Source organism: Candidatus Soleaferrea massiliensis AP7 (assembly GCF_000820765.1).
Lineage (GTDB): Bacteria > Bacillota > Clostridia > Oscillospirales > Ruminococcaceae > Soleaferrea > Soleaferrea massiliensis.
The window spans coordinates 1-115,343 of the sequence record NZ_CCYH01000021.1 but is presented as its reverse complement, the minus strand read 5'-3'; the positions used below and the strand labels follow the sequence as shown (position 1 = coordinate 115,343).

At 54.6% G+C, this 115,343-nt stretch carries 82 protein-coding genes and 1 pseudogene; 30 read left to right on the top strand and 53 right to left on the bottom strand.

Annotated elements, in window-relative coordinates:
• Positions 1–35: 35 nt before the first annotated feature.
• Together BN348_RS04790 and BN348_RS04785 are read right to left on the bottom strand one after the other, a co-directional pair.
• Positions 36–1,196 carry an isocitrate/isopropylmalate family dehydrogenase gene (locus BN348_RS04790; RefSeq protein WP_040196569.1) on the bottom strand — a complete coding sequence of 387 codons (1,161 nt, stop codon included), beginning with the start codon at positions 1,194–1,196 and terminating at the stop codon, positions 36–38.
• Positions 1,197–1,369: 173 nt separating this feature from the next.
• A complete protein-coding gene (locus BN348_RS04785; RefSeq protein ID WP_040196568.1) occupies positions 1,370–3,301 on the bottom strand; it encodes an aconitate hydratase in 1,932 nt (643 codons plus the stop codon).
• 384 nt (positions 3,302–3,685) lie between these two features.
• Here BN348_RS04785 and BN348_RS14215 point away from each other — a divergent pair.
• From BN348_RS14215 to BN348_RS04755, 6 genes and pseudogenes are all read left to right on the top strand, one after another.
• Positions 3,686–4,423, top strand: a pseudogene (locus BN348_RS14215) (ClpP family protease); the annotation flags it as partial.
• Between the two features lie 989 nt (positions 4,424–5,412).
• The gene (locus BN348_RS04775; protein WP_040196567.1) at positions 5,413–5,616 is read left to right on the top strand and encodes a YlzJ-like family protein; all 204 of its coding nucleotides are present in this window, start codon (positions 5,413–5,415) and stop codon (positions 5,614–5,616) included.
• Between the two features lie 97 nt (positions 5,617–5,713).
• On the top strand, positions 5,714–8,137 hold the full coding sequence (locus tag BN348_RS04770) for an FtsK/SpoIIIE family DNA translocase (RefSeq protein ID WP_478209978.1): 2,424 nt from the start codon (positions 5,714–5,716) through the stop codon (positions 8,135–8,137).
• A gap of 346 nt (positions 8,138–8,483) precedes the next feature.
• A complete protein-coding gene (locus BN348_RS04765; protein WP_052446717.1) occupies positions 8,484–10,565 on the top strand; it encodes a YgiQ family radical SAM protein in 2,082 nt (693 codons plus the stop codon).
• Entirely contained in the window at positions 10,540–11,508 is a 969-nt protein-coding gene (locus tag BN348_RS04760) for a ComEC/Rec2 family competence protein (RefSeq protein WP_197068280.1), read from the top strand. Before BN348_RS04765 ends, BN348_RS04760 begins: the two co-directional genes overlap by 26 nt.
• A gap of 5 nt (positions 11,509–11,513) precedes the next feature.
• Positions 11,514–11,735: a DUF3006 domain-containing protein gene (locus tag BN348_RS04755; protein ID WP_040196563.1), complete on the top strand. Its 222-nt coding sequence runs from the start codon at positions 11,514–11,516 to the stop codon at positions 11,733–11,735.
• A 118-nt stretch (positions 11,736–11,853) separates the two neighbouring features.
• Here BN348_RS04755 and BN348_RS04750 read toward each other — a convergent pair whose 3' ends face one another.
• The 15 genes from BN348_RS04750 to mnmL all read right to left on the bottom strand — a co-directional run bounded on the left by BN348_RS04750 (position 11,854) and on the right by mnmL (position 30,115).
• The gene (locus BN348_RS04750) at positions 11,854–12,822 is read right to left on the bottom strand and encodes a hypothetical protein (protein WP_040196562.1); all 969 of its coding nucleotides are present in this window, start codon (positions 12,820–12,822) and stop codon (positions 11,854–11,856) included.
• Positions 12,823–13,135: 313 nt separating this feature from the next.
• Entirely contained in the window at positions 13,136–14,242 is a 1,107-nt protein-coding gene (ftsZ, locus tag BN348_RS04745) for a cell division protein FtsZ (RefSeq protein ID WP_040196631.1), read from the bottom strand.
• Positions 14,243–14,482: 240 nt separating this feature from the next.
• Positions 14,483–15,340, bottom strand: coding sequence for a cell division protein FtsQ/DivIB (locus tag BN348_RS04740; RefSeq protein WP_040196561.1), 858 nt, complete (start codon positions 15,338–15,340; stop codon positions 14,483–14,485).
• 136 nt (positions 15,341–15,476) lie between these two features.
• On the bottom strand, positions 15,477–16,730 hold the full coding sequence (murA, locus tag BN348_RS04735) for a UDP-N-acetylglucosamine 1-carboxyvinyltransferase (protein ID WP_040196560.1): 1,254 nt from the start codon (positions 16,728–16,730) through the stop codon (positions 15,477–15,479).
• 120 nt (positions 16,731–16,850) lie between these two features.
• A complete protein-coding gene (gene murG, locus BN348_RS04730) occupies positions 16,851–17,972 on the bottom strand; it encodes an undecaprenyldiphospho-muramoylpentapeptide beta-N-acetylglucosaminyltransferase (protein WP_040196559.1) in 1,122 nt (373 codons plus the stop codon).
• A 123-nt stretch (positions 17,973–18,095) separates the two neighbouring features.
• Positions 18,096–19,187 carry a putative lipid II flippase FtsW gene (gene ftsW, locus BN348_RS04725; RefSeq protein ID WP_040196558.1) on the bottom strand — a complete coding sequence of 364 codons (1,092 nt, stop codon included), beginning with the start codon at positions 19,185–19,187 and terminating at the stop codon, positions 18,096–18,098.
• Positions 19,188–19,288: 101 nt separating this feature from the next.
• Positions 19,289–20,299 carry a phospho-N-acetylmuramoyl-pentapeptide-transferase gene (gene mraY / locus BN348_RS04720; protein ID WP_040196557.1) on the bottom strand — a complete coding sequence of 337 codons (1,011 nt, stop codon included), beginning with the start codon at positions 20,297–20,299 and terminating at the stop codon, positions 19,289–19,291.
• A gap of 7 nt (positions 20,300–20,306) precedes the next feature.
• The gene (locus BN348_RS04715; RefSeq protein ID WP_040196556.1) at positions 20,307–21,665 is read right to left on the bottom strand and encodes a UDP-N-acetylmuramoyl-tripeptide--D-alanyl-D-alanine ligase; all 1,359 of its coding nucleotides are present in this window, start codon (positions 21,663–21,665) and stop codon (positions 20,307–20,309) included.
• An 82-nt stretch (positions 21,666–21,747) separates the two neighbouring features.
• Positions 21,748–23,211, bottom strand: coding sequence for a UDP-N-acetylmuramoyl-L-alanyl-D-glutamate--2,6-diaminopimelate ligase (locus tag BN348_RS04710; protein ID WP_040196555.1), 1,464 nt, complete (start codon positions 23,209–23,211; stop codon positions 21,748–21,750).
• Positions 23,212–23,896: 685 nt separating this feature from the next.
• The gene (locus BN348_RS04705; protein WP_040196554.1) at positions 23,897–26,128 is read right to left on the bottom strand and encodes a penicillin-binding transpeptidase domain-containing protein; all 2,232 of its coding nucleotides are present in this window, start codon (positions 26,126–26,128) and stop codon (positions 23,897–23,899) included.
• Between the two features lie 220 nt (positions 26,129–26,348).
• Positions 26,349–26,849, bottom strand: coding sequence for a hypothetical protein (locus tag BN348_RS04700; protein ID WP_040196553.1), 501 nt, complete (start codon positions 26,847–26,849; stop codon positions 26,349–26,351).
• Between the two features lie 106 nt (positions 26,850–26,955).
• A complete protein-coding gene (gene rsmH, locus BN348_RS04695) occupies positions 26,956–27,882 on the bottom strand; it encodes a 16S rRNA (cytosine(1402)-N(4))-methyltransferase RsmH (RefSeq protein ID WP_040196552.1) in 927 nt (308 codons plus the stop codon).
• 14 nt (positions 27,883–27,896) lie between these two features.
• Entirely contained in the window at positions 27,897–28,313 is a 417-nt protein-coding gene (gene mraZ / locus BN348_RS04690; protein ID WP_040196551.1) for a division/cell wall cluster transcriptional repressor MraZ, read from the bottom strand.
• Between the two features lie 288 nt (positions 28,314–28,601).
• Positions 28,602–29,168, bottom strand: coding sequence for a tRNA 5-(aminomethyl)-2-thiouridylate-methyltransferase MnmM (gene mnmM / locus BN348_RS04685; protein WP_040196550.1), 567 nt, complete (start codon positions 29,166–29,168; stop codon positions 28,602–28,604).
• The gene (mnmL, locus tag BN348_RS04680; RefSeq protein ID WP_040196549.1) at positions 29,165–30,115 is read right to left on the bottom strand and encodes a tRNA modification radical SAM protein MnmL/YtqA; all 951 of its coding nucleotides are present in this window, start codon (positions 30,113–30,115) and stop codon (positions 29,165–29,167) included. Before mnmL ends, mnmM begins: the two co-directional genes overlap by 4 nt.
• Before the next feature lie 523 nt (positions 30,116–30,638).
• Here mnmL and BN348_RS04675 point away from each other — a divergent pair.
• Both BN348_RS04675 and BN348_RS04670 read left to right on the top strand, forming a co-directional pair.
• A complete protein-coding gene (locus BN348_RS04675) occupies positions 30,639–30,914 on the top strand; it encodes a hypothetical protein (protein ID WP_040196548.1) in 276 nt (91 codons plus the stop codon).
• 639 nt (positions 30,915–31,553) lie between these two features.
• Positions 31,554–31,829 carry a hypothetical protein gene (locus BN348_RS04670; RefSeq protein WP_040196547.1) on the top strand — a complete coding sequence of 92 codons (276 nt, stop codon included), beginning with the start codon at positions 31,554–31,556 and terminating at the stop codon, positions 31,827–31,829.
• Positions 31,830–32,051: 222 nt separating this feature from the next.
• On the opposite strand, the gene BN348_RS04665 is transcribed toward BN348_RS04670, so the two are convergent.
• Both BN348_RS04665 and BN348_RS04660 read right to left on the bottom strand, forming a co-directional pair.
• Positions 32,052–32,783: a YebC/PmpR family DNA-binding transcriptional regulator gene (locus BN348_RS04665; RefSeq protein WP_040196546.1), complete on the bottom strand. Its 732-nt coding sequence runs from the start codon at positions 32,781–32,783 to the stop codon at positions 32,052–32,054.
• A 242-nt stretch (positions 32,784–33,025) separates the two neighbouring features.
• Positions 33,026–34,798 (bottom strand): Na/Pi cotransporter family protein, encoded by a 1,773-nt coding sequence (locus tag BN348_RS04660; protein ID WP_040196545.1) that lies wholly within the window; start codon positions 34,796–34,798, stop codon positions 33,026–33,028.
• A gap of 455 nt (positions 34,799–35,253) precedes the next feature.
• On the opposite strand from BN348_RS04660, the gene BN348_RS04655 reads away from it, so the two are divergent.
• The 4 genes from BN348_RS04655 (at position 35,254) to BN348_RS04640 (ending at position 38,950) form a co-directional block, all read left to right on the top strand.
• Entirely contained in the window at positions 35,254–36,168 is a 915-nt protein-coding gene (locus BN348_RS04655) for a helix-turn-helix domain-containing protein (RefSeq protein WP_242844307.1), read from the top strand.
• Positions 36,169–36,171: 3 nt separating this feature from the next.
• Entirely contained in the window at positions 36,172–36,642 is a 471-nt protein-coding gene (locus BN348_RS04650) for a VOC family protein (RefSeq protein WP_040196543.1), read from the top strand.
• Positions 36,643–36,745: 103 nt separating this feature from the next.
• Positions 36,746–37,483, top strand: a complete 738-nt coding sequence (locus BN348_RS04645) for a DUF5131 family protein (protein ID WP_420885253.1) — start codon at positions 36,746–36,748, stop codon at positions 37,481–37,483.
• A 258-nt stretch (positions 37,484–37,741) separates the two neighbouring features.
• A complete protein-coding gene (locus tag BN348_RS04640) occupies positions 37,742–38,950 on the top strand; it encodes an NAD(P)/FAD-dependent oxidoreductase (protein ID WP_040196541.1) in 1,209 nt (402 codons plus the stop codon).
• A 199-nt stretch (positions 38,951–39,149) separates the two neighbouring features.
• On the opposite strand, the gene BN348_RS04635 is transcribed toward BN348_RS04640, so the two are convergent.
• The 3 genes from BN348_RS04635 to BN348_RS04625 form a co-directional block, all read right to left on the bottom strand.
• Positions 39,150–40,085, bottom strand: a complete 936-nt coding sequence (locus tag BN348_RS04635) for a hypothetical protein (RefSeq protein WP_040196540.1) — start codon at positions 40,083–40,085, stop codon at positions 39,150–39,152.
• Between the two features lie 353 nt (positions 40,086–40,438).
• On the bottom strand, positions 40,439–41,128 hold the full coding sequence (locus BN348_RS04630) for a hypothetical protein (RefSeq protein WP_040196539.1): 690 nt from the start codon (positions 41,126–41,128) through the stop codon (positions 40,439–40,441).
• Between the two features lie 279 nt (positions 41,129–41,407).
• Positions 41,408–42,607: a tRNA(Met) cytidine acetate ligase gene (locus tag BN348_RS04625; protein WP_040196538.1), complete on the bottom strand. Its 1,200-nt coding sequence runs from the start codon at positions 42,605–42,607 to the stop codon at positions 41,408–41,410.
• Positions 42,608–42,716: 109 nt separating this feature from the next.
• On the opposite strand from BN348_RS04625, the gene BN348_RS04620 reads away from it, so the two are divergent.
• A complete protein-coding gene (locus BN348_RS04620; protein WP_040196537.1) occupies positions 42,717–43,925 on the top strand; it encodes an acetate/propionate family kinase in 1,209 nt (402 codons plus the stop codon).
• 496 nt (positions 43,926–44,421) lie between these two features.
• Positions 44,422–45,000 (top strand): hypothetical protein, encoded by a 579-nt coding sequence (locus BN348_RS04615; RefSeq protein ID WP_040196536.1) that lies wholly within the window; start codon positions 44,422–44,424, stop codon positions 44,998–45,000.
• 352 nt (positions 45,001–45,352) lie between these two features.
• On the opposite strand, the gene BN348_RS04610 is transcribed toward BN348_RS04615, so the two are convergent.
• The 6 genes from BN348_RS04610 to BN348_RS04580 form a co-directional block, all read right to left on the bottom strand.
• On the bottom strand, positions 45,353–45,805 hold the full coding sequence (locus BN348_RS04610) for a hypothetical protein (RefSeq protein WP_040196535.1): 453 nt from the start codon (positions 45,803–45,805) through the stop codon (positions 45,353–45,355).
• A gap of 20 nt (positions 45,806–45,825) precedes the next feature.
• The gene (locus BN348_RS04605; RefSeq protein ID WP_040196629.1) at positions 45,826–46,263 is read right to left on the bottom strand and encodes a cell wall hydrolase; all 438 of its coding nucleotides are present in this window, start codon (positions 46,261–46,263) and stop codon (positions 45,826–45,828) included.
• 658 nt (positions 46,264–46,921) lie between these two features.
• Complete coding sequence (locus BN348_RS04595) at positions 46,922–47,266, bottom strand: TIGR04076 family protein (protein WP_040196532.1); 345 nt, start codon at positions 47,264–47,266, stop codon at positions 46,922–46,924.
• A gap of 50 nt (positions 47,267–47,316) precedes the next feature.
• The gene (locus BN348_RS04590; RefSeq protein ID WP_040196531.1) at positions 47,317–47,793 is read right to left on the bottom strand and encodes a YbhB/YbcL family Raf kinase inhibitor-like protein; all 477 of its coding nucleotides are present in this window, start codon (positions 47,791–47,793) and stop codon (positions 47,317–47,319) included.
• Between the two features lie 179 nt (positions 47,794–47,972).
• The gene (locus BN348_RS04585; RefSeq protein WP_040196529.1) at positions 47,973–49,061 is read right to left on the bottom strand and encodes a DUF4261 domain-containing protein; all 1,089 of its coding nucleotides are present in this window, start codon (positions 49,059–49,061) and stop codon (positions 47,973–47,975) included.
• Between the two features lie 481 nt (positions 49,062–49,542).
• Positions 49,543–50,550, bottom strand: a complete 1,008-nt coding sequence (locus BN348_RS04580) for an NAD-dependent epimerase/dehydratase family protein (RefSeq protein ID WP_040196528.1) — start codon at positions 50,548–50,550, stop codon at positions 49,543–49,545.
• A gap of 167 nt (positions 50,551–50,717) precedes the next feature.
• Between BN348_RS04580 and BN348_RS04575 the strand changes: the two genes are divergently transcribed.
• Positions 50,718–51,305: a TetR/AcrR family transcriptional regulator gene (locus tag BN348_RS04575; protein ID WP_040196526.1), complete on the top strand. Its 588-nt coding sequence runs from the start codon at positions 50,718–50,720 to the stop codon at positions 51,303–51,305.
• Positions 51,306–51,589: 284 nt separating this feature from the next.
• Here the strand turns inward: BN348_RS04575 and BN348_RS04570 are convergent, their stop codons facing one another.
• Both BN348_RS04570 and BN348_RS14295 read right to left on the bottom strand, forming a co-directional pair.
• The gene (locus BN348_RS04570; protein WP_040196525.1) at positions 51,590–53,473 is read right to left on the bottom strand and encodes a thioredoxin domain-containing protein; all 1,884 of its coding nucleotides are present in this window, start codon (positions 53,471–53,473) and stop codon (positions 51,590–51,592) included.
• A gap of 38 nt (positions 53,474–53,511) precedes the next feature.
• The gene (locus BN348_RS14295) at positions 53,512–53,676 is read right to left on the bottom strand and encodes a DUF255 domain-containing protein (protein ID WP_082020790.1); all 165 of its coding nucleotides are present in this window, start codon (positions 53,674–53,676) and stop codon (positions 53,512–53,514) included.
• A 386-nt stretch (positions 53,677–54,062) separates the two neighbouring features.
• Between BN348_RS14295 and BN348_RS04555 the strand changes: the two genes are divergently transcribed.
• The 4 genes from BN348_RS04555 to BN348_RS04540 all read left to right on the top strand — a co-directional run bounded on the left by BN348_RS04555 (position 54,063) and on the right by BN348_RS04540 (position 58,196).
• Positions 54,063–54,467, top strand: coding sequence for an RrF2 family transcriptional regulator (locus tag BN348_RS04555; protein WP_040196523.1), 405 nt, complete (start codon positions 54,063–54,065; stop codon positions 54,465–54,467).
• A 151-nt stretch (positions 54,468–54,618) separates the two neighbouring features.
• Positions 54,619–56,502 carry an anaerobic carbon-monoxide dehydrogenase catalytic subunit gene (gene cooS, locus BN348_RS04550; protein WP_040196522.1) on the top strand — a complete coding sequence of 628 codons (1,884 nt, stop codon included), beginning with the start codon at positions 54,619–54,621 and terminating at the stop codon, positions 56,500–56,502.
• A 15-nt stretch (positions 56,503–56,517) separates the two neighbouring features.
• Complete coding sequence (locus BN348_RS04545; RefSeq protein WP_040196521.1) at positions 56,518–56,970, top strand: 4Fe-4S dicluster domain-containing protein; 453 nt, start codon at positions 56,518–56,520, stop codon at positions 56,968–56,970.
• Positions 56,967–58,196 (top strand): NAD(P)/FAD-dependent oxidoreductase, encoded by a 1,230-nt coding sequence (locus BN348_RS04540; protein ID WP_040196519.1) that lies wholly within the window; start codon positions 56,967–56,969, stop codon positions 58,194–58,196. The genes BN348_RS04545 and BN348_RS04540 overlap by 4 nt, the downstream gene beginning before the upstream one ends.
• 851 nt (positions 58,197–59,047) lie before the next feature.
• Here the strand turns inward: BN348_RS04540 and BN348_RS04530 are convergent.
• The 3 genes from BN348_RS04530 to BN348_RS04520 all read right to left on the bottom strand — a co-directional run bounded on the left by BN348_RS04530 (position 59,048) and on the right by BN348_RS04520 (position 64,204).
• Entirely contained in the window at positions 59,048–62,257 is a 3,210-nt protein-coding gene (locus BN348_RS04530) for an EAL domain-containing protein (RefSeq protein ID WP_040196517.1), read from the bottom strand.
• Between the two features lie 386 nt (positions 62,258–62,643).
• Positions 62,644–63,867, bottom strand: coding sequence for a cation:proton antiporter (locus BN348_RS04525; protein WP_052446715.1), 1,224 nt, complete (start codon positions 63,865–63,867; stop codon positions 62,644–62,646).
• Positions 63,857–64,204, bottom strand: a complete 348-nt coding sequence (locus BN348_RS04520) for a hypothetical protein (protein WP_040196515.1) — start codon at positions 64,202–64,204, stop codon at positions 63,857–63,859. Before BN348_RS04520 ends, BN348_RS04525 begins: the two co-directional genes overlap by 11 nt.
• Before the next feature lie 579 nt (positions 64,205–64,783).
• Between BN348_RS04520 and BN348_RS04515 the strand changes: the two genes are divergently transcribed.
• From BN348_RS04515 to BN348_RS04495, 4 genes are all read left to right on the top strand, one after another.
• Positions 64,784–65,749: a D-Ala-D-Ala carboxypeptidase VanY gene (locus BN348_RS04515; RefSeq protein ID WP_040196513.1), complete on the top strand. Its 966-nt coding sequence runs from the start codon at positions 64,784–64,786 to the stop codon at positions 65,747–65,749.
• Positions 65,750–66,245: 496 nt separating this feature from the next.
• Positions 66,246–66,965 (top strand): ABC transporter ATP-binding protein, encoded by a 720-nt coding sequence (locus BN348_RS04505; RefSeq protein ID WP_040196511.1) that lies wholly within the window; start codon positions 66,246–66,248, stop codon positions 66,963–66,965.
• Entirely contained in the window at positions 66,952–68,514 is a 1,563-nt protein-coding gene (locus BN348_RS04500; protein ID WP_040196509.1) for a putative ABC exporter domain-containing protein, read from the top strand. The genes BN348_RS04505 and BN348_RS04500 overlap by 14 nt, the downstream gene beginning before the upstream one ends.
• A gap of 343 nt (positions 68,515–68,857) precedes the next feature.
• Positions 68,858–70,057 (top strand): FprA family A-type flavoprotein, encoded by a 1,200-nt coding sequence (locus BN348_RS04495; protein WP_040196508.1) that lies wholly within the window; start codon positions 68,858–68,860, stop codon positions 70,055–70,057.
• 663 nt (positions 70,058–70,720) lie between these two features.
• On the opposite strand, the gene BN348_RS13010 is transcribed toward BN348_RS04495, so the two are convergent.
• The 4 genes from BN348_RS13010 to BN348_RS04470 all read right to left on the bottom strand — a co-directional run bounded on the left by BN348_RS13010 (position 70,721) and on the right by BN348_RS04470 (position 81,261).
• Positions 70,721–73,279 (bottom strand): glycosyl hydrolase 53 family protein, encoded by a 2,559-nt coding sequence (locus tag BN348_RS13010; RefSeq protein WP_052446714.1) that lies wholly within the window; start codon positions 73,277–73,279, stop codon positions 70,721–70,723.
• An 828-nt stretch (positions 73,280–74,107) separates the two neighbouring features.
• Positions 74,108–77,542 (bottom strand): Ig-like domain-containing protein, encoded by a 3,435-nt coding sequence (locus BN348_RS13005; RefSeq protein WP_197068279.1) that lies wholly within the window; start codon positions 77,540–77,542, stop codon positions 74,108–74,110.
• A gap of 186 nt (positions 77,543–77,728) precedes the next feature.
• Positions 77,729–79,633 (bottom strand): family 10 glycosylhydrolase, encoded by a 1,905-nt coding sequence (locus BN348_RS13000; RefSeq protein ID WP_197068278.1) that lies wholly within the window; start codon positions 79,631–79,633, stop codon positions 77,729–77,731.
• A 320-nt stretch (positions 79,634–79,953) separates the two neighbouring features.
• Positions 79,954–81,261, bottom strand: coding sequence for a glycoside hydrolase family 10-like protein (locus BN348_RS04470; protein WP_052446711.1), 1,308 nt, complete (start codon positions 81,259–81,261; stop codon positions 79,954–79,956).
• Positions 81,262–82,019: 758 nt separating this feature from the next.
• Between BN348_RS04470 and BN348_RS04465 the strand changes: the two genes are divergently transcribed.
• Positions 82,020–83,711 (top strand): hypothetical protein, encoded by a 1,692-nt coding sequence (locus BN348_RS04465; RefSeq protein WP_040196506.1) that lies wholly within the window; start codon positions 82,020–82,022, stop codon positions 83,709–83,711.
• Positions 83,712–83,800: 89 nt separating this feature from the next.
• Here BN348_RS04465 and BN348_RS04460 read toward each other — a convergent pair whose 3' ends face one another.
• The 7 genes from BN348_RS04460 to BN348_RS04430 all read right to left on the bottom strand — a co-directional run bounded on the left by BN348_RS04460 (position 83,801) and on the right by BN348_RS04430 (position 90,769).
• Positions 83,801–84,358 (bottom strand): LptM family lipoprotein, encoded by a 558-nt coding sequence (locus BN348_RS04460; protein ID WP_040196505.1) that lies wholly within the window; start codon positions 84,356–84,358, stop codon positions 83,801–83,803.
• Positions 84,359–84,574: 216 nt separating this feature from the next.
• Positions 84,575–85,249, bottom strand: coding sequence for a DUF4352 domain-containing protein (locus BN348_RS04455; protein ID WP_156136409.1), 675 nt, complete (start codon positions 85,247–85,249; stop codon positions 84,575–84,577).
• Between the two features lie 304 nt (positions 85,250–85,553).
• A complete protein-coding gene (locus tag BN348_RS04450; RefSeq protein WP_040196503.1) occupies positions 85,554–86,306 on the bottom strand; it encodes an SDR family NAD(P)-dependent oxidoreductase in 753 nt (250 codons plus the stop codon).
• Positions 86,300–87,307 carry a hypothetical protein gene (locus BN348_RS04445; RefSeq protein WP_040196502.1) on the bottom strand — a complete coding sequence of 336 codons (1,008 nt, stop codon included), beginning with the start codon at positions 87,305–87,307 and terminating at the stop codon, positions 86,300–86,302. Before BN348_RS04445 ends, BN348_RS04450 begins: the two co-directional genes overlap by 7 nt.
• A gap of 298 nt (positions 87,308–87,605) precedes the next feature.
• Positions 87,606–88,841 (bottom strand): WYL domain-containing protein, encoded by a 1,236-nt coding sequence (locus BN348_RS04440; protein ID WP_040196500.1) that lies wholly within the window; start codon positions 88,839–88,841, stop codon positions 87,606–87,608.
• Between the two features lie 148 nt (positions 88,842–88,989).
• Entirely contained in the window at positions 88,990–90,333 is a 1,344-nt protein-coding gene (locus tag BN348_RS04435; RefSeq protein WP_052446709.1) for an MATE family efflux transporter, read from the bottom strand.
• On the bottom strand, positions 90,320–90,769 hold the full coding sequence (locus BN348_RS04430; protein ID WP_052446708.1) for a MarR family winged helix-turn-helix transcriptional regulator: 450 nt from the start codon (positions 90,767–90,769) through the stop codon (positions 90,320–90,322). The genes BN348_RS04435 and BN348_RS04430 overlap by 14 nt, the downstream gene beginning before the upstream one ends.
• 610 nt (positions 90,770–91,379) lie before the next feature.
• Here BN348_RS04430 and BN348_RS04425 point away from each other — a divergent pair.
• Positions 91,380–92,606: an RtcB family protein gene (locus BN348_RS04425; protein WP_040196614.1), complete on the top strand. Its 1,227-nt coding sequence runs from the start codon at positions 91,380–91,382 to the stop codon at positions 92,604–92,606.
• 553 nt (positions 92,607–93,159) lie between these two features.
• Here BN348_RS04425 and BN348_RS04420 read toward each other — a convergent pair.
• Positions 93,160–93,366, bottom strand: coding sequence for a hypothetical protein (locus BN348_RS04420; RefSeq protein WP_156136408.1), 207 nt, complete (start codon positions 93,364–93,366; stop codon positions 93,160–93,162).
• The gene (locus BN348_RS04415; RefSeq protein WP_040196494.1) at positions 93,363–93,842 is read right to left on the bottom strand and encodes a TspO/MBR family protein; all 480 of its coding nucleotides are present in this window, start codon (positions 93,840–93,842) and stop codon (positions 93,363–93,365) included. The genes BN348_RS04420 and BN348_RS04415 overlap by 4 nt, the downstream gene beginning before the upstream one ends.
• Before the next feature lie 146 nt (positions 93,843–93,988).
• On the opposite strand from BN348_RS04415, the gene BN348_RS04410 reads away from it, so the two are divergent.
• Positions 93,989–94,618 carry a superoxide dismutase gene (locus BN348_RS04410; protein WP_040196493.1) on the top strand — a complete coding sequence of 210 codons (630 nt, stop codon included), beginning with the start codon at positions 93,989–93,991 and terminating at the stop codon, positions 94,616–94,618.
• 373 nt (positions 94,619–94,991) lie between these two features.
• Here BN348_RS04410 and BN348_RS04400 read toward each other — a convergent pair whose 3' ends face one another.
• On the bottom strand, positions 94,992–95,768 hold the full coding sequence (locus tag BN348_RS04400) for a protein-ADP-ribose hydrolase (protein WP_040196490.1): 777 nt from the start codon (positions 95,766–95,768) through the stop codon (positions 94,992–94,994).
• Between the two features lie 577 nt (positions 95,769–96,345).
• On the opposite strand from BN348_RS04400, the gene BN348_RS12995 reads away from it, so the two are divergent.
• Positions 96,346–99,798: a S8 family serine peptidase gene (locus BN348_RS12995; RefSeq protein ID WP_052446707.1), complete on the top strand. Its 3,453-nt coding sequence runs from the start codon at positions 96,346–96,348 to the stop codon at positions 99,796–99,798.
• A gap of 396 nt (positions 99,799–100,194) precedes the next feature.
• On the opposite strand, the gene BN348_RS04390 is transcribed toward BN348_RS12995, so the two are convergent.
• The gene (locus BN348_RS04390) at positions 100,195–101,220 is read right to left on the bottom strand and encodes a D-alanyl-D-alanine carboxypeptidase family protein (protein ID WP_242844306.1); all 1,026 of its coding nucleotides are present in this window, start codon (positions 101,218–101,220) and stop codon (positions 100,195–100,197) included.
• 691 nt (positions 101,221–101,911) lie between these two features.
• On the opposite strand from BN348_RS04390, the gene BN348_RS04385 reads away from it, so the two are divergent.
• Positions 101,912–106,795 carry a SpaA isopeptide-forming pilin-related protein gene (locus BN348_RS04385; protein ID WP_040196489.1) on the top strand — a complete coding sequence of 1,628 codons (4,884 nt, stop codon included), beginning with the start codon at positions 101,912–101,914 and terminating at the stop codon, positions 106,793–106,795.
• 333 nt (positions 106,796–107,128) lie between these two features.
• Here the strand turns inward: BN348_RS04385 and BN348_RS04380 are convergent, their stop codons facing one another.
• The 3 genes from BN348_RS04380 to BN348_RS04370 all read right to left on the bottom strand — a co-directional run bounded on the left by BN348_RS04380 (position 107,129) and on the right by BN348_RS04370 (position 110,447).
• Complete coding sequence (locus tag BN348_RS04380) at positions 107,129–108,226, bottom strand: HD domain-containing phosphohydrolase (RefSeq protein ID WP_082020785.1); 1,098 nt, start codon at positions 108,224–108,226, stop codon at positions 107,129–107,131.
• Between the two features lie 754 nt (positions 108,227–108,980).
• Positions 108,981–109,988, bottom strand: a complete 1,008-nt coding sequence (locus BN348_RS14210; protein ID WP_052446704.1) for an N-acetylmuramoyl-L-alanine amidase — start codon at positions 109,986–109,988, stop codon at positions 108,981–108,983.
• An 18-nt stretch (positions 109,989–110,006) separates the two neighbouring features.
• A complete protein-coding gene (locus BN348_RS04370; RefSeq protein ID WP_242844305.1) occupies positions 110,007–110,447 on the bottom strand; it encodes a phage holin family protein in 441 nt (146 codons plus the stop codon).
• 944 nt (positions 110,448–111,391) lie between these two features.
• Between BN348_RS04370 and BN348_RS04365 the strand changes: the two genes are divergently transcribed.
• Positions 111,392–111,928, top strand: coding sequence for a GNAT family N-acetyltransferase (locus BN348_RS04365; RefSeq protein ID WP_040196488.1), 537 nt, complete (start codon positions 111,392–111,394; stop codon positions 111,926–111,928).
• A 196-nt stretch (positions 111,929–112,124) separates the two neighbouring features.
• Complete coding sequence (locus BN348_RS04360) at positions 112,125–112,646, top strand: hypothetical protein (RefSeq protein WP_040196486.1); 522 nt, start codon at positions 112,125–112,127, stop codon at positions 112,644–112,646.
• Positions 112,647–112,933: 287 nt separating this feature from the next.
• Here the strand turns inward: BN348_RS04360 and BN348_RS04355 are convergent, their stop codons facing one another.
• Together BN348_RS04355 and BN348_RS04350 are read right to left on the bottom strand one after the other, a co-directional pair.
• A complete protein-coding gene (locus BN348_RS04355; RefSeq protein ID WP_040196485.1) occupies positions 112,934–113,671 on the bottom strand; it encodes an N-acetylmuramoyl-L-alanine amidase in 738 nt (245 codons plus the stop codon).
• A gap of 274 nt (positions 113,672–113,945) precedes the next feature.
• Positions 113,946–115,343, bottom strand: a 1,398-nt coding sequence (locus tag BN348_RS04350) for a discoidin domain-containing protein (protein ID WP_040196484.1), incomplete at its 5' end; no start/stop codon positions are given.

Genomic DNA, 115,343 nt, shown 5'->3' with positions numbered 1-115,343 from the left:
CGGCCGTAAATGGGAGGTCTTTCATCATCAGTGGTTTATAACGTTTCGATGACCGACATGACATAGTCGCCGAAAGCTTCACAGGTGCAGCCCGTGTCGCGTCCGGTGATGGTCAGCTTCTTTTCCTCATACATGCACTTGTCCAGCGCGCGTTCGAGCTTATCCGCCTCGGCCTGATAGCCGATGTGGGACAGCAGCAGCACGGACGCTCTGAGCATCGAGCACGGATCGGCGTACTGGCCGCGGCCTTCGTTTACCATGCGCGGCGCGGAGCCGTGAATGGCCTCGAACATCGCATAGCGCTTGCCAAGGTTCGCGCTGCCGGCGGTTCCGACGCCGCCCTGCATCTCCGCGGCTTCGTCGGTGATGATGTCGCCGTAGAGGTTCGGCAGGATCATAACCTGGAAATCTCTTCTGCGCTTCTCGTCAATCAGCTTCGCGGTCATGATGTCGATGTACCAGTCATCGGTCTGGATGTCCGGGTATTCCTTACCGACATTCTGGCAGAGCTTTAAGAACTTGCCGTCGGTCGTCTTGACAACGTTCGCCTTGGTGACAATCGAAACGCGGTTCTTGCCGTTCTTCTTCGCATAGTCGTAGGCAAGCCGCGCGATGCGCTCGGTTCCCTCGGTCGTGGTCAGCGTGAAGTCGAACGCGACCTCGTCGTCCACCTCAATGCCAGAAGAACCCATCGTGTAGGCGCCCTCGGTGTTCTCACGGAAGAAGGTCCAGTCGATGCCCTGCTCCGGAATCTTGACCGGGCGCACATTGGCGAACAGGTCGAGTTCCTTTCTCATGGCGACGTTCGCGCTTTCGATGTTCGGCCACGGATCGCCGGCGCGCGGGGTCGTGGTCGGGCCTTTCAGGATGACATGGCAGCTCTTGAGTTCCTCAAGAACATCGTCCGGGATGGCCTTGTTCGCCTTGACGCGGTTCTCGATGGTCAGGCCGTCGATGACCTTGAAGACGATTCTGCCCTTCTCGACATCCCCTTTGAGCAGGTAGGAAAGCACCCGCTGCGCCTCATGGGTGATGATCGGGCCGATGCCGTCGCCGCCGCAGACGCCGATGATGATCTGGTCCAGTTCCTCGTAGTTGACAAAATCCTTCTGCGCCTTCATCTTCTCGACGCGGGCCAGCTGCGCTTCGATCAGCCTGGCAAATTTTTCAGCGGCAACGCTCACTTTATTTTCCATGGATTTTCCCTCCGTATCCTTTTTGTTGGGCGGCCGGGGAAGGCCTTTGCCCTTTCCGCCGACCGTGTTCGTGTGTTGGCGGGAGATGGCTTGAGCCTTCAGACCGGCCGCAATGATATCGTGACCGAAAAGGCGTTTCTCTATTCCCGTTTACATGGCTGGGAACAAAGCCTTTACGCTTTGTCCCTTGTATAGTTCAGCAGGCCGCCAGCCAGCAGAATATCCTTCTGACGGCCGGACAGCTCGCAGGTAACTTCAATGTCTTTGCCCCTGGTTTCATTGCGCAGGATGATCGGTTCGTCGTTCACAACGTGCCGGCGGATGTTATCCAGTGTCAGGCTGTCGCCCAGCTCGACTGCATCGTAGTCCGCTTCGTTTTTGAAGACCAGCGGCAGGATGCCGGCGTTGATCAGGTTTGCGCGGTGGATTCTCGCGAAGCTCTTGGCCACGACCGCCTTGATGCCGAGGTACAGCGGCACGAGCGCCGCGTGCTCGCGCGAGGAGCCCTGTCCATAGTTCGAGCCGCCGACGATGATGCCCTTGCCCGCTTTCTTTGCGCGTGCCGGGAATTCCTCGTCACAGGCGGTGAAGCAGTAGTTCGAGAGCTGCGGAATGTTCGAACGGTACGGCAGCAGCTTTGCGCCGGCCGGCATGATGTGGTCGGTCGTGATGTTGTCGCCGACCTTCAAAAGCACGTCCGCGCCGATGTTCTCGGCAAGCTCGTCGGATGCCGGGAATTCCTTGATGTTCGGTCCGCGCAGGACGACGACCGACTGCATATTCTCTTCGCTTTCCGGCTCGACGATCATGTTGTCGTTGATCAAAAACGCCTTCGGCATCTCGATCCTCGGCGCTTCGCCCATCGTGGTCGGGTCGGTCAGCACGCCTCTCAGGGCGGAAACGGCCGCGGTCTCCGGCGAGAGCAGGTAGACGCCCGCGTCCTTGGTGCCGGAACGGCCCTCAAAGTTGCGGTTGAAGGTCCGCAGCGAGATGCCGGCAGAGTTCGGGGACTGGCCCATGCCGATGCACGGTCCGCAGGCGCTTTCGAGAATCCTCGCGCCCGAGGCGATCAGGTCGGCCAGCGCGCCGTTCTGCGCGAGCATATTGAAGACCTGCTTGGAACCCGGCGCGATCGAGAGGGACACATCCGGATGTACGGTTTTGCCCTTTAAGATGCTCGCGACGGTCATCAGGTCGGTGTAGGAGGAGTTGGTGCAGGAGCCGATGCAGACCTGGTCGACCTTCATGCCCGCAATCTCCGAAACCGCCTTGACGTTGTCCGGCATGTGCGGACAGGCAACCAGCGGCTCAAGCTCAGAAAGATTGATCTCCAGAACCTCGTCGTATACGGCGTCCTCGTCGGCCGACAGCGCCTGCCAGTCACCGACGCGTCCCTGCGCCCGCAGGAACTCTTTGGTAATTTCATCGGACGGGAAGACCGAGGTCGTCGCGCCCAGCTCCGCGCCCATGTTCGTAATGGTCGCGCGCTGCGGCACGCTCAGGGTCTTCACGCCTTCGCCGGTGTATTCGATGATTTTGCCGACGCCGCCCTTGACGGTCAGCCGGCGCAGCACCTCGAGGATGATATCCTTCGCGGCAACCCAGTCGTTCAGTTTTCCGGTCAGGTTGACCTTGACCATCTTCGGCATCGCGATGTAATAAGCGCCGCCGCCCATCGCGACCGCGACATCCAGGCCGCCCGCGCCGAACGCCAGCATGCCGATGCCGCCGCCGGTCGGGGTGTGGCTGTCCGAGCCGATGAGCGTCTTGCCCGGCTTGCCGAAGCGTTCCAGATGAACCTGATGGCAGATGCCGTTGCCCGGACGGGAGAAGTAGATGCCGTGCTTCTTCGCGACCGAGCCGATGAAACGGTGGTCGTCCGCGTTTTCGAAGCCCGACTGCAGGGTGTTGTGGTCGATATATGCAACGGAGCGCTCGGTTTTGACCCGCGGCACGCCCATCGCTTCGAATTCGAGGTATGCCATGGTGCCGGTCGCGTCCTGTGTCAGCGTCTGGTCTATTTTCAGGCCGATCTCGCTGCCGACGGTCATTTCACCGTCGACCAGATGGTTTTTGATAATTTTCTGAGCCAAAGTATATCCCATTTTTTTGCCCCTTTCTGCTTTGCCGGGCCGCCGTGCGCTCAGCACTGGACAGCCCAATGACTTTCGGTACCATTGTACAACACGCACCTATTTATTGTCAACATTTTAACGGATTAAAGTAGATGAAATGCGAAGAAAAGTTAAAGAATGTATAAATTCAGGTTAAAAATAAACTTGTATTCGACTGCAAAGGTTGTTATAATAAATTGTTAGAGCAAATCGTTTTTATGCAGTCCGGCAATTGCTATTTTTGCATTTTTCCGCTCATCCGTCCGAGGCTTTTGGTATATCTGCGGCTCTTTTTGCAGATAGTATACTGTAGTGTTTTTCCCCGGAAAAAAAGAAACATACAGTGCCTGAAACCGGGCAGGAGGTATAAAAACGATGACAAATGAAAACAACCATCTTCACAACCCCAATGAGCAGCCGTCCCCCGATACAGAACAGGAAAATGATACGGAAAACACCGGCAGCAGCGAACAGACCGAACAGATTGTGCAGACCGGCTCGATCACGGCCGCCCGCGGCAGGCATGTCATCCATTGTCTGACGATCATCGGACAGGTGGAAGGGCATTACATCCTGCCCGCACAGAACAAGACCACCAAATATGAGCATGTGATCCCCGCGCTGGTCGCCATTGAAGAGGACCCGCGCATCGAAGGGCTGATCATCATCCTGAACACCGTCGGCGGGGATGTCGAGGCGGGACTTGCCATCGCCGAGCTGGTGGCCGGCATGAAGACGCCGACCGTATCGCTGGTGCTGGGCGGCGGCCATTCCATCGGCGTGCCGCTTGCGTGCAGCGCCCGCCGCTCCTACATCGCGCCGAGCGCGACGATGACAATCCATCCGGTCCGCATGAGCGGCCTGGTGCTCGGCGTGCCGCAGACCTTCTCGTATTTTGAAAAAATGCAGGACCGCATCATCAAATTTGTGTCGCAGAATTCCGGCATCACGGCCGACCGCTTCAAAGAACTGATGATGACCACCGGAGAACTGGCCATGGATGTCGGCACCGTGCTGGACGGCGAGAACGCGGTCCGGGAGGGGCTGATCGACGAGCTGGGTTCCTTACAGGACGTCATCCACTGCCTGTACGAGATGATCGACGAGCAGCAGGAACAGGAAAAAGGCCGGAACGCTGATGAGACGGCGCAGAACCCGCAAAATGAAGATCCGGCTGCCGCTTCCGACGATAAGCAGAATGGCGGCGAAACCGCCGGACAAACACAGGAACCTGCCGCCAAAGATGAAAAAGGCAGGAATGCCGGAAACGGCAAGGCTTCCTCTACACGAAGCGGCAAAAAATCCGGGAACAAAAAGAACTCCTCTGAGAAATCCGGCAACGCAAAGACGTCCGCCGAAAATCCAGCCGCCAATATGAAGACAGAAAAATACGGGCAGGAGCAAACGGGCAGGAGCCGCGGAAAAATGGGTCTTGCTGAACAGATAGAAAACAAGCGGAATTTTGATGCTGTGCAGGGCATCAGCCAGCAGCACCATATCAACACGCATGCGGACAGTCAACAGGAAAATCGTGCTGGAAAGGCCGCCGCAGAAGCATATCATACCGACATGCATACAGACAGTCAAAGCGGAGGTGTTTCTCATGACGCTGTGTCCTCATCGCCCGAGCCTGTCGCGGTGCTGAGACAGAATGTCAACGAGACACCGGATTCATACACCTCCTATTGGGTGGGCGCAAAGGCGCGGGCTTTGGACGACGCGGCGGAGCCGTTTATGCCGGCTGCCGTATCCGAATCCCTGAAAAGCGCTGACACGGCGCGGCATACCGCATCGAGTCATATAAAACCGGACAGATATGACGGCTCCTTATCCTCCCAACTCCCTGGTTCTTCTTCGGCGAGTTGGGGCATGGAGAACAAAGCCGACACGGTTTCCGAAATCCTTACGCCAAAAGCGGGTGCGCTGAAGCAGGAGCCTGCGGCGTCTTCCATTTCCCCGTATGCGGTGAAGCCGGCTGAGCAGGGCACCGAACAGACCCAGACCGACCCGCGCGCGCTGTCAGAGGAGATGCTGGAATATGCCGCCATCCATGAAATTGAACCGGAGATTATCTCCGACTTCGAAGACTGGGAGGGATAACCATGCTCTACACGGTGGTTCCCATCGAGCTGTTGAGCTATCCGGCCGAGGAAGCAAAAACCGAATTTAAAAACATCACCGGCGGCATGCTGGAGATGTGCAAACAGGACGATGGGTACAAGGTCGTCCGGCTGATCTCCACCGATCCCAAGATGTATCTGGACGACCAGTACAGCCCCGGCAGGACGTATCAAGACCGTCATTAAAACAGAAAGACCATCTCTGCGGCAGAAGGAAGCGCTTTTGCCGCAGTTCTCATACATAGGGATATCATCATCGTAAGTATATGGAGGTGTGGGCGCATTGGCATCCCGAAAAAAGCCGTCAACCCAAAAGGCCCGAAGCAAAGGCCCGGTTCTCAAAAAAAAAGAGCCGCAAAAACCCCAGCAGAACAAGATGCGGCGGCAGATCTCATCCATCGTGCTGTTCGCCGTGGGCATTCTGTTCTTCTTCCTGACCTTGATCGCCGGGCAGAGCGTCTGGAATTTCTTTCATCAGATGGTGCTGGGCACCTTTGGCATCTGTTCGTACATAATTGCGCCGATTCTGATCTATGTCGCGGTGCTGCTGGCGATGGAAAAGGAGGTCGGATCGGCCGGTCCCAGGCTCTGGCTGGCGTTTGCCACGCTGCTCGCACTGTGCGGGCTGATCCAGCTGTTCTTTAACGGGCAGCTGCAGGGCAACGGCTTTCTGGAACAGATCAGCAACCTTTACCGCGCGGGCGTATCGCTGCGCGGCGGCGGCGTCGCGTCGCTGATCACCGGCATCTCGTTCCACGCGCTGTTCGGCAAGGCCGGCGCGATCATCGTGAACATCCTGCTGCTGTTCGTGCTGATCATGGTGCTGACCGGCCGGACGCTGATTCAGTTCCTGCGCGCCGCGATGAAGCCGGTCAAAAAGGTCGAACAGAAGGTCGCGCCGCATTTCGTCAAGGAGAAAAAGAAGAAGTTCAACATCGACGTCGAAATCGATGAGAACGGCGACGCTTATCCGGTTCATCCGGTGCAGTCGGACAAGGGGTCGGTCGAGGATATCCTCGAAGCCGCGAAAAAAGAACACGAAGAACATATGGGCCGTTTCCGGCGCAAACAGAAAGGCGATGAGGACGCGGCATTCACCACCCCGACGCCTACGCCGCCGATCGACGAGCTGGTCAGCAAGGCGGTCAAGCAGAGCGAAGAGGTCAAACAGGAAACCGCCAGGGCGGTGCAGCGCGAGGAAACAAAGCCGCCTGAAAACGTCCAGAGCGTCTACAACAAGCCGCCGATCAGCATCCTGAAGGAGGCGAAGCCGGTCAATGAGCAGGGCACCAGCGAGGAACTGAAGGCCAGCGCGTCGCGGCTGGTCGACACGCTCAAGAGCTTCGGCGTGGAGACGCGGATTGTCAATATATCGAAGGGTCCGGCCGTCACGCGGTATGAACTGCAGCCGTCGGTCGGTGTGAAAATCAGCAAGATCACCAACCTTTCCGACGACATCGCGCTGAATCTCGCGGCGGCCGGCGTGCGCATCGAGGCGCCGATCCCCAACAAGTCGGCGGTCGGCATCGAGGTGCCGAACAAGCATGTCAGCATGGTCCGCATCAGCGAGGTCATCGGCTCGCGCGAATTCCTGCAGGCGAGAAGCAAGCTGAGCGTCGCGCTCGGCCGGGATATCGGCGGCAGCGTCTGCGTCGCGGACATCGCGAAGATGCCGCACGTGCTGATCGCCGGCGCGACCGGCTCCGGTAAATCGGTCTGCATCAACTCGATCATCCTGAGCCTGCTGTACAAATCCTCACCGGATGAGGTGCGGTTTCTGATGATCGACCCGAAGGTGGTCGAGCTCGGCGTCTACAACGGCATCCCGCATCTGCTGGTGCCGGTCGTGACCGATCCCAGAAAGGCGGCTGGATCGCTCAATTGGGCGGTCAACGAGATGCTCAACCGCTACAAGCTGTTTGCTGAAAACGGCGTGCGCGACCTGAACGGATACAACAAGCTGAGCCAGCGGGAGGATCTGCCGATCAACCCGCTGCCGCAGATCGTGATCATTATCGACGAGCTGTCCGACCTGATGATGGCGGCGCCGAACGAGGTCGAGGACGCCATCTGCCGCCTGGCGCAGATGGCGCGCGCCGCGGGCATGCATCTGGTCATTGCGACCCAGCGCCCGTCGGTCGACGTCATCACCGGCGTCATTAAGGCGAACATTCCGTCGCGCATCGCGTTCGCCGTCTCCTCGCAGGTCGACTCCAGAACCATCCTGGATTCCTCCGGCGCGGAAAAGCTGCTCGGACGCGGCGACATGCTGTTCTTCCCGGTCGGCTACTCCAAGCCGGTGCGCATCCAGGGCTGCTTCGTCACCGACGGGGAGGTCGAGAAGGTCGTCGACTACATCAAGAACGGCGAGCAGGCGCTGTATGACGAACAGATCATGGAAGAGATTGAGAAGCGCGCCGTACAGCCCAAGGAGAAGCGCGGCTCCGCAAATTCCGCGCCTGCCAGCAGCGAAAGCGACGATCTGCTCCCCAAGGCCATCGAGTGCGCCGTCGAGCTGGGACAGATTTCCACGTCGATGCTGCAGCGCAAGATGCGCGTGGGATATGCCCGGGCGGCCAGCCTGGTCGACGAAATGGAATCCCGCGGCATCATCGGCCCGCTGGACGGCAACCGGCCGCGTGAGGTGCTGATCAACCGCCAGCAGTTCCTGGAGATGGGCTTTACCTCCGGCGATTCACTTTCGTAATGGAAATGATACTGTCCTAATCACTGTGGTTTTGATATACTATGGAAATAAATCCTATCACCGTGGTTTCGATACATCATGAAATGACGTTATTTTATCACTGTGGTTTCGATACATGCGACGGACCAGATGATACTCGATCTCCTGCATCAAGCATGGAGATAATCTACAGGATGTGCGGTCCGTCTGTACAAGGATAAAACATTCATCCATGACATTTGTTCCGGACAGCCCTGCGCCGTACGGACGAAGACTGAACCAAACCGGCAGATAACAAAGAAACAACAGGCCGGCGCATAAGAATACTGATATGCGCCGGCCGCATTGATCAATAGAGGATGTATCTGTGAAACAGTTTTTACCACTCAGAAAAGCTGACATGCAGCGGCGCGGATGGGATGCCGCCGACTTCATCTGTGTGACCGGAGACGCCTACGTCGACCATCCGAGCTTCGGCATCGCCATCACCGCGCGGGTTCTGGAAGCGGAGGGCTTTCGGGTCGGCATGATTGCGCAGCCGCTCAGCGACGCCGATTTCATGATCTATGGAAGACCGAAGCACGCCTTCTTTGTCACAAGCGGCAACATCGATTCGATGGTCGCCCACTATACCGTAGCCAAACGCAAGCGCAGCGACGACTTCTACAGTCCGGGCGGCAAGGCCGGACGCCGTCCGGACCGCGCTGTGATCACATACTGTAAAACCATCCGGCGGCTTTACCCGGATGTGCCCATCATCATCGGCGGGCTGGAGGCGTCGCTCCGCCGGTTCGCGCACTACGACTACTGGGATGACGCGGTGCGCCCGTCCATCCTGGCCGATTCCGGCGCGGACCTTCTGATCTTCGGTATGGGAGAAAACCAGACCCGGCAGATCGCAAACCGGCTTGCCGCCGGTGAACGGGTGGAAGACCTGCACGACATCCGCGGCATCTGCTATTTAACGCAGCTGTCCAGCCCGCCCGAAGAGGAGCATGTTTCCTGTGCCTCCTATGAGAAGGTGCGGGAAAACAAGCTGTCCTACGCCAAAGCCTGCAAGCTGCAGATCGACGAGCAGGACGCGGTCATCGGCCGCGCGGTCGTACAGAAGCATGGAGACAGGCTGCTGGTGCAGAACCGCCCGATGCCGCCGCTGTCCACCGAGGAACTCGACGCGGTGGCCGCGCTGCCGTATATGCGGTACTACCATCCGTCCTACGAACAGTACGGCGGCGTACCGGCCATCGAGGAGGTGGAATTCTCGGTCATCCACAACCGCGGATGCTTCGGCAACTGCAACTTCTGTTCGATCGCGTTCCATCAGGGACGGCAGATCACCTCGCGCAGCAAGGAGTCCATCCTCGCGGAGGCTTCGGAGATGGTCCAAAATCCGCGGTTCAAGGGCTACATCCACGATGTCGGCGGCCCGACGGCCAACTTCCGGAACCCATCCTGCAAAAAGCAGCTGACCAAGGGCTTCTGCAAGGACCGGCGGTGCCTTGCGCCGAGCATCTGCCCGGCTGTCAAGGTCGACCACAGCGAATACCTGGACATCCTGCGGGCGCTGCGGGAGATGAAGGGCGTCAAAAAGGTGTTCATCCGGTCCGGCATCCGTTACGACTACCTGATCCACGACAAGGACGACCGGTTCATGCGCGAGCTGGTCGAGCATCATGTCAGCGGACAGCTCAAGGTTGCGCCGGAGCACTGCAGCGCGGCGGTGCTCGACAGGATGGGCAAGCCCCATATCGAAGCCTACAACCAGTTCATGAACCGCTTCTACAGCACCACCAAAAAGATCGGCAAGGAGCAGTATCTGGTGCCGTACCTGATGTCCTCCCATCCGGGCAGTACATTGAGAGACGCGGTGCAGCTGGCACAATTTCTGAAGAAGCATAAAATCCGTCCCGAGCAGGTGCAGGACTTCTACCCGACGCCCGGCACCGTCTCGACCTGTATGTTCTATACCGGCCTTGACCCGCACACCTTGCAGCCGGTCTTTGTGCCGAAATCTCAGCATGAGAAGGCCATGCAGCGCGCGCTGCTGCAGTATTTCAAGCCGCAGAACCGCGCGCTTGTCGCCGAAGCGCTGTATAAAGCCGGCCGAAGCGATCTGATCGGCACCGGCCCTGACTGCCTGATTGGGCCCGACCGCTCCCGGCCGCAGGAAAAAACGCCGGAACGGAACCATCAAAACGGCGGCAGAGGCTCCTGGAGAGACTCGGGCGGCGGCAGATACGCTAATGGAAACGCAGACAGCGCCAAAGGTGCCAAGCGAAACGCAAGCATCGGCGGCAGTTACAAAAGGGGGACGAACAGCGGCAAAGGTTCCAAAGACGAATGGAATTCCCGCGGCGGTTCCGGAACCCGCGCGGATTACAAAGGCGGGCCGATGCATGCAGGGAAAGGAAGGGGGAAACCATATGGCTCGAAGAAAAGGAAGCCTTAGCGGCAAGCTGATGACCCTGATTGCGGCGGCGGTGGTGCTGCTGTCGCTCGGCGCGGCGCTGGCCATCCAATACGATATCACATCCTTCGACGGGCTGCTGCATGCGGTCGGCATGAAGGAATACACGCCCAGCACGGCGGACGCGTCGGTACATATCATCGATGTGGGACAGGGCGACAGCATTCTGATCAAGACGAAGACCAAAGCCGTGCTGATCGACGCCGGGGAGAATGACTGCGGCCAGACCGTGATCAACTATCTGAAGGGGCAGAATATCGGGAAGCTCGACATCGTGGTCGGCACCCATCCGCACTCCGACCACATCGGCGGCATGGATGACGTCATCGATCACATGGATGTGGACAAGGTCATCCTGCCGAAGGTCAAGGACTCGATTGTCCCGACCACCAAGTCCTATCTGGGACTTCTGACATCCATTGAAAACAAGGGGCTTACCGTGACGCCGGCCGCGGTCGGCAGCACCTACCAGCTCGACGACGGACTGCTGGAAATCCTGTCGCCGGACAAGCTCTACGATGAACTGAACGACACCTCGGTGGTCCTGCGCTTCACCTACGGCGACGAGGTGTTCCTGTTCATGGGCGACGCGACCGAGACGGTGGAGGACGACCTTCTCGCAAGCGGAACCGATCTGAAAGCAGACGTCATCAAGGTAGGACATCACGGAAGCTCCACCTCCTCATCCAAGAAGTTTCTGAAGGCCGTAGCCCCCGCCTATGCGGCGATTCCGGTCGGCAATGACAATTCCTACAACCATCCGAACAAGAAGGTGGTGCAGCGCTATGAAGATCTGGGCGTCCAGATATACCGTTCTGACCGGGACGGCAGCATTGTGTTTGAAACCGATGGAAAGGGCATCGCTGTAAAGACCGAAAAAGGGTCTAAAACGGCGGATAACAGCCCTGAACGAGATAAGGAGTGATCTTCATGCAGACCGTATCCATCGACCGTTTTGAGGGCGGTAAGGCCGTCTGCGAAACCGATGCGCGCAAACATATCCTGATCCCGCTCGACCAGCTTCCGGCTGGCGCAAAGGAAGGCGACTGCCTTGACATCGACGGCGGCGTCATTGTGATAAATCATGAGGAAACCGATCGCCGGCGGCAGAAAGCCCTGGAGCTGCAGCGCAGATTGTTCGGCGGCGGGTAGCATATCGCATGCTGTCACCGCATCCGGACTGTTGAACCGCATTGCTGCACATAAAAAAAGAAGCCATATCCATTATGGCTTCTTTTTTTGTTTCTCTGTATAATGTGATGAAGCAGAATTACCTCGACACCGTTTCGGAATACACGGCATCCTGACGGCTATATGGAATCTTGGTGCTGATGCGCTCCTCTATCGAACGGACCGTGGACTGGCTGGTGCGGGAAATGTATCCCCACGAGATCCAGACGCCCAGACCCGCAAAGATCAGCGGCATAATAGAATCCGCCGCGATCGCGCTCCACATGTCCGGCATCGCAAGCGACGCAAACATCAGGCTGACCGATTCTGTAATGCCGGTCCCAAACTCGGTGGATATGTAAATGGAGGTCAGCATCAGCTCCATGATCATCACGCCGACGATGGACAGCACGATGGAGGTGACCAGCGCCACCTTGTTGAGCTTGCCGCCGAACAGCTTGTAGCCGAAATAGATACACATCGGGATCAGTGCGAACAGGATGGCATAGATCCTGTCGGCCAGAAGGATGGTCAGGACGGACGGAATTACGCCGACCACAGCGCCCAGGAGTCCGCCGATGAAGCCGAGGACATAGTTTCCGTTCAGCTCGTTCTGCTCGGCTTCCTGCTTGGTCTGATGCAGGATCTGATCACAGCAGCCGTCATGAACCGGATGATAGAGGTCCCCATGCAGAATCAGGCTGTCGCAGCCTCCCCGCTTGCAGATCGCGCATTCCTCGATCGGCAGAACGCCAAACTGACGCAGGATTCCTATCGTCTGCTGAACAGCCGCACCGTAATTCTGCTGATAAGAAGCATCATATACCTTGAGACTGATGTAAAGCTTTCCATACAGCAGCCGCGGGCTGCCCAGCCCCTTCAACGCTGTTTTCAGCGGTTTCTGAAACATCTTCCACTGATCCGTTTTCACGGTAAAGGCGATATCCCACAGATTCTGCTGCCGTCTGGTGACCACCACCGGATATTCCTCCTCGACGCCGCAGGCCGCATTGCGGACAACCTTAAACCCTTTGCCGGACATGTACTGCTGGAACGTTTCCAGTTTCATCAATACTTCCCCCTCATTCTTCGTTTTTATGCATATTTCTGACATGATTATACCATATTGTTGGTTCGTTGGGAAGCAATCTTGAAAAATTCAGTCGTTTTAATCGATCTTGATAGAATTGTTATGCAAATTTTAGAGATTTTATACCTCATCAGGGATGCTTTACCGTCCCTGATCTCACGCTTTGATGCGGGGGACAGTTTCTCGCCATCATATACAGATCTTATATTTTCCTGTATGTTCACGCAACCAGCATAAAAATACCCGGTGGAATGGCATTTCCCATTCCACCGGGTACTGAATATACAGAATATTACTTTTTGGAATTGAAGATCTTCATGATGTCGAAGTAATCGTCATCCGAAGAACTGACCACCGGCGGCTGTTCCGTCTCGCTTGGACGTGCCTGCGACTGCTGGCTTTTCTTGGCCGGAATCTTGAACTCATCGTCCAGCGGATTTTTTTCGGTGTCAAAGCCGGTCGCAATGACCGTAATCTGCATTTCATCCTGGAAGGTCTCGTCAAACGCTGCGCCCCAGATGATGTTTGCGTCGGGATGCGCGGCCTTGGTGATCATGCTGGATGCAAGGTCGACCTCGTCCAGACCGATATCGGAGGAGGAGGTGATGTTGATGATGACGCCCTTCGCGCCGTTGATCGAGGTTTCCAGCAGCGGGCTGGAAATCGCCATCGCCGCGGCCTGTTCGGCCTTGTCCTTGCCGGAGGCGCGTCCAACGCCCATATGCGCGTAGCCGGCGTCCTTCATGATCGCCGTGACATCCGCAAAGTCGAGGTTGACAAGTCCCGGGATGTTGATCAGGTCGGAGATACTCTGCACGCCCTGACGCAGCACGTCGTCGGCCGATTCAAAGGCGTTGGCCAAGGTGATCTTCTGTTCGGAAATTAGCTTCAGCCGCTCATTGGGAATGACGACCAGCGAATCGACCTGCTTGCGCAGTTCGACAATGCCCTGCTCGGCCTGCTCCATACGCCTTCTGCCCTCAAAGGCAAACGGCTTGGTGACAATGCCGACGGTCAGGATACCCATCTCGCGGGCAACCTCCGCCACGACCGGCGCGCCGCCGGTACCGGTGCCGCCGCCCATGCCGGCGGTGATAAAGATCATCTGCGTGCCCTTCAGCGCATTGGCAATCTCGTCGCGGCTCTCCTCCGCCGCGCGCTGTCCCTTTTCAGGGGAACCGCCCGCGCCGCGGCCGCGGGTCAGCTTGTCGCCGACCTGGATTTTTTCGCTGGCTTCGCTGTTGGCCAGCGCCTGGCGGTCGGTGTTGATCGACAGAAACTCCACCGATTTGATGCCGGACTTGATCATGCGGTTGATCGCGTTTCCGCCGCCGCCGCCAATGCCGGCAACCTTTATCATAACTACCTTGTCGAGCTCGTCATCTATTTCAAAATTCATCAGCATTTGATATCCCCCTACTTTTATGAATCGACCGCCGGCAGCAAACCGGTTTCATTCATTTCATCGGATTTTTTTCGTCCTGGTTTAAATCTATGGTTACACGATTGTTAAAGTCGATATAATGTCATCATGAAATGCCTTTACCCTATAACTATACTAGATTTTAAGGGAAATTTCAAGATTCGGTTATCGATATTATGAAAAAGTTTATGAAATTTTATTCTTTCACCGACATCCCTACTCTTTTTCGGAATTTGCTGTCGCATTCTGGGAGCCGGTGTCGATCAATCCGTCGATTTCCCGGTCCCGGATGCTCACCCGGCCGGATACCGAGGCATCCATGACGCCGACCTCCTTCTCGGCCACCTTTTCATCGAGCATCTTCTTGACGAACCGGCATTTGTAATCCAGCTCGCTGTCAGTGCCGAGGCAGATGACAATCCTGTCCTGGTACAACATCTTCAGATTGAAGTCGTCGTTCAGGTCGATGACGCCGATATCCTGGATGTTGTGGCTCTCAACCGCCCCGATCAGCGCTTTATAGATCGGGAAATTGGTCGCGTTTTTATCGTTCAGATAGTCGCCGACCACCACCTGCCCCACATTCAGCCCGGTCACCAGCGGAAGGCCCTCCTTCGGTTTTTGCTGGCCGGTCATGAGCACCTTGCCCTTTGCATCGATCAGGATGTAATCGCCGCCGGTTTTGACGTTTGCCGCCGGGACGGTATCCTTGATGCGGATGACCACCTTATTCGGCAGGCGGCGTTCAATCTCCACCTCGTCGAGATACGGCAGCGCGCTTCCCACCTTCTGCTCGGCGCCCTCCAGATCAAAGTCAAAGATGTTGATGCCGGTCACAAGCCCGCTCTTCTCTAGCACCTGCTCGCTGGTGTACTGCTCGGAGCTGCCCTCCACCACTAGGTCGCTGATTTTGAAGAACATCGTCATGATCAGCACCACCGCGCCGACCAATACAAACAGGATCAGCAAGGTGTTGACCAGAATGATCCGCCGCTTTCTGCGCCGCGCGTGCCTGCGTGAATTCTGCGTGCGGGCCTTCGCGCGGCTGGTTTGCTGTACCGCCTTCTTTTTCATATCCGTTTTGCCATTCCAATCTATCGGAACAGGGTTTCCCCCGTTTGCTTTCCGTTTATTTTCACAAGGCTACAACGCCCTGTATTTCCTTTTCCCGGATTTTCATCCGCTGCTCCCCTGCGCATCCGGACCGCTATTATGCCCGGATGACCTTTGCGCCGATTGCGTTCAGGCTGTCTTCCAGCCGCTCATAGCCGCGGTCGACATGATGCAGGCCGTCGATTTCGGTCGTGCCCTTCGCGCCGAGTGCCGCTACAACCAGCGCCGCGCCGCCGCGCAGGTCGGTTGCCTGAACCGATGCGCTGTGCAGCTGCCGGACGCCCTCCACGACCGCCACGCGGCCTTCCACCTTGATGCTTGCGCCCAGCCGCACCAGCTCGTCGACATGCTTGAACCGGTTTTCGAAGATGTTCTCCACAAATACGCTGGTGCCGTCGGCAAACGCGCACATCGACATGATCGGCGCCTGCGCATCGGTCGGGAAACCGGGATACGGCATTGTGCGCACCATCTTGATGGGCTTCGGCCGGCCTGTGCTTTCGATATCCAGCGTGCTGCCGTGCAGGGACACCCTGCACCCGGCCTCTTCGAATACCGGGATCAGCGCGCCTAGATGCACGGGATCGATCTGTTTCAGGCTGATCGAGCCGCCGGTAACCGCCACCGCCGACATAAAGGTCGCCGCGACGATGCGGTCCGGGATGACCCGGTGCTCGCAGCCGTGCAGGGACCCGACGCCCTCAATCTGGATGGTGCTTTCGCCGGCTCCGGTGATCTTTGCGCCGCAGCCGTTCAGATAGTTTGCCAGATCCACGATTTCAGGCTCTCTGGCGGCATTTGTGATCACCGTCGTGCCCTCGGCCGTGGACGCGGCCAGCATGATGTTTTCGGTTGCGCCGACGCTTGGGAAGGACAGCGCAATCGTTTCGCCGTGCAGCCGTCCATCTACATGGCAGTCGAGGTACCCGTGGTCCTCTTCGATGACAAGCCCCATCTTTTTCAGTGCCGACAGATGCAGGTCGATCGGCCTGGGGCCAAGCTCGCATCCGCCCGGGAACGAGATCCGCGTCTTGCGGCAGCGCGCGATGACCGCGCCCAGAAAGACGATCGAGGACCGCATCTCCCGCATCAGATGGTCCGGAACGTTGTAGTTGCTGATGCAGTCCGATTCCACCGTGATGGTGCTGCCCTCCCGCTCGACCGAGCATCCCAGATATTCGAGAATCTTAATCGCCGCATCTATATCTGTAAGGTCGGGGCAATTATGTATCACGCTCTTGCCTGTACCGATCAGCGTTGCGGTCAAAATCGGCAGAGCGCTGTTCTTGGCTCCGTGGATCTCAACATCACCGTACAACGGATTGCCGCCTTCAATAAAATATACTGACATCTTTCACGCATCCTTTCACCAAACGAAAAGGAATTAACTGTACAGACTTCTGCACAATCAGTATCATCTTATGCTTTTCTGTGAAATTTGGTGAAAGCCATTCATTTTATCCGGAAAGAATTATTTTCCCAGCAGTTTCATGAGAATCTGATAGATTCTGTCGTTTGCGTCGATGATCGCAAGCTTCTGCGCGTTCTCCCCGAACTCCTTGAGTTTCTGCGGATGGTTCAGGAAATCCTCCACGATATCGCAGAGTTTCCGCTGCGTCAGTTCCTTTTCCTCGATGACAACCGCCGCGCCGTGCTGCGAGAGCACGCAGGCGTTGTGGTACTGGTGGTTTTCCGCAACGTTCGGGGAGGGGATCAGGATCGACGCCTTGCCCGCGGCCTGCAGCTCGCTCAGCGTGATTGCGCCGGAACGCGAGATGATCAGATCCGCCGCCGCCAGCAGGCGCGGCATGTCGTCGATGTATTCGCGGATGTCGACATGCTTGTTGCCGGTCAGATCGACGCCCTTCTCCTTTAAAAGCCGCGGCACCAGCTCGGTTCCATACCGGCCGGTCGCGTGGATGTGGTGGATTCTATCGGTCTTGTAATGCCAGGCGATCAGCCCCGCGACCGCCTCGTTGATGGTCCTTGCGCCCAGGCTGCCGCCGAACGACAGGATGCACATCCTGTCTCCGATGCCAAGCTCCCTGCGGGCCTTTTCGCGGTCCTCAAACAGGATTTCCTCGCGGATCGGGTTGCCGACCACCTCGTATTCGCAGCCCTTCTCGAGGTATTTCTTCGCCTCCTCGACGGCAAGCAGCACGCGGTCGACATATTTGGAGAGCAGCTTGGTCGTGACGCCGGGGAACGCGTTCTGCTCGTGGGTCACGGTTTTAAAGCCAAGCTGTGAAGCCTTGCGCAGGACCGGGCCGCTGACATAGCCGCCGGTTCCGACGACGATATCCGGCTGGAAGCTCTTCAGGATTTTCTTCGCCTGCGCGCTGGATTTGAAGACGCATCCGATGGCAAGGATGTTGTTGCCGATGTTCTCGAGCGTCAGCTGACGCTTGATGCCGCGCACATTGACCGGCACAAAATCATATCCGGCCTGCGGCACGAGCTTTGCCTCCATGCCGCGCGGGTTGCCCGCGAACAGGATCTGCGCATCCGGCTGCTTCTTTTTTATGTAGTTGGCGACCGACAGCGCCGGGTTGATGTGTCCCGCCGTGCCGCCTGCCGCAAACAGATATTTCATGGTGTCGCGCCCCTTTCTTCATCCGTCTCATTTGTCCTGGTGTTCCCTGTCATATGTGACTGTCCGCATACAGGCCCATCCATCGATTCCGCCCTTCGCCCGGCGTTCCCGCCGGAAAAAGCGCTAGGTCTTTTCGATGTTGGAATAACGGGAGATGGACAGGACAACTCCCATCTGGGCCAGCAGCATGATCAGCGACGTACCGCCCGAACTGAAGAACGGCAGGCTGATGCCGGTGTTCGGAATCGAATTGGTGACAACCGCGATGTTGAGCATCGCCTGGATCGCAACCTGCGCGGTCAGGCCGGCCGCCACCAGCGAAGCGAATTTGTCCTTCGCCTTCATCGCGATGGTGAAGCCGCGCCAGAGCAGCAGCGCGAACAGGATGATGATCAGCGCCGCGCCAATGAAGCCGAGCTCCTCGCAGACGATCGCGAAGATGAAGTCGTTCTGCGGCTCCGGGATGTACAGGAACTTCTGCCGCGAATTGCCGAGTCCCACGCCCATCAGGCCGCCCGAACCGATTGCGTACAGCGACTGCACGGTCTGGAAACCGTCGCCGAGCGCGTCCGAGAACGGGTCCAGCCAGACATCCACGCGCGACCCGGCGTACTGGACCGTGCCGGTCACAATGATCAGGAATACCCCGATCACCCCGGCGATGCCGGCTATCGTGAACCACTTGAGGTTCGCCCCTCCCACAATCATCATGATACAGCCGAGCATCAGGATGATGATCGTGCCGGACAGATGCGGTTCGAGTATCATCAGCGCCGAGATCAGCACCAGGATGATGCCGAACGGCAGGATGCCGTGCTTGAACTCCTTCATGTGCTTGTCTTTGAGTACAATGATCTTGGCAAACAGGAGTATGACCGCAAACTTTACGATCTCGGACGGCTGTACGGAAAAGATGCCCAGCGGTATCCAGCGGCGAATGCCGTTTTCATCCGGGGGACAGAACAGCACCACAATGAGCAGGACCACCGCAAGCGCCATGATCGGCACCGCAAGCTTTTCCAGCACCCGGTAGTTGACAAAGGAAATCACGATCATCGCCGCGACTCCGATAAATGCAAAGACCAGCTGCCTTTTGATGTAATAAAAGCTGTCTCCGTCCTGACGGTAGTAGCCCTGCGCGTAGCTTGCCGAAAACAGCATAATCAAACCGAAGGTGAGCAGCGCCAGCACAAGCAACAGGAAGATCAGATCCATGGAAGGTTTCGCGCTATTTTTTTTCGTCCCCTGTTTTTTCGTCCCGATTGATTTCGATGACCCTTTTGCAGCCAATAAAACTCACCTCCAATTTGGAAATTTTACATAAAGTATACGCACGCAATGGCAATGCCGCAGCCGATAAGCTGCACCAGGGAAAATACGCCCACAATTTTGACCTCGCTCCACCCCCCCATCTCAAAGTGGTGGTGGATCGGGCTCATCTTGAAGATGCGCTTGCCGGTCGTCTTGAAGCTGATGACCTGCAGCACCACCGACAGCGCCTCGACAATATAGATGATGCCAACCGGGAGAAGCAGGACCGGAAGTCCAAGCGCAAACGCGACGGCGACCAGCATGCCGCCTAAAAACAGGGAACCGGTATCCCCCATAAACACCTTGGCCGGGTGGAAGTTCCAGACCAGGAACCCGACACATCCGGCCGCCAGCGCCGTGGACATGATGCTTGCGTTCACGAAGCCGAGCAGCGTCGCGATGATCATAAAACCGATCGCACTGACAAAGGTTACGGAGGTCGCGAGGCCGTCCACGCCGTCGGTCAGGTTGACCGCGTTGACGATGAACACGATCAGTAGCAGCATCAGCGGATAGTAGAAGAAGCCGAAGTCGAGCTGGCCGATCAGCGGAAAGACGACCACGGTGCTTTTATCGCCGGCTAAGTAGATGCTCAGCAGGTATGCGCCCGCGGTCAGGAACTGGAAGATCAGCTTCTGCGTCGCCGTAAGCCCGAGGTTGCGCTTCTTGACCACCTTGATGTAGTCGTCGATGAAGCCGATCAGCCCGTAGGCCAGCGCCATCAGAAGGCCCGCAACCAGCTTGACGTTGGTCAGGTTGTGCGCGGGGTCTGAGAGCATGCCGGCCTGCGACGCGAGCAGGAGATATGATATTAGGATGGCCAAAACCATGCCGATTATAAACATGATTCCGCCCATGGTAGGCGTTCCCTGCTTATCCTTGTGCCAGACGGGACCGATGTCGAGAATTGTCTGTCCGTATTTGAGCTTCTTTAAAAACGGGATCAGCCAGAACCCTAAAACTGCCGTGACGGCAAACGCGATGACCGCCGCCATGATGACTGGTAAACTGTTCATAACCTCGTTAACACTCCTCGTACAATTTGTTGATGATCTCCTCCAGTTTCATGCCCCGGCTGGCCTTGAACCAGACGATGTCGCCCTCCCGGACGCTTCGTTTCAGGCATTCATAGAGCTTTTGTTTGTCTTCAAAATGGTACGCCTGAGACATTCCCGCTTCCCTTGCCGCATCCACGCAGTGCGCCGACTCGTCGCCGTATGTAAGCAGCAGGCCGATGTCTAGCTTCGCCGCGAGCGCGCCGGTCTCCCGGTGGCTCTGTTCGGCATATTCGCCCAGCTCAAGCATATCGCTGAGCACGGCGATCTTCCTGCCTTCACAGCGCATGCCCGAAAGCGTCGTGAGCGCGGCGGTCATCGAGTCGGGGCTTGCGTTGTAGCAGTCCTCGACGACGGTATAGCCGTTATGCCGCACGGTGCGCTGCCGCATGCCTGAGGGCACGTAATCGAGCAGCGCCTGGATGCAGGTTTCCGGTGCAATCTCCAGCAGCACGCCGGTCAGGAAGGCCGCCAGCGCGTTCAGGACATTGTGCCGGCCGATGCATGGAATCCTGGCTTCATATCTGTTTTGATTCCATAATATCGCAAAGGAGGTGCTGTCCGCCTGTTCGCAGAGGTCCACGGCGCGGATGTCGCAGTCCGGGTTGTCGATGCCGTACAGATAGATGTGGAAATTTTCGTCTTTGACCCGGCAAAGCAGGTCGTCGTCCCCGTTCAGGATCAGCGGGGAGCCTTTCTCAAGCCCGTCGGTGATCTCGAGCTTCGCCTTCAGGATGTTCTCCCGGCTGCCGAGATGCTCGATGTGCGACACGCCGATGACCGTCACAACCGCCATCTGCGGCCGGGTGGCCACGGTGAGTTCATGGATTTCGCCGAACGCCGACATGCCCATCTCGATGACGCCGGCCTGGAAGCTGTCATCCAGACGCAGCAGCGTCTTGGGAAGCCCGACCTCGTTGTTGTAGTTGCCCTGCGTCTTGAGCGTCTTGTATCGGCTTTCGAGCACCGCCGCGATCATCTCCTTGGTGGTCGTCTTGCCGACCGAGCCGGTCACCGCGACCAGCAGGAGACTGAACTGCGAGCGGTAATACTGCGCCATATCCAGAAACGCCTGCCGCGTGCTTTTCACATAGATGACCCTGTCATCCGGGATATCGACCTTCCGGTCGGCCACAACGCAGGCTGCGCCCTCTTCCAGCGCGCGGCCGGCGAACAGGTGCCCGTCGAACCGTTCCCCGCGCAGGGCAAAAAACAGGCTTCCCGGCTCGATGCTCCTGGTATCGGTGCTGACCGAAGAGATCCTGCCCGAAACCCGGCTGTCACTGCCGAGTGCCTGGGCTACCTCGTGTAAATCCAATTCCTTCATACTGTCCCGTAAACCCTTTCCATGATGGTTTGCCCGAAGGCTGAGGACGCTCACTGTGTCCATATCGCGGCGGCCCTTGCCGCTAACCGGACGGTTTCTCCTTTTGCCGCATACGGTTCAGAAGATCCAGCACAATCCGGTGCTCGTCAAAATAGATGGTTCCATAGTTCAGAACCTGATAGTCCTCATGCCCTTTTCCGGCTAGAATAAGTATATCATCTTTCCGGGAATTTTCAAGTGCCCATTCTATCGCTTCAAACCGGTCCGGAAGGATTTTACAGGGCGTTTTGTGTTTCTCCAGGCCCGGCATCGCGTCGCCGATGATCTGCATCGGATCTTCGTCGCGCGGGTTGTCGGAGGTGAGGATCACAAAATCGGAGTTTTCCGCGACGATGTCGGCCATCTTGGCGCGTTTTGTCCGGTCACGGTTGCCCGCGCAGCCGAACAGCGTCACCACCCGCCCCTTCGCAAACTGCCGGAAGGTCGTGATGACCTTGAGCAGGCCGTCCGGCGAGTGCGCATAGTCGCAGATGACCGTATAATCGGTGTTTGTCGGCAGCACCTCGGTGCGTCCGCGCACACCCTCGCAGCTGCAGAGCCCCGCCGCGACCTTCTCCATTGGGATGCCGAGCGCCGCGCCGCAGCCCGCCGCAGCCGTCGCATTCGAGACGGAGAAATCTCCCGGCATGCAGAAACGGATGCGTTCAAGCCCTCCGGCGTGCAGCAGGGAAAACCGGCTTCCGCCGGCATGGCTTCTAATATCCTTTGCCGTGAAATCGGCTTGGTCGTCGGTGATGGAAAAGGTGTATACCCGGCAGCGGCCCCTGTATTCATCGGCAATCCTGCGACCATAGGGGTCGTCGAGGTTCACAACCGCGATGCGGCTCATGTCGAACAGCTTTTTCTTGGCCGCAAAGTAGTTCTCCATCGTGCCGTGGTAGTCGAGATGGTCCTGCGTGAGGTTTGTAAAGATGCCGGCCTCAAACCGGCAGCCGGTCAGGCGTTCCTGATCCAGCGCATGGGAGGAGGCCTCCATGACGACATACTGGCAGCCGGCCTTCAGCATGCGGGAAAACAGCACATGCAGCTGCGCCGGGTCGGGCGTCGTGTGTTTTGCCGGCAACACGATGTCTCCAATCTCGTTGTGAATCGTGCCGATGACGCCGACCCTGTAGCCGGCTTCCTGTAAGATATGTTTTAACAGATAGGTGATCGTCGTCTTGCCGTTTGTGCCGGTCACACCGATCAGCTTGAGCTTCCGTGCGGGATTGCCGTTCAGGTTCGCGCACATCACCGCATAGGCTTCGCGGGTATCCTTTACAACAACCTGATTTTCGACGCCGGTATCCCGCGCGCAGACGACAACCGACGCGCCGCGTTCCAGCGCGTCCCGGACATGCATATGCCCGTCGTCCTTTGTTCCCTGGATGCAGACAAAGGCGCTTCCTTCCTGCGCAATTTGAGAATTGCAGGTAACCTCCGTGATATCAGCATCCGGCGTGTTTCCGGTGTATTCGATTCCTTCCAGCAGTTTTGAAAGTTTCATAACAGCCTCCTGACAGCATAAGCGGTAAAAATCGATATCCAACCATATCGTTGACATAAACGGCACTCATTATCCGGCTCTTTGTTGAAATCCTCAGAACACGGCATCCCGCTGCTTCTCCATCGTTCGGCTGCCAGTCTCTTTCGCGATCCTGCTGCACCGCATCTGTCAAAAAGCGGTGATTTATAAGAATAAGCGTCTGCAACGCTGAATCTTCTGACTGAGATAAAATGATGTGCTGATTCTTCATCCCTGTGGCCTTCCGAGCGCCTATGATGCAAAAACCTGTAAACCCAGGCTGCAAAAAGACAGGGTTAAAAATCAGTATGCTAAAACTTCAAAAACCTTTCCTGCTAATTTATAAGTTCAAGCTGCAAAAACCTTGCCCTGAAAAATGCAAATTCAAGCGGCAAAAATTTCGCCTTGAAAAACTGCAAGCCCAAGCGGCAAAAACCTTATAAGCTTATCTTTGCGCACCCTTCCCCAGAATGCGGAAGGGTGCGCTTGTTGCGTCATATTCTGTTATGAAGGTTGAAATCACCGGAAATTGGGCGGTTTCATCTTCCATAAACTTTACGTTTGCATTTGGATGAATCTCATAGCATCCAGCCATTGCTCTCTGTCAAAAAACAAGCTGTCTTCTGTTTAAACCCGGCTTCTTCTGTTCCCGACGCACGCTGCCGGTTTACTGCGTGACCGGGAGCTGGTCGACCGGTTCTTCGGTCACAAAGGTGACCGTGACAACCGTGCCCTCATCCACCTCTTCGCCGGCGGCAGGCTCCTGTTTGGCCGCAGTGGACGGCCCGCTGTCTATGCCGGATCCGGCGATACGGATGTTAAGGCCCGCGTTGATGATCTCCTGATTGGCCTCCTGCCCGCTCTTGCCGACTACATCCGGCACCGTGACCTTGCTTGAGGAGGATTCCTCCGTGTAGATGATGACCGTTCCGCCGCGCGGAATTGAGTCCCCGCCGGACGGGATCTGCTCGAGAATCGTCTCGCCGTTTCCGACGATGCGGCACTGCAGGCCCAGCAGGTTCAGGTCGTTCTGGCCTTCCAGACGCTTTCTGCCGACGACGTTCGGGACGCTGATGTCCATCTTCTCAAGCTCCTCGGCCGTATACTGCGGTTCGATGCCCATATAGGACAGTGTCTCGGAAAGGACCGAACCGACAACCGGCGCCGCGATGACCGAACCGAAGGTGGATGCCTTGGTCGGCTCATCCAGAAGAACCAGCACGGCGATCTGCGGATCGTCGGCCGGGGCGAATCCCATGAAGGACGAGATGAAGTCGACGACCTGGCCGTTGACCTGCTGGTCGATCTTCTCGGAGGTACCGGTCTTTCCGCCGATGCGGTAGCCCGCGATGTAGGCGTTGCGTCCGCTTCCCTCGGTGACGACCTTCTCAAGCATCAGCGCGATCTCGTTGGAAACCTCCTCGGAGATGACCTCGCGCTTGACGGTTGTGCTGTAATCCTTGACGACGTTGCCGTCCGCATCCACCACCTGCTTGACGATGTGCGGCTGAACCAGCTTGCCGCCGTTGATCGCGGCCGAAACCGCCGTGATGAGCTGGATCGGCGTGACCTTGAAGGTCTGGCCGAACGAGGAAACCGCCAGCTCCACCGGTCCCTGCAGGTCGGACAGCGGATGGTAGATGCTCTCCGCCTCGCCGGGCAGGTCGATGCCGGTCAATTCGGTCAGCCCGTATGCTTTGAAGTATTTAAAGTAGTTTTCCGGACCCAGCTTGGCGCCGATCGCCATGAAGGCCGGGTTGCAGGAATTCATCAGCGCGTGGGTGAAATCCTCGGCGCCGTGTCCCGCGTGCTTCCAGCAGGAGATGTTGCGGCCCGCAACGGTCAGCGAACCGTTGCAGAAGAACTGACTGTCCTTGGTATCGGTGCCCTCCTCGAGCGCGCTCGACGCCGTGATGATCTTGAAAACCGATCCCGGCTCATACGGGTCGGAGATGCACTTGTTGCGCCACTGCGCTTCCTGCTGCTTCCGAAGCTCCTTGCTGTACGCTTCGCCTGTCAGCTTTTCCAGCTCCTCTTTGATGGCCGGGTCGCTGATCTCGAACGGCTCGTTCAGGTTGAAGTCGGGCTTAGTCGCCATGCCCAAAATCTCGCCGGTGTTGACGTCGATGGCGATGGCGGCGGCGCGGTTCTCGACGCCGTACTCCTCGACCGCCATCTCGAGGTTATTCTCCAGGAAATACTGGATCACGTTGTCGATGGTCAGCACCAGGCTGTTGCCGTCCTTGGCGTCGTACATTTGTTCGTATTTGAACGGCATGTCGGTGCCCCAGGCATTCTTCGCCGATACAATTTTACCCGCTGTACCGGTCAATATTTTGTCGTAATACGCCTCGATGCCCGCAAGTCCCTGATTGTCGGTTCCAGTGAAGCCGATCACAGTGGACGCGAGGTTGTTGTTCGGATAGTAGCGCTTGTTGTCCTCCACCAGATGCACCGCCGTAATGTTCTTTTCGGTGACGAATTCGACCACCTTGTCGGCGACATCCTTTTCTATCTTCTTCTTGACAATCTCATAGTAGGTGTTGTTCTTCATCTTGTCGAGCAGGTCCTGTTTGTCGACCTCCAGAATTTCGGACAGGCCGCTTGCAATCAGTTCCTTCTCCTTGTCGTCCTCTATGTCGGCGGGAGAGACAAACACGGTCCAGACCGTGGCGCTCTTCGCCAGGATATTCATGTTGCGGTCGTAGATCGTACCGCGCTTCGGGCTGATTTCCGTCGTCCTGAGCTGCTGGTTGGTCGCCTTCTTCTGCAGATCGTCGTTCGCCACCACCTGCAGGTAAAAAAGCCTGCCGATCAGGCCGATAAAGCCGAGCAGCACCAGGCCGGCCATCATGACAAACATGCGCTTTCTCATGGTATTGGATGGTCCTGTAAGCATCTTGTGTTGTTCACTCCTCTTTGCTATTTTTATGTACCCTGTGCCGTAATAGAACCCTTTGTTCACCGGACGGCAGATTTCCGCCCCGAAGCACAGGATTCGTCCCGCAAAACTGCCCATATTGAAAGAATACTAAGCTGTTTGCGAATCATGTCTCAAACAACTTAGTATTGATGTCTTTTTATTTAACAGTCTTTTTGGTTACTACCATTTTATTGCGTCAAACCTTCAGGTATTCCTTCAGCATGTCAACAAATTGTGCAAACCGGTCTGTTTTTGGCTGTGTCTCCCCTTTTTGGGTCAGTTCGACCTGATCTCCCTGCGAAAGGTTGACGTATTCCACCTGGTACTTCTGCATCTTGCTGAGTCCAAGCTGCGTGGTCGCGTAGTTTTCGATGCTGTTCAGCGACATCTTGCGGTCCAGTTCGACGCTCAGCCGCTCGGTTTCGGACTGCAGCTCGTTCAGGACGCCGTTCTGCGTGGCGATCTGTCCGCCGATCTCGGTGAGGACCGCGCGGTTATATAGCATGAAAGCGGTCATGACCACCAGAATCAGCGCAAGCGCGACGTTCTGGACGGTGATGAGCTTTTGTTTCGGTTTTCTTTTGGAAACAACCTTGATTTCGGGCACCTCTTCGGGGCCCTGGGGTTTTGGCGCATAGATGGACAGGTCATAAGCTCGATTGTCATCTTCGTAAAGGATATTCTTTTTCTCTTGCATTCGTTTCCATTCCCTTCGTCGGAAAACCCGCTCATCTGTGCACAAAAATTCTTTGTTTTTCATCCTGACTCAGATACGCGCGTCATCAGCTTTCCTTATTACTTGATTACAACTTCTCTATAACCCTTAATTTTGCACTTCTGCTTCGATTGTTCTGTTCGATTTCCAGAGCCGTCGGCTCGATGGGCTTCCTCGTGATGAGCTTTCCCTTCGGTTCATTCCCGCAGACACAGATCGGGAAGTCCGGCGGACAGGTGCAGCCCTTTGCAAGCGCTGCGAATTTCTGTTTGACCATGCGGTCCTCCAGCGAATGGAAGGTGATCACGGCGATCCTTCCGCTCGGGTTCAGCCGGTCGAACACGCTGTCCAGGCATCTGGACAGGCTGTCGAGCTCGCTGTTCACCGCGATGCGGATCGCCTGAAAGGTCCGTTTCGCCGGGTTTCCGCCGTCCCGGCGGAACTTCGCCGGAATCGATGCTTTGACGATATCCATCAGCTGATGGGTGGTTTCCAGCGGCTGTTCGCTTCGGTATTTCACGATGTTCGCCGCGATATTGGAACTGAAGCGTTCTTCACCGAATTCCCGCAGGATGCGGGCCAGGTCCCTCGCCTCATAGGTATTGACAATGTCATATGCCGAAAGCCCCGTCTGGGACATCCGCATGTCCAGCTTTGCGTCATGCTGGTAGGAGAAGCCGCGCCCCGGCGTGTCCATCTGGTAGGAGGAAACGCCCAGATCCAGCAGTATGCCGTCGATCCCGGCGATCCCGAGGCTGTCCAGCACACCGCAGACGTCGGCGAAATCCGACCGGACGACCTGCGCGCAGGTAAATTCCCGCAGCCGTTCGGACGCCGCATTGATGGCATCCGGGTCCTTGTCCAGCGCAATGAGCCTTCCGCCCTGCAGCTTTTCTGCGATATGGAAGGAGTGTCCGCCGCCGCCGGCCGTGCCGTCCACATAGACGCCTTCGGGCCGGATGTGTAGCGCGTCGATGCACTCCTGTAAAAGAACCGAGATATGTTTAAATTCCAAGCCGCGTTCCCCTTTTAAAAATCAATTTCATCCATCTGCTGCGCGATCATGTCGGAATCCAGCTCAGACTGCAGGCTCTCCCACTTCTCTTTGTCCCAGATTTCCGCCCGGACCGACGCGCCGGCCACCACGATGTCCTTGCCGAGGTCCGCATAGGTTCTCAGGTTGGCCGGGATCAGCACCCTGCCCTGCTTGTCCGGCGTCACATCCACGGCGCCCGCAAAGAAGAAGCGCTGCAGGTTGCGGCTCTTGGACATCGGCAGGTTTTTGATCTTGTCCTCTAAAACCGACCACTCATCCATCGGGTAGACGAACAGGCAGCCGTCCAGGCCCTTGGTGACCATGAAGGTTTCCCCGAGCGACTCGCGCAGCTTGGCGGGAAAGGTTATTCTGCCTTTAACATCCAATACACATCCGTATTCGCCGGTCATAACCCTTCACATCCTTCCCCGCTTCGAGGTTCGGTTCACCACTTTTCACCACTTGCAACCACTTTTCTATTATTATACCGTGTGCCCATACAAATTGCAAGCCTTTCGACAAAAAAACATCCTTTCTTTTTTTGGATTTTCAGAAATTTTCTTGTTGCTTTATTCCAAAATTTTCTGAGATTTTTAGATAAAACGTTGCAATTTGAGAATTCAAAAACCTATAAAAAGGAAATTCACCCATTTGCAGGATACATTTCCCTATCCGATCCTTCCTGAACCGGATGGCAGTTACAAAGCTGTATGCGTCACCCTTTTCTGGATGGCCAGAAGATAGGGCGGATCTTTTTTATTTAAGAAGGAATACCGCAGCACATCGTACCGCTTCGCGTCCAGCTCTGAGACGAACTCCAGCAGCGCGTCCGATTCCCGTTTCCCATTTGGGTGCCCGGGATAGACGACCAGCACGATGACGCCGCCCTCCCGGAGCAGGACGAGAGCCTTTTGAAGTGCGCACAGCGTGCTCTGCGGCAGGGAGGTGACCGTCTTGTCCGCACCGGGCAGGTAGCCGAGGTTGAAGATGCCCGCGTCAAGCTCTTCCTTTATATAGCGGTCCAAATTGCTGTGGCTGTCCCAGATGAGCACCGTCCGCCTCCTCGCGTCATGCTCCTGCAGCAGCTTCACGGTAGCGCGCAGCGCTTTTTCCTGGATATCGAACGCGTATACCCTGCCTTTGGGAAGCAGCTGGGCCAAAAACAGCGTGTCATGGCCGTTTCCCATCGTAAAATCCGCCGCGGCGCTGTCCTCATGCAGCACATCCCGCAGCAGCTCCTTTGCAAAATCCAGCACATATTTCACCCTGCATCCCCCTTTGCCAGCCGCCCCTGGTAACTGTTCCGGCGCAGCAGCTCCTTATCGATTTCATTCATCACCACAAACTTTTTCAGGCTCCACATCGGGCCGACGAGCTGTTCCTTCGCGCCGTCCCCGGTCACCCGGCCGATGACGGCCGCAGCCGGCAGCAGCTCGAGCTGCGAGCAGACGATGTCCACATATTCCTCAAGCTCCAGCAGCCTGAACGCACCGTCCTCATACAGCTTCTCAAGCTGGGTCCCTCTCAGCACATGCAGCAGATGCAGCTTGACGCTGTGCGGCCCGAGCGCGGCCACACGGCGCACCGTCTCGAGCATCATCTCCCGGTCCTCCCCCGGAAGGCCGTTGATCAGGTGCACGCAGACCCGGACGCCGAGCTCCTTCAGCTTTCGGAACGTCCGCTCAAATTCCGCATAGTCAAAACAGCGGTTGATCAGCCTGCCGGTTTGGTCATGAGCCGTCTGCAGGCCAAGCTCCACCACCAAATAGGTTCTTTGATGCAGGTCCGCGAGATAATCCAGCGTCTCATCACTGATCGCGTCCGGCCTTGTCGCGATGCTCAACCCCACCACGCCGTCAAATCGCAGCGCAGCCTCATATTTTTCCCGCAGCACATCGATCGGCGCATAGGTGTTTGTATAGGCCTGAAAATAAGCGACATACTTCGCCCGCGGCCATTTGTGATGGAGCTGTTCCTTCACCTTGCAGAACTGGCTGTAAAGGTCCTCGGCGGGATTTCCGGCAAAATCCCCGCTGCCCGCTTCGGAGCAGAAGATGCAGCCGCCAATGCCCCTGGTCCCGTCCCGGTTCGGACAGGTAAAACCGGCGTTCAGCGACACCTTGAACACCTTGCATCCGAAGGTCTGCCGCAGATGATAGTTCAGTGTATGGTAACGTTTGTTGCTGTCGGTGTACGGAAACGGATTGTCCATGCTCTTCCTCCTCATCTTTGATGGATACAGTATACCACAGATTGATGAAAAATGCTTAAAAAACGCCAATTTTGCCGGAATCGGACTTTCCCGCCGCAGGACGTCCGGCTTGCTCCTGTTCCCTCATCTTTGCGCGGCTTTACGCACGCTTTACCGTTATTTTGCATAAATTTCAGTATCCAATTTTGTGCAACAATCCATGTCGATTGGTTATTATGCACTATTATCAGCCTATATATTAGTGCATAATGACCAGTAATCCATTTAACCTTGCCGCGAAGTTCGTATGTTCTACATCTGGATTTTCCCTGCGCGGCGTGCTATAATAGAGTCACAGTCAAGGAGGGATATCCCATAAAGGATTTTCACCTGAAACTGAAAAACACGGCGGATGATCGGGATACCTCTTCCATCAACCTGTCAGGAGCATGTCTCCTCCCCTTTCAGAACGCCGTAGCAAAACTGCCATCCAATAAATCTTCATATATACGAAAACAGTACTAGTGTTTAGGAGGAATGTGTTATGTTGTATAGCATTCAAGTGAAATTCAGAAAGATTAAATTCGAAAACGGCAAAGAGATCGTAAACGATTACAAGGACTTTTCCGACAGCCTGATCGGTTTGGATGGAACCGTCATCGTGAAACAGGGCACCGGCGAAACCAACGGCAGAACCTCTCTGGCTCTGATGACCGTTGTGGAGCCTGAGGTTGCCGCAACCGTAGAAACTGATAACATCGAGATCATCAATATGATCAAAGAAAAGGAATACGCAGCCGCGTCTGTACACGCTGCGTAATAGAATGAAACCCATCACCCACTAAAACCCCATTTCCTTAAAAAATCATGATACGCTTTTTGCCGCCGGCTTTCCTTACAGAGCCGGCGGCCTTTTTTTGTTTTGATATGCCGCCGCACCCATGCAGGGGGCTGTATCATATATTCAGCCGGCAGACCCCGCATGCATCGCTTCTCCGCGAAGCCATCACCACAGTTTGTTTGGTAATTGTTTTGCTTCAGCCCGGTTTGTTTGGTTCTCGCTCTGTTTCAGCGGAATTTTGTATAGACACAATGCATAAATTCAAGTTTTTCAATTTGTGCACTCGTACCCGTCATTTGTTTATTATGCACTATTTCAACACATTCAATTAGTGCATAATGACTATTAATTTTGATTTTCTCTTCCACAAGTTCGTGCGTTCTACATCTAGACTTTTCCTGCACATCGTGTTATAATAGAGTCACAGTCAAGGAAGGGAACACCGCAAGATACACCTTCATATGACTGGGATGTAGGCTTTAGATCAAAGGGATGATTCTCCCAACACCCGTCAAAGAGCTCCGCTCTTCCCCTTTCAAATGAGCTTACTCCTTAAAACGCCATCCAATAAATCTTCATATATACGAAAACAGTACTAGTGTTTAGGAGGAATGTGTTATGTTGTATAACATTCAGGTGAAATTCAGAAGCATTAAATTCGAAAATGGTAAGGAAGTCGTAAACGACTACAAAGATTTTTCCAACAGCTTGATCGGTTTGGATGGAACCGTCATCGTCAAACAGGGTACCGGTGAAACAAACGGCAGAACCTCTCTGGCATTGATGACCGTTGTAAAACCGGATGTAGTCGCAACCGTTGAAACCAACAACATTGAGATCATCAATATGATCAAAGAAAAAGAATACGCAGTCGCGTCTGTACACGCTGCGTAAACCCATCGCCACTGATTACCCCTATCTTTAACAATAGAGATACGCTTCACGCTTCCCGGCCTTCCTTACAGGGCCGGGAGTTTTTTATTCATATCCCTGTGAAAAAACGCATCGAATCCCGTTCTGCGCATCGCAAGCAGATGAAACAAGCGCACAGAAATGAGGCCCCCTTTGTCCCATCGCACGGATGGTTCAAAGGGGGCCTCTTCCTGTATTTCGGTTTTATTCGTCTTCGTTGTCCCAGTTGTGCCAGACATTCTGCACGTCGTCGTTGTCGTCGAGCATCTCGAGCAGGCGGTTCATTTTGATGCGCAGCTCCTCGTCGTCGATCCTGGTGTAGGTGGACGGGATGTACTCAATTTCCGCCGACTCCAGTTCATAGCCCTTGTCGGTCAGGAAATCGCGCACCTTCGAAACCTCGGCTGTATCGGTGAAGACCTCGACGATCTCATCCTCAAAGTTGAAGTCGACGGCGCCCGCCTCAAAGCAATCCTCCATGACCTTCTCTTCGTCCAGGCCCTCATTTTTTATGATGACGACGCCCTTCTGCGCGAACATGAACGAGACGCAGCCGGTCTGTCCCAGATTGCCGCCGTACTTGTCAAAGTAGTGGCGCACATCGCCGGCAGTGCGGTTGCGGTTGTCGGTCAGCGCCTCCACGATGACCGCGACGCCGCAGGGGCCGTAGCCTTCGTAGGTGATCTCTTCAAAGTTGTTCTTCTCGCTGTCGCCGGCCGCCTTCTTGATGATGCGGTCGATATTGTCGTTCGGCACGTTGTTGGCCTTCGCCTTTATGATCAAATCCTTCAATTTGGAGTTCGAGCTGGGGTCCGCTCCGCCTTCCTTGACGGCTACGGTGATTTCACGGCCGATCTTGGTAAAGATCTTGCCCTTCTGCGCGTCTGTCTTCTCTTTTTTCCTCTTGATATTGCTCCATTTGGAATGTCCGGACATTCATATCTTCCTTTCCGATCCGTTTCACACGGCCTTTGCCGGGGTATCTTTCCGCTCTTTGCCGTGTCTTCTTTGATAAATCCGTTATTTGTTTATTGTATCACATCCGTTTTGCGGATACAAGACGCTCTGCAAATTTGATGGAATCAGCCCAAAGAATGCGGCGCATCCCGGCGCGCAAATTGTGAACGATTCACAATTTACGGCTGCCTTCGATGCACCGCGTGAGATCTGCCTGACGTTTATCCGGCAATCCGCGACAGGTATTTGTCACGGTACTGCTCAAATTTGGCGACATATTCGCCGGTCTTGCCCTGATGGACGTTTTCAATGTATTCATGCCGGTTAATCTGGCCCGCCTTGCTGACATAGCCGATCAGATAGATGGCGATATTCGAACAGTGGTCCGCAATCCTTTCAAGATTGGCCAGCGTTTCGAGGAAGTGCACGCCGGCTTCCACCTGGCAGGTGCCATCCTTCAGACGGATGATATGCCGGGTCTTCAGCATATCCACCATGTCGTCGATGGTCTCCTCCAGCGGTTCGACATCCAACGCGAGTTTGGCGTCGTTCTCCACAAAGGCGCGCTGTGAAAGCTCGATGATCTCCGATACCGCATCCGCAATGGCGTTTAACTCCAGCTTCGCCTGATCGGACAGCGAGACGTCGTCCTCATATAGGATACCGGCCGATTCGGTGATGTTGATGGAGTAGTCGCCGATTCGCTCGACCTCGCTGATCATATGCAGATATTCGGTCACCGAACGGCTCTCCTCGTCGCTGAGCTCCTTGTCGCCCAGCTTTAAGAGGTAGTTGCCGGTCCGGTCCTCCATGATATCGATGGTGTTCTCATGCTCCTCAATGCGTGCGACCAGCTTGCGGTCATACTTCGAGAACAGCGTCACAGACTTGGCGAAATTGTCCTTTGCGTGATCCATCATAACCGCCAGCGTGTTGCGCGCCTGGACCAGCGCAAGGCCCGGGGATACGAGGAAACGTTCGTCCAGATTGCTGGTCTGGCTGACAGGTCCGTCACCATCCTTGTCGCGGATGGTGAGCTTCGCAAGCTTCTCCAGCAGCGAAGCGAACGGCAGCAGCAGGAAGGTCGTCGCAATGTTGAAGACCAGATGGAAGTTTGCGATGCCGCCGCGGTCAATCGGCTGATCCCAGAAGCTGAAGCCGATAAAATGCTGGAAGGTATAGGTAAACACAAAGAACACAATGGTGCCGATGACGTTGAAGTACAGATGCACCATCGCGGCGCGGCGCGCGTTTTTGTTCGCGCCGATACTGGAAAGCAGGGAGGTCACGCAGGTGCCGATATTCTGGCCCATGATGATCGGAAACGCCGCGGAGTAGGTGATGCCGCCGGTAGAGCTGAGCGCCTGCAAAATACCGACCGAGGCCGACGAGCTCTGGATGATCGCCGTGACCAGTGCGCCGACCACAACGCCCAGAATCGGATTCGAAAGGGTCGCAAAGATCTGCGTAAACTCCGGCACATCCTTGAGCACGCTGACAGCGCCCTCCATGGCGAACATACCGGTGAACAGGACTGAAAATCCCAAAAAGATCTGGCCGACGTTCTTGTGCTTGTTCTTTTTCGAGGTCATGAACAGCAGGATGCCGACCACGGCCACCATCGGCGCCAGCGTGGTGGGCTTTACCAGGGACAGCAAAAAGTTGTCGCCGCTGATGTCGCTCAGACGAAGAATCTGCGCCGTCACCGTCGTACCGATGTTCGCACCCATGATGACGTAGATGGCCTGCTTCAGTTTTAAAATACCGGCGTTGACCAATCCCACGACGATAACGGTGGTCGCGGATGAGCTTTGAATCACGCCGGTGACAAGTGCGCCAAGTAAAATTCCCTTATAGAATTTGTCAGTAAATTTCTCCAGAGTTTTCTCCAGGCGGCCGCCGGAAAGCTTTTCAAGGCCGCTGCTAAGGATATTCATACCAAACAGGAACGTTGCCAGACCGCCCAACAGCGACACAATGTTAAAAAAACTCATTGAACTCCCCCTATTGTCCTTTAAACAATCGTTTCCCCAAATTTTGACGCTTTGTATACATACACGATTATTATAACATCTTTCGACAGGATTGTATATTATGAAATTTACAAAAAACCATTTTTCATCTGTTGAATATATTTTTTTAAACATCAAAAAGAAATCTGTCTATTTTTTTATTCAGGGGCAGTTTTTCAAAAAAACATCTCTTTTTATCAGTATATGCGCATGTTTTAAAAAGGTTTTTCGGATATGCCGAACGATTCTTGCTATTACCCGGACTTGTGTATATAATAAAGATGTAAAGGGACAGCCAGTGAAGTCCTCGCACAGGAATCCAGCTTCGCTTTGAAAACCGTGAAAACAGGACGTTTCAAAATTGTGGGTACAGAAACTCTGGAGAACCCTCACACCGGGGGCGAAACGCGGCGGTACCAAAGACTACAAAAAGCCTGATGAAAAAGCATTTCGCAAACATAAGTCGGCCAAACATGAAAACACTGCATGAATATCGTAAAACTGTATCCGGAAAGGCAGGGAGAAACCGTTTGATGATCCAACAGGACAGCCAATTCAATCTGTTCCCCTCTCATGCGGGGCTGAGGAAATATGTTTTATATTACAACATCGCATTTCCAGCAAACGATACGTTTGCGGCCCAATATACGCTTATGCCCAACGCCTGCGGAACATTGTCGCTGGCTTTTGACGGAACTGCAGTTATGGCCGAACTCTGGGGAGCATCCCTGACGCCTGTTCCGTTGGGAACGGAGCCAAACAGCTACCGTATCCTGCTGCTCATCCAGCTTTCACCCTACGGTCTGTACCAGATCACGCGTCAGAGCCAGACGGAGTTCGCCGGAAAACGCCTTTCGCTTGCAGACATTGACAGCGAGCTTTTCAAGTCGCTGCATCAGGCCTTTGTCAAATCAAAAACCGTGACGGAATTGGCGAATACCTGCGACCAGATTTTGTACAGGCGGATGGAAAAGCTCGTTGTTTCGGACGCCTTGGTATCGGCGGCCGCCCTGATTTCCGGCAGTCATGGACAAGTGCAGGTGAAGGAAGCCGCCCGGCAATCCGGTTACAGTGAACGGCAGCTGAACCGCCTGTTCCTCACCCAAATCGGAATGAACATCAAACACTTCGCACGCTTAACCCGCTTCAACTATGTGTTAACGCAGATACAAAAATCGCCCTGCTTCTTTGCGGCATTGTCGCAGCAGGCCGGATATTTTGATCAGGCCCATTTTGATAAGGATTTTAAGGATATCAGCGGCGTTTCCCCTCAAACATATTTGAAAACCATGTCGGATTTTTACTATGACGGAATGGAGATCTATCATACAATTTCCTCAAAGGAGGAATGAAATATGAAATACCAGGGTTGTCTTTTAGCAGTCAGGGATATCTCCGTCTCAAAGCGCTTTTATGAAGAGGTGCTTCATCAAGCCGCCGTGATGGATATGGGCGTGCATGTGACCTATGAGGGCTTTTCTCTGCAGCAGGGATATGCCGAGCTCATTGGCGCAGCCGCTGACTATGTAAAAGAACCGTCGCACAGCTTTCAGGTTTATTTTGAGGTGGAGGATTTGGACAAAGTGTATGCCGAAATGAAAAATATACCGGACCTGCAATGGGTGCACGAAATGAAGGAATACCCATGGGGGCAGCGTGACATCCGCGTATATGACCCGGACAAGCATATTGTGGAGATCGCAGAGGATATGCACACGGTCATCAAACGCTTTTTCAGGCAGGGCATGACGGATAAAGAAGTAGCTGAGCGCACGATGCTTCCTCTCGAAGTCGTCAAGCAGTATGCGTCGTGCTGTGACATATGACAGATGGCGGCTTTGAACAGTCAAAGCCGCCATCTTACTCTGGATACACACTAAATAACGGAAACTATGGATCTATATCTGCTTATATCAATCATATTCGAAGATAAGGAGAGTGCCTATGAACTGGGAACCGTGGACAGGCTGTTACAACATAAGTGACGGGTGCGCCAACTGCTATTTTTACGGGCCGCATGCAAAACGCTACGGTCAAAACACCATACAAAAAACAGATAAATTCGACTGGCCGATCCGAAAAAATGCAAAAGGCGCATACAACATAAAAGGAAATAAAATCCTCGCGACCTGTTTTGCGACGGACTTTTTTCTTCCTGAAGCGGATGAGTGGCGTAAGGAGGTCTGGTCCATGATCCGGGAAAGAACAGACATCGAGTTCTTGATCCTGACAAAGCGGATTGACCGTTTCCCCGTATCACTTCCATCCGATTGGGGAGCGGGATATGACAACGTGAATATCGGATGTACCGTCGAAAATCAAAAGCTGGCGGACGAGAGACTCCCATTGTTTTTGTCCTATCCGATCAAGCGGCGTTTTATCGCCTGCGCGCCGCTTTTAGAAGCGATCGATTTAACACCGTATCTGCATGGCGTAGAGCATGTCACAGTGGGCGGTGAAACAGGCCGGGATGCCCGTGAATGCGATTATGACTGGGTGCTGGGTATCCGCCGGCAATGCGTTCATGCAAACGTCACGTTCTGGTTCAAAAATACAGGCTCTTTTTTTAAACGCAATGGCATCGTGGAAAAAATAAACCCGTTCAAGCAAACCGGTAGGGCGAAAGAACTCGGCATCGATATCTCAGATGGAAAGAGGTTGTTTTGATCGAACACTGCGTTTCTCATAGAAATCATCATTTTGCGGAATGTACCGGCGGGTAAATATATGAAAAATATGTGAACATACGCGTGTCCACTTGATTTTTCCAAAAGACTCATTTATAATGAATTTGATAAACGATCTACACTTAATTCGTATACATCCTCCTGTGATTCGGATGCATGAAATCCTTCGGATGCGCCAAACTACTATGGAGGAAGTATCATCGGCCGATACGGCCGCTGGGATAAAGGGGACTGCATAATGAACACACCATTCGATTATTTAATCATCGGCGCCGGCGCTGCCGGCATGGGCGCCGCCAAAGCGCTGCGTTCGCTCGATCAGGACAGCTCCGTTGCGGTCCTGTCCGCCGACACCTACATGATTTCCCGCCCCATGCTGCATCTTTACCTGTCCCATGAACGGGATGAACATACGCTGAATTTTATGCCGAAAGGCTTTTTGGAAAACAACAACGTCACCTGGTTCCACGACTGTACCATTTCTTCGGTTGATCCGAAGAAAAAAACCGTTGCCGCTTCTGACGGCAGATGTTTTGGCTATAAGAAGCTGCTGATTGCCAGCGGCGCTTCTTACTGCATCCCTCCGATTCCCGGGCTGCGCGAAGCGGAGAATGTCTACGGATTCCGCGACCTCATCGATGCTGTCAAGATTGACAAGGCCGCCGAAGGGGCTAAAAAGGCCGTGATCATTGGGGCCGGGCTGGTCGGGCTGGATGTCGCATACGCGCTGGCGCCGCGCGGCATTTCGGTTACGGTGGTTGAGATGGCGGACCGGCCGCTGGCTCTGCAGTTTCCAAAGGAAGCGGCCGGCTGGTATCAGCGGCTTTTTGAGAAGGCCGGTGTCCGTTTCGCTTTGAACGCCAAGGTGAGCGGCGCTGTTCTGGATGGCAAAACGGTGACCTCCATTGAGACTGAAGACGGCACGCGGTATGACTGTGATTTTGTCGTGGTCGCCGCCGGCGTCCGTCCAAACTGCGGATTTCTGCAGGGCAGCGGCATCGCCGTGGAGCGGGGCATCGTCGTGGACGACTACTTAGGCACCAGCGATGAAAACATCTTTGCCGCCGGGGATGCGGCGGGACTCAGCGGCACCTGGGAAGCCGCAACCAAGCAGGGCGTCTGCGCTGCGCACAACATGGTAAATGGAAAGAAAACGATATACGCCGAAAAGGAGACGGTCAAAAACGCCATGAATTATTATGGCTTGACCGGTATTTCGCTGGGTATGGTGGAAGCGCCAAACAACACCTATCGCGAAATTGTAAAGCAGGATGAGAAGGACTATAAACGCCTGCTGATCAGGGACAACATCGTTTACGGCGCCATCCTTCTTGGAAACATCACGGGTATGCCGGTTTGGCAGTATGCCATTCAAAACGGCATCGATCTCTCCCGAACCGGGAAAGAGATCTGGGACATCACACTGCAGGACCTGAAGGGTCTGTAAATTCCACCCATTCTTATTTTTATATATCCCATGAGGGAAACAAAGAAGCCCATGCTGCAAATCAGCATGGGCTTCTTTGGATAAAATATATGAACCAAATAGAACGCATACCAAAAGCCCGCACCTTTCAGTGATGCGGGCCTTCTCTGTTTCTATTGACGGGTCTCTTGCTTTTATTGACAAATTGATGGTTGAATGTCTATGCGAGATAGGTCTCCACAAACCTTTTGACCGAGCTTTCGTCGCCGTGTACCGGCATAAATTCGACCGGCTTGAGATCCCAGTGCTCGATGTGGCAGGCCGTGCCGTCCGGCTCGATGTCATGCAGCTCGCCGAGCGTTTCCACTTCCAGAATCAGGTTGCTGGTATAGGTCTCCAGCGATACGCCGTAGTCCGGATAATCGCCCTGCTCGTTGACATCGTACTGCACCTTGAACACACAGCCCTTGTTTGCATACGCAACCCAGCCCTTTTCATTGTTGATGCCGATCTTGAAGTTGCTTGCCGCCTGCGGGTCCTGCTTCAGCGTGATGTACTCCTTGCCGAATTTGATGCGTTCATCCGACAGGTCGCTGTACGCCCAGACCGCGAGGACACGGTTTGCAAGCAGCCCGGTGTCCTTGGTCGGCTGCGGGATGATCTCCACGCCCTCCTTATCCATGACCGTGATGCCCCAGAGCGCGCGCCGGATGGTCTCCCTGCTGAGGTTGCGGACCTCCTGCTTGAGCGTGACCCTTGCGGACGCCGCATCCAACGTATAGGTCAGCTTGTACTGGATGTTGTTGTGAATCTGCGGCTTCGGTATAAAGACCGCGCCGTTCTCCAAAATCTCATATTCCACCGGGTCGTTGTCCGGATAATAGGTGTCCGGATTCTTTTCCGGGCTGAGCCACAGCCGGTGGCCGCCGTAGATGTGCCATCTTGCGCCCTCAAAGAAGGTTTCATCGTATTCCGGCCCAAAGTTGTTGACCGCCTCGTTGTCGTCGTTAAAGAGCATATTTTCTTTGCCCTTGAGCGCATAATGAACCGCGCGCGGTCCCACATCCACCGTCACATAGAGCTCCGCAAATTCATTTTCCATCTTCACACATTTTCCATAATGCCTGTAGTTTTCTACGCTTACCGTTACAGCCATACTGCCAGTCCTCCTCATCATTTCAGGTACTACTGATTCAATCCGGTGTGCGGATTCGCGCGGCAGATTTCAGGCGGATGCGAGGAAAAAACCGGAGAAATACTTGTGTATTTCGAAGGTTTTTGACGCGGAAGCCCTCAAAATGTCCCATGAACCGCCGTCGAGCCGCCAGGCGTGATTGATTCAGTGGTTGCTTCGATATTGATCCGGCGAAAACGCCTCATTTTTCCTCTTAACATTATAGCACAGTTGCAGGGCGGCGTAAATAGGCAGTCTGTCAAAGTGTATCATGGTTTTCCCGCCATGAAGCCACCAAACAAACCGTATGCGTCCTGCGTTTCTTTCCATTCAAGCTAATCCATGACCTTGCTGGTGAACGCGCGGCGTCCCTCCTGGATTTTCCCCTGGCATCTTGTCCTTACGAATGCGTCCCGCTGTGCTTTGTCCCTGAACAGCTCTATAACGCCGATCCGGTTATAGGGAGAGGTGTCGAAAAAGCTCCCGCTGATCCTCTGCGGGTAATCGTTGGACAGGCCCAATTCAAAGATATGGATGCCGTGCCTTTTTGAAAAATTGCCGAAGGTCCTGTCAGCCGTATAGATTCCCACCACCCTTCCGCTGTCGTCGAGCGTGGAATCTTCCATCCAGTTCGTACACTGTTCCTCAATCACCGTGATGGAATCCTCCTCGCAGTCGTATCGGATATTGTAATTTCTGCCCTTCATCTTTACCTCGTAAAGCTGCTGCCTGATATGCACGGTGCCGATCCGGATATAGTCGTAAGCGCCGTCGATGATGTGGACATGATACCATTCGCCGTCGATATACAGGGATTTGTTCAGGCGTTTCCAGACGACCTCCCGGTACAGCCGGGAAATGCATGTATAAACCGCGGCAAATGTCAGCAGGTCCATGATGATCACAGCGATTATTTTCCCCAGAATATGATCAATCCGGATGTTGTAGTACAGCACATTCAGACTGATGGTGATACCTGCGGCTATCGATGTCAATGTGTTCAGCAGCTGTTTGTATTTTTTCATGATGTCAAGACCTCCCCATCTTCCCATGTCTGCGTGTATGAATCAGGAAACGGTGATTCTGTGTTCTTTGCGATTACCATCCCATCTTCTCATGTCCGCGTGCATAAATCGTGCTGAAAGCGCGCGGAAACAGTCCGCGCATCAATCCCCGCTTTTTGTGTTTTTGTATATGGATTTGCGCTTCAAATCATGCTTCAGCCGTTTAATATTGGCTCGTTCAAAACCAATGCGTTATCCTTCGCCCAATCAAACACCGCAGCGAACGGCAGCCGCCGATGCCTACCGAATCACAACGCTTTTGCAGCGGTAATCGAATCCGCACGGCAGCACCTTCCCAGTAAAGAGCGCGTAAAGATCGGTGCTGCGGCTTTCGAGCCGGGCAAACCGGCGGCAGGCTTCGTTCTGGCGTTCCAGCACAGCCAGGCTCGTCCCCATCGGGAGGACAGCGGTCTGTTTTGCGCATTTCAAAATCTCCATGCCGCGCGCATTGAATCCCAGCAGATGCAGATACGGCGGCTCCATGCCGCCGATCTCGGCGTCGATTCCCAGGCATGCGCTCAATACGATGCGGCGGATGCGCGCCATCGGGTACCGCTTGGTCTTCACCATTCCCAGAAGCTCCTGATAGGTTTCCGATCTGCGGATCGCGTCATAAACGCGGTTTTCCAGGCCCTCCGACAAATCCGGCAGCGCCGCGATCTGTTCAGGAGAAAGGCTGCGAAGCAGCGGGAGCATGCCGCGTTCAAAGCTGTCCTGATCGCGCAGGCACATCCCCTCCTTCCATGACTGCTTCAGAATCCTGTACGCCTTTTTCGGCATCCAGTGCCTGACCTCCCTGGGATCCTGCTTCATCAGCCGCCTGCGGATGTGCGACGCGGACGCGAACTGCGCCGCGGGCCTGTCACTGTCGTGGCCGGTTCCTGTACGCGCGACGGTTACGGGCCGGATATGGGAATCTGTGTCCGCAATCGCTTTCAGATATTCCATGCCCAGGATGTTGTTCGGCTCACGCAGGATGCGGGCCGTCTCGCCGGAAATATGCAGCTCCACCGCCTGCTCCCTTGCCTTCGCATAGGTCATCCCCTCGGAGAGCAGCCGCCTGATATCTCCCTGTACGCGGATATCTTCCAGCGCCATCGCCGCCTGTATGAGCGGCTCAATCTCCCCGCATTCGCTGCCGAAGCTCAAAACATCTACACAGCCAAGCGCATCCAGCAGCTTCACGCCGCCATACGCAAAGTGCTCGGCTGTAGAGAGCGCGAATGGCAGAGGCAGCTCGACGACCAGGTCGGCGCCGTTTTCGAGGGCCGCGACCGTCCGTACCTGCTTGTACAGCAGCGCCGGCACGCCGCGCTGCACAAAGTTGCCGGACATCACCGCCACGATATGGGTCGCCCCCATCGCCCTGGTCCGTTCGATGTGGTGGGCATGTCCGTTGTGAAACGGATTGTATTCCGCGATAATTCCGGCAATTTGCATCGTATTTTACCCCTTTTTGTGTTTTGGCACTTGAAATTTCTTCGATATTGTAATAATATAGTAGAGTAATGTCACTTGTCAAGTAAAACGATTTCGGAGGAATGAAAATATGAAAATATTGGTTATCAATGCGGGCAGTTCATCTCTCAAATATCAGCTGATTGATATGGAAAATGAGTTTGTTCTTGCCAAGGGTGTATGCGAACGAATCGGCGACGGCGGTTCGATGACGCATAAGACCCATGATGGGAAGAAGATGGAGGCTGAAAAGGATTTCCCAACCCATAAGGAGGCCTTCGTTGAACTGATCGACGTTCTGACCAAGGGAGAATACGCCGTTATTGACGACGTCAATGAGATTTCCGCGGTCGGCCACCGCATCGTCCAGGGAGCGGAGAAGTTTTCGAAATCCGTGCTGGTCACCGAAGAGGTGGTCAACACGATCGAATCGATCGCCGATCTGGCCCCACTGCACAATCCGGCCCATGTCCTGGCCATCCGCGCCTGCATGAACGTGTTTGACAAGCATGTCCCGCAGGTCGTCGTGTTTGACACCGCATTCCACCAGACCATGCCGAAAACCGCCTACATGTTTGGCGTTCCATATGAATATTATGAAAAATACCATGTCCGCAGATACGGCTTTCACGGCACATCCCACCGGTATGTCAGCCGCCGCTTTGCCAAGCTGATCGGCAAAAAGGTCGAAGACCTCAAGATGATCACCTGCCATCTGGGCAACGGCTCCTCCATCACCGCCATCGACGGCGGAAAATCGGTCGATACCAGCATGGGCTTTACCCCGCTGGACGGCATCCTGATGGGCACCCGTTCGGGCAACGTCGATCCGTCGGTCATCACCTATATCGCGGAGAAAGAAAACATGAGCGGCAACGAGCTCAGCCTGCTTCTGAATAAGAAATCCGGCTTCCTGGGCATCAGCGGACGATCCAGCGACCACCGCGACATGATCCAGTTCTCCAACGAGGGCGACGAGCGCTCCAAGCTGGTGCTGGATATGCTCTACTATCAGATCCGCAAATACATCGGCGCTTATACGGCCGTCATGGGCGGACTCGACGCGCTGGTCTTCACCGGCGGCATCGGTGAAAACTCCTATACCGCCAGGGAATCGGTCTGCAGAAACATGGACTACTTCGGCATCAAGCTGGATAAAGAGATCAACCAGAAGTTCAACCGCACCGAGCATGAAATTTCCTCTGCGCAGTCCAGAGTCAAGATCTGGATCGTTCCGACCAACGAAGAGCTGATGATCGCGCGCGATACCAAGGCGATTGTAGACAGCCTCAACCAGTAGTATTTCGAAGATAACCGCCGGTTCGACGAAACCGGCGGTTTTTTTGTTTGCAGCTTTATCTTGATAAAATCTCCTGTTCTTCTGATAGCAGGAAAAATCTTTAGAAAATAAAAACCTGCTGACGTAAAATAGCAAATGGTTTGGCGACCGCATTGCTAAAGACGACAGGAAGTTTTTGACACGGGAGAAATCATCGGCTGTCCCGCTGGAGATTGCCCATCTGCCTTCGTTTCAGACATTGGCGGTACCGCATATTATTTTGCGCTTTCTTTGGATGTTTTTTCTCAATTTTAACGCTGATAACCATTCTCCGTGTAAATACCAACTGCTCTTCATGCTGTATATCCGCCGCTGTATCTTCCTTATCGGTACATGCACATTCCTTCGTTTACATCATATCATGTTTGGTTGTTCCCTCAACCGGCTTTTCTGCATAGGATGATAGGGAACCGTTTTTCGGCCTATTCATTTTCAATACGAACAGGCGGTGATACCCATGAACAAATCAAACGGGTCAGACGGGTTTGATCTCTGCGATCTTCCCGACGAGGTGCTCTCACAACTGAGCCTGCTCGACAATTCCCAGTATTACATTCGGATGATTATGGGCGCGCTTGCAATCCAGTATCAATTTCTGGATGTTCAACGCGACAAGCTTCTATGCAGTACGCTCCATCCGGAATGCTTCGATGAAGCCTGCTATCCGGACACCTTCAAGCTTCAGCTTTTGGCATCGCTGATTACGATCTATGCGCTGTTCGGTTTTTACAACCAGTCAGAGCAGATTGCTTGCGAGGCTGCACAGGCCGGCAACTGTGACACAAAGCTCACACGGGATGTCAGGCTCAGCGCTACCATCCTGTTGGTCGCACTGATTCGGCTTTTTCAGCTTGTTCAAACCGAATCGGAACAGAATGCCCAGCTGTCTCCGCAGGCGTCTCAGGCCCAGCTGCAGTCATCCGACGAAGACCTTTCGGAATCCGAATCTGAAGAAGCGGAAGGTCTCCCGCTCTCCGAGCAGGAGGAAGACCTGCAGACTCCCGAGGAAGAGGAGCTGGATATCCCAACAACCTGAGCATTTTCGGTATTTGGAGTTCTTTGCGGATTGCATCGGCAAAAGCATGATTACACCTGCTTTCTGTTTGATCAAACATGGTCAGCGGTATGGGGCGAAGGCTTCCATACCGTATACATAATCAGCTTACAGTCTCCAGTCTTCCCTGCCATTGGGTGAAATGTGGTTTGCGCATACAGCCCCGCGTGCCGCGCGGCTGTTCAGCTCCATTTTCCCGAAAAAAAGCCCGCGTAACGTTTTACTGCTACGCGGGCTTTTTGAAAGATTGGACAAAACACACGGGAAACGGTTCTGCTGTTTTCTGTACGGCGGGGTGCTGTCCGTTTCGAAGATGGCTGAACCCGCTGCGATTTTATCGGTCGTTCCGATAATTCCGATTGGCCGTACCAATGCTGTTCTGCGGCAGATTGTTGAAGTTTCTGCGTGGACGGTCTCCCGGCAGGTAGAAATACACGAATTTAACCGAGAAGATGTCGCAGACGATGAAGTTCTTGAGCACATCATCATAGAGCGTCACATAGCTTCTGCCGACAAAGTAAAGAATTCCCTGCTTGCGCACAATCAGCTCTGTGCCGATCAGAAATTCCACCACCACATATTCCCCGATGTTCTCTGACAGGATATGCTGCATGGAGCCGCGCATCTCCTCATTGTCAAAGTTTGGCTGGGGCGGTGTGGTAAAATTCAGCATCTTGCTGTTTCCATTTGGCAGCTCCCGGTAATAAGGGCTGGTGCGTTTGGGTTCCGACATATCCTCTCTCATTCTTTCATATTCGCATTCCTGGTTGTCTCTATTGTTATCCATAACCTACCTCCAACTGTGATCTAAGTTTCCGCGTAAGCCGCGGTGGGATTATAAAAGCAGTGATCGCCGATTCGAATGACGAACTGTCCGACATTCGAGGGGAAATACTGCTGACATTGAGGACGAAACGGATTGAAGTACCACAGCGCAAAACCAAGGTTTGTCAGCCGGTTTCCGGCTATCGCCCAGTTGGCAATGTCGTAATGTACCTGTTCCGGGCGCATGTTATAGATATTCTGCATATTGTACCGGCCCCGAATCTCCTCCCGGACACAGTCAAACTGTCCCGGCTGGTAGATGACCGCCCGGATTGTCGGCTGCAGTCTTCCATATTCCCCATAATCGACCTGTACCCGGTTCATCACGACGCAGGCAACTGCTTTCATGCCGTTCTCACCTTCGCCGCCCGCTTCGCATTTCAGAATCCGTGCAAGGATTTCCAAATCAGAAAACGCCACTGCAAACGCTCCTTTCGTTCCGGATTTTGGCGTGCAATCGCTTGTTTCCATCATATGCGCTAAAAATGTTTCATATGCCGGCAGGCAGGACTTTTTCACCTAAACAGAAAAAAAGGGCATCCCGCTTGTATGTTATAACAATGGACACTACCCTCTTTGCTTATCCGTATCATTCGGAAAGCAATAAAGTACAACGAACAGCGATTTGGAATGTTCCCTGATCTTTGCGTGGGTGGATTGTCAATAGAAGTGCAGAAGCGTTATAAAAAACCTCATAAGGAGCTTTCCAGCCTAAACACTTCCTGGGCAGAAGATTGATCAGCGCTGCGATCTGCTGAATGTCTTCTTCTGTATACTCTGCCAGTGACCTTCTCTTCGGGATGTACTGCCTGATCAACCCATTTATATTCTCGTTGCTCCCACCCTTTCCATGGACTATGCGTATACGCATAGTATACCCGCACCCTCAATTTCTCTTCCATAGCCACTTGGTAAATGATTTCCTGACCATAGCGCTGCAGGCGATTGCTCCACCGCAAAGGCCCCATTTCATTCAAGTATCAAAGAGCCGCATCCCAAAAAAGGATGCGGCTCTTTGATATTGTCATCATAAATATATAAACTCCACTGTAAACCTTGACAGATACGTTGTCTGCTTTCAGCGTACCGGTGTATCATCTTTTTCTGACACTTCATCGGTCGCTTCGAGCTTGAAGATGACCGGCCGCAGTCCGTCATTGCAGCTGCAGATCGCGACGCCCGGTTTTCTGATCCAGTCCCCATAGTAAAAGAGTTCCTTCGGCGCTCCGTGCGACAACGCAAACACATACTGATACATGGCCTTCCAGGCTTCGTCACACATACCCTCTGGTTTGGCATAGTCCGCATACAAAACCTGGCCTTCCATCATCATGGGACAGGCTGTCAGCCCTTCGGCTCCATATTCCCTCGCCAGCTCTTTATCCAGTGTTGTCTTGAGCACAGTAATCTTCACTTTGTTCATATCTCACACTCCTTTGACTGTTTCCAGATACCGCTTTACCGATGTTTCTTTCATGAATGTCCATTCTGATATTTTCCGGACAGGGCAGCCTGCTGCAGGATATGCCCCTGCATATGCGCAAGCAGCTGGGCCTTTTTGCTGTCCGGCGGCAGCTGCAGCAAACAATCCAGCACATAGACCGTAAACACATAGGTGTGCAGGGCTTTCAGCGGCGGCTTCGGGCCTTTATAACGGTGCCTTCCATAGGCCATCCCCTGAACCGCATTGCCGAGGTCCTCCACAATCTTTTCATGCGCAACCGCAGGCGGTATCTCCGGCTGCACCGGGATATTCCATATAACCCAATGGTTGTAGTTCGGAAAGATCGGATGCGAAGCGTCGTCCATAGTTACTGCAATGGATGACGCTTTCCCGGAAATTCCTTCGAGCCGCAGGCATGGCGAAAGGTCTTCGCCGCGCGCCGTATTCCTTTTAGGCATCCATCCGCCTTCACAAAAGTCCGGGCTGCTCACTTTAAAATCGCTCATGTGTGTTCTCCTATTCGTATTCGTTATAACCGGACAGACAGAACCCCTGCAGAACAGGCGGTCCCTGTTTCCCGCCTGAAGCTGTTCACCCAGGCGCCGCATATGATTATGCCGCAGTAACGTATACCAGCTCGATCAGGATGATCAGACCATCCAGTCATCCATACCATGCAATCTGCTCAGAACTGAATCTTGAGCGTTTCCCCATCCAGAGAAACACCCTCGGAGCGGGTGATGCTGAACTTCTGTTCTTTGGTAAAGCCGATGGTTTCCCCATCACGCAGCACTGCGTTCTGCGCAAGGATAAAGTAAGAGACGTCGAACAGGAAATTCCGCACCTCTTCCGGCGTATGTGTGCTGTCGAGCACCTCGATTTCATCCTTGCCGTATGCCGTCATGCCGTATGTGTAGCCGCTGATGCCTTTTTCCGACCGGTACAGCCCGAAATTCACCATATTGAACAGCGGCAGGTTGCCTTCCTTCATCATCGCGGCCGATTCCAAATAGAAGCCGGGCTGGTATACGGTGCCGTTGACATACAGGCCGCGCGCATTTTTAAGCTTCAGGCAGGCGCAGCAGAGCATGACAAACAGCTGTCCGACCAGCAGCGCCGGCTGATCCTTTCCGAGCACCGCCAGCACCAGATGCGCTTTATGGGACGCCGCCGTCTCCTCGGCCTGCGGCCAGAGATAGTTTCCCTGCGCGGCCTCTTCAGCTTCACGGTTCGGCACCGGAGAAGGCATCAGGCTTGCCGCCATCATGCAGCCGTCCACCTCCCAGACAAGCGAATCGCCGCCCGACTTTCCGCGCTCCTGTGACGCTACCTGAACGCCCCAGTCCTCCCGCAGATCCGCCAGTATCTGATGCGGGTCCCATTCAGCGGAATCCAGCAGCACAAAACCGGCAAACGGTCCGGCGCTTTGGGGTTCGTCAGTTCCCCTGCCGTCGGCCTGCCCAGCCTGCTGCATCCAGTATTCCCGGATCATATCGACCATCTCGGCCGCCTTCTCTTCGGCTGTCTTGGGATCATATGGCTCCATTCTGCTGAACACATGTCCGCAGTTTTCCAACGAATCCCCCTCATAGCCGCCGCAGACGCCGAGCATCCAGCTGTCAGGCAGAAACTTCTTGTATTGAAAGATATAGTAATGCAGACCATGCCGGTCAAATTCTCCTGCGCATGCAATCTGTGCAGGCTTCCGGCCCAGCTCGCGCTCATCGGCCAGCCATTCGCTCATGGCTTTCAGCGCAGCTTGTTTCTGATTCATCGCGTTTACCCCCTGTTTACAGACCAGAAAAACTGATCCTTCTGCCCCATCCTTTCAAGCTGAAACCAGTCAGATCAAAAGCCGTTTGGCAGAGCTGTCTGCAAAACGAGGCGGGGCTGTTCCTGTCCATCGTACCATCTTGAACGCGGGGTGTCAAGTCCCGAGAGCCAGATTCATACGTGTCATCCGAGGGTGTCACGTTCTGAAACTCAGACTCACACGCATCTTCGTTTGTACATAAGTATCACCGTCCGTATGTTCTCGTCGACGGCAGTTCAGACACGCTCCCGCTTCAAAGACAGCTTCCTGGTTTCATCAAGCGCCCACATAGAATATGTCTCGGAAATACCGGACCTGTACACGGAAATATGCGAAAAACAGCAAAACGGACGGCATCCAAAAAGCATGGATGCCGTCCATTCAAGCGGGACGGATACGTCAAAGGGGGAAATTTTTTGCGCCGTCCCAGCGGGGCTATCCGCTATGCGGACGGTGCGGCGGAAGGATTGTGGGATTGCATCCAGCGCACTGTGTCGCGGATGGTTTCATACAGATCGCGCGGCCGGTACCCGAGTTCACGGGTGGCCTTGTCGTGCGAGAACCGGTCGTTGCTGGTCAGGGTATAGAGGGAATAACGGGTAAACAGCGGTTTACTGCGCTGATTCCTCGCCCGCCACTCAATGATCGGCGCGGCTGCCTTCGCCATCCAAACCGGCAGTGTCGGGATTTTTCTTCCGCCCTGCACCGTCCGAACCATCCGCAGCAGGTCTTTGATCTCATAGTGGCGGTTGGACAGAATGTAGCATTCGCCCGTTTTTCCCTTCTCCGCCGCTGTCAGGCAGCCCGCCGCGACATCCCGCACATCCACAAAATCGTAGCCGCCGCGCACACAGGCAGGCAGTCTGCCCTGCACATAGCTTTTGACGAGCTGGACCAGATGGTTTCCCGATTCATCATACGGCCCCAGAATGCCGGATGGATGCACCACAACGGCATCCAAGCCTTCCTTCACAGCATCCAGCACAATCTGGGTAGCGGCCGCCTTGGTCTTGGCATACCCGCCGACCACCGCGCTGGAGGAAAAGCGGCCAACCTCTTCGAGCACCTGCATATCGTCCTTCTCCGGGATGGCGTGAACCGAGCTGACGTATACAAGCCGCGCAACCCGATGCTTCAAACAAAGCTCAACCATATTCTGCGTGCCGCGGACATTGACCTCAACCATCTGTTCGGACGCCTTGTCTGCGATGTCAACGATCCCCGCTGTGTGGATGACGGTCACACGGGCGGCCTGTATATCCGCAAACAGCGGTTCCAGCGACGCTTTGCTGCGCACATCCCCATGCAGATACCGCACATATTGGCCGTCCCGGCAGTCCTCGCCATCAAGAATCAAGCCGCGGACCTGTTTGTGCTGACGGCGCAGGATCCGGATGATGGTGCTTCCCAGATGCCCGTTCGCACCTGTGACAATATAAAGAGTCTTCATGGCGTCACACTCCTTTAACAGTTTTGAAACTTATCATACATGGTGTTGATTATCCTCTCTAACTGTATTATAATAAAGGGAAAGCGGAAACGCAATCGTCAATTTTGTTCGATCTGCAAGCATACCGGACAGATCGAACAGATTTTGTTCAATAAGGAGGAATCCCCATGCAAAAAAGCGGCAACGACCACCGCATCCGCGTGACCAAGCTGATGATACGCAAGGCGTTTACCAGCCTGCTGAGCAAAAAACCGATACAGAGCATCTCGATCAAGGAGCTGTGCGAGCTGGCAGGCATCAACCGCGGCACCTTCTATGCCCATTACCAGGACATCTATGCGCTGCTCGAGGAGATCGAGGAGGAGATGTATCTCGATTTCAAGAAGGCGCTTGAGCCGCTGCTGACCGGTTCGACGATGGAGGGGAATCCGGTCGAAATCTGCATGGAGATCTTTGCCTTTCTAAAGGACAACTCCGACATGTGCATCATCATGCTCGGCGATTACAGCGACAAGCAGTTTGTCTCCAAGCTGCTGGGGCTTGGCAAGGAAAAATGCATCGCCATTTACACCAAGCGATTTCCGCGCGCCAGCCTCAAGCAGATCGAATACTTTTATGCGTTCGCCAGCTCCGGCAGCATCGGGCTGCTGCGGCAGTGGCTGGACGAGGGCATGGTCAGTTCGGCGGAGGAACTGGGACGGACCGCAAAACAGATCATGCTGCAGGGCATCGGGTTCCTTGAGCAACCTTTATAAACGGATATCGGCATCCCAATTTTCTGATTTCTTTTTCAGAGTGTTTAATCCCTGATATCCTTTGCATAGCGCGCGTCGCGTTTTTATAACCCATGTCGTCATCAAAATACAAAAAACCGGCGGGAAGCTGCTCAAAAGACTTCCTGCCGTTTTTTTGTATGGCTGCCATTTACCCATACAGAAACGAATAGCCCTGTATCATAAACGGCTCATAAGGTCCTCCGGCGATACCGTCGTTTCCGTACTGAATCCTCAGAGAACTCACACGAAGTCCCGTGTCGTTCTCAAAGATTCTCCGCCCGCTTTGTTGATTCGGACAACAGCCTCTCAATCTCCGTCAGGCTCTGCGTCGGTGATGAGCAAGAACCATTCCTGCAGAGGTAATAGCGTGCCCCATGCTCCGGGATCGGATAGTCCGCAGTGTACGGCGCCGCTTCCTCAAGGATTGACGCATTTTCAGATGATTTAAACACCACCGCCAGATTGGGGACTGTTATCCTTTCCAGCAGCTTGAGCAGTTCTTTGGGCACATCCCGTCCAGCGGAAACGCAGACCAGCTCGGCCGAATCGTAAACATCCGCCGTTATGGCCAGTACGCCGAAGCTGTGCTGGATCGGGTAGGATCTCGCGGCGCCGGCCAGAAACTGCAGCTGCCGGTCGCTCTGCTCGATCCAATGCGTCTTTCCGGTCAGCTGCGCGAGCCGAGCCAGCACCATGCCGGCTGCGGCGTTTCCGGATGGGAGCGCACCGTCATAGGACTCTTTCGGACGGCTGATGAGCTGCTCCGCATTCGAAGCATAGAGATAATATCCGCCGTGCTCCTCGTCCAGAAAATACGCAATCATCTGCTGGGATAAACGCTCGGCACGCAGAAGATAATGGGCATCCAGCGTCGCTCCGTAGAGCTCCAGCAGCGCGAGCGCATAGAACGCGTAGTCCTCAAGCTGGCCTGGATGCGCAGCTTCGCCGTCCCGCCACCGAATATACAGCCTGCCGGATGTATCGGTCAAATTCTTTTGTAAAAACTTGTCCGCCCGCTCCGCAGCCTGCAGATACGGCGCATCCCCCAGGACCTGTGCGGCCTTGGCAAGCGCAAGGATCATCAGGGCGTTCCACGAGGTCAGCACCTTGTCGTCCAGATGAAGCTTCGTGCGCGTGACGCGGTATTCCCGCATCCGTCCGCACATCCTGACGATTTCTTCGGGTTCTTCTTCAAATCTGGGATTATCAAGCAGATTCGGGATGCTCTTCCCTTCGAAGTTCCCCTGCTTCGTGATGCCGAACCAATCGCAGAACCGCTGTCCGTCGTCCTTTCCCAATACGGAAACCACCTCTTCGGGTGTGAAGACATAGTATTTCCCCTCGACGCCTTCGCTGTCGGCATCCTGACCACAGAAGAAGCCGCCGTCCTCATGAGTCAGCTCCCGCAGTACATAGCCGATGGTGCGTTCCGCAATCCTTTGATAGTACCGGTTTCCAGTCAGGCGGTACGCTTCCAGATAGGCTGTACTCAATAGCGCGTTGTCGTACAGCATCTTTTCAAAATGCGGCGCGAGCCATATCCGGTCGGTCGAATAGCGGGAAAATCCGCCGCCGATCTGGTCAAAGATGCCGCCGCGCGCCATCTGCGTCAGGGTGTGCTCCGCCATATGGCGCGCGGACTCGTCCTGTTCCAGCTGCGCATACCGCATCAGGAACAGCAGGTTGTGCGGCGTCGGGAACTTCGGCGCGCCGCCGAAGCCGCCGTGCTGTCCGTCATAGCTGCGCGCAAACATCCCGGCCGCGCGGCGCACAAGCGACCGGTCCGGCCGCACGGCATCGGACTGCTGCTGCATCTCCCTTTGAAGATAATCCACCGCCTGTTCGGATGCGTCCAGCAGCGCGTCCCGTTCTGTGCGCCACATCTGCGCGACCCGCTCGAGCAGCTCAGTCAGCCCCGCCATGCCGCGGCGGCTGGTCTTCGGCAGGTAGGTTCCGGCGAAGAACGGCTTCTGCTGCGGAGTCATCAGGATGGTCAGCGGCCATCCGCCCGAACCGGTCATGGCCTGGCAAACCGCCATATACACCGCATCGACATCCGGGCGCTCCTCCCGGTCGACCTTGATGCTGATGTAGTCCCGGTTTAAAATCTCTGCAATTTCACTGTCCTCAAATGATTCGTGTGCCATGACATGGCACCAGTGACAGGTACATCATTGCGGACAGGTCAGCTATACCCAATAGATAGGAAGACCGGCTTGTCTTCAAGCCTTGCCTTCTCGAACGCTTCCTCTCCCCACGCATACCACTGCACCGGGTTATACGCATGCTGTAGCAGGTACGGAGATTTTTCATCGATCAACCTATTGGGTACGTTTGTTTGATTGTCCACAGGACCACCTCCTTTCATTCTGCGCAACGAATCCTGAAACAGGACTTCGTCAGATAAGATGATGGGCTTACTCTCATATTCTGCCACCTCGGCATCAAACTATACTTTTTGGCGGTATATGGGGATGTGCTTTTCGTTCAGGGCTGTTCAACCATATGGAAACCCGCCGCAGACCGGATGTCCTTTTCCAGAATATCATTATGGAGCACGACGCCGCCTTCTCTGACAAGAAAACATCGATAAAAGAACGCCGCTCTGTTTTCTGTATGATAACGCCGCTGAATCCCAAAATCAATCCTTTGATAAATTTCTTTGGAGAAATTGCTCGAATATACTTGATTATTATTATCCACTTTGTTATAATGGTCCCATAGGGAGGGAATAACATGCTGATCACCAGGGAATCGGACTATGCAGTCCGCATTGTGCGCGCGCTGTCGGGCGGCGAGCTTCGCACCATTCAGGAAATCTGCGATGAAGAAAAGCTGCCGAAGCAGTTCGCGTATAAGATCCTCAAAAAGCTGTCGGATGCGGATTTGGTCGAGATCAAACGCGGAACCTCGGGCGGATGCCGTCTCAAAAAGCCGCTGGAGCAGATCAACCTGCTGATGATTATGCAGGCGACCGACGAGAACTTCCTGCTGGGTCCCTGCCTGCAGCACGCATATGGATGCGCTTACCGCGAATCCTGCGGACACTGCAGCGTACATCAGGAGCTGCACCGGGTTCAGGAAGTGCTGGAGCAGGAGCTTTCCCGCTATACGATGCAGGAACTGCTGAACCGGTCATGAACATGCGCGGGTTCGCCGTGCGTATTCCCATTTCAGCGGCTGCTGTTTTTTATGATTCAAAAGTGGATAAATTTCATCAACAATCGCTGCCGGTCTTTTCAGCCATTGGGCGGCATAGAAAATATGGAGATGTTAATTGGGAGGTACTGATATGAACAACTGTTTTAGCTGCACAACCTGCAAAAGCGCGGACAAACCGCTGGAAGGGTATATTGCGGGTCTTTCGATGGAGACATCCCACCACCGGGTGGAAGGCCAGTCGGTCAAATGCGGGTTCGGCCTGCAGGGCGTCTGCTGCCGGCTGTGCTCCAACGGGCCCTGCCGCATCACGCCCAAAGCGCCGAAGGGAATCTGCGGCGCGACGGCCGATGTCATTGTGACCCGCAATTTCCTGCGCGCGGTCGCGGCCGGATCCGGCTGTTACATCCACGTTGTGGAGAACACCGCAAAAAATTTGAAAAACACCGCGCGTGCAAAAGGCGAGATCAAGGGTGTAAACGCGCTTGACCATCTCTGCGAGCTGTTCGGCATTATCGGCGGGGATGTTCACGAACGGGCCGAAGCCGTCGCGCAGGCCGTGCTGGACGATCTGTACCGCCCGGACGATGAAAAGATGCGGCTGCTCGAAAAGCTTTCGTACGCGCCGCGCTTCCAGAAATGGAAGACGCTCGGCATCCTGCCGGGCGGCGCAAAATCCGAGGTGTTCGCGGGCGTTGTGAAGTGCTCCACCAATCTGAATTCCGATCCGGTCGATATGCTGATGCACTGCCTGAAGCTCGGCATCTCCACCGGCGTTTACGGGCTGATGCTGACCAACCTGCTCAACGACGTGATGCTCGGCGAACCCGAGATCATGGAAGCGCCGGTCGGTCTCGGCGTCATCGATCCCGACTATATCAACATCATGATCACCGGACATCAGCATTCGATGTTTGTCTCGCTGCAGGAACGCCTGCGGGATGAGGACGTCCAGGCGCTGGCGAAGAAGGCCGGGGCCAAGGGTTTCAAGCTGGTTGGATGTACCTGTGTCGGCCAGGACCTGCAGCTGCGCGGCGTGCATTACGCCGACATCTTCAGCGGGCACGCCGGCAACAACTACACGAGTGAAGCGGTGCTCGCCACCGGCGCGATCGACGCGGTGCTCTCGGAGTTCAACTGTACGCTCCCGGGCATTGAGCCGATCTGCGACGAGCTGCAGATCAAGCAGATCTGTCTGGACGACGTCGCCAAAAAAGCCAATGCCGAGCTTAAGCCGTTTGTCTATGAGGACCGCGAAAACATCTGCAACGAAATCATCGAAGAAATTGTCAAATCTTACACAGCCCGCCGCGGCAAGGTGGAACTGAACCTGATGGAGGAGCACGGCAACCGCCATACCGTGACCGGCGTCAGCGAAGGCTCCCTGAAAAAGTTCCTGGGCGGCAGCTGGAAGCCGCTGATCGACCTGATCGTGTCCGGCGACATCAAGGGTATCGCGGGTGTGGTCGGCTGCTCGAACCTGACCGCGGGCGGCCACGATGTGCTGACCGTTGAGCTTACGAAGGAGCTGATCGCGAAAGACATTCTGGTCCTATCGGCCGGATGCTCGTCCGGCGGCCTTGAAAACTGCGGGCTGATGACGCCGGGGGCCGCGAAGCTGGCCGGACCAAAGCTTCGGGCGGTCTGCGAAAAGCTCGGCATCCCGCCGGTGCTCAACTTCGGCCCCTGCCTTGCGATCGGACGGCTGGAGATGGTTGCGACCGAGCTTGCCGAAGCCATCGGCGTGGACATTCCACAGCTTCCGCTGGTGCTGTCGGCAGCACAGTGGCTGGAAGAACAGGCGCTGGCGGACGGCGCGTTCGGCCTTGCGCTCGGGCTGCCGCTGCATCTGGGACTGCCGCCGTTTATCACCGGCAGCGAGCTTGTCACAAAGGTGCTGACCGAGGACATGAAGGAACTGACCGGCGGACAGGTGATCATCAATTCGGATGCGAAGGCTTCCGCCGGCATTCTGGACGGCATCATCGAACAGAAGAGAGCCGAACTGAAGATATAAAGGGGTGGGAACGCTGTGAAAAAGATCATGATCGACGCTGACAAATGCGACGGCTGCCTGAACTGCACGCTGGCCTGCATGAACGCCCACCGTGCCGACGGCGGGGACATCTGCAGCCTCAGGCTGACCGATCTTCAAAATGAGAGCCGCAATGTTATCCATATACTTCCCGACGGCAGCTACCGCCCGGTGTTCTGCCGCCACTGCGCAGAACCTGAATGCGTCAACTCCTGTATGAGCGGCGCGCTGCACAAAAATCCCGAGACCGGGATTGTCGAATACGACGAAAAAAAGTGCGCGGCCTGCTATATGTGCGTGATGAACTGCCCGTTCGGCGTGCTAAAGCCGGACGATCAAAGCCGCACGAAAGTCATCAAATGTGATTTCTGCAAGGAGCTGGGCGGCGAACCCAGCTGTGTCAAAGCCTGTCCCAAGCAGGCCATCTGGGTAGAGGAGGTGCAGGCATGAGACATCTGATCATCGGCGCGTCGGCCGCGGGCCTGACTGCCGCCAAGACCATCCGCTCCATCGACCGCGACTGCGAAATCACCGTGGTTTCAAAGGATGACAAGGTCCATTCCCGCTGTATGCTGCACAAATATTTAAGCGGCGAACGCACCGCCGAAGGCATCAGCTTCGTGCCGGAGGATTTCTTTCAGGAAAACCGCATAGAATGGATATCCGGCGCCGAGGTGCAAACGGTCAACGCCGTCGGTAAAACCGCCGCGCTCGCCGACGGGCGTACGCTCTCCTTTGACCGGCTGCTGATCGCCACCGGCGCGCAGTACGTCGTGCCGCCGGTGCCGGGGCTCAGGGGCGCCGCCAATCTCTACGGCTTCCGCGATCTGTCGGATGCCGAGGCGATCGACCGCGCTTCACAGCCCGGCAGCCGGGTGGTGATCATCGGGTCGGGGCTTGTCGGTATGGACGCCGCGTATGCGCTGCTTGACCGCGGCATCCTGCCGGTCGTCGTCGAGATGGCCGAGCGCATTTTGCCGCTGCAGCTCGACGACAACGCCGCATCCGCCTATCAGGAGAGATTCGAACGGGCCGGATGCTCGTTCCGCCTGAACGCGAAAGCGGCATCCGCCGAGGTTGACGAAAACGCGAACATCACCGCCATTGTGCTGGACGACGGAGAAAGGCTTCCCTGCGACTATGTGATTATCGCGGCGGGCGTCAAACCGGCGGTCGGCTTCCTGGACGGGACGCCGGTCAAGCCGGACCTGCTCATCCGGGTTGACGACCATCTGCGCACGCCTGTCGAGGATATCTATGCCGCCGGGGACGCGGCCGGGCTGTCCGGTATCTGGCCAAACGCGATGAAACAGGGCATCACCGCCGCAAGGAATATGTGCGGCGAAGATGAATGCTACACCGATCTCTATGCCATGAAGAACACCATCAATTTCTTCGGGCTGACCGCGCTGTGCATCGGCAACATCAATGTTCCGGGACCGAACGCAGATGTCTATATCGAGGAAGACCATCTCAACTACCGCAAGGCGGTCGTCGAAGACGGCGTCCTCAAAAGCATTCTGCTGCAGGGAGATATTTCGGGCGGCGGCATCTACCAGTATCTGATTAAAAACAGGATTCGGCTGCCCTATACCGGTTCGGAGCTGTTCCGGCTCTCATTTGCTGAGTTTTATGGATTCGATGAGACAAGCGGCAAATATGTCTGGCAGGTCTAGTTTATAGAAGCTTAAGGCCCTCCCATGATGGGAGGGCCTTAAGCTTCAAACAAGTAAAAAGCGCTATTTTTGTCCATTTGGGTATATGTGTTTTTCGGCACGGCGGTTTTTACACTTATTGAGATACATCAGCATGGTGCTTGTTGTATCGACGTGATTCAGTACACTCACAATGTTTTCCAATCGATACTTAGCTATGTGACTATTGAGGCGCTGAAGCGCAGCGGCTTTACTATGTTTGCCAAGGGACCTTAGCAAGGTGGTTGTTACTTCTTTGCCGGCCAAAGAAGTAACCAAGAAAGGCCGTTCAAGGGGGCCATGCACTGTACCGCCCCAAGCCAGATGGCCCCCTTGAAAATCCCCTCTGATATCCCGCTTTCTTCTTTGGCCGCCTGCGGGCGGCGTTTGGCTTTTGGCAGGGTGGTTGGGCATAGCTAGCAGCGGACGCTAACGTTCCCTACGACAGTCTTCACAGGTACCCCGATTCCCGTAGCCGCTGCGTGGAACATTCCTCAGACGAAGAACACCGTAAACAATTGCCTCATTATATGTGGCTCGCAGCTACTGTGTAAATCATTCCTCATCCATAGAAAGCCGCAGACGATTGCTTCACCGCTACACAGGGTTCCATCACGGGTTATCTCCGATTCAAAACGGTGTGAAAATCGTTATCTATCGTTCTTTGATACGCCAACATCTAATTATCTTCATATATTGCCAACAGATGCAGGCCGTTCTTTTATGAAACTTTCTACCCTATGCATTTTTATTCCAATCAGATATTCTGCGGCTGAAACGCACGAAAAGGTTCATCCGGCAATCAACTGCCGGATGGCCACCAATTTCATCTATCAGAGCTTATAAGGCCGTTTGTGGCGGTACTGCACCGCAATCCGTTTCAGAAACTCCTCAGCGGGCTGAGGCTTCGCATAGTAGTACCCTTGGATGTATTCGCATTCCAGTTCCTTCAGGCAGTCCACCTGGTACCCATGCTCGACGCCTTCGGCGACCACCTCCATATCCAGCGCATGTGCCATGGAAACCACGCTCCGGATGATCTCGACGGCACGGCTGTCCTGCTGTTCAAAATGCAGCAGCTCCCGGTCCAGTTTCAGCACGTCGATCTGCACATTTTTGAGGATATTCAGCGAGGAATATCCGCTTCCAAAATCATCCATAGAGGTTTTAAAGCCATGGCTGTGAATCTGGTCGTTGACCTGGTTGAGCAGCTCCAGATTGTCGAAGAACAGCGATTCGGTCAGTTCAAATTCCAGCTGCCACGGCGACAGGTCGTATTTCTCCCAGATGGTCAGGTATTCCGTAAAGAAACCGGGCTTCTTCAAATGCGCGCGGGACAGATTCACGGAGATGCGCTGCGGCGGGCAGGAAAAACCACGCAGCAGGCAGAGGAATCTGCACGCCTGATCGAAGATAAACAGGTCGATCTGCGTGATGAAGCCGTTCAGCTCAAACAGCGGGATGAACTGGTCCGGATAGATGATACCCTGCTCCTTTGTCTCCCACCGCACCAGCGCTTCCGCGCCGACAATCAGGCCGTCAGAAGCACGGTATTTGGGCTGCAGATACATCTTAAATTCGCCGTCCTGCAGCGCCTTCTCCTGCCGTTTTTCAAAATCCCGATCCTGCTGCATCCTCTGCTTGATGGTCTGGTCGTACACCGCAAAGCATCCGCCGTCATAGCTGCAGGCATCCAGCGTCCGCCTTGCCAGATTGGCCCTGTCCAGCATCAGCGGAACGGAAAGCCCGGGCTCATCGATCGGATAAAGCCCATAGGTCACACTGAGCCCTTCCATCTCCGCATGCTGTGACGACAGCCGCTCGATCTCCCGGTTCCAGAAATCGATTCTGCGGCCGATCAGCGGGATGTTCTGCGTGGCAAGCAGGATGCCGAACTGATCCGCCATCAGGCGCGCGGCGCATTCTCCCGCGCCCATATCCGCTTGAAACACGTCGTAGATCTGTTTGAGAATCTCATCCGCAGACTGCCAGCCGAGCCGGTCGTTCAGCAGCTTGAAATGCTCGATATTCGCATAGATCATCGTATATTTTCCCGGCTTTTGCAAAAGCGTCCGGGCCGCATCGCTTTCAAATCCCCGTTTGGAGCGTCCGCCGGTCACCCGGTCCACATAGGCCTCTTTGACAGCCCTGCGGCGGTTGATCTGCACCGAAACCGTCATGACAACCATGGCAAACAGCAACAGCGACATGACACAGAAGGCAACAATGGTCAGCTGATAGAAATCCGCCGTCTTATCCGCGAGGATATCCTGCGGGACGACTGAGAAGAGATACCAGTCCTCCATGTCCAGCGGCATATAGATGCTCAGATAGTTCTTCTCCTGATACTGATAAAGGATTCTGCGGCTGCGGCCTGCATCCAGGTCCTTTCGGATATCCTGCACCGCAACGCCGTCGTTAAGCTCGCTGCAGCGCAGCATCGACAGCAGATTGTACCCACTGTAACAGGAATCCGGATGGGTGGAGCGCACCACAATATCCCCATTTGAAGTGATGATGTGTGCGAAGCCCTTGTTGTCAAAGGTTGTGAGCGGCAGCAGCTGATTCATCCTGTCAATGGGAATCACCGCCGCCAGCCCTGTGGCCGATACCGATCCAACCTGTATCCGGTCTGCCGGAAGCGGCGCGAAGAAGATCACGCAGTCGGTGTCATCCACCCGCACCGTTTGGGACATAAACGCCTTTCCCTGTTTACGCAGCCGGTCATAATAAGAACGGATATCCTGGCTGCGAATCTGGCCGTTGGCGCTGTGCCAGCCGCCGTCCTCATCCAGCAGCGCAATGTCGGAAAAGCCGTAGGACGAGCATTCCCGTTCAAGCAGCGCTTCGACATGCTCAAACCCAAGCGGCGCATTGCGTTCCACCACCCTTCCGAGTGTGTCCAGCGTGGCAAAATTGCGGTCCAGCAGCTTGGTGATGTTCAGGTTGATCTGGCTGGAAATTTCATGCAGGTATTCATAGCTTTCATTGTCTATCACCCTCTGCAGACCGCTGATGTAGGAGCTTGCAAAGTAAGCGAGTATCACAACGGAAAGCAGGATGGATACAAAGATCGGGAAAGCAAACGAGATATTTTCTTTTAAGAACGCTTTGAGCCTTGGCAGCGGTCGATTCCGTCGCTCCTGCCTGGTACGGCGGCGGTTATACCGGGTTTTCCGGCTCAGCTGAGGGTCATAGATCATGAAACCATTCCTGCCGGTTTCTTTTACGCGGCAGAGCGCCGCATCCGCGCATTCATAGAATCCGCGTTTGAACCGTTCCCCATGCTTGGGATAAAACGCCGCGCCCATGCTGACCGACACGCCGAGCCTGCCGCATTCCAGCCGGCGAACCTGCTGCAGAATGCGCTCGTAGAAGGAGGACAGCGTCGCTTCATCCGATACGCCCGGAAGAAACAGGGCAAACTCATCCCCGCCCAGATGACCGATCAGCGCATTTTGGGGCGCGTTTTCCCGCAGCAGGCCCGCAACCTGGGCAAGCACCTGATCGCCGTAATCATGACCTTCCGCTTCATTGGCCTTTTTAAAGTTGTCAAGATTCACGATACAGAACGCGGCGCATCCGCCCGGTTTCTCGATGGACGCATATACGGCCTTTTCAAACGCCGCTCTGCTGTAAAGGCCGGTGAGAGGATCGTGCGACGCCTGATATTGCATCTCCAGCTCCCGCAGCTTCTGTTCATGGATATCCTGAATGGAACCCACGGCTTTGTGCGGCCCATGCGGCAGCATCACGCCGAACGAAACCCACCGATATCCCGCATAATCTTCACAGGTAAAGCGGACATCGCATTTCAGGCTTATCCGCTGGTCGCGAATCGCCGTATGGAGGGCATGCATATTCAGCGCGCGCCACAGCCGTTCGCGGTCTTCCTCCCATACGTGCTCCTCCAGCAGCTTTCTCAGACAGCCTTCATATGGGTAGATTCTGCCGGTCTCAAGTTCTCTCTCCAGCATACCGGCATTGCATACCAGCAGCCTGCCGTTCTCCGTATCGATCTCAAACACTGCACTGCCCAGCACCCCATCATCTCCCCGCAGTGATCTCTTTGTGTTCATTATACCACATGCGCGCTGTTTATTTCCATGCATCCGCAAATATTTTCCTGAGATTCCGCGTTTTATGACATGGTTATCCCATTTTCACTCATAAATTCGCCGATACGACATATCATGCGCAGGGATCATTGATTTTATATCGATGATGCGCCGGTTCTGCCATGCCAATTTCCTCAGCGTCTGCCTTCCCATAAAACAGCTTCCTGGAAACCGGTGCTTCTCCACTTCATAACGCCGCATCTGCTTCAGGATATCCGCATCAAAAAGCCGCCGGCTGCAGTTTTAATGCTGCGGCCGGCGGCTTGTCCCATTTCATGGGATACTGTCTGATACCTGGACGATAAAACGGGTTATTTCTGCACCGGCAGCTCCGCCGGCGGGGATTTGTGCTTGTGTTTGGACGGCTGGGCCTTGATCTCCCCTGCCGCCTTCAGCGACAGCTTGGTGATGGCCGGGCCAATCAGCTCATAGATAAACGTTCCGCACAATATGACCGCGCGGATCTGGCCGCCGTAATCCGGGAACATCTGCGTCGCGAGCAGCGACAGGCCGATTGCGACGCCGGCCTGCGGCAGAAGTGTCGGGCCGAGATATTTCTTAACTGCGGGCGGGGATTTTGCAATCACCGAACCGAGCGCCGCGCCGCCGCATTTTCCAGCGACGCGCAGCACGACATAGATGACGCCGACAAGCCCGATGGTCGGCAGCACAGAGATGTCCAGCTCCGCGCCGGAGATCACAAAGAACATCAAAAAAATCGGCGGCGTCACAAAGTCCGCGACTTTCGGTATCGTGTTGTTGCCCTTGGCGACGTTGATCAGCGTCGCACCCATCGCCATGATCAGAAGCAGGGAGGAAAGTCCCAGCCAGTCGGCGATCGCCACACCCAGGAAGATGAAACCGCAGACGATGATCAGGCGGTTGCCGTCCTTTTTAAAGAAGCGCATCGGCAGCAGGAACAGGAAGCCGAGTACGACGCCGATGCCGAGCGCGCCCACAATCTCGATCAGCGGGTCAAGGATGGTCATCATGATCGATGTGGAAGCGCCGTTCATGGCCTGTGCGATGGCCACCGCGATGCCGAAGCCCATCAGGGCCACCGCGTCGTCCAACGCGACTACGGTTAAGAGGGTGTCGGTGACCGGTCCCTTTGCCTTATACTGCCGTACAACCATGATGGTTGCCGCCGGCGCGGTCGCCGCGGCGATGGACGCCAGCACGATTGAGAAATCCATCGGGAATCCTGCAAGCAGCAGGCCGCCGAAGACCAGCAGAATCGCGCCGAACGCCTCGCAGACCGCGATGATCAGCGGGCCGACGCCCACCTTCTTCAAATAGGAAAACTTGAACTCACTGCCGACCGCGAACGCGATGAAGCCAAGCGCCACATCACTGATGATGTCAAAATTCTGCAATGTGCCGCTTGGGATGAGATTTAAGAAGCTGGGGCCAATGAGCAGTCCTCCAACCAGATATCCCGTCACATTCGGCAGCTTGCACAATTTTGCTAAGCGGCCAAACAGCAGTCCGCAGAACAGAATGATGCCAAGGTAAAGGAGGACATTATTTTCCACTCTGCATGCCTCCAATTCCCTCTACAAAACTGACCGGAACGCCAAACAGGATGCCGGTATCCGGTTTTGACAGGTCGATGACGCTGCCAACCGCTTTTTTAAGCTGCGGCACCTTTGCTTCATCCAGAACTGTGAAGATGGTCTTGCTTTCTTCCCGTTCCGGGTTGAACATCATGCGCAGCGCGCCGAACATGCGCAGGTCCTCATTGTTGCCGATGACGCGTGCCATGCCGGTGCTGTCCAGGATGGTCGCGCCGCTGATTCCATTCTCAGCAAGGCTCATGAGCAGGTCTTCGAGATACTCCGTCTTGTTGAGCACGATGAATACTAGCTGCATAGATACACTCTCCCTCATACTTTTTTTCATCTATCATTATACCACTCTGGATTTTCAATGTCCAGTGTACCAGACGGTGATCCGTCGGCATAAGGGTTTGAAACCCGCATGCTTATATTTCTGTCTATCCCAGTTTTATTCGGCTGCGCTGGCTGTTATCACCTCTCGAAACAATTTTTTCAGCCCGCAGGATGCCTGCACAATAAATTCATACACTCCAGGTATTGAAACATCTGATAGGATGCCCGCAGAACAAATTCATACATTCCTGGTATTGAAAGTTCCGCACCCCAGGAAAAACCGCAGGATTCTGCACAGCGTTCCTTGATAAAGTGTATAATCGGCGCGCCGCAATCGTTCTGAGAAAAACTTGCCGAATCTCCGCACTTTTTGGGACAACGCCGCCTGTTGTAAAAATATTTTCCGAAATGTTGAAAAAAGACTTGACAAACTCTTCAAAAGGTTGTATATTACAAGTGTACTAGGAACCATAGTACACAGTACACAAAGTTCGATTCACAACACCATGCCCGATGTCCCCTCTCCCCAGACAACTGAACCTCAGAAAGGGTGGTCTATATGAACAACCAGAAAGACGTGAAACTGAAATCCGGTAACCGGGCTTTGATGCTGCTGTGCCTTGTGCTGGTCATCTTTTTAATTGCCGGCGCGCTGTACGGCATCCGCGGAAGCCTGTTCCCGGCTTTCGGTATGCGTCCGCCTGAAATCGATGTCGCCGCCTTTTCTCACCGGGAAGCATCACAGTACACCACGGTTGTCAAAGGAGAGGACGGCATCCATCAGGGAGACCTGGTCCTTGTCAACAAGACATATCCCTATCGCGGACAGGACAGCACCCCGCTTACCTACGTCTACGATTATAAGAACAACATGTACAAGGTCAAGGACATGGAGGTCTCCTTGAACCGGCGTGTGGTCCAGGCGTTCAACGGCATGCTGGCCGGTTTTTACGACGCGACCGGCATCCACGACGTCAACGTGGTCAGCGGATACCGCTCCTCGGAGGATCAGTACCGGATCGTGCAGGAAAAGCAATCCGAAACCCTTCTTCAGAATGTATCCAGCCTTGCCGCCGCGCCGGGCTACAGCGAGCATGAAACCGGCATGGCGCTGGACCTTTCGATTTACACCGACATGGGCATCACCCATGATTTTCTTGGACAGGGCAAATACCACTGGATCCGTGAAAACGCGTATCGGTACGGCTTTGTGCTGCGGTACCCGCAGGAAAAAACACAGACCACCGGCTACGACTACGAGCCCTGGCATTACCGTTTTGTCGGCGTGCCGCATGCCGGCATCATGCAGAAGGAAAATATCTGCCTGGAAGAGTACATCGACTTTCTCAAGCAGTACCCGTATGAAAAACAGCATCTCAAGGTCCGGACACAGTCCGGGCAGCGGTATGAAATCTACTATGTGGCGGCAGAACCCGGGGAAACCGCCGTACCTGTGCCGTCCAACCGGGAATACACCCTTAGCGGCAACAACGCAGACGGCTTCATCGTAACCGTCACGCTTTAACTTACCAACATCTTACTTTGTATAAAATCCCTTTATACCCTTACCCTACCCCTGAAAACAGCCCGTCTTCACCCGACGGGCTGTTTTCTTCTGCGTATCGTCGGCGTTCTGCAAACGCCGTATGCCAGAACTGCATCCTCGATACGGTCCGTATGCGGCTGAGGTTGTCCGGGCATTTTAACGTCCCAGATGTTTTTCAAACCTTCGTGTTCTTGATACAGTCCCGCCTCACGTTTCTCAAAGCGCACAAAAGTCTGAGATATGATGATCGGTGCGTCCAACAGGTTCGCTGGGAAGGACATCCGAAGCGTTTTGTTAAAATATGCCCTGTTTTCATCTCAGAGCCCCTTTTGAGACTATTTTCTCAATATTTCGACCGGCGACACAATGCTTTCATAAATTTGCTTGACTTTAACATGACAGTACCCTAAAATGAAACATGTCAATCAGCATCACCCTTGTTACCATACATCTTACATATCAGGAGGAACTTTGAATGTTCAGTGTACAAAACGTCACCAAACGCTACGGCAAGGTTGTGGCCAATCGGGATATCAATTTCACGGTGCGGGACGGTGAAATCGCCGTGCTGCTCGGGCCGAACGGCGCCGGAAAATCCACCATCATCAAATGCATCTGCGGGCTGCTGCGGTTTGAGGGCGCTATTGAAATCGGCGGGCATCCGAACAAATCGCTGGAAGCGAAAAAGCTGCTGGGATATATTCCCGAAATGCCCGCGGTCTATGACCTGCTGACGGTCGGAGAGCATCTGGAATTTATCGGCCGCGCATATGAGCTTGAGGGCTGGGAGCCGGACGCACAGCGGCTGATGGAACGCTTCGAGCTGCTGGACAAGAAGGACAAGCTCGGCAAAGAGCTTTCCAAGGGCATGCAGCAGAAGCTGAGCATCTGCTGCGCGCTGCTGCACAAACCGAAGGTTGTGGTATTCGACGAACCGCTCGTTGGCCTCGACCCGCACGCTATCAAGGAGCTCAAGCTGATGTTCCGGGAGCTCAAGGAGGAAGGGGCGTCGATTCTGATCAGCACCCATATGCTGGACAGCGTTGAGGACTACTGGGATGTGGCTCACATCATGATGCACGGCTCCTTCGCGGCGACCAAATACAACCGCAGTGACGACGGGGATGAAAAGGATCTGGAGGAGCTGTTCTTTGAGATCACAGAGGGGAAGGTCGGTACCGATGAAATCGCTTAGCTATCTGTTTCTGACCAATCTTAAAAACTCCATCAAGCAGCTTGTCAAGCATCCGGCCAAGCTCATCGCCGTGCTGTTCTTTGTTGCGATCATGGTGATGGTGGTCATCACCTCCGGCTTTAACACCGAGACCGAATTCCGGGATATCCGCGAGCTGTACGCAATGATCCTCGCGCTCTACGGCACCATGTACATCATGGGCTGCATGAACGGCCTGCACTCCGGCGCCAGCTTCTATTCGATGGCCGACGTCAACCTGCTGTTCGCCTCCCCCATCTCTTCGAAGAAGATCCTGATCTATGGGCTGCTGCGGCAGCTGCAGGTCTCCTGTCTGGTCGGTCTGTTCCTGATTTTCCAGTACGGATGGCTGAACAACACCTATAATCTGTCCTTCGGCGGGATGGCGGCCATCTTCCTCGGGTACTGCCTGACGGTCTTCTGTTCCTCGCTGACCGCCATGTTCATCTACTCGATGACCAGCAGCAGCGAAAACAAAAAGCGCGCCGTGCGGTACGGCATCTACCTGATTGTCCTTCTGCTGGCGGTCTATCTGCTGACGGCGGCCTTCTCGGATCGGCAGAACATTCTGGGCGGACTGGTTACCGCCGTGAACGCGCCCTGGACCAGCTATCTGCCGGTATTCGGCTGGCTGCAGATGGGCGTGGTCGGCATCATATCATCGAACTTTATCGGTATCGCCGCCGGGTTTGGGCTTGTCATCCTGTTTGTGGCGGCCGTCCTGCTTTTGATCACCGGCACGCACGCGGACTTCTACGAGGATGTCCTGAAGGCGACCGAGGTTTCCTACAGCGCCATCACGGCCAGGAAGGAAGGCAAGGTGCAGGATACGCCGATGAACGTCAAGGTCGGCAAAACCGGTATTGGAAAAGGCTGGGGGCCGTCGGTGTTCTTCCACAAGCATATGCTGGAGAACCGCCGGAACCGGCTGTTCATCCTGGACCGCACCAGCCTGATCTTTGCGGTCACCTGCATCGGCTTCGCCTTCTTCATGCGGGAAAGCGGCATCCTCCCGATCTTTATCTTTTCGGTCTATATGCAGGTGTTTTCCACCGCCATGGGACGCTGGACCCGGGAGCTGCTCTTGCCCTATGTCTACCTGCTACCGCAGAGCCCGTTTAAAAAGCTGGTCAATATCTGCAAAGAGGTTCTCTATAAGGCCTGCGTGGAAGCCGTCGTCATCTTCATTCCGGTCGGCATCATCCTGCAGTCCTCGATTCCCGAGATTCTCTCCTGCATTGTTGCCCGCATCGGATTCGGCATCCTGTTCGTCGCCGGCAACATCCTGATCGAACGTGTGCTGGGCTCGCTCACCAACAAGGTGTTCATCATGTTCTTCTATTTCATCATGATTATCCTGATTGCGGTGCCGGGCGTGGTGCTCGGTGTGATGGTGTCCATCCTGATTCCCGGCGCTTTGGGCGTTTCGGTCGGGCTGCTCTGTACCTTTGGCTGGAACCTGCTGCTGTCCGGCCTCATCGCCTTCCTGTGCAGGGATATCCTCAATTACGCGGAGCTCAACAACCTCTGATAACCGCTCAAAACGGCATGGGACATCATCATATGAAAGGTTTCATGCCGTTGTTTTTCTCTTTGTCCTCACCCTCTGCATTTGTTTTGGCCCCAAAAAAATAATGCGATGTATCTCTCCATCTCCTCTTGTTTAAGAATCTTTCCGTTTTGACCGCTCGGCGAAGCATATCATCTCAGAAAAATTCCCATACTAAGGAGCGTATAGAATTTCTGCCGAATCAACATCACATCTGCTGGAACGGTACCTGGTATCGCATCCAACGGAACGGTGCTAGAAGGCAGAAAAGAAATCATGGAAAAGCGACCTGCATTTCACAGAACCCGAAAGGTGGTATACATTTATGTACTGCACAAGACCCGTTACAAAGGATATCGTATGGATTGGCGGCAATGACCGCCGTTTGGCGCTGTTTGAAAACCTCTTCCCCATTCCGCGCGGGGTTTCCTACAACAGCTATCTGATTCTGGATGAGAAGACCGCCCTGATGGATACGGTGGACGCCTCCATCGGCCGGCAGTTTTTCGAGAATATTGAACAGACCCTGCAGGGACGTCCGCTCGATTACCTGATTGTCAACCATATGGAACCGGACCACTGTGCCAACATCGAAGAGCTTACCAGGCGGTACCCGGACATGAAGATCGTCGGCAACCGCCGCACCATCGAGCTTATCAAGCAGTTCTACGATTTTGAGGTACAGCCGCATGTGCACTGCGTTGAGGAAGGCGATACGCTGTGCCTTGGAACGCATACGCTGCAGTTCATCTTTGCGCCGATGGTGCACTGGCCGGAGGTCATGATGGCGTATGAGACCTCGGAGCACATCCTGTTCTCCGCCGATGCGTTCGGCTCGTTCGGCGCTGTAGGCGGCACCATCTTCCAGGATGAGCTGCACTTTGACCGGGACTGGCTGGACGACGCGCGCAGGTACTACTCCAACATCGTCGGAAAGTATGGGCCGCAGGTGCAGGCGGTGTTAAAGAAGGCCTCAGCGCTCGACATCAAGGCCATCTGTCCGCTGCACGGACCGGTCTGGCGCGGCGATCTTGGCTACTTCCTGAACAAATACGACCTTTGGAGCCGCTATGAGCCGGAGGACCGGGGTGTGGCGATCTTCTACGGTTCGATGTACGGAGACACGGCAAACGCGGCCGACCTGCTCGCGGCGCAGCTCGCCGAAGCCGGTGTGAAGGATGTGCGGGTCTACGACGTCTCCTGCACGCATGTGTCCTACCTGATCGCCGAAGCGTTCCGCTGCAGCCATCTGGTCTTTGCCGCGCCCACCTATAACAATGGGCTTTACCCGGCAATGGAGACGCTGCTTCTGGATATGAAGGCGCTGAACCTGCAGAACCGCACGGTCGGCCTGATCGAGAACGGCTCGTGGGCGCCGCAGTCCGGCAGGCTGATGCGCGAGATGCTTGGACAGATGAAGGACATGCATATTCTGGAAACGAGCGTTACCATCAAGTCCTCGCTGAAAAAAGATCAGTTCTCCGACATGCAGGGACTTTGCAGACAGATTGTGGACACCCTTTAACCGATGCATACCGTTCTCCCCCGCCATCATATTGGGGCGGGGGATTTTTGCTGCACGCTTTCTCATGGTCGCCAGTGCGGACCGCTTTGCATATCATGTAACAGGTACATGATTATACATACTGCAAGAAAGGATGATACCGTATGGATATTGCCGTCATCATTGCAGTTCTGTTGATTCTCTGCCTGCTCATCGTCCGGAACCATCTTCTGAAGCTGTGCCGGCGCCAGCCGGGAAAAAAGAATGTTTTCCCAAACAGAACCTGCTGTCCCGGGCATCCGCACACATGGTATTTACAGATCGACGACATGGGATTTCCGAAATGCACGAAAGACAAAGAGCGTTCGTGGAGCACGCTGCACAGCGCTGAACCGGCTGTACAGCAGAAAAACTGTATGCCGGTGCAAGGCGCATCGATTCCCGATGTCACGCAGCCGCAAAAAAACAGGCCGTCATACCGAAAATAACGCGTTCAGCCGGCAGGCCTTCCTTCCGCTGCGTTTTCTTACCGTTTTCCTGCCAGGAGGGTTTTATCTTATTGGATATGGATAGGAACTTGGCTGGTGCTCTTCCCAAAGGAGATGGCACTGTATACAAAGAACACCCCTTCGAAATTTTCGAAGGGGTGTTCTAAAAATGTTACGAAATTTTACAGGACAAGCTTTATCTGCGTTTTCTGGCCAGAACGACGCCAGCGCCGCAGAGGACAGCCAGTGCTGCAAGCGGAATCATCGGAAGCATACCGCCGGTGTTCGGGTTGCCCTTATCGCCGGTGGAGCTGCCGCTCGACGTACCGCCCGGTGTACTGGTTTCGCCCGGTTTCTTCAGGGAATCGATGGCGGATTTGAGCGCGTTGAGAGCTGCGTCAACCTGTGCCTGTGTCGCTTCGTCATCCTTCAGGATGGCTTCGCCAGCATCGATTGCCGCCTGCAGCGCATCCGCTGTTTCTTTTGTATACTGGGTCTGATCGTATCCCTTTGCTTCATCCAGCAGTTTTTCAAGCATCTTCTTGTCCGGAATCTGCCGGAGTCCGTCGATGGCGCTCTGCAGCTTGTCAATCGCTGCCGTAATGGCCCCCGCATTGATCAGGTCTTCATCTGCGAGCATATCGCGTGCTTCGGCAAGCGCCGCTTCAAACGGTGCATAGGTGCTCGGAATGAATTCCGCTTTGCGTGCTTCATACTTTTCAGCCTCAGCGACAGCCTGTTCCAGAAGCGCCTTGTCAGCCCTGTCGAGAACCACAACGGTTGCGGTGACCGCGGTCATCGCCTGTCCCCTGCCTTCGCCTGGTACGGTGACATCCGCTTTGCCGGACACGGTGAATTCGCCGGCCTGCGCGTAAGCCGAAGCGTCGATATCATCCCATTTAACCGGTACACTGGAGACGGTTCCGGTCGCGACATCCAGGCTCTGGATGCTTTCCGGCAGTGCCGGCGCTTTGCCGACCGGCGTCGCCACGCTGACGGAGCTTTCCACAACATTCTTTGCAAACGCGTCGTTCCACACCTTAAAGGACGCAAACAGTGTCGCGTTGTCGCCCCGGCCGGTGCCGTATACGTTGGTGCCGGCCCACGGCCAGACGCCCATGCCGACGTTATTCGGCACATCGTTGATGGTCTTCATGATATCCATCGTGTCGTCGCCCTGCGACTGGACGCTGTATTGGAAGCCCACCGGATGGTTCGGATTGTCCATCCAGTTGTTTACAGAACCGCTCGCCTTCGGGGAGCACTCCGCGATGTTGAACTTCACGCCCGGAAGCATCTTGGAGATTTCGACGATGTTGCGCTGTACCTGATCATAGGTGCCGTGCCAGTCCGGATAATAGGACACGCCGATACGGTCGACCATGCCGCCCATCTGATCCAGATTGCCGGACAGGCCGCTGATCAGAGTCATAACCTTTTCAAACACTTCGTCCGGATCAAGCTCGACCTTTCCGGAGGTGGGCTGTTCGAAGACGTTGAATGCAAAGTGCATTTCGGTCTGGATATTGAGATCCATGTCCTTGTTGAGCTGGCGGATTGCGCGGTTTCCTGCGTCGACCAGTTTGGAGAGGTTCTCCACCGATCCGAGGAACTCTTTATAAGCTGCGGAATTCTTGTCGCCGTTCGCCTCTTCGTACTTCATCCATTTGATGCCGCCGCCCTCGGCCAGTTCATGGAGTCCTTTGTTGTAGTAATCGTGGTGATGGACATATGGTGTGACCAGATCATATTCCTTGCCCCACATCATACCGTTGGTGATCTCGTTGCCGATGGCCACGATGGACGGTGCGGTGCCCTGATCGACCAGGCTCTTGATGGTGTCATAGGTGTAGCTGTAAACCTCGTCGACAAGGGCTTCGAAGGTCAGCGGCGCCCATGCGTATGGCTTCGGCTGGTTCTGCGGGTCGGACCAGCTGTCGGAATAGTGGAAATCGATTGCGAGGTTCTGTCCTGCGCCCGCGATTGCCTTTGCCACGCGCAGAGTATCCTCCGGAGAACAGTTTCCTGCATTGTTGTTCGGATTTCCGTTTGTTTCACTCTTCGGCTCGTTCCAGATGCGCAGGCGGATGGTGTCCCATCCCAGGTCCTTGGTCAAACCAAAGAAGTTGTTTCCGGTTTTGATGGAGTTTTCATCGGTGAATTTTCCGCCGCGGATGCCTTCCACCGGCGGGTTGTTGCCGGCATTGTAGTAGTACGCATTCGTGTTTCTTCCCTGCTCGGAGGTATCGGAACCGTTGTTCATGTCCTCACGCAGGTAGTTGATGACGCGCAGCTCGCGGATGCCGACCAGATTGCCGGACGTGATGTTCAGCCGGACATAGCGAAGGCCTTTGAAGCTGAAGACATCGGTGAAGATGCCGCCCAGCTGGCTGTTTTCCGAACGGTCAGCCAGAACGGACCAGTTTTCACCGTCCGCAGAGCCTTCCAACGTGTATGTATAGACGGTATCATTGCTTGCAAAAACGGTTTCCACCTTGCGGACCGCGTCATAGGCGCCGCCGAAATCCACCGTAATGGATGCCGGCGCGGATTTCGCAATCCAGGCGGTATCGAGCTTGTCATCCAGTGCCAAAGCCGCGTCGCCCTCCGATGCGGTTGCGGATACCCAATACTTACCGGAAATATTGCTCTCCGCCGGGGAATATGCCGCTTCGCCTTCCAATGCGATGGAAGCGAACGGGATCGCTAAGAGAACCATTGCTGCGACGAGAAACAGGGATAATGCCTTTTTCATTTGTTTACATCCTCTCTTAATCTAGCTTTTACATCGTTTCTATACGGGACAGCTTGTTCACACCTCCTTTATTTGATATAAAAATTGATCTACTTTTATTCATTTTATGTAGAAAACAAACCGCTGTAAATGGATTTATTATTCTTCATTATGGATTATTGTACAAATTATCTTTTTTTATCAATCAACTATCGAATAATTTGTTTATAATGTGTAAAAATCGAATTCTTATATTTATTTTTAAAAACTAAATATGTTTCAGTTTTCTTTTCGGTGCCAGATGTGTGTCTCGATTTAAAACCGCTGAAATTTTATTTGAATAAGACTGGCAGACGTTTTATTCAGGCTGTCATCTGCCAACCATTTCAAGGGAATATAAGGCATATAAGAGCGGCAAAATCAGAATTGCCAGCAGTTCAGATAAAAAGCATCCGCATGAAATGATCCATTATTTAAAATCAGGAAGCCGCCATACCGTGATTTTCCGACAATTAACCCCTCCGTTGAAATGGTGGTATGCGCCAGCCCTGGAAGGGCATCATACCGGTTCGTCTTTCAAGAGACACTGAAAAACTGTCATGACATCAAACGCACCGCAACTGCTAAAGCAGTTATATCTCTATAGCTTTTCACGTTGTGCGAAATGATCGTTGTCATTCGCTGCTCTTTATCCTGAAAGTTAAAGCTTTTTATTCTCTCCAGCAGAGCCGGTGGGTTTTATAACGCTGAAGTACAAGCCAAAACGGCTGGCCCGATCGGGCCAGCCGTTTTACTCTAAAAACTATAACGCATACCTTATCCGCGATGCGAACCGCTTTGCATCCTCGTTTAAGAAACACTGCTTTGTGTACCGGTCGGAATGCTCTGCAGCGCGCCGGTATCCGCAGCATACTGTACAACCGATTTGGCAATCGCATCCGCGAACTTGTTCTGCGAAACGGAGTTTGTCAGAAGAAGGTAATCCTTGCTGTTGTTGATGAACGCCGTTTCCACCAGTGCGGACGGATAAGCCGAGGACATGCGCAGCACCTTATACGGATACATCTTGTTGCCGTTGTTGTTGCGGTTGGAAAGCCCCAGGCTGCTGCTGACATTGGAGGCGATCCTGTCCGCCATATTGCGTGAGAACAGATGGAAATAATAGCATTCGGTTCCCGTCGCGGAGCTGACGGTCGAGGAATTCGCATGAATGGACAGGAAGACATCCGGCCGGATCTTTTTGGTGATGGACACACGCTCATCCAGTGAAACGTCTTTATTCTTGGTGTCAATCTGGGTCACCGTCGCGCCGCTGGTCTTGAGCTTCTGGGTGACCAGGCTGGCAATCTGCCAGGTGACGGTATTCTCATTGACGCCGCCGTAGCCGATCGCGCCCGGATCGCCAAGCCCATGTCCCGGATCGATGACAAAGGTCATGCCGGTCAAATCGTAGCCATAGGGCTTTGAGCTGTTTTTGGAGATCTGCGCGTAATTCGTGAAGCGGAAGCGCAGGCCCTCGGAGGTGTAGGACGCCTCAAAGCCGCGGAAGCCGTTGGAAGCGCGCAGCGTCAGGGTCAATACCGCATTCGCGCGCACATTGCTGTCCGATGAGGTCTGGATGCTCCAGGTCGCCTTCGTAAACATCGGATTTTGGGTGAGGTTCAGATTTGCCGGAACCTGACCGGTATATGGGAAGACGATCGTCACCTTGCTGCCGTCCGGCGTGACGTTGTAGGGAACCTTCCAGTCGGTCGCAAGGACCATATCGGTGTAATCCTTGCTGGCTGTCATCTTGAAGCTTGTGATCCGATTGAGGTTGTATTTGCTGTTGGTCACCTTGGATACATCCTTCTGGTACACGCGCTTTCCGGATGCCAGCAGGTAGTAATAGAAGCGCTGTCCGCCGTCCACATAACTGACCTCCTTGGTCACATAGTCCACGGTTCCTTTCGGCAGCGGGTAGCATCTGCCGTCGGACATGTCGTCATAGGTGTCGGTGGGGAAGACCTCGGCTTCGCTGGCGGTTACCACAATCTGCTGTCCGTTCGGATAGATGGACTGCGCGCGGATGGTCACGGTGAAGGTGGCCTTCTTGGTGCCCGACGCCGTCGCAGCCGACGCGGTGATCGTCGCGCTTCCGGCCTGTCTCGCCTTAATCAGACCGCTCGCGCTGACCGTGGCAACTGACTGGTTGCTCGACGTGTACTGGATGCCGGGATTGTAGGCATTGGACGGCGTAATCGTTGCGCTGAGCTGGAAGCTGCCGTTCAGCGCAAGCTCCTTGGAGCTGCCGTTCAGTGTGATGCTCTGGATGGACGGCAGGACCTGCACGGTGCAGGCGGCCGTTTTTCCGCCGCTGTTGGTCGTCACGCGGATGGTCGTGCTGCCCGCGCTCTTCGCTGTGATCAGCCCGCTGGCGGAAACCGATGCCACCGATGCATCGTCGGACTGATAGGTCACGCTTTTATCGGTCGCGTCAGCCGGGGACACCGTGGCCGTCAGCTGCAGCGTCGCGCCCGCTTCGAGCTGCGCCTGGGTCTTATTGAGCGTGACGCCGCTGACCGGGATATCCGGTTCAACAACCCGGACAAGGCACTGCGCCGTTTTCGATCCCACCGCTGTGCGGACCGTCACCCAGGTGTTTCCGATTTCCTTTGCCGTGATCACGCCGTCCTGTGTCACGGTTGCGATGCCCGCGTTGCCAACCGACCACACCACCGATTTGTCCGGCGCGTCTTCCGGCAGAACCGTTGCAACCAGGGTCGTCTGGGCGCCTTTTTTCAGTTCTATTTCGGTCCTGTCCAGCGTGACTTCGCTGACCGGTTCCCTGACGCGGATCAGGCACTGTGCGGTTTTGGAGCCGTCCACCGTCCGCACCGTCGCCCAGGTGTTTCCGGCCCGCTTTGCCGTCACCACGCCATCCTGCGTGATCGATGCGACGCTGCTGTTCCCGATCGAGTACACCACCGACCGGTTGCTCGCGTACTCCGGCTGGATGATCGGTATCAGCGTTACAGATTCCCCTGCAAAGAGACTTTCCTCCTCATTTTCAAATGATACGCTTTCAACTGGAACAGTTTCCCCCGCAGTCAGGATGTAAACCTTCATCGAGATCAGATCCCGTATGCCGATGTTTCCATCCTCCTCGAAGTCCCCCATCCATTCATAGATATCCTCCGGGCCTCCGTTCAGGATCACCATCTTCACCATCAAAAGATCCCGTATGCCCATGACTCCGTCTCCATCCATATCGCCGCGCACCAGCGCCTGATTGCGGTAGACTTCTTTTCCGTCTTTCATGACGATGATTTCATTGCCCGTTCCAATCGGGTCTTCCCGGTCCAGTCCATTGCCGCCGCGTTTGACAACGACCGACTGGCCTTCTTCCAATTCCAGGCTGGCTTCGTACTCCGAAACCGTTGTCCCGATTTTAATATATGCAACATCCAGTTCTTTTGGCGTAACGGTCATCCGGTCGAAGCTCCAGCCATCTGTCAGGCTGGTCACTTTGATTGCCCGGATGCCGCGTTCAAGTGCGACATCTGCGAGCACAATCTCTTCAAAAGCTTCATTCGAGGCTGTCTGCGGGACGGTCAGCGTCTGGACGCTGCCATCAGGCAGTTCAATCCGGAGGGCTTCTGTCTGTTCCCCGTCATGCGCCACGCTCAAGGCAATCTCATAGATGCCGCTGTTTTGGACATCGAGATCATAGCGCATCCAGTCCCCGTTGGAAAAGCCGCTCAGATAATGACCGCTTCCTGCCGATACAGCCTGAGACTCCATGCCGCCGCCGAAACTTTGGCAGCTTTCCGCTTCAATGACACATACAGCGTGTCCAATCACAGAAAGCGCCGCCGGATACTCGGATTCCTGCCGGGGCTGCTCGGCGGACGCGTCTCCGTCGGAGCTGCTGTCCTCAGACTGCGTACCGGTCACCCTGATGAGGCACCGTGCGGATTTCTCATAACCCTTCGTACCGGCTTCCAGCCAGGTGGAACCTGCGCCGCGCGCATGCACGACACCGTCGGATGACACCTCGGCCACGGCGCTGTCGTCCGTTCTGAAATAGACCGTTTGATCCGCCGCACCTTCCGGCAGAACGGCGGCCTTCACCTGGAAGTCCTCACCTGCAGCCAGCGTGATTTCATCGTGCTCCAGCTGTACAGATTCTGCCGCTGCGGTGGACACCGCAAACGCGCTGGCCGGCAATACGCCCATCAGCAGCGAAAAGGCCAGTAAAATGCTGAGGAACAGCTGCAAAGGTTTTCTTTTTTGGATAAACATCATACACATCCCTTTCAATTCTCTCTTCTCAAACACCTGGGGCTTTATGTCACAGGCTGCCGTCCGGCAGCCCCTAGGTGTACCTGAATATTTTTTGACGGATCACCAAAACCGCTTGGTACTGGATCAAGATGGCGGCCGTGCGGTTGCAAATCCGTTGGATTTCATATTGGCTGTCTATGCTGATCAGTTCAGAACGCTTTTGAGATTCTCCATCTCCTTTTGAATCTGACTCTTGTTTGAATCCTGCGGAATATTGAAGAAAAAGTCATACCGGAACACGGAAAAGCCGCTGTAATGCTCGTTTCTCCTGGCATCAACGACCTGCCGCTTCAGCATGTCGGTGGCGGAAATCCATTCAAACTTGCCGGCCCCGGCGTAGGTGTCCTCCTTGCCGATCTTATACGCGGCAAGTCCGACATAGAGCTTGACATTGTCCAGGGTGATCATGTCATTCCATTTCTTCACGGTCTCGCTGAACGGACAGGCGCTGTTCTGGAAGCCGAAATACATCTGCGGACAGATATAATCGATATATCCGGGTGTCGTGACCCACTTTTCCACATCGATGAACTGCGTGTTGTAGTTGTTCTGCATATTGCCCTGCGGGCTGATGCCGAAGAGCACCGTGGAATCGATCTTTTTGATGGCCTGATACACGCCGCTGACCAGCTGGTCGACATTGCTCCTGCGCCAGTCGGCCAGTCCCAGCTTTCCGCCGCCGTTTTTGTAGGCCTGATATTCCGTCTGGTCGAACGCGGCGTCAGTGGTCGGGTAGAAATAGTCGTCGAAATGGATGCCGTCCACCTGATAGTTCTGCACAATCTCCCGCACGCCGTTGATGACCAGCTCCTGCACCTCTTTTTTTGCCGGATTGTAGTAAAGCCCGCTGCCGGACTGCACGACGCATCCGTTCTTCTGTGCGTACCACGCCTTGGCCGGATTGGAATCGGCCAGCTTTGAGGCGTCGGCGGAACCGATCTGTACGCGGTATGGGTTGATCCAGGCTTCAATGCGCAGATTTTTTTCGTGCGCCAGCTGCACCATGATGGCAAGCGGGTCGTATCCCGGATTTTTTCCCTGCGTACCGCTTAGAATATGCGAATACGGAAAATACCTGGAAGGATAGATCGCGTCCCCGAACGGCCGGACCTGTACGATGACATCGTTGAATCCATACTGTGCGGCATTGTCAAAATACCGGTTCACTGCCGCCGTGAATTCCGCTTTGGATTTGTTCTTCATAATCGTCGTCAGATCGATATAGGAGAGCCACACCGCGCGCACCTCTTCCTGCTGAGGGGATTTTTCCTGAACGCGGATCAGGCATTTCGCGGTTTTGGAGCCGTCCACCGTCCGCACCGTCGCCCAGGTGTTTCCGGCCCGCTTTGCCGTCACCACGCCATCCTGCGTGATCGATGCGACGCTGCTGTTCCCGATCGAGTACACCACCGACCGGTTGCTCGCGTACTCCGGCTGGATGATCGGCCGCAGCGTGACGGATTCCCCTACAAAGAGGCTTTCCTCCTCATTTTCAAACGACACGCTTTCAACTGGAACAGTTTCCCCCGCAGTCAGGATGTAAATCTTCATCGAGATCAGATCCCGTATGCCGATGTTTCCATCCTCCTCGAAGTCCCCCATCCATTCATAGATATCCTCCGGGCCTCCGTTCAGGATCACCATCTTCACCATCAAAAGATCCCGTATGCCCATGATCCCGTCTCCATCCATATCGCCGCGCACCAGCGCCTGATTGCGGTAGGCTTCTTTCCCGTCTTTCATGACGCTGATTATATTGCCCGTTCCAATCGGGTCTTCCCGGTCCAGTCCATTGCCGCCACGTTTGACAACGACCGACTGGCCTTCTTCCAATTCCAGGCTGGCTTCGTACTCCGAAACCGTCGTCCCGATTTTAATATATGCGACATCCAGTTCTTTTGGCATGTTTGCGGCAGCCGCATAGGGGGTGATTGGATTTTCGAAAACTGCATCCGCAGCAAAAGCGCCTGCAGGCAGCACGCCCAGCAGAATTGACAACAGCAACACAACACTGACAGCAAGCCGCATGGGCTTTTTGAGGATTATCATCATGAAACATCCCTTTCCATTTTTCTTCCACTCATTTTGATTTGATGTCACATGCTGTTTTTATCAGCCCTAAACTGTCAGTTTTATTGGGTTCTCTTCATCTCAGTGCCAAGACCGCTTGGTACATTGAAATACGGTCTCAGACAGACTGTGTAAAAACAATCTGCTTTTATACCGCACATATATCAATCCCCGGTCATTTGGCAAACCGCCGCATGTTCGAATGATCGTGCGCTACCAAAATACTGGAATATGCCTCCATGCAGCATGCGCACAGCATCTGTTTTTGTCCGCCCGCTGTTTGACAGGTGATAAGCAACCTAGGGTTCCAGCAGGCCTTTCAGATTATCCATCTCCTTTTGGATCTGTTCCTTATTTTCAGCCTGTGAAATGGTAAAAAACGAATCGTACCGGAAGATGGCAAAACCGCCGTAGGTTCCATTTTTTCTCGCCTCTTCCACCTGGCGCTTCAGCATATCGGTACAGGTGATCCATTCTTCCTTGCCGTCCCCGGCAAAGGTGTCCTCGCGGCCAAGCTTGTATGCGCTGAGTCCCACATAGAGCTTGACGCTGTCCAGTGTGATCATATCGTTCCACTTCTTCACCGTGTCGATATACGGAGAGGTGCCATTTTCAAACCCATAGTACACCTGCGGACAGATGTAGTCGATGTAACCAGGCGTTGTGACCCATTTTTCGACATCGATATACTGGGTGTTGTAGTTGTTGCCCAGATTTCCCTGCGGGCTGATGCCGAAAACCACATCCGCGCGGACATCTTTGACAGCCTGATACACGCCGCTGACCAGCTCATCGACATTGCTCCTGCGCCAGTCGGCCAGCTCCAGCTTTCCGCCGCCGTCCCTGTACGCCTTGTACTGCGCCTGATCGAATGCCGTGTCGGTGGTCGGATAAAAATAGTCGTCGAAATGGATGCCGTCCACCTGATAGTTCTGCACGATCTCCCGCACGCCGTTGATGATCAGTTCCCGGACTTCCTTTTGGGCCGGATTGTAGAAAAGCCCGTCTCCGGACTGAACAACGCAGCCGTTTTTCTGCTCATACCACGTCTTTGCCTGATTGGCATCGCACAGCTTTGAAGCGTCGGCCGACGAGGTCTGCACACGGTATGGGTTCAGCCAGGCTTCAATCCGCAGATGCTTCTCGTGCGCCAGCTTTACCATGATGGCAAGCGGATCATATCCCGGATCCTTCCCCTGCGTCCCGGTTAGAATATGCGAGAATGGGAAATACTTTGAAGGATAAATCGCGTCGCCGAACGGGCGCACCTGTACAATGATATCGTTAAAGCCATATTGTACGGCGTTCTCGAAGTATCCGGCTACTGCGGCTGTAAAATCCGCTTCGGATTTATTTTTCAGTATCGGCGTCAAGTCGAGGTAAGAGAGCCAGAGCGCCCGCACTTCATCCGAATCCGGCGAAGCTTCTCGGTCCTTTTCCGTCTCAAGGTCAAAGTCCGGACTGGGCTTTTCCGGGGAAAAGGAGTAGTCCTGCTCTGTAATGCCGGGGCCGCTGCCCGTTTCCTCCTGAAAGAGCTCATCCATGTTACAGCCTGTACCACACAGTAATATACCGATCAGCAGAAATGCCGTCACAATCCTTTTCATAGGCAGATACCTCATTTTCGAAGATTCCATACTAGAGCCTATGAATGGAGGAACAAAAATATGACGCAGCCGTTTTGCATCCGTATGGGGATTCTACCCAATAAGCCTGTGACAGGCCGACATAAAACGCCGGTGGTATGCATGCTGTACCACGGTTAAAACCTGCGAAACCGTTTATTACGGCACACCGCAGCGTGTACGCCCATAAGGGACTGCTGCTATGGTATACCCCGCCGGTCCGCAAACGCCGAAGGCGTTTGTTATGCGGATATTATACCATAAATTTCGGCTGATGGAAACCCTGAGAAACCCAAAATTCATGGGATTGTCCGCTTTTTTCCATTATTTAGACAGTGCATCTATTCCATCGTCATTGATTCGATCATTCTCATTTCTTTCGATAATCTAACGATGCCCCATCTTGTATTGGTATGCAAGCAGATACTTGTTTATAGCGGTTCCGTCATCCGGGTCATGAGCATTTTGGGGCACTCCTGCATAGGGGATTGTGCGGCTTTATTCCCTGCAGTGCAAAACCTTGCAGATATAACAGGACTTCTTTACTGTATAAATGGAAGATCTGCTGTAGGCACCCTTTGCATTCCCCTGCATTCCCGTCCCATGGTTTCCGGCCGCAGGATTCGCTGACAATATTTCGCCGGCATGTTACAGGCGAAACATTGAATTGCGCCTGACAATATGCTATAATGCACGAAGGCGCAGTTATGTCATGCGCCAACACGAAAGAGGTGAACTACTTGAAAAAGACAAAATGGATTACCTTCGGCATTGCAACCATTCTGGTTATCCTGTATGCCTTTACGACTTCGGTCAATTTCAATCCGTTATATCCTGACAGCGCTTTCTTCTACTGCGTTGTCATCTCGGTTTATTTCGCTCTCTGGCTGATCTTCCATTTCGGTACGCTGACCTTTGGGAAGAAGGCCGAAAGCGGCGCCGCATTCAACTATGTGCCGAACGGCGGCAAATTTCCGAAAAAGATGCTGCTGATCGTGGCCATTCCATGGATCGTATACTTTCTGGTCATGATCGGCTCGAGCGTCATCTTCAATTCCGGCGCCTACCGGGACCAGCTCGGGGAGCCGAAGGTCATGGAATTCTCCGATGACGTCCAGCCGGTCGATGTCAGCCAGCTTCCGATTGTGGACAAGGACCTGGCATCCAAGCTGGCCGACAAGAAGCTTGGGGAACGCCCGTCACTCGGCAGCCAGGCGGTGCTGGGCGAGCCGACCATTCAAAAGGTAAACGGCAAGCTCGTCTGGGCTGTGCCGCTGCACCACTCCGGCTTCTTCAAATGGCTGACCAACATGGGCGGTACGCCGGGCTACATCGTCGTTTCGGCGACCAATGTCAACGATGTGCAGTATGTGGACGAGCACTACATCAAATATCAGCCTGACAGCTACTTCTTCGACGACCTGCTGCGGCATGTGCGCTTTACCAATGCGCCGCTGAGCGGCATCACCGATTATTCATTTGAAATCGACGACGACGGCAACCCGTATTGGGTCATGACAACCTATCACAACACCTGGGGCTTTAACCTGCCGGAGGCAACCGGCATCATCCTGGTCAACGCGACGACCGGCGAAGCCAAACAGTATGCCATTGATGAAATCCCGGAATGGGTCGACCGCGTACAGCCCGAAGATTTCATCATCAACCAGATAGACAACCAGGGCGAATATGTCCACGGCATCTTCAACTTTGCCAACAAGGACAAATTCACCTCCTCAGACGGACATATCATCATCTACAACGACGACCGCTGCTATCTGTTCACCGGGCTGACCAGCGTCGGTTCGGATGAAAGCTCGATCGGCTTCATGATGGTGGACATGGTGACCAAAGAGGTGCATAAATACGCCCTGCCGGGTGCGACTGAGGAATCCGCCATGCGGTCGGCCGAAGGCAAGGTGCAGCACCTGAACTACCAGGCCTCCTTCCCGATCATCCTGAACATGGATGGAAAACCGACCTACTTCATGCCGCTGAAGGACAACGCGGGACTCATCAAGCAGTACGCCTTTGTCTCGGTCACCGATTACTCGATCGTCGGCGTCGGGGAAACGCAGGCTGCCGCGGCCAAAAACTATGAACAGACCCTGCGCGGCGCGGGCATCACCAATGACCTGCCTGCCGACGGGGAAAACAAAAACGTCACCGGCACGGTGGAACGCATCGGGCAGGAATTTGACGGCGAGCTGCTCAGCTACAAGATTATCCTGAAAGAGCATCCGCAAAGCCTCTTTGTCGTACCGTCCGACCTGAGCCAGGAGCTTGCCCTGACCCAGCCGGGCGACACGGTCGAGATCGAATATGCGGATTCCGCTTCCGGCATCCAGCAGGCTACCGCCTTTGACAACCGGATGTTTGACCAGAAGCAGGATACCGGCACACCGCAGGAAACGCCATCCGCTTCCGAATAACGCGGTTACGCATATCCGCAACAATCACCTGCATACAAAAAGCTCCGGACGCAGCCGCGTCCGGAGCTTTTCTTTTCCATGGACATATCTTATTGTTTTTGAATCGGCAGCTTTACTTCCAGCTTCTCTGTGAAGTTGTTAAATTCAACAAAGTAGTCCCCGTCCCCGTCATAGAGGATATGCATGTAGGAATCCTGCGACGCGCCGTCCCGCATATCGCTGGCCAGGCCGATGTCGTCATCAAAGTACACACTGATCGAATCCTGTTTGGTTCCTTTAGAACCGTAAATGGAATAATAGAACAGATTCAGCGCCTTGGTTTCGCCGCTTTTATTGGTGATCTTCATGGGGATCTTCACAACATCGGCGCCGTCCAGATCTGAAAACTGATTGTCGAGCTTCGTCCATTCCACACCGGAACCAAAGGTAATTTCAAAGCCGTCGAATGCGAACGGCGTGTCATAGGTCAGCTCGGCCGGTTTGGACGGCTCTTCGCTGGTTCCCTCGCCGGAGTCCCCGCCCGGAGCCGCAGACGACGTCTGGCTTTCTGCCGATGCCCCCGCATCGTCGAGATTCTGCTTCGCCGCACAGGCTGAAAGGGAAACGGCCATCATAGCCGCCACAATAACTGCTAAAATTTTTTTCATCTTTTTCCTCCAGAAAAATGTTTCGTTGATGTGCAACACTTTCGACATTATATGACAAAAACATCTATAAGTAAATGTATTTTCTATTTTTTCTATGAATTAGATAAACGCATCCTGCTTCTCATGCTGAAAAATAGCCTGTTTGCTTGATCTCTTTCCATGTATATGCAGAAAAAAGGCGGCATGTGCCATACATGCCGCCTTTTTTACCATTCTTCAGTCCGTTGGGACTGATCCTGTTTTTTGATCCCTTTTAATAGGCAGAACAATCTCCATACGGTTTTTCTGGTCGTCAAAAACCAGAGTATAGTCGCCGTCCCCATCGTAAAGCAGATACAGATATCCATGCTGCTCGGCGTCGGCGGCCATTTCGCCGAGCTCGCCGATGTCGTCGTCAAAATATCCGCTGATGATATTGAGGATTGTCCCCTTCGACCCGTAGGCCGTGTAGTTGAACATGTTGAAGCTGTGCGGCTTGTCGCTCTTGTTGCGGATGGTTGCCGGTATCTTCACAACCTCCGCGCCGTTTTCCTCCGCGAACTTGTTGTCAATCTTGCTCCACTGTAAGGCGGAGCTTAAGGTTATCTCGATGTTGTCAAAGGTAAACGTTTTGTCAAAATCATTCTGTTTTTTCTCGGATGCGGTGCCGGCAGAGTTATCCGACGGTGTTTTACCGCTCGCTGTGCCGCCGGTCGAGCCGGATTCGGCGCTCTGCGTGCCGCTTATGCTTTCATCGGCTTCAGATGAACCGGAAGACGCGGACACGTCCCCGCTCATCGAAATATCTGAATCGGACAGATCCTGATCCTGGCCGGACCTGCCGCTCGATGCGCACGCCGAAAAGACCAACGTCATGGATACGCTCAGCAGCAATAACAACATTCTTTTCATGATTGCCTCCAGGTCATCTGTAAAATTCTTGCTTTTATTATAATACACCGGCTGCGAAAAGTAAACAGGATTTCATGAATGTCCTGTTGTCATTCGACAAAATATGTGCGCGCCGTTTTTTAACCGTCTGCATAACTCCCCGCAAGCCCGGTCGTCTAAATTCAGTTTATCGCGGACCGGCAAGGCAATCTCCCGCCGGCAGTTTTACCATAGATGATCCTTGCTTTTCAAGGAGGCTGAACAAAAAAAGGAACAGAGATTCGAAACCCTCTGTTCCCATCCATGTCATCTGCGTTTCATCGAATCAGCTCTGTTTGCGCTTCTGCATATGGTAGCAGCAGCGCAGTAGGAGCTTCTCGGATGCAAAGCGTTCCACAAACCGCGTGGCCTTCATCATGGCGCCCGGCGTGATGATGAGTTTTCCGCGCAGCATCTTTTCAATCGCATAGCGCGCCACCGCTTCACTGGAAAGCCCCTTTACGCTGAAGCGCACATCTGCCACGCGGTCAAACTCGGTGCGCACAGGGCCGGGACACAGCACGCTGATCCTGACATGGCTGCCGCGCCGGCGCAGTTCTTCATAGACTGCCTCACTCAAGCGCAGCACATAGGACTTGGAGGCGTAGTAGCTGCTCAGCAGCGGACCGGGCAGGAACGCCGCGGACGACGCGACATTCAGGATATGCCCTTTGTCCCGCCTGATGAATTTTCTCAAAAACAGCTTGGTCAGGATGTGTACGGCCCGGATGTTCGTATTGATCAGCTCCAGCTCGCGTTCCAGATCGGTTTCTTCAAACGCACCGAACAGCCCGAACCCCGCATTGTTGATAAAAACATCGATATCCTGATCCTCCACCTGATGGTAGAGCGAAAAACAGGATTCCTTCTTTGACACATCGCACGGTATGATCTGTACCTTTGTTTTCAGCTCCTTTTGCAGGATCTCCAAACGGTCCCGGCGGCGCGCCACCAGAATCAGGTCGTATCCGCGGCGCGAAAGCTCCCGCGCCATATCCCGGCCAATGCCGGAGCTCGCTCCGGTAATCATCGCTAACATATTTCCGCCTCCTCTTCGGTGTATGGTAAAAAGGTTTCTGCGCGTTCCATCAGCCCGCACTGCCTGCGCAGGCGTTCCCGCAGCCGCTCCAGCAGCATCGGGGGGCCAAGCAGCCGCACCACCCTTCCAAACGAACAAATTTCGTCCAGCAGCTGGTCCTCCTCTGTCCGGTCATAAAAGATCCTGCAGAGGTAACGGCCGGATTCCTCGTCGAATTCGGTCTGCTTTTCATAGCTTGCAAACTGCATCATACAGCGTTCCAGGCCGCCCCGCTCCTCGGAAATTCTTAAAAGGGCCGGATCTTCGGCCCTCCCCGCGAGCAGATGCGCTTCCAGGTCAACCGGTTCCTGTGCGGTCCGGCCTGTCCATTCGAGTTTGGTAATTTCCAGCAGGGCACATCGATGAATCCGGGTTGGTTCATCCTCCCCCATCACGGCCAGATAGGCATAGAACCGGTCTTCCTTGGGTGCATACTGCAGCCGCAGCGCACAGCAGGACGGATAATGTTTCTCCCCATGGCAAAGCTCCAGCATTTTCCTAGTGCGCACCGCATGAAGCAGCGTACGGAAATTCGCTATATAGGACGGAGCATCGAAGTCGTCCGGGTCCAGCCCGCGGTCGAAGCTGCAGAAATCCGACTGTCCATACATGGGTTCCATCCCGCCGAAACTCCCGGAAAGGCTCTGTATCTCATCATCATCCAGAAACAGCCGGATTCTCGGATTCTGAAGCATCGCTTTCAGCCAGGCGCGCTGCAGATTCGTCAGGGGCATCTGCGGCGGAATTCCGGTCTTGGACCTCCATCCCGCTCCCTGAGGTTCAAACAGCGCCCACTCTCCGCTCTGTATCTTCGGCAGGATAAACATTGCGCTTTCCGAAAAGGCGTATTGACCGATCATCCGCTCCATCTCCGCCGCGGTCAGCGGCCTTTCACACGCCGCTGCCAGCAGATGTTCCACCGCACGGTAGTAGGCGCTGTATACTTCCGAAAACAACTCCATCTGCGTTCACTTCCATCTCTATATGATATTTATTATTCCGCAGGGCCTATAAATATTCAGGCGCAGAACCGCGTTTTTTCCATCGCAGGTGTTTTTTCTTTTGTCTGCGCGTATCTGAAATCCTCTTAACGGTCGCCCTCACAGCTTTCCTGATGAATCGCTGCCCAAACACCTCTGCTTCATTGCTGACAGGTCCCGTAAAAAACAATGGACCTGCTGGTCGATGCAATCCAGCAATACGATATGTCCAATGTCCAATGTCCGCGTCCGCTATCCGTTCTCCCCAGCGCTTTTCCGTTTACCTGCAGTCCAGATACATCTGCTTCATGGCCGACAGGTCACTGTAAAAGCGCTGGGTGACCTCCCGGTTGGTGCATTCCAGCGACACGATATGCCCGATAAATGTTTTAATCCACGGCATCGCTTCGCCGGCGTCGAACAGCACGGTGCTGTACAGATACAGATTGCGGCCGATATGCAGGATCTGTGCGCCGCGGCCCTCCTCATACAGCCGTTTTAAAAGATGCTGTTCTTTTTGCTCGTCGATGTACAGCTTCACGATAAGCTGTTCTTCACGGTTCTTCCTGCCGCCGAAGCAGACGCCCCAGCATTTGGGCAGATTATGTTCGAGCTTCCCGAGCAGATCATCCAGATCATCCGCGGCATCCAGAAGCTCCACGCTGCCGATGCTGTCCAGCCGCAGGTTTGTAAAACGCCGCACATCCGCACGGTACAGGCACAGGTAGCGGCGTCCGGTTCTGAGGCTTGTCAGGATTTTCAGCGGCACTCCCTGAAATGTATGGACGCTGCCGGACCGCCGGCTGAGATTCTGAAACCGGATCATGCGCCCCTCATAAATGGCCTGCAGGATGTCGTACAGCACGCCGTCTTCGAGAGTATGTACCATATAGTGATGTTTAAACAGAAACAGGTCGTTTTCGGCGTCAAACCGCTCCAGGATGGTACTGCCGATGAAGCCGAACGGGGCCACCTCCTGAAAGAAGCGCACCGCGTCCAGCAAGCCTTCCGCATTCCAATGCCGCAGCGCGTCATCCTGATTCAGCCGATACCGCTGTGCGCGCGCGGTTTTTTCCACCGTAAAGACGCCCAGCCGTTCATATTCCCGAAGCTTTGTGCGCACCGCCTGTGTATCCAGCAGGACACCGTATCGGGACGCAATCAGGTCGGTCAGCTCGTCAACGCCATGCGGCTCTAAGTCCCGCATGAGATCCAGCAGGAAGAAATGCAGCATGATATCGTTCTTTGTAAAGCTTTTGGATTTCCAGGCCGCATAAAGCGGATTTTGGCGAACCTGCGAGCTGTCCAAGGATAAAAAGACCCGCTTGCCCTTCGGGGAGTACTCCCAGCGAACCGCGTCATCCATCCAGCAGGCAACCCGCCGCCGTTCATTGTCATAGGTACGCGCGCTTTTTTCGGTGTAATCGCCGCGCACCTTGAAGCCATAGATATAGAATCCACGCATATATTCGCGGATTTTGTCGAAATTCTTGATCAGTTCCGAAAACTGCGCCATGCTCCCGCCCCCAATTTCCCTATATTATAGCAAAGGCGGCTGTAAAAATCAAATCTGTACTGGAAACCATCGGCCGCCAACGGCAAAGCAAAGGATCTCCCGCACAGATGAAGGCGAAGCGGTTATGGATAACATATCTGAACGGCGCTCATTTACCGGTCTTCGCTTCAGACCCTTCCAGTACGGGAAGCCGTTCTTTCGAGGGCGGGCGTTTGTGTGACAGCAGAAGCACCAGGCTCGCAAGCGCGGCCAGCGCCTGGGAAAGCGGCACCGACAGCCACGTTCCAAAGATGCCGATGATGTCCGGCAGAACCGATAAAAGCAGGAACAACAGCACCGGTTCCCCATAAATCAAGCAGGAAGCAAACCGGTTTTTTTCGGTGGCGTAAAAGTATGAGACGGCAGTTCTGGAAAAACTCACAAACAGATACCCGGCCAAAAAGAGGGGCAGCATGCCCCCCACCATCCGAACCACCTGTTCGGATGCGCCGAACAGGACAGCCGCCCGGTTTCTGAGCAGGAACAGGACGGCCATACAGACCCCTGCCGTGGCCGCGGCAAACTGAAAGGCCATGTTCCTGACCTTCTTTGCATTTGCCGCATCGCCTTGTCCATACAGCAGGCTGATCAGCGGCTGGCTTCCGTCGCTGATGCCCTGCAGCAACAGGAATACCACGCCGGAAATATAGCCGATCGTGGCAAAACCGGTTACCGCGTTCTCCCCGCCATGGATCATGGCGCTCTTATTGACCAGGATCAGCGTGATATTCGGCGCGAAGGTCAGTCCGAACGGAGAAAGCGCCGTCATCAAAATGCTTTTTGCCGGGCCGCGCTCCCCCTTTTCATGGGTACAGCGCAGCCCGCTTCTCCTGACGAAGAGGAAGCACAGGCAGAACAGCAGTGTCACCGCCTGCCCGATCACCGTAGCGGCAGCGGCTCCCGCCATACCGAATTCATACACCCAGACCAGAAGATAATCGAGCAGGATGTTGCTCAGGAATCCCGCAATCATCGCGGACATGGCGAATACGGCGCTGCCCATGTTTCGGATAAACGGCACCAGCCCTGTGCCCAGCACCTGAAACATCGTTCCCATGGCGATCAGCCGGGTGTATTCCCATGCAAGCGTAAGGATTTCCCCCTGTGCGCCGAACGCGCGCAGCACCATCGGGGCACAGGGCAGAAGAACCACCGTAAAAAGTACGCCCGCCGCCGCAAGCAGCCAGACGGACGTCCTCAGGCTCCTGTTTCTCTTCTGTTCCTGCTTCATGCCGTCGCAGATCGCGTATTGGATCGCGCCGCCCATGCCGATGCCGGTACCGATGGCCTGAATCAGCGCGGTGAGCGGGTATGCCAGGTTGATGGCCGCCAGGCTGCTGTCCCCCATGCTGTTCCCGACAAAGAAGCCGTCGACAATCGCATAGACGCCGGACAGCGCAAACGCCAGCATGGACGGCAGAACAGATTGGAAAAAACGCTTACGTATGTTCATCTTCGCCGCCCTCTCTGAAATATTGGATAAAGAGCGCCGTGTTGTCGATCAGCGCTTCGACCCGCCGGGGCCCGAGACGCTGCAGCACCTGCCGTTCGTGCTCCTGCAGCCCTTCAAGGACGTCATCCGCAAAGGCTTTCCCCTTCGTTGTCAGCAGCACGGCTTTGTTGCGCCGGTCGGCTTTCAGAATCCGAAAGCTTACAAGCTCCTTTTTACAGAAGTTCTGCAGGATGGAATGCACCGTCTGCTTGGGCAGAAGCCACTGCTCACAGATCTTTTTCTGTGTGCAGTCCGGCGCTTCCTCCCACAACGACAGCAGAATCAAAAGTTCATAATAGGACAGGCCGTACCGTTTCGCCCACTCCTCATATATTTCATTGGTTTCCCGCCAAAGCTGATAGTACCGTTTTAACTGCTCGGTCAGCAATCGATCCATTTTTATGCACTCCTCCATGATTCCTATCAAATTGGTCATCAGACTGTCTGTATCAACGATCAATCACCACAATAGTCCGAAATCATACTAACCGCATATGGATTATAACAAAAGTCTTCGAATCTGTCAAGCAAATCCAGCTGGTAGAGTTACAAGCCGTCATCACCTGCACAGCTGGCGGCTTGGCCAAGTCCTATATAAGAGATACCTGTTACCGGCGAGCGTCACAAGATGAACGGAAGAAGCCTTTCTCCTGCACCGCCTGCCTCGCTCGTCAACAGGCCGCCTGCCGTTCGAGATGGTTGGCCTTTCTTATCAGCGGTTCGCTTCACTCGAGTCCTGAAGCTGACGGAGAAATTTTTACCATGACAGCCGCTGGTTTTCAGCATGATAGAAACCGTCGATTTATTCCAATGATAACATCCGCCGCTTAAAAGCCGGTATCTGCCACGGGAAAACGGCGCCTGTCCCGGTACTATCATCAAACGGAACAAGGTCGCAGCTTTTTTCACATGATAAATTTTCCTCTTGGCGTTACAATAACATCAGAGCTTACACACAAAGCTCTGCATGACAAACAACCAAAATTGATAGAAAAGGAAGTGAGATGATGTTTGTCATAAATGGTGAAAAATCACCGATCAAAATCTGGCTGGAGGGAAAGGATGCCATCGAGGAGAGCTGCCTGGAACAGGCGCATCATCTTGCGGATCTGCCGTTCATCCACAAATGGGTGGCCCTGATGCCGGATACCCACACAGGAAAAGGCATGCCGATTGGCGGCGTGATCGCCACCGACGGCGTCATCATCCCGAACGCGGTCGGCGTGGATATCGGCTGCGGCATGGCCTTCGTCGGAACCAACATCCGCGTCGGGGAGATCCGCGATATTGGGACCGGCAACGGAAGCCTGCTGCAGGGGATTGTCGGGGATATCCTGCGCAACGTACCGGTCGGATTTGAACATCACAAAAGTCCGCAGCCCTGCTATACCATGGAACGCGCGGTCAATGAACTGGACAAATACGAGGCGGACACTGAACTGCTTGGCCAGCTGGAGGGCGGCCATTATCAGGTCGGCACGCTTGGCGGCGGCAACCACTTTATCGAACTGCAGGAGGATACCGAGGGATACCTGTGCGTCATGCTGCATTCCGGCTCGCGGCACATCGGCAAGACGGTCTGTGACTACTTTCACAGCAAGGCGCGCGCATGCAACCAGAAATGGCATTCCTCGGTGGACCCCTCTTACAACCTTTCCTTTCTGCCGGTCGACAGCCCCGAAGGAACCCAGTACATCCACTGGATGAACCTCGCGCTTGACTTCGCCTATGAAAACCGCGAAAAGATGCTGCTGACGGTGAAAGCCGTTCTGGAAAAATGGATTGGCAAGCACACCGGTCTTTCCATTGAATACACCGAAACCATCAACTGCCACCACAACTATGCGGCATACGAGCGCCACTATGACAAGGATGTCTGGGTGCATCGAAAAGGCGCCATCAGCGCGCAGAACGGCGAACTCGCCATCATTCCGGGCGCGATGGGCTCCTACAGCTATATTGTGATGGGCCTTGGCAATACTGAGAGCTTCTGCTCTTCGTCGCATGGGGCAGGACGCCGCTATTCCCGGAAAGGCGCCATGCAGGCGTTCTCCTGCGAACAGGTCATACTGGACCTCAAGGCGCAGGGCGTTGTGCTCGGCAAACGCCGAAAGGACGACGTGGCGGAAGAAAGCCGTTTTGCCTATAAGGATATCGACACGGTCATGCAGAACCAATCCGATCTTGTCGTACCGGTCCGCAAGCTGAAAACCATCGGCGTAGTCAAGGGATAGCATGTGGCCGCCGTAAAGCGCAGGCGTACAGGGCTTCTGACGGGCAGGGACCGCCTAATTCCACAGGGACTTTGAGCCCGCATGGCCAATCCTTTATTTCTAAAAGCGGCCAGAATGGCTGGATGAAACCATAAAATCCCTTTAACATTTTACGTGGCTCCGTTATTTCATGGGAAGCGCTGTATTTTGTACAACTGCTGCTTCATTTTATCCGAAGAGCCGCATCATATGCAATGAATGATCCATCCCAGATGAGCTGTGCCCTGTACAATCGTTTTTTTGCAGGACCGGGAACATCTCCGACAAGAACAAATAATGAAACCGCGGATTCCTGGCAGTCAGAAATCCGCGGTTTCATCTTATTTAAAGGGAGGAGAATCGTTTTTACAGGCACTGGTATTTACCGGTCGGAAACTGTTTTTTCGGCATCGCTCAGAACAGTCCTTCCGGGATACCGCGCGCGGAGAAACCATCTGCGCGCGAACCCGTTTATAAATCCGTGCCGATGGGCAGAGCGTTTATTTCCCTCTGAGATATCAATGTTTTTACAAAGCTACTCTTTATCCGATGCCTTTTTATCTGCCGCCCCCTGCTGTTCCGGCACAAAGCACGGCCTCTGCTCGGTCGCGCGCACCGCGCAGCCATATTTTTCACAGTGGAGAATGGGCTCGCGCATCCGCCTGCCGCCGCCAATCCGATGGTAGTGCAGCACACATCCGGCATGCGAGCAGAACGCGCACATCCTGTAACGCGTACTCACCGGTTCAGCAGGTAGACGCCCAGGTTCAGATATCCCGCAAACAGGGTCCACAGCAGATAGGGAACCAGCAGCCACGCCGCCGTTTTGTTGATCTTCGAGAAGCGCGCCATCGTCCAGATGATCAGCACAATCAAGAGCAGCAGCCAGAAGAAGGACAGCAGCCGCATCTGCAGGGTGAAGAACAGGATCGGCCACAAAACATTGACCACCAGCTGGATGCCGTACAGAACAAGCGCCTTCCCGCGGTCACGGTCTGCGCTCTGCCAGATCAGATAGGACGCGATTCCCATCAGGACATAGAGGATCGTCCAGACAATCGGAAAGGCGATACCCGGCGGTGAGAGCGGCGGCTTCAGCAGCTGTTCAAACTGCTGCATGCTGCCGGATGTGATAAATCCCGACAGGGCACCCAACGCCAGTGGAATGACAATGCTGACTGCCAGCGGGCCTAAACGGAACACGACGCTTTTTGACATATCGAATCGCTCCCCTTCAATTTGTTACCATTAGTATATGCAAACCTGCCTTTTTTCATTCTATTCCGAAAATTTCTGCATATCCTGCATATACTAGAAAGGAAACAACGGCCAACCACGGCCGTCAAGGAAAGGATGCGAAACCATTGTTCAATGACCGTTACCCGTTTAAACTCCCGCCGCTTCCATACAGTTATGACGCGCTGGAACCCTACATCGACGAAAAAACCGTGATGATTCATCACGACAAGCACTTTCAAACCTATGTGGACAATCTGAATAAGGCACTTAAGGATTATCCCCGCTACCACAGCTGGACACTGGAAGAACTGATCGAGCACGGATGCAAGCTTCCCGAAAATATCCGCACAGCCGTTCACAACAATGCGGGCGGCGTCTATAATCACTATCTGTATTTTGAGACGCTCAGTCCCAACAAGGATCAGAAACCGACCGGCAGGCTGGCCGAAGCCATCGACCGGGATTTCGGCTCCTATGACGCGATGAAAACACAGCTCAAGGACGCCGCACTGGGCCGGTTCGGCTCGGGCTGGGCCTGGCTTGTATCCGATGAAAACGGAAAGCTGCGCATCATTTCCACCGCCAACCAGGATACGCCGCTGGAGCAGGGGCTCTGTCCGATCATACCAATGGATGTCTGGGAACACGCATACTATCTGCTTTATCAAAACCGCCGGGCCGATTATGCGGAAAACTGGTTCCGCGTTGCCAACTGGGCGCAGGCAGATCAGTATTACAGCCGCTGTCATTCATAGTCCCGGTGCCATCTCGGGCAGCGCTGCCCAAGATCCAGCTTCTGCTGTCCAGAATATTTCACTGTTTATCACTCATAAAAATATCCCGTAAAAATGCCTGTTGGCGCCTTTGATGCAAAGGACAGCCAACAGGCATTTTATAATTCTATCCATGACATACCTTTATTCAAATAAACCGTACTCCGCTTTGTATCCTTTCGGTTTTCTTCAGGCACTGCACGATGCCATCCATTCCGATACCTCAAAGCATTTCTCCTGTTTATCCTATTTGGAAACGCTGGACCAAACATCTGTGCATCTTCAAAATCAGCGGGCCGATATCCTTCGCATCAGCTATTACATGATGAAAAAATACATATGAAACCGGGCAGATTCATCCAAGCAGTTCCCGATAAATTGCTTCATCCCGCTGTTTAAACACGTTGAAAACAATCTTCCGTTTGGGGTCCGGATGAGCGGCTTGATATTCTGAAACCGTCTTGATCGCTATTTCAGCCGCTCTTCGAGCCGGAAAATGATACTCACCGGTCGAAATGCAGCAGAAGGTAATGGATTTACAGCGGGTTTTGTCGGCCAAAGACAAACAGGACCGATAACAGCTTGTCAGGGTTTCGCAATCCTGTTCGGTGAGCGTCCCATCAACAATCGGGCCAACCGTATGCATCACAAACCGGCTGGGCAGGTTGTAGGCGCTTGTAATCTTGGCTTTTCCCGCCGGTTCCGGCCCGCCCTGCCGCCGTATCAGCTGATGGCAGATGCGGCGCAGCTGCACGCCGGCATAGGTGTGGATTGCATTGTCCACACAGCTGTGACATGGGGAAAAGCATCCAAGGAGCTGTTCGTTCGCGGCGTTTACAATGATTGCCGAGCGCAGCGCTGTGATATCTCCGTGCCATATGCACATGCCGTCCCGGATTGGCTGAATGCTGCGCACATCGGTAATCCCTTTTCTGCGTATTTCCTCTTTCAGAAAAGCATCCTGAATCTCCAGAAACGGCTGCGGCACAGGAATCGGCGGCCGGATATTCACAAGGGAACGGAACATCCTGAAACGCCGTTCTTCATTCTTCGGAATCGTGGTGTTCCGGTATTGTATATTCTCTTTCAGCAGATATTCAAGCAGCCATTGCAGCCGCTGAGACTGTGTCATATCCTTTCGCCTGCCTTTCACGGAACTTTATGAATAATCGGCATCATCGGTTGGATGCTGCCTGTCATTATGGCTCGTTTCCGCAACCATGGTATTGTCATGGAATCACAGAGATCGAAGGCTGTGTGATTCGCAAAAAAGCCTGTTTTTCTTTCTATTGTAACGCGCTTTATGTGCAAATAATGTAGAAACATGATGTAAAGCTTCCATATTTGTTGTAAAATACCGTTATTTTTTCAATTCATCCGGCTTTGGCTGTTTTTACATGTGCCTGTTTACCGGCCATTCCGTATTCCGCAGAATCGGACGCTTTTCATAGCTGCTCATTCTATTGTGTCCATGCGGCTGTCCTGGACGCAAATAAAGCTTTTTTACCAATCGACAATATCCCGCGTTGTTTTCCCCTGCGTTCATCCCGCAGAATTGATCCAATCAGGACTGATAGTACATCAGACTTTACATGCGGGATAAAAGGCAAAAGATCGTGCTGAACGGCAAATGATGCGTTAAATGATTGTGCTATAATAGGATATAGGACTTTTGGATTCATCAACAAAGATATAGAAGGAGAAAGAGCATGAAAACAACATGTAAACGCTGGCTCTCAGCACTGCTTTCACTGGGTGTTATATCCTCTCTCATACCGGCCTCCATTGCCTCGCAGCCTGAAGTCACAGAGCCTTCCGGCCATTATGTGGAGGGACAGGCTCTGGTTCTGTACGAAAGCAGTCCTTTTCTGCGCAGCTCCGGTCCGCTTGCGGGCATGAACATCGAGCAGGAGTTTTCTTTTACCGAGACGCCGATGATGCGCAGCGTTGCGCCGACGGAAAAGGTTGCGCTGGTCACAAAGGACGGCATGACCACCGGTGAACTTATTGCCGAGCTGGAACAGCGCGACGGCGTCAGGATCGCGGAACCCAACTATCTCTATGAACCCACTGCTATGGAGACAAACGACACCTTCTACGGCGACCTGTGGGGGCTGGACGGCAATACCGGCATGGATGCCGAAACCGGCTGGAGTACCGATACCGGCAGCGATACGGGGAACGTCATTGCGGTAATCGATACCGGCGTCGATTACAACCATCCGGACCTTGCCAGCGTGATGTGGCACAATCCGGGTGACATCGGCCTGCCGGGAGAATACGGGTTCGACTACGGTGACTTTGACGAGGATCCCATGCCGGATCTCGTGGAAACCGAATACGCAAATTCGCACGGCACCCACTGCGCCGGCGCCATCGCGGCACAGATCAATAACAGCGAGGGCGTTGCGGGCGTCTCCCCCAATACCAAGATCATGGCGCTCAAAATTCAGAATACGGCGGGCTCAATGAGCCTCATCGGCATTCTGGGCGCTTTTTCCTATGTTTATCAGGCCAAGCGCGCCGGCGTCCCGATTGTGGCAACCAGCAACTCGTATGGCGGATCGGGCGCCTCCCAGCTGGAGCTCTATGCCATCAACCAAGTCGGACGGGCCGGCGTCCTTTCGGTGATCGCAGCCGGCAACGAAACCAGTGACAACGATTTTATGGGCTCCTATCCGGCCGCCTTCGACAGCCCATACATCATTGCGGTTGCGGCAGGTCATCCGGACAACGGCATTGCGCCGTTCAGCTGCTACGGCCATTACTCCACCGATGTGGCGGCGCCGGGAACATCGGTGCTGTCCACCATCGCGATGGAATACTATCTGCCGACCCTTTCAAACACCTATGGCCTCGATAAAAACCGCGTGTACAACTCGTTCGAAAACCTCTCCTACAATCCGCAGACGGAAAGCTGGACGGTGCGGGGGGCATCCGAAGCGGACAGCCTGACCATCGGCGGTCTGATGTCTGCCGGTCCGGCGGACGAGGGGGAAGAAGCCGACTGGGCGCCTGTACACTGCACCGAAGACGAATGGTTCCGGCTGACCGGCGGCGGCTACAAGGGCAAACGCCTGACGCTGGCCGTCCCCGAACGGATGGAATCCAACAGCCAGATCAAATTCACCATCACCTGCAAAAACCCGCTTTACAACACCGACGCCATGGAGGAACAGCTTTACACCGGCCTGATGACCATCTCTGAAAGCGCGGACAAGTTCAATATAAAGAACCGTGTAATCCTGCATCAGACCGGACAGGAGGAACTGCTTTCCATCAGAACCGGCTCCTTTCCAAACGCGTGGAACACACCGATGGCCGCGGTTGCTCCATCGAACGATCAGGAAACCATCTCCATAGATGTCATTCTTTCCTTCCCGGATGTAGAGCGTACCGACATCTCGTTTGACGAATTCGGCATCGGCGCCGCAACCGGCAAATACGGCTTCATGAGCGGCACCTCGATGGCCACGCCGTATGCCGCCGGGGCACTGGGCCTGGTCGCCTCAAAATACCCGGATGAAAGCCCATCCAAGCTGCGCGCGCGCATGCTCGGCGGTACGCTCCCACTGAACGAAGCCGACGCGGGCAAGGTTGCAAGCGGCGGACGCCTGGACCTCGGCACTGCGCTTAGCAACCCGAACCCGGTCATTGAATCGGTCAGCGCGTCCGGCGACGTGGCTGCCGTTTCAGGCCACTTTCTCACCGGCGCGGCGCTGTATGTGGACGGCAAACCGGTCACACCCATTTCACAGGACGACGAAACCATCCGATTCGACGCGTCGGCGTTTACACGCGGCGATTATCTCGATTTCACCGTCAGCCGAAACGGACGCAGCTTCTCAGCTAAGCTCTCCATCCCGAACGCGCCGAAGCCGTTTTTGACCGGCGCGACGCTTCCCGGCGAAACCGTCATGGGCGGCAAGCTGGTTTCCGACGGCAGGCAGCTGTTCTATATCGGCAGCCTGGGAGAATGCTTCTTTGCGCAGACCGATGACGGATGGAAGGCATTGACCGGACCCGGCGTGGCCTCCGCCGTCAACAGCTTTTTATACATGGACGGCGGCATCTGGATGATCTCGCACAGCAGCGCGGACACCACCTGCCAGTTCAAACGGTACGACATCGATTCCGGCGTCTGGGAGGACCGGGGCTTTGCCGATACCCAACAGCATATCGATGCGTTCTCGGCGGCTGCATACAACGGCAAAATCTACTTCTTCGGGGATTGGGCTAAGCTTTCGGATGATTCCGAAACCTGGGGCTCCGGCGTCACCTGCTATGACCCGCGGACCGGCCTGGTTGAACGGATGCCCACCATTGAAAAACAGTCTGACCAGCGCTTCAATCTGAAGGTATCCGCCAGACAGGTCGGCGACAAGCTGATCGCAGTCGTCCCGTATGCCACAGACGACACACAGGAAAACAGCGGACAGGCATTGCAGGCATATGCCTTCGACGGAACCTCCTGGACCGCGATGGCCTCGACCAAGCCGCAGCTGACCATCGACGTCTGGGGCATGATGGAAGACGGCTTTGCCGCCAGCGGCGACAAGCTGATCTATGCCGGCGGCCGTCTGGACGGTTACAGCAACTGCTACGGCTTTGACCCGATGCGAAACGAATGGTCCGCCATGGACTACGCGCCGGGTGAAGATGTCCCGGCCCTCTCCTCGGCGGTGATGGACGACACCTATTATATGGTCGGCTTAAATGAAGACGGCGAACCGGCATTGATGATGATGCCGGTCACAAGCAACCTGCGAAGCATTGAGGTACTCCATGACAGCGGAAGCGTCGACGGAACCGGCAGTTATTTCAACGGCGATCTGGTCACCCTGCGCGCATCGGCCGATGAGGGCTACCGCTTTGAAGGCTGGGAAGAGGACGGCAGCATTGTTTCCAGTGACGCGCAGTATGCCTTCCGCGCTGTCGCGGATCGTTCACTGACCGCGAAATTTGTAAAGGTACAGGAAGGCGGCCCATCCGGTTCCGACAGCACGGATGGCCCGGATCAGAGCCCGGGCAGTTCCTCCAGCGGCGATTCCCCCTTTACCGGCGACCCGCTGCAAACCGGCCTGCTTCTGCTCGGCGTACTGCTTGCCGGCGGCTCCGTCATAACCATATTCGCCGCCCGTAAACGCAGGACAGGCCATTAAATGTTCGACATGATAGCCACGCAGTGGTCTGCAGATGTGTTTCATCCCTTAGCGTAAACCGTGCGCATCAAAAGCCCCGATGCCAAATGACACCGGGGCTTTTCCAGGATATCGTTCACGATTGCCGGCAGATGTTCTCTTGAAGCATCTATCCTCTCAGAGCCGCATACTGACATCAGTCGGCTGATAAACAAAAAGAACTTTTATCATGGCTGTCCATGCCGTCAGCTATGATTTCAATGTGGTCTGGGATTGAGGACCCTATGTGATTCAGACAACCATTCGGCCGGTCCGCAGCAGTCGGTCAGGACACGTTACCGCCCCTTTCAGCCTTTTGTACAGCAAAAAGGGCACATTCCGGCCGGAATGTGCCCTTTAAAATGATCATCAATCAGCTTATGACTTTCCAAGCTCTTTGCCCAGGGCGTTATACACCGTCAGCGCATCCAGAATATGCGGCGGATACGGCCAGGTGGAACCCTGTGCGCCAACCGTTACGAGAAGATAATCCTCCCCCTGCACCTTTGCGGCGCTCGCGAGACACAGTCCAGCCTCGCTGGTGTACCCGGTCTTTCCGCCAAGCAGTTCCCCTCCGGTCACCTCCGCGGGATAACCCACATATCCAAACACATTGCTCCAGATCATCAGGCCCTCCGGATGCTGGTCGGTCGTCCCGGAAAGGTACTGGCTGCTCGTGAAGATCTCCCGGAAGGTTTCGTTCTGCATCGCATACTGCAGCAGGACGGCAAGGTCCCGCACGGAGGAAACATGCTTCTCATCATGCAGTCCTGTTGTGTTTACAAAATGTGTCTTGTCCATGCCAAGCTCGGCGGCCTTCTGGTTCATCATATCGGCAAAGGCGCTCTCTGAACCGGCTATCTTTTCTGCCAGACCAATGCAGCATTCCGCACCGGACGGCAGCAGCACGCCGTACAGCAGATCTATGGCCTTCACGGTTTCATTGGGCTGGAAGCCCGCCATGGAGGCATTTTCATCGTACAGCCTGTAAAACATCGATTCCGGCAGTGTGACCGTCTGGTCCAGGTCCCCCAGCTTCTCAATCGCCAGGATGCAGGTCATCACCTTGGTCAGCGACGCCGGATAGACAGCCTGGTCCGCATTTTTATGAGCTAAAACAGCCCCGTCCTCTTCCCGTACCAGAATAGCTGCCGGGCTGTAGATGGTGGGAAAGCTGAAGGACGGCACCGGCCGTTCCTTCTTTTCCGGCACATGCACGGTCAGTTGACGCGGCCCTGCCGTCAGGAGCGCCGGCTCTACAGCCGTTTCCTGCTCGGGAGATCCCATATGCAGCCCCATACTGAACGCCAGAACCGCCCCCAATATGGCCGTGCATCCCAATGCCGCCGATATGACGGTTCGGCGCACCGTTTTCCTTCGAATCCTGTTTCCCCTTTTTCTCAACCCGATTCCCCCGTTTTTAGTCTTCTTCCTCTGCTTTGCTATCCCGTTCTGTGCCGCTTTCTTGGCGCAAGCCCGGCAAGACAATCATTCATGCCTGTCAAATTCGCTCATTCCGGCCTATCCGCCGGTTCCCCGTCTGCAGGGTATTCCTTCACAAGTGCTTACGATCTGTGCGTCGCATTCATCTTTTCACACATGGCAGATAGAATCCTTGCCTGATGTGCACGCAGAAATCAAATCCGCTTGACCCACATCGCATCAACTTAAAGCTATCATTAAGGATACCACAACGGATGGTATTTGGTCAATGGTTTTTCCCGGGAAAAACGGCGGCTGCTTCCTGATACCTGCTGCAGTCTGTCTCCCTTATCCAACAACCTGCATATCCATATTTTAAAGATATCGTTTACCGAAGTCCACAGCCGTCTCCTGCCTATCAACCTGCATACTGGCATTCCATAGGCATCTTTTTTCAGATATCCGAAGGGGTCTGTCTGCTCCTATCGTCAGCCTGCTGCTAACATTCTAAGCGCATCCATTTTCTGTTGTCCGCGGCGGTCTTTTTCCACCCGATGCCCGCTCCCGCCTGCATATCCGGCTGATTCCGTCACAGAAATTTTCATGTCCCATAGAATGGAATGGGATACTTTCCTATTTGTATTCCATGTTTTTCCAAAGGAGATGAAAAGCTGTGCATACCAATGAAATATGCGCTTCTTATGAACCCTGCGCCGCCTGCCAGCCGGTGTGCTCTCCGCCGTTTTGTTTCTGCAAGATCGACGCCGAAACCCGCTGTGGAATAGCCGGCGCTGTATTCGAACTGCAGGGCAATGCATATAGATGGTCCGCAACCTCAGACCCATGCGGCGTTGTGCGCTTTCCGGCGCTGCGTCCCGGTACCTATCAGCTGACTGAGACAGCGCCGCCGCCCGGATATACAGGCATCGAGACGGTGTTCACCGTGACCGTGGACTGCTGCGGATGCCTGTTTGTCGATGGAAGGCCCGTCTGCAGATTTTCGATACCGAACACCCCAACGAGTCCCGGCGGCACGCTGCGCGGCGTCAAATTCAGCACCGTTGACGGCCGGCGCCTGTCGGGCGCCGTATTTGAGCTGCGGAACGCTTCCGGCGTCGTTGCAACCGCCGTATCCTCAGAGGACGGCCGTTTCTCGATCGGCCCGCTTTCCCCAGGCCGCTATACGCTGGTGGAAACCCAGCCGCCCTCGGGCTTCCTTCCGGTCGCATCAAGCCATCTGGTTGAGGTCGCCGAGGACGGCACCGTCACGGTCGATGGGTTTGTGTTCGACGAAGTCGCCATCGGCAACACGCCGCGGACCGCCGAGGTACTCTTCCAAAAGCGGGACGCCGCGACCGGCCTTCCGCTGTCCGGCGTGCGGTTTGAGCTGGTCGCAGGCAGCACGGCGTATGCCTCCGCCGTATCCGATGAAAACGGCATCGTGAACTTCGGCCCGATTGTGGCTGGAACCTATCGCATCCGGGAACTCAGCGCACCGGCGGGCTATCTGCCTCTTTCCCGGGAGCTGACGGCCGTGGTTGCGCCGGACGGTTCGGTCACCATCGACGGCATTCCGGCAGAGCAGTACGTTTTGGACAATACCCCGCTTCCCGACCTCACCCTGAACAAGGACGACGGGGAGGGCCGGCCGCTGTCCGGTGCGCGATACCGGCTGTCCGGCCCTTCCGGCTCCACGGAGCTTGCAACTGATGACAGCGGTACGCTGACCTTTGCGTCCCTCTCCCCCGGCGTCTACACCCTCACAGAAATTTCTCCCCCGAATGGGTTCGAACCGGATCCGACGGTCCGCCGCATCACGGTACGCGAGGATGGCGTCATTGAAATCGACGGACAGATCACCTCCACACTGCGGGTATCCGACCGGCGCATCCTGTACGATGTGCGGTTCATCAAGCGCGACGCGCTCTCCGGCAATCCATTGGCCGGTGCGGTGTTTGAACTGTTCACAACGGCGGGCCCGATCGGCACGGCTGTTTCCGACAATGAAGGCGCCGTGGATTTCGGCGCTGTCGCTCCCGGAAGCTACCTGCTGCGCGAGCTGACCCCGCCCAGCGGTTATGATCCGGACCCGACGACTTACGAGGTCGTTGTGTCGGCGGATGGATCTGTCACCATCGGCGGCACCCCGGCCGCGGATTTCACGGCGCAAAACCTGCTCTCACAGTATGAAGTCTCGTTCACCAAGCGCAGCACCGAAGACCGCACACCGGTCGCGGGCGCGCAGTTCGAACTTTCGCAGGGCTCCATGCTGATCGCGTCCGGAACATCCGACAGTGCCGGCCGGATTGATCTCGGACGCGTGGCGCCCGGCAGCTACACGCTGCGGGAAACGGCCGCCGCGCCTGGATTCCTTCCCTACTCCGTTGTTCACACCGTCGAAGTGTCCGCGGACGGCCGCGTCACCATCGACGGCGCCGCGGCGGAAACCTTCGTAGCGGGCAACACGCCGTATCCGGATTTCGCGGTCTACAAGGTGAACGAAAACGGCCTTCCGCTTGCCGGCGCGCGGTTCGAGCTGCGTTCAGGCAGCGGCGTCTATCAGGCCGTCTCGGATACATCCGGCTACGCCCGGTTCCCGTCTCTCGCGCCCGGCGCCTACACCCTGACCGAGCTGTCCCCGCCGCCCGGCTATCAGCCGAACGGCACGGTTTACACGCTCACGGTGGGTGAGGACGGCAGCATCTATGTGGATGGAAGCTTAACTGATATGCTGACCGTGACCAATTTTCCGACCCTCTTTGACGCAGCGTTCTCCAAGCGGGACTTCGTAACCGGAACCCCGGTGACCGGCGCGCAGTTTGAACTGCGTTCAGACAGCGGCGCCTACCAGGCCGTCTCGGATACCTTCGGCTACGTCCGCTTCGGCGGACTGTTTCCCGGCTTCTATACCCTGACCGAAACGTCGCCGGCTCCCGGATATCTGCCGCATACCGACATCCACAACGTGTATGTCGACGAGCTTGGCAACGTGACCATTGACGGTCTGGCCGCCGAGGATTTTGTGATCGGCAACCGTATACTGCCTTCCTTCACCGTGCACAAAACCGATCCCGCCGGTGTCCCGACTGCGGGCGCTCAGTTCACACTGTACCGCGGCGGGACGCCGGTACAGGTCCTTGAAACCGGCGTCGACGGCAACGCGCTCTTTGATCAGCTCGAGCCGGGCGTCTATACGCTCATGGAAACCGCGCCGCCGCCCGGATTCGATCCGAATCCCACGGTGTACACCGTCACAGTCGGCCCGGACGGCAGCATCACGATCGACGGCACAGCGGCCGATATCCTGCAGGTAACCAACACGCCTTCTCTGTATGCGCTCTCCTTCCTGAAAATCAACGCGGACAGCGGCGCGACGCTTGCCGGCGCGCGCTTCGCATTGTACCAGAACGGCAGCGAAATCGCATCCGCCTTTTCCGACGCGAACGGCTTCGTCGATTTCGGCAGCCTTCCGGCCGGAGCCTACACACTGCGCGAGACACAGCCGCCGGAAGGCTTCTCCGCCGACACCGCCGACCGGACCGTGCTGATCGGAACCGACGGCAGCGTCACGATCGACGGCATCCCTTCGTCGCAGTACCGGGCAGAAAACCTTGTGTCGGCGACGCTGACCGCCTTCAAATATGCTCTGGGAGCGCCGCTTCCAGGCGCGGTCTACGAGCTGACCCTCGGCGGGGTCCCCATCGCGACCCAAACGGCCGATCAGGACGGCAGGATGGTCTTCACCGGCCTTCGCCCGGGGGACTACCAGCTTCGGGAGGTCTCTGTGCCGGCCGGCTATATGCCGGTCACCCCGGTGACCAACGTCACGGTTCTTGACGACGGAAGCATTGCGGAAAACGGCGTTCCTGTCGCCGCGGTAAATCTGGAGAACCGTCCGGTCAATGACGTGCTGCGGTTTGTCAAGCTGAATGGCGCGGGCCAGCCGCTCGCTTCCGCCGAATTCACACTGTATGACGGCACCACGGCTGTCCGCCAGGCCGTCTCGGACGCAAACGGCGTGGTGGACTTCGGCGCCGGTCTTGCTCCGGGAACCTACACGCTGCGCGAGACCCGGGCACCGGACGGCTTTGCAGAGAACGGGCAGATCTATCAGGTTGTGGTCGATATCTACGGGGACATCACCATCGATTCGGCCGCGCCGGACCGCTTTTCTGTGCAGAACAAGCCGCTCTTCGCCCTTTCGATCCGCAAATATGACCGGGATAACCTGAGACCGCTGGAAGGCGCCGTCTATCAGGTGCGCCGGCAGGATGGAACGGTCGTCGGGGAATATACAACCAATATCGACGGTCTCATCGAACTTCCCGATCTGGAACCGGGCGAATACACTGTCACCGAAATCCAGCCGCCTCCCGGATACCGTCCCGATCCCACCATCTGGCCGGTCACGGTAACAGCAGGCACGCCGGCGGTTCTTTCGCTGCTGAATGAACGCCTGGGCTATTCCTTCTACTTCAGGAAGATCGACCGGGATACCGGAATCGGTCTGCCCGACGCCTGGTTTGAACTCATAGGACCGTCCATCTACACGGCAGTCTCCGATGGAGGCGGATTTGTGCGGTTTGACGACGTCCTCCCCGGCTACTACCAGATGGATGAAATCATCGCGCCGCCGGGATATCTGGCGGAAACCTACCGGTATGACGTCGAGGTTCTGGAGGGCGGGCAGGTGCTGATCAACGGCCAGCCGTCCGAGATCTTTGAAGCGCGCAACTTCCGATATCCCTCGTTCCGTGTGCTGAAGGTCGATCAAAACGGCCAGCCGCTGCCCGATGCTCAGTTCCAGCTGTTGGAGAACGGACAGATTATACAGGTTCAGTGGACCGGTCCCGACGGGCTGGTTCAGTTTGAGGATGTCCCCCCCGGCTTCTACAGGCTGGTCGAGTCGGTGCCGCCGGCCGGATACCGTCCCGATCCGACAGAATATGAGGTCTATGTCGACGAGCTGGGACACGTGTACTTTAACGGCATCGAGCAGGATCCGTTCATCGTCGTCGACTACCCGGAGACCCTGACCATCACTGGACAGAAGCGCTGGGTGGATCGGAATCCGGATCACCGTCCGTCGCAGGTGCGGATCGTCCTGTATCAGAACGGTGTGGAATATGCGTCGATTTTGTTGGATCCGCGCACGCAGACCGACTTCGAATTCACCGACCTGCCGATATATGATGAAAACGGCGTGCCGTATGACTATACGGTCGACGAGGTGAGTTCCTATCCCGGTTATGAGAAGACCGTTGAGGGCACCATCATCACCAATACCCTGCGGTATTACGTCCTGACTGTTTACTATGAGGATGAATTCGGCAACATCCTCGGACAGAACCGCTATCTTGTTCCGGCCTTCTCCAGCTTTACGGTCTACGCGCCGGCCCTCGCCGGATATCATGTGGTCTCCGCGCCCGAATTCACAGTAGATTCCATGACCTCGGATATGACGCACACCTTCTACTACGCGCGCAACATCAGCACGCTGCAGGCAGGCAGAGTCTGGAACGAAGCCTTCTACTGGCCGCCGCAGTCGGACAGCTGATCCGAAAGCGGCAACGCTTCTTTTTCACGCGGAACATCCGCCTGTGAAGCATCTTTTAGGCGGACCGGATCAAATCCTGTTTAAAAAGACCGGTTCTGCGCTGTGGAACAGCTCCCGGCCGAAGTGTCTCTCATAAACGGCAGTACCAAAACAGGCCTGAAACCGCACGGGATATCCCCGCCGGTTTCAGGCCTGGCTGATATTTGTCAATATTCTGTTCTATTACCGGCGGATGATTGGAGTCTGTTCTTTAAACCGCCTCTGCGCTCCAGCTTCCAATGCCGCATCCATGAATGGTACGTCCCCGACGCAGCCTTTTCATAGAGAAACCGGTCAGCCAATTTTATCTGCATCACAGGCTGCATCCGGACTCTCATGATCCGTGTACTCCCTGGAAAGCTGCCAAAAGGCGCTTCGTACATGCAGAAAGCTTTCCAGCATCTGCGGGGAAAACGCACCGCACTCGCCGTTCATAATCATCGAGAAGGCCTTCTCTTCTGGAAGCGCTTCCCGATACACCCTGTCCACGGTCAGCGCGTCATAGCAGTCCGCGATACCGACAATCTGTGCGCACAGAGGAATCTCATCCCCCCTGAGCCCATCCGGGTAACCGCAGCCGTCCCATCGTTCATGATGATGCCGGCAGATGCGATAGGCATACTCCAGATATTCCCGGTCACCGACACGGTTCAGCGTCGCCAGCATCTCGCAACCCCTGCTGGCATGGGTCTTCATAATTTCAAATTCTTCACGGGTGAGCGGTCCCGGCTTGTTGAGGATCGAATCCGGTATGGCAATCTTTCCGATATCATGCATGGAGGAAGCGCTGGATATAATCTCAATCAGGCGTTTGTCATAGCCCAGAGACGGGTTGCGCTCTGCGATATCCTCCAAAAGCACCTTGGTAAACAGGCGGATACGCTGGATGTGCTGTCCTGTTTCCAAGCTGCGGTACTCGATGATCGAAGAGAGCGCATCCACCATCACGGTGTTGGACTCCCGCAGCTTCGCCGCCTGCTCGTCAATCAGCTCCTGCTGATGCAGCCTGTGGAGATTGAGCTCCACGACATTCTGAACCCGGCGTTTGACGACGTGGGGTTCAAACGGTTTCATGATGATGTCCGATGCGCCGAGGTCAAAGGCCTTCACCTCATTCTCCGCAGTGTCCTCGGCCGTGATCACTATGACCGGACATTCTGTCAGGTAATGCTCGGTGCCAAGCGTCTCCAGCACTTGATACCCATCCTTGACGGGCATGACCAGATCCAGCAGCACCACCGCAATGCGGTCATGCTGCCGCTGGATCAATTCCAGCGCCTGTTCCCCGTTTTCCGCTTCCAGCAGCCGGTATTCCCGTTCAAACAGCATGCGGAGAATGGCGCGGTTCATGGCCACATCATCCACCAATAAAACTGTATCCCTTCTATTCACATCGGATTCCTCCTGTTTTTGTCTGATCTTTCATCTTCCGCGGGACCGTGATGATCTCTGAGAGGCTTTTCACTGTCACTTGCCTATGTTCCGGCATGATCAAGCATCCCTGAACATGGTGCCGTTTTTCATCGACAGCCAGGAAGATGAAAGATGGCGCGGCATTCCAAAAACCAAACAGGCGCAGCCTTTCTGACGCCGTTCCATACTTTTCCGCACCGCCCAAAGACAGATTTAAAAACAGCGGCATCCCGCCGATTGGGAAGCCGCTACAACGCTCAAAGCATCTGGAAAATTCATACCACTTTTAAGCCGGACGTTTAGAATATGAAGCGACCTCATATCTCTGTCCGGCAGTCCCTGTCTCATGTAGAAGACTTTTATCCATGATAACATTTTTTCAGGAAGAAAGCAACCGTATCTTTTGAACTTCATGCCCTATGCAACCGGATCTGCAAACGAATTTTTACAGCCGGCAGGTTTTTGGTGCCAACCTGCCAGACATATGCTGTACATGTTATATTTTTATCAGCATGCAGTTAACGGTGCTGACCATAAAATTGGCGGGAAGCTGTGCGCATTGGCGGATGGCGAAAGCGGCGGTTTCACTCGGCGCCTCCAGTCAAGCCGGATATCTGTTAAAATCGGATATACCTGTATCCTGCGTGAAACGCCAAACAACGATAGAATGTGGATGCTTTCCAAAAACACACCTGCCGGACAGCCGATGCGTCCGGCAGATGTGTCTTGATTGTCATGCCAAATACAAATTGGTTATCCGTACCGCTGCGGTCACCGCGGTACCCACACCGATCACAACACGGTCCTGCGATATTTCAAGTACGTCGTAAGTGTTTTCATAGACAAAGCCTGCCAGACCGTCCCCTTCATAGGTCCCTGCTCCCGGTTTCACTTTTACCCGGCTGCCAACCTGAATCGCCTTTTCCGCTGTGTCGGCGTTTCCGGCACGCTCTTTCCCCGGTGTGATATAGACGTCAAACCCGTCTGTTTTGAGTTTTTCTGCCATCGCTTCAGCATTCTTCTTCTCCGTGTACGCGCCAACCTGCACCTTGTACAGCCCGTCAGATACCACGGTATAGGTGCTGTAGCCCTTTTTCTGGAGCTTCTCCTCCAGCCGTCCGGCATTCTCCTGATTGGAAAACGCCCCTGTCTGTACACGATAAGGCTGTCCGGACGATGTTTCGTCTGTTTTTTCCCCCTTCACCCTGCTGATGATTTCATGAAATGGATATCCAGAACCCGGACAGTGCGGTTTTGCCACCGGGGCGATCTCGGAATGCCCCACAATATGGCTGCGGTCCGCAGGGATATCTGTGCCATAGATGCGCTTTACCTCACTGCGAATGTATGCGATCAGCTCTGCCGCTGCTGTAAGCTGCGCGTCGGTCAGTGCGCCATAAGTCTGGCTGTATATGCCCTCATGTTCAATGCCAACGGTATAGTAATTTGCATTGGTTCTGCGGTCCCGCACAGTTTTCAGTGTGGACTTGCCATAGTAAACGCCCGATGAGGCGTCGGCAGATGTGCCGTTGCACCACGCAGCGTCGGTCAGCGGAACCAGCTGCGTGACCTCGCCTTTTCTCGATATGCAGTAATGGGCCGATACCTGAGAGACCGGATTGCACATCCAGCTGACCGCGCCCGCATAGCTGCCCTCGGTGATATGACAGACAATCATATCGGGGTTCCATCCATCCCGTCCATTGAATTTATTGGAGGTGGGTTTCTGCACAATCTTCATTAAAATTTCTCCTTTCCGTCAATCCGCATCTCCCGGCCGGTCACCTCCGTTCAGCACCGATATGGCTTTGGCGATCACGGCCGGAATGGGAATTCCCATCAAACCGGCGTTCTCAATGATACTGATACATTCATTTGCAACAAAGGCGATGATGACTCCGTCCCGGACAATGCTGGTTCCCATGATCAGGTCAAGCCTGGCGCCAACCAACACGACCAGAAGCATCATTCCTTTGCGGCAGAGCCCCTTCCACCCGGCTCCCGATTTCAGTGTCCCGTCTGCGGTTTTATCCGACCGGTGAAAGATACCCGCCACAATCAGCCCGGACAGATAATCCATCCCCATCACGATGAGCAGCGTGGTGAGCGACGCGCTCCATCCGCCGAAAAGATTTGACAGGAAGCCACCGAGGATTCCCAGAGCTGTCAGAATGGCTGTTTTTATTCCCGCTGTATCCATATACTTCTCATCCTCTTTCATGATTGTTTTAGCAGCTTCGATACATACCGAAATTGCGCACCTCCCTTGCGGATATTCATGGAAATCCATCCACACCTATCCGTTCAGATTTTCACAGAATCAACCGATGGCCTTATTCTAACAGATGACCATGTCCCCTCAGTAACCCATTTGCGGATTCCTGTCAGACTGCAGGCGATGGATTGTCATGATCTCTGCCAACCTGTATCTATGGACCTGCAAAAGAACAATTTCATTATCTTTTTTCTTTTACTTATAGATATTGACTATTTTTAAATTTCCATGTAGAATAACAATGTTCTTGATTAAATTATATCCGCTCGCTCGGGTCAGTGGTGCCCCGGCGGGCTGTTTTTTTATATGCCATTCATACGCTGGCAGCCCATCCCGATGCTGCCGGAAAAGATATCATTTATGAAAGCTTTCATGTCACCGTTTCCTCTGTCATATCGGCAGCGCGCTCAGCCCGTATATGAGATGCGTTACCATTCACGCATTCTTGTCAGCAATGGATGCATTCCGATTTGAATATACGATTCTCTTCCTATAAAAATTACTGTGCTTTTGACAAAGACAGTGCAAAAAAGTTGTCATCCTGCGACGGATATGGGATAATGGACATAATCAGCAAAAGGGTGCCGCACTTTAACTTCCATAAAATAGTTTTACATGCAAAAGAAGTGTGTTTCCACACACCTGCGGCGGACTGTTGGGCTTATCGTTCAAAGAACAGCCTTTTGTGAACCCATCCTGTCAGTGTATGATTCCCCAGAAAGCGTGAGGGAAACAGCGCCAAACTGCCGTTGAATCAGCTGCCCGTAAAATGTGAGCATCCTTTCTGCAATCCGCAGAAAAAACAGGCTATATGAAGCTGACCCTGCTTCAAACAGTCTTTTCACTTATCAAAATATTGGAGGTTTATTATGAATCAGAATCGTATTTTAGAAACGCCAAGAACATATTTGAGGAATATTTGCCAGGATGATTTTGATGAAATTGCCGCCATCCTGGGAAACATCGAAGTCATGTATGCTTGGGAACACGCTTTTACTGATGAGGAAATCTATGATTGGATAAAGGAAAACAGGCTGCGCTACAGCAGAGATGGTTACAGCTACTGGGCGGTGGTTTTAAAAGACACGGGCAGGATCATTGGCGTTTCCGGCATTTTCAAGGAAGATGCGGACGGCCAGGAGTATATTGGCATTGGATATATCTTTCACAAAGCTTTTTGGCATCAGGGTTTTGCGTTTGAGTGTGCCGCGGCTTGTAAAAACTATGCTTTTCATATGCTGCACATCCCTTTTCTCACCGCGCAAATCCGACCGGACAACCCATCTTCTATCAGGATTGCCGAAAGGCTTGGCATGTCCGCTGTGAAACGCTTCGTTCGTACCTGCAGAGGTAAGCCTGTCTCCCATATCCTGTACCGATGCCAAAACAATTCTTTACACGACTGACCTTTACAGCGGTTCTCCGGCCCTGTATGCCGGCATTGTTTCTCACAAGCAAAACTCTTTTTACCAAACCTTTACAGACCTCCTTCTGTCGTTTTACCAAGCCAGCCTGTCACCTTTACGTTAGAACTGTTATACTGGATACAGCACCAAGGGAGTGCAAGCAATCGATGAAAACGATAGATTTAGGAGGATTCTCATGAAAAAAGTTATCGCTTCTTTATTATCCCTGGCACTGGTAACGGGCGGCGCCATGACCTGCCTGGCCGCAGATACAAGCTATGACCAGGACAGCACGGAAAACATCGGCAGCACCATCAACTGCAGCATTGTCAACGATCCGACCTACACCGTCACGATTCCTTCCTCCATCTCCATGGATAAGAACGGGACTGACGTCTCGGTTTCCGCATCCGATGTCAGCGATCTGAACGGCCAGAAAATCTCCGTCACCATTGCAGGAACCGATTACTACCGCAACCAGATGGTTCTGGTTGATCCCGATACCCGTAAAACTGTCCGTTACCAGGTCATCACACCGGCCGGCGAGACGCTTGAGACCACAGGTGATAAGGATCAGATGAACGGCAAGGAGATCGTTTCCTTCACCGCAGACGGTACGCAAAGCTATCATATCCAGCCGGTCATGGCTTTTAATGTCGTCCCGGGCAGTTATACCGGTACGCTGACCTACGGCATCGAGCTGGCCGACGCTGAATAAATTTTACTGCCTCATGCTTTTTCAAATCTTTTCTTTCCCACTCTACGTGCGATTTTTAATTATATCTCGTTAAATAAGGGACATTTCAAAAAAGAAGTGTCCCTTATCCTTTTGAAAGATACAAGCAAGTGATACGGTTTGTCCTGTACATTTTACCTGAATATTGAGATTTATTTCGAGTCAGACTGCAATACCAAACAAAAAATTTCATAGAAAAAAACGGTATCGTCCGGCCGGACGATACCGTTTTTTGCGTTGCTGCAGGATATGGCAGAGATTATCAGCCTTTACAGGTCGATGTACTGTCCTGCGACATAGCCAACCAGGCCGTCGCTGTCGATCACATACCATCCGTTCCATTCTCCCCAGACCGTCACCGTCTGGCCGTTCGCGAGACGGCCGACAATCGGCGCGCCGGTATTCGGGCGGCTTCGGACATTCAGGTTGGCTCCCCGAACATTCACAACGCCGATCTGCGGGGCCTGCGGCTGGATGAACGGGATATCAAAATATTCCGTCAGCGACATCACAACGTTTTCAGCAATCGGCTGGATGTTGTTTATAATCCAGTTTGCGTCATCGACGTTGTCGTGGTAAGCAAACTCGATCAGCACACCGGGCGCCCGCGTCCGGATGACCTCTCCAAGATAGTCGGTCGGCCGCGCCTGCACACGGTCCGGCAGCGGATAGATGGTTCGCAGGTTATCTGCGATGATCTCCGCCGCGCGGCGGCTGCGCCAGTTGCTCGGATTGTAGTAAACGTCGGTACCGCGAATCCTGCCGGACAGCGATTCCGGCGCCGCGTTGGAATGAAGCGCCAGATGCAGGTCATAATTGCCCGCATTGGACGCCTGGATCGAGGAAGCAGCCGTCATCTGCGGCGTATTGCGCACATACTGTATGCCGTTTGAACGCAGATACGGGATCATGGCATCGGCGATCAGGTTCATGTAATACTCCTCTGAATTGCCGGTGACATACTGATTCCACTCCTGTGTGGAGGGGCTTAAGTAGATTGTTGGCATAAAAAAAATCCTTTCGGTTTCGGGTTTTTATTTTCATTATATGCATTCGATTCCGAAAGTGTATGCAGGTGCATCCGCGTGGACAAAAAGGTGTGCCCTCTGCGGTCAAATTTTCTTCATTTCAGATGAAATATCAGTTTTGCTGCCGCTGTCTTCCGTTCCCCCTTCCCACCGAACCCTGTGCTTTTTCTCAACCGCCGGATCACTTGAACGCACAAGCTGAAATGCGCCGTGAAGCGAACGCTTCACGGCGCATTTATTATTCCGCTAATTTCTAGCCGTGCAAAATATGCAGCTTGATCTGAACCAGATCGAAGATGTTGACCTTGCCGTCCTTTTCGTAATCCGCCGCCTTGGCAACCAGCTCAGATGCAGCCGTGTCTCTGCCCAGAATCATCGATTTGATCTGGAGCAGGTCGATGACGCCGACCCTGCCGTCCGAGTTGACGTCGCCCATGACAAGCATTTTCGCTTCCTCTACAACGCTGCCACCCTGCAGAAGCTGCACGGTGCAGTCCGTTCCGAGATAGTCGCCCTCCGGAAGCTCGCTGCCCTGTGCATCCAACGCGCGCAGCGTGGCACTGCCAAGATCCGCAAGCATGGATTGGAGACCGTTCAACGTCATCTCCTCGGTGCTTCCGCTGATCACGCCATCCTCGATGACCAGGTCCGGCGTGTTCGAGGTCAGAACCGGGGTTTCCATATAGACATTTGTCTCGCCGATACTCCACCAGTTGCCCGGCGCGCTTCCGGTCTGGATGATCCGCACATAGCGGGCGATCTGTTTTTCCGGGATGCTGATGACCGTCGAAGCCGGAGACGGCACGCCGCTGCCGGTTGCCACCGGTTCGGACCAGTCTATGCCGTCGTTGGACACGACCACCTTGTAGCCGCGCATGTAGTCGCCTGCGTTCCCACAGTAGACGTCGATCTTGTTAAATGCGATCCTTGCGCCGAAGTCGATTTGATACCATTCGGTTCCGTCGCCGGACTGGCCCTGATTGGAGGTCCAGCGGCTGTTCATGTTTCCGTCCAGCGTTGCGGCCGGGGCATCGCTGAGTCCCGATGCGCTCGGCGGCATCTGGAAAGCGCTTGCGGTCCAGTTGTCGCGCGGAAGCTTGGAGAGAGTCGGGTCGGTCCTTCCGGCGACCGGTTCGCTCATCTCAGAAACCTTGCCGCTCTTGTCGAACGCTTCGGCCGTATAGGTGTAGGTTCTGCCGTTGACCGCGGTTCCGTCGGTGTAGGCGTTGATGTCGGAGGTGCCGATCTTCACGCCGTCACGGTAAACGTTGTAGCCCGCTACGCCGATGTCGTCATGAGAGGCGTCCCAGTTCACCAGGATCTGGGAGTTGTAGCCCTGCGTATACAGGAATTCCGGTACGGTCGGCGCTTCGCCGTCCACCATCTCATGGTTGAACAGGTCGAACTCATGCACGCACCACCAGTTGCCGGATGCCGTTCCGGTCTGCTCGATCTTGATGTATCTCGCGTTCTGCGGGCCCATGCTCATCGTGGTCATGCCCTGTCTGCCGTTTCCGGAGGCGACCGCCGAACCCCAGCCCGCGGCGGCCGGATTGTTCCAGACCGACGGGTCGTTCGAGACATAGACGCGGTAGCCGCGGATATAGTCGGCGTTCGGGGTATAGGATGCCAGCGTGTTGAAGTTTACCTC

Excerpts from the sequence above, each read along its gene's own strand:
- BN348_RS04790 (WP_040196569.1), bottom strand. The coding sequence starts at position 1,196 with ATGGAAAATAAAGTGAGCGTTGCCGCTGAAAAATTTGCCAGGCTGATC.
- BN348_RS04785 (WP_040196568.1), bottom strand. The coding sequence starts at position 3,301 with ATGGGATATACTTTGGCTCAGAAAATTATCAAAAACCATCTGGTCGAC.
- BN348_RS04775 (WP_040196567.1), top strand. The coding sequence starts at position 5,413 with ATGCTCTACACGGTGGTTCCCATCGAGCTGTTGAGCTATCCGGCCGAG.
- BN348_RS04760 (WP_197068280.1), top strand. The coding sequence starts at position 10,540 with ATGGCTCGAAGAAAAGGAAGCCTTAGCGGCAAGCTGATGACCCTGATT.
- BN348_RS04755 (WP_040196563.1), top strand. The coding sequence starts at position 11,514 with ATGCAGACCGTATCCATCGACCGTTTTGAGGGCGGTAAGGCCGTCTGC.
- BN348_RS04750 (WP_040196562.1), bottom strand. The coding sequence starts at position 12,822 with ATGAAACTGGAAACGTTCCAGCAGTACATGTCCGGCAAAGGGTTTAAG.
- ftsZ (WP_040196631.1), bottom strand. The coding sequence starts at position 14,242 with ATGAATTTTGAAATAGATGACGAGCTCGACAAGGTAGTTATGATAAAG.
- BN348_RS04740 (WP_040196561.1), bottom strand. The coding sequence starts at position 15,340 with ATGAAAAAGAAGGCGGTACAGCAAACCAGCCGCGCGAAGGCCCGCACG.
- murA (WP_040196560.1), bottom strand. The coding sequence starts at position 16,730 with ATGTCAGTATATTTTATTGAAGGCGGCAATCCGTTGTACGGTGATGTT.
- murG (WP_040196559.1), bottom strand. The coding sequence starts at position 17,972 with ATGAAATATCTGTTTGCGGCAGGCGGCACGGCGGGACACATCAACCCG.
- ftsW (WP_040196558.1), bottom strand. The coding sequence starts at position 19,187 with ATGGATCTGATCTTCCTGTTGCTTGTGCTGGCGCTGCTCACCTTCGGT.
- mraY (WP_040196557.1), bottom strand. The coding sequence starts at position 20,299 with ATGAACAGTTTACCAGTCATCATGGCGGCGGTCATCGCGTTTGCCGTC.
- BN348_RS04715 (WP_040196556.1), bottom strand. The coding sequence starts at position 21,665 with ATGAAGGAATTGGATTTACACGAGGTAGCCCAGGCACTCGGCAGTGAC.
- BN348_RS04710 (WP_040196555.1), bottom strand. The coding sequence starts at position 23,211 with ATGAAACTTTCAAAACTGCTGGAAGGAATCGAATACACCGGAAACACG.
- BN348_RS04705 (WP_040196554.1), bottom strand. The coding sequence starts at position 26,128 with ATGCTTACAGGACCATCCAATACCATGAGAAAGCGCATGTTTGTCATG.
- BN348_RS04700 (WP_040196553.1), bottom strand. The coding sequence starts at position 26,849 with ATGCAAGAGAAAAAGAATATCCTTTACGAAGATGACAATCGAGCTTAT.
- mraZ (WP_040196551.1), bottom strand. The coding sequence starts at position 28,313 with ATGACCGGCGAATACGGATGTGTATTGGATGTTAAAGGCAGAATAACC.
- mnmL (WP_040196549.1), bottom strand. The coding sequence starts at position 30,115 with ATGGACAATCCGTTTCCGTACACCGACAGCAACAAACGTTACCATACA.
- BN348_RS04675 (WP_040196548.1), top strand. The coding sequence starts at position 30,639 with ATGTTGTATAGCATTCAAGTGAAATTCAGAAAGATTAAATTCGAAAAC.
- BN348_RS04670 (WP_040196547.1), top strand. The coding sequence starts at position 31,554 with ATGTTGTATAACATTCAGGTGAAATTCAGAAGCATTAAATTCGAAAAT.
- BN348_RS04665 (WP_040196546.1), bottom strand. The coding sequence starts at position 32,783 with ATGTCCGGACATTCCAAATGGAGCAATATCAAGAGGAAAAAAGAGAAG.
- BN348_RS04660 (WP_040196545.1), bottom strand. The coding sequence starts at position 34,798 with ATGAGTTTTTTTAACATTGTGTCGCTGTTGGGCGGTCTGGCAACGTTC.
- BN348_RS04655 (WP_242844307.1), top strand. The coding sequence starts at position 35,254 with ATGAAAAAGCATTTCGCAAACATAAGTCGGCCAAACATGAAAACACTG.
- BN348_RS04650 (WP_040196543.1), top strand. The coding sequence starts at position 36,172 with ATGAAATACCAGGGTTGTCTTTTAGCAGTCAGGGATATCTCCGTCTCA.
- BN348_RS04640 (WP_040196541.1), top strand. The coding sequence starts at position 37,742 with ATGAACACACCATTCGATTATTTAATCATCGGCGCCGGCGCTGCCGGC.
- BN348_RS04635 (WP_040196540.1), bottom strand. The coding sequence starts at position 40,085 with ATGGCTGTAACGGTAAGCGTAGAAAACTACAGGCATTATGGAAAATGT.
- BN348_RS04630 (WP_040196539.1), bottom strand. The coding sequence starts at position 41,128 with ATGAAAAAATACAAACAGCTGCTGAACACATTGACATCGATAGCCGCA.
- BN348_RS04625 (WP_040196538.1), bottom strand. The coding sequence starts at position 42,607 with ATGCAAATTGCCGGAATTATCGCGGAATACAATCCGTTTCACAACGGA.
- BN348_RS04620 (WP_040196537.1), top strand. The coding sequence starts at position 42,717 with ATGAAAATATTGGTTATCAATGCGGGCAGTTCATCTCTCAAATATCAG.
- BN348_RS04615 (WP_040196536.1), top strand. The coding sequence starts at position 44,422 with ATGAACAAATCAAACGGGTCAGACGGGTTTGATCTCTGCGATCTTCCC.
- BN348_RS04610 (WP_040196535.1), bottom strand. The coding sequence starts at position 45,805 with ATGGATAACAATAGAGACAACCAGGAATGCGAATATGAAAGAATGAGA.
- BN348_RS04595 (WP_040196532.1), bottom strand. The coding sequence starts at position 47,266 with ATGAACAAAGTGAAGATTACTGTGCTCAAGACAACACTGGATAAAGAG.
- BN348_RS04590 (WP_040196531.1), bottom strand. The coding sequence starts at position 47,793 with ATGAGCGATTTTAAAGTGAGCAGCCCGGACTTTTGTGAAGGCGGATGG.
- BN348_RS04585 (WP_040196529.1), bottom strand. The coding sequence starts at position 49,061 with ATGAATCAGAAACAAGCTGCGCTGAAAGCCATGAGCGAATGGCTGGCC.
- BN348_RS04580 (WP_040196528.1), bottom strand. The coding sequence starts at position 50,550 with ATGAAGACTCTTTATATTGTCACAGGTGCGAACGGGCATCTGGGAAGC.
- BN348_RS04575 (WP_040196526.1), top strand. The coding sequence starts at position 50,718 with ATGCAAAAAAGCGGCAACGACCACCGCATCCGCGTGACCAAGCTGATG.
- BN348_RS04570 (WP_040196525.1), bottom strand. The coding sequence starts at position 53,473 with ATGGCACACGAATCATTTGAGGACAGTGAAATTGCAGAGATTTTAAAC.
- BN348_RS04555 (WP_040196523.1), top strand. The coding sequence starts at position 54,063 with ATGCTGATCACCAGGGAATCGGACTATGCAGTCCGCATTGTGCGCGCG.
- cooS (WP_040196522.1), top strand. The coding sequence starts at position 54,619 with ATGAACAACTGTTTTAGCTGCACAACCTGCAAAAGCGCGGACAAACCG.
- BN348_RS04540 (WP_040196519.1), top strand. The coding sequence starts at position 56,967 with ATGAGACATCTGATCATCGGCGCGTCGGCCGCGGGCCTGACTGCCGCC.
- BN348_RS04520 (WP_040196515.1), bottom strand. The coding sequence starts at position 64,204 with ATGCAGCTAGTATTCATCGTGCTCAACAAGACGGAGTATCTCGAAGAC.
- BN348_RS04515 (WP_040196513.1), top strand. The coding sequence starts at position 64,784 with ATGAACAACCAGAAAGACGTGAAACTGAAATCCGGTAACCGGGCTTTG.
- BN348_RS04505 (WP_040196511.1), top strand. The coding sequence starts at position 66,246 with ATGTTCAGTGTACAAAACGTCACCAAACGCTACGGCAAGGTTGTGGCC.
- BN348_RS04500 (WP_040196509.1), top strand. The coding sequence starts at position 66,952 with ATGAAATCGCTTAGCTATCTGTTTCTGACCAATCTTAAAAACTCCATC.
- BN348_RS04495 (WP_040196508.1), top strand. The coding sequence starts at position 68,858 with ATGTACTGCACAAGACCCGTTACAAAGGATATCGTATGGATTGGCGGC.
- BN348_RS13010 (WP_052446714.1), bottom strand. The coding sequence starts at position 73,279 with ATGAAAAAGGCATTATCCCTGTTTCTCGTCGCAGCAATGGTTCTCTTA.
- BN348_RS13005 (WP_197068279.1), bottom strand. The coding sequence starts at position 77,542 with ATGTTTATCCAAAAAAGAAAACCTTTGCAGCTGTTCCTCAGCATTTTA.
- BN348_RS13000 (WP_197068278.1), bottom strand. The coding sequence starts at position 79,633 with ATGATAATCCTCAAAAAGCCCATGCGGCTTGCTGTCAGTGTTGTGTTG.
- BN348_RS04470 (WP_052446711.1), bottom strand. The coding sequence starts at position 81,261 with ATGAAAAGGATTGTGACGGCATTTCTGCTGATCGGTATATTACTGTGT.
- BN348_RS04460 (WP_040196505.1), bottom strand. The coding sequence starts at position 84,358 with ATGAAAAAAATTTTAGCAGTTATTGTGGCGGCTATGATGGCCGTTTCC.
- BN348_RS04455 (WP_156136409.1), bottom strand. The coding sequence starts at position 85,249 with ATGAAAAGAATGTTGTTATTGCTGCTGAGCGTATCCATGACGTTGGTC.
- BN348_RS04450 (WP_040196503.1), bottom strand. The coding sequence starts at position 86,306 with ATGTTAGCGATGATTACCGGAGCGAGCTCCGGCATTGGCCGGGATATG.
- BN348_RS04445 (WP_040196502.1), bottom strand. The coding sequence starts at position 87,307 with ATGGAGTTGTTTTCGGAAGTATACAGCGCCTACTACCGTGCGGTGGAA.
- BN348_RS04440 (WP_040196500.1), bottom strand. The coding sequence starts at position 88,841 with ATGGCGCAGTTTTCGGAACTGATCAAGAATTTCGACAAAATCCGCGAA.
- BN348_RS04435 (WP_052446709.1), bottom strand. The coding sequence starts at position 90,333 with ATGAACATACGTAAGCGTTTTTTCCAATCTGTTCTGCCGTCCATGCTG.
- BN348_RS04430 (WP_052446708.1), bottom strand. The coding sequence starts at position 90,769 with ATGGATCGATTGCTGACCGAGCAGTTAAAACGGTACTATCAGCTTTGG.
- BN348_RS04425 (WP_040196614.1), top strand. The coding sequence starts at position 91,380 with ATGTTTGTCATAAATGGTGAAAAATCACCGATCAAAATCTGGCTGGAG.
- BN348_RS04415 (WP_040196494.1), bottom strand. The coding sequence starts at position 93,842 with ATGTCAAAAAGCGTCGTGTTCCGTTTAGGCCCGCTGGCAGTCAGCATT.
- BN348_RS04400 (WP_040196490.1), bottom strand. The coding sequence starts at position 95,768 with ATGACACAGTCTCAGCGGCTGCAATGGCTGCTTGAATATCTGCTGAAA.
- BN348_RS12995 (WP_052446707.1), top strand. The coding sequence starts at position 96,346 with ATGAAAACAACATGTAAACGCTGGCTCTCAGCACTGCTTTCACTGGGT.
- BN348_RS14210 (WP_052446704.1), bottom strand. The coding sequence starts at position 109,988 with ATGAAGATTGTGCAGAAACCCACCTCCAATAAATTCAATGGACGGGAT.
- BN348_RS04370 (WP_242844305.1), bottom strand. The coding sequence starts at position 110,447 with ATGGATACAGCGGGAATAAAAACAGCCATTCTGACAGCTCTGGGAATC.
- BN348_RS04365 (WP_040196488.1), top strand. The coding sequence starts at position 111,392 with ATGAATCAGAATCGTATTTTAGAAACGCCAAGAACATATTTGAGGAAT.
- BN348_RS04360 (WP_040196486.1), top strand. The coding sequence starts at position 112,125 with ATGAAAAAAGTTATCGCTTCTTTATTATCCCTGGCACTGGTAACGGGC.
- BN348_RS04355 (WP_040196485.1), bottom strand. The coding sequence starts at position 113,671 with ATGCCAACAATCTACTTAAGCCCCTCCACACAGGAGTGGAATCAGTAT.